The organism is Pseudalkalibacillus sp. Hm43 (assembly GCF_051842935.1).
GTDB lineage: Bacteria > Bacillota > Bacilli > Bacillales > Fictibacillaceae > Pseudalkalibacillus.
In genome coordinates this window covers 744,042-857,272 of record NZ_JBPXRR010000001.1, presented here as the reverse complement: position 1 = coordinate 857,272, position 113,231 = coordinate 744,042, and the positions used below count along the sequence as shown (strand labels likewise).

The 113,231-nt window shown below is 41.8% G+C and carries 130 protein-coding genes, 1 tRNA gene and 1 other annotated feature (2 of these 132 cut by a window edge); of the genes, 38 read left to right on the top strand and 93 right to left on the bottom strand.

From position 1 onward, the window contains the following. Together ACSVDE_RS04610 and ACSVDE_RS04605 are read right to left on the bottom strand one after the other, a co-directional pair. A protein-coding gene (locus ACSVDE_RS04610; RefSeq protein WP_439299789.1) for an ABC transporter ATP-binding protein crosses the window boundary here: on the bottom strand, window positions 1–763 show its 5' portion. 992 nt of this gene lie to the left of the window's left edge; only the first 763 of its 1,755 coding nucleotides appear in the window; it begins with the start codon at window positions 761–763; its stop codon lies beyond the left edge, outside the window. A gap of 229 nt (window positions 764–992) precedes the next feature. Then, on the bottom strand, window positions 993–1,535 hold the full coding sequence (locus ACSVDE_RS04605; protein ID WP_226552054.1) for a peroxiredoxin: 543 nt from the start codon (window positions 1,533–1,535) through the stop codon (window positions 993–995). A gap of 361 nt (window positions 1,536–1,896) precedes the next feature. Here ACSVDE_RS04605 and ACSVDE_RS04600 point away from each other — a divergent pair, with 361 nt between their 5' ends. Both ACSVDE_RS04600 and ACSVDE_RS04595 read left to right on the top strand, forming a co-directional pair. Further along, the gene (locus tag ACSVDE_RS04600; protein ID WP_439299788.1) at window positions 1,897–2,742 is read left to right on the top strand and encodes a mechanosensitive ion channel family protein; all 846 of its coding nucleotides are present in this window, start codon (window positions 1,897–1,899) and stop codon (window positions 2,740–2,742) included. Between the two features lie 56 nt (window positions 2,743–2,798). Further along, window positions 2,799–3,002, top strand: coding sequence for a ChaB family protein (locus ACSVDE_RS04595; protein WP_439299787.1), 204 nt, complete (start codon window positions 2,799–2,801; stop codon window positions 3,000–3,002). A 41-nt stretch (window positions 3,003–3,043) separates the two neighbouring features. On the opposite strand, the gene ACSVDE_RS04590 is transcribed toward ACSVDE_RS04595, so the two are convergent. From ACSVDE_RS04590 to ACSVDE_RS04575, 4 genes are all read right to left on the bottom strand, one after another. After that, window positions 3,044–3,292, bottom strand: coding sequence for a YkuS family protein (locus tag ACSVDE_RS04590; protein WP_226552059.1), 249 nt, complete (start codon window positions 3,290–3,292; stop codon window positions 3,044–3,046). A gap of 240 nt (window positions 3,293–3,532) precedes the next feature. Then, complete coding sequence (locus tag ACSVDE_RS04585) at window positions 3,533–4,654, bottom strand: N-acetyldiaminopimelate deacetylase (RefSeq protein WP_439301929.1); 1,122 nt, start codon at window positions 4,652–4,654, stop codon at window positions 3,533–3,535. 25 nt (window positions 4,655–4,679) lie between these two features. After that, the gene (dapD, locus tag ACSVDE_RS04580) at window positions 4,680–5,399 is read right to left on the bottom strand and encodes a 2,3,4,5-tetrahydropyridine-2,6-dicarboxylate N-acetyltransferase (RefSeq protein ID WP_439299786.1); all 720 of its coding nucleotides are present in this window, start codon (window positions 5,397–5,399) and stop codon (window positions 4,680–4,682) included. Between the two features lie 67 nt (window positions 5,400–5,466). Further along, a complete protein-coding gene (locus ACSVDE_RS04575) occupies window positions 5,467–6,348 on the bottom strand; it encodes a LysR family transcriptional regulator (protein WP_439299785.1) in 882 nt (293 codons plus the stop codon). A 125-nt stretch (window positions 6,349–6,473) separates the two neighbouring features. On the opposite strand from ACSVDE_RS04575, the gene ACSVDE_RS04570 reads away from it, so the two are divergent. Next, complete coding sequence (locus ACSVDE_RS04570; protein ID WP_439299784.1) at window positions 6,474–7,217, top strand: sulfite exporter TauE/SafE family protein; 744 nt, start codon at window positions 6,474–6,476, stop codon at window positions 7,215–7,217. Beyond that, window positions 7,214–7,585: a VOC family protein gene (locus tag ACSVDE_RS04565; protein ID WP_439299783.1), complete on the top strand. Its 372-nt coding sequence runs from the start codon at window positions 7,214–7,216 to the stop codon at window positions 7,583–7,585. Before ACSVDE_RS04570 ends, ACSVDE_RS04565 begins: the two co-directional genes overlap by 4 nt. A 12-nt stretch (window positions 7,586–7,597) precedes the next feature. Here the strand turns inward: ACSVDE_RS04565 and ACSVDE_RS04560 are convergent, their stop codons facing one another. Then, window positions 7,598–9,130 carry an MDR family MFS transporter gene (locus ACSVDE_RS04560; RefSeq protein ID WP_439299782.1) on the bottom strand — a complete coding sequence of 511 codons (1,533 nt, stop codon included), beginning with the start codon at window positions 9,128–9,130 and terminating at the stop codon, window positions 7,598–7,600. Window positions 9,131–9,196: 66 nt separating this feature from the next. Beyond that, window positions 9,197–10,252, bottom strand: coding sequence for a magnesium/cobalt transporter CorA (corA, locus tag ACSVDE_RS04555; protein ID WP_439299781.1), 1,056 nt, complete (start codon window positions 10,250–10,252; stop codon window positions 9,197–9,199). Between the two features lie 159 nt (window positions 10,253–10,411). Between corA and ACSVDE_RS04550 the strand changes: the two genes are divergently transcribed. The 3 genes from ACSVDE_RS04550 to ACSVDE_RS04540 all read left to right on the top strand — a co-directional run bounded on the left by ACSVDE_RS04550 (window position 10,412) and on the right by ACSVDE_RS04540 (window position 11,476). Beyond that, a complete protein-coding gene (locus ACSVDE_RS04550; protein WP_439299780.1) occupies window positions 10,412–10,585 on the top strand; it encodes an aspartyl-phosphate phosphatase Spo0E family protein in 174 nt (57 codons plus the stop codon). Between the two features lie 344 nt (window positions 10,586–10,929). After that, entirely contained in the window at window positions 10,930–11,199 is a 270-nt protein-coding gene (locus ACSVDE_RS04545; protein ID WP_439299779.1) for a hypothetical protein, read from the top strand. Between the two features lie 37 nt (window positions 11,200–11,236). Further along, window positions 11,237–11,476, top strand: coding sequence for a hypothetical protein (locus tag ACSVDE_RS04540; protein ID WP_439299778.1), 240 nt, complete (start codon window positions 11,237–11,239; stop codon window positions 11,474–11,476). A gap of 601 nt (window positions 11,477–12,077) precedes the next feature. Here the strand turns inward: ACSVDE_RS04540 and ACSVDE_RS04535 are convergent. Both ACSVDE_RS04535 and ACSVDE_RS04530 read right to left on the bottom strand, forming a co-directional pair. Further along, window positions 12,078–12,153, bottom strand: a tRNA-Val gene (locus tag ACSVDE_RS04535). Between the two features lie 119 nt (window positions 12,154–12,272). Beyond that, window positions 12,273–12,785, bottom strand: coding sequence for a phosphatidylglycerophosphatase A family protein (locus ACSVDE_RS04530; RefSeq protein WP_439301928.1), 513 nt, complete (start codon window positions 12,783–12,785; stop codon window positions 12,273–12,275). 152 nt (window positions 12,786–12,937) lie between these two features. On the opposite strand from ACSVDE_RS04530, the gene ACSVDE_RS04525 reads away from it, so the two are divergent. The 4 genes from ACSVDE_RS04525 (at window position 12,938) to ACSVDE_RS04510 (ending at window position 15,551) form a co-directional block, all read left to right on the top strand. Further along, window positions 12,938–13,666: an alpha/beta hydrolase gene (locus ACSVDE_RS04525; protein WP_439299777.1), complete on the top strand. Its 729-nt coding sequence runs from the start codon at window positions 12,938–12,940 to the stop codon at window positions 13,664–13,666. Window positions 13,667–13,764: 98 nt separating this feature from the next. Beyond that, window positions 13,765–14,283, top strand: a complete 519-nt coding sequence (locus tag ACSVDE_RS04520) for a YjcG family protein (RefSeq protein ID WP_439299776.1) — start codon at window positions 13,765–13,767, stop codon at window positions 14,281–14,283. 3 nt (window positions 14,284–14,286) lie between these two features. Then, entirely contained in the window at window positions 14,287–14,712 is a 426-nt protein-coding gene (locus tag ACSVDE_RS04515; RefSeq protein ID WP_439299775.1) for a GNAT family N-acetyltransferase, read from the top strand. Window positions 14,713–14,867: 155 nt separating this feature from the next. After that, a complete protein-coding gene (locus tag ACSVDE_RS04510) occupies window positions 14,868–15,551 on the top strand; it encodes a DUF421 domain-containing protein (RefSeq protein ID WP_439301927.1) in 684 nt (227 codons plus the stop codon). Here the strand turns inward: ACSVDE_RS04510 and ACSVDE_RS04505 are convergent. From ACSVDE_RS04505 to ACSVDE_RS04490, 4 genes are all read right to left on the bottom strand, one after another. Then, window positions 15,527–16,429 (bottom strand): MBL fold metallo-hydrolase, encoded by a 903-nt coding sequence (locus ACSVDE_RS04505; RefSeq protein ID WP_439299774.1) that lies wholly within the window; start codon window positions 16,427–16,429, stop codon window positions 15,527–15,529. The two genes, ACSVDE_RS04510 and ACSVDE_RS04505, sit on opposite strands and share 25 nt — an antisense overlap. 55 nt (window positions 16,430–16,484) lie before the next feature. After that, on the bottom strand, window positions 16,485–16,745 hold the full coding sequence (locus ACSVDE_RS04500) for a hypothetical protein (protein ID WP_439299773.1): 261 nt from the start codon (window positions 16,743–16,745) through the stop codon (window positions 16,485–16,487). A gap of 81 nt (window positions 16,746–16,826) precedes the next feature. Beyond that, window positions 16,827–17,708 carry a hypothetical protein gene (locus ACSVDE_RS04495; protein ID WP_439299772.1) on the bottom strand — a complete coding sequence of 294 codons (882 nt, stop codon included), beginning with the start codon at window positions 17,706–17,708 and terminating at the stop codon, window positions 16,827–16,829. Between the two features lie 193 nt (window positions 17,709–17,901). Further along, complete coding sequence (locus ACSVDE_RS04490; RefSeq protein WP_439299771.1) at window positions 17,902–19,083, bottom strand: hypothetical protein; 1,182 nt, start codon at window positions 19,081–19,083, stop codon at window positions 17,902–17,904. A gap of 107 nt (window positions 19,084–19,190) precedes the next feature. Between ACSVDE_RS04490 and ACSVDE_RS04485 the strand changes: the two genes are divergently transcribed. Beyond that, the gene (locus tag ACSVDE_RS04485; RefSeq protein WP_439299770.1) at window positions 19,191–19,946 is read left to right on the top strand and encodes a hypothetical protein; all 756 of its coding nucleotides are present in this window, start codon (window positions 19,191–19,193) and stop codon (window positions 19,944–19,946) included. Window positions 19,947–20,198: 252 nt separating this feature from the next. Here the strand turns inward: ACSVDE_RS04485 and cysC are convergent, their stop codons facing one another. From cysC to ACSVDE_RS04415, 14 genes are all read right to left on the bottom strand, one after another. After that, entirely contained in the window at window positions 20,199–20,795 is a 597-nt protein-coding gene (gene cysC / locus ACSVDE_RS04480) for an adenylyl-sulfate kinase (protein WP_439299769.1), read from the bottom strand. 16 nt (window positions 20,796–20,811) lie between these two features. Further along, window positions 20,812–22,590, bottom strand: coding sequence for an SLC13 family permease (locus ACSVDE_RS04475; RefSeq protein ID WP_439299768.1), 1,779 nt, complete (start codon window positions 22,588–22,590; stop codon window positions 20,812–20,814). Next, window positions 22,587–23,726 carry a sulfate adenylyltransferase gene (sat, locus tag ACSVDE_RS04470; protein WP_439299767.1) on the bottom strand — a complete coding sequence of 380 codons (1,140 nt, stop codon included), beginning with the start codon at window positions 23,724–23,726 and terminating at the stop codon, window positions 22,587–22,589. The genes ACSVDE_RS04475 and sat overlap by 4 nt, the downstream gene beginning before the upstream one ends. Window positions 23,727–23,730: 4 nt before the next feature. Next, entirely contained in the window at window positions 23,731–24,765 is a 1,035-nt protein-coding gene (locus ACSVDE_RS04465; RefSeq protein ID WP_439299766.1) for a glycosyltransferase family 4 protein, read from the bottom strand. 31 nt (window positions 24,766–24,796) lie between these two features. Then, window positions 24,797–26,002, bottom strand: a complete 1,206-nt coding sequence (locus tag ACSVDE_RS04460) for a glycosyltransferase family 2 protein (protein ID WP_439299765.1) — start codon at window positions 26,000–26,002, stop codon at window positions 24,797–24,799. Further along, window positions 25,995–26,741: a glycosyltransferase family 2 protein gene (locus tag ACSVDE_RS04455; protein ID WP_439299764.1), complete on the bottom strand. Its 747-nt coding sequence runs from the start codon at window positions 26,739–26,741 to the stop codon at window positions 25,995–25,997. Before ACSVDE_RS04455 ends, ACSVDE_RS04460 begins: the two co-directional genes overlap by 8 nt. A gap of 43 nt (window positions 26,742–26,784) precedes the next feature. Continuing rightward, window positions 26,785–27,678 carry an NAD-dependent epimerase/dehydratase family protein gene (locus ACSVDE_RS04450; RefSeq protein ID WP_439299763.1) on the bottom strand — a complete coding sequence of 298 codons (894 nt, stop codon included), beginning with the start codon at window positions 27,676–27,678 and terminating at the stop codon, window positions 26,785–26,787. After that, on the bottom strand, window positions 27,668–28,501 hold the full coding sequence (locus ACSVDE_RS04445) for a dTDP-4-dehydrorhamnose reductase family protein (protein WP_439299762.1): 834 nt from the start codon (window positions 28,499–28,501) through the stop codon (window positions 27,668–27,670). Before ACSVDE_RS04445 ends, ACSVDE_RS04450 begins: the two co-directional genes overlap by 11 nt. Continuing rightward, window positions 28,501–29,484 (bottom strand): polysaccharide biosynthesis protein, encoded by a 984-nt coding sequence (locus tag ACSVDE_RS04440; protein WP_439299761.1) that lies wholly within the window; start codon window positions 29,482–29,484, stop codon window positions 28,501–28,503. Before ACSVDE_RS04440 ends, ACSVDE_RS04445 begins: the two co-directional genes overlap by 1 nt. Window positions 29,485–29,487: 3 nt before the next feature. Then, a complete protein-coding gene (wecB, locus tag ACSVDE_RS04435; protein WP_439299760.1) occupies window positions 29,488–30,570 on the bottom strand; it encodes a non-hydrolyzing UDP-N-acetylglucosamine 2-epimerase in 1,083 nt (360 codons plus the stop codon). A gap of 137 nt (window positions 30,571–30,707) precedes the next feature. Then, window positions 30,708–31,487 carry a sulfotransferase domain-containing protein gene (locus tag ACSVDE_RS04430; RefSeq protein ID WP_439299759.1) on the bottom strand — a complete coding sequence of 260 codons (780 nt, stop codon included), beginning with the start codon at window positions 31,485–31,487 and terminating at the stop codon, window positions 30,708–30,710. An 88-nt stretch (window positions 31,488–31,575) separates the two neighbouring features. Further along, window positions 31,576–32,328, bottom strand: a complete 753-nt coding sequence (locus ACSVDE_RS04425; protein ID WP_439299758.1) for a glycosyltransferase — start codon at window positions 32,326–32,328, stop codon at window positions 31,576–31,578. Window positions 32,329–32,344: 16 nt separating this feature from the next. Further along, complete coding sequence (locus ACSVDE_RS04420; RefSeq protein WP_439299757.1) at window positions 32,345–33,268, bottom strand: glycosyltransferase family protein; 924 nt, start codon at window positions 33,266–33,268, stop codon at window positions 32,345–32,347. 56 nt (window positions 33,269–33,324) lie between these two features. Beyond that, window positions 33,325–33,528, bottom strand: a complete 204-nt coding sequence (locus ACSVDE_RS04415) for a hypothetical protein (RefSeq protein WP_439299756.1) — start codon at window positions 33,526–33,528, stop codon at window positions 33,325–33,327. A gap of 256 nt (window positions 33,529–33,784) precedes the next feature. On the opposite strand from ACSVDE_RS04415, the gene ACSVDE_RS04410 reads away from it, so the two are divergent. Beyond that, window positions 33,785–34,057 (top strand): hydrolase, encoded by a 273-nt coding sequence (locus tag ACSVDE_RS04410; RefSeq protein ID WP_439299755.1) that lies wholly within the window; start codon window positions 33,785–33,787, stop codon window positions 34,055–34,057. 109 nt (window positions 34,058–34,166) lie between these two features. Here ACSVDE_RS04410 and ACSVDE_RS04405 read toward each other — a convergent pair whose 3' ends face one another. Genes ACSVDE_RS04405 through galE form a run of 3 tightly spaced genes read right to left on the bottom strand, consistent with a single transcriptional unit; the run spans window position 34,167 to window position 36,603 of the window. After that, window positions 34,167–34,883 (bottom strand): glycosyltransferase, encoded by a 717-nt coding sequence (locus ACSVDE_RS04405; RefSeq protein WP_439299754.1) that lies wholly within the window; start codon window positions 34,881–34,883, stop codon window positions 34,167–34,169. Then, window positions 34,880–35,596 (bottom strand): glycosyltransferase, encoded by a 717-nt coding sequence (locus ACSVDE_RS04400; RefSeq protein ID WP_439299753.1) that lies wholly within the window; start codon window positions 35,594–35,596, stop codon window positions 34,880–34,882. Before ACSVDE_RS04400 ends, ACSVDE_RS04405 begins: the two co-directional genes overlap by 4 nt. 5 nt (window positions 35,597–35,601) lie before the next feature. Continuing rightward, window positions 35,602–36,603 (bottom strand): UDP-glucose 4-epimerase GalE, encoded by a 1,002-nt coding sequence (gene galE, locus ACSVDE_RS04395; protein ID WP_439299752.1) that lies wholly within the window; start codon window positions 36,601–36,603, stop codon window positions 35,602–35,604. 126 nt (window positions 36,604–36,729) lie between these two features. On the opposite strand from galE, the gene ACSVDE_RS04390 reads away from it, so the two are divergent. Then, complete coding sequence (locus tag ACSVDE_RS04390; protein WP_439299751.1) at window positions 36,730–37,680, top strand: NAD-dependent epimerase/dehydratase family protein; 951 nt, start codon at window positions 36,730–36,732, stop codon at window positions 37,678–37,680. Between the two features lie 11 nt (window positions 37,681–37,691). Here ACSVDE_RS04390 and glf read toward each other — a convergent pair whose 3' ends face one another. The 9 genes from glf to mgtE all read right to left on the bottom strand — a co-directional run bounded on the left by glf (window position 37,692) and on the right by mgtE (window position 47,068). Next, window positions 37,692–38,822, bottom strand: coding sequence for a UDP-galactopyranose mutase (glf, locus tag ACSVDE_RS04385; protein ID WP_439299750.1), 1,131 nt, complete (start codon window positions 38,820–38,822; stop codon window positions 37,692–37,694). 37 nt (window positions 38,823–38,859) lie between these two features. Beyond that, window positions 38,860–39,672: a glycosyltransferase family 2 protein gene (locus ACSVDE_RS04380; RefSeq protein ID WP_439299749.1), complete on the bottom strand. Its 813-nt coding sequence runs from the start codon at window positions 39,670–39,672 to the stop codon at window positions 38,860–38,862. Further along, window positions 39,669–40,463 (bottom strand): glycosyltransferase family 2 protein, encoded by a 795-nt coding sequence (locus tag ACSVDE_RS04375; protein ID WP_439299748.1) that lies wholly within the window; start codon window positions 40,461–40,463, stop codon window positions 39,669–39,671. The genes ACSVDE_RS04380 and ACSVDE_RS04375 overlap by 4 nt, the downstream gene beginning before the upstream one ends. Then, entirely contained in the window at window positions 40,460–41,092 is a 633-nt protein-coding gene (locus tag ACSVDE_RS04370; RefSeq protein WP_439299747.1) for a class I SAM-dependent methyltransferase, read from the bottom strand. Before ACSVDE_RS04370 ends, ACSVDE_RS04375 begins: the two co-directional genes overlap by 4 nt. Further along, complete coding sequence (locus tag ACSVDE_RS04365; protein WP_439299746.1) at window positions 41,089–42,021, bottom strand: NAD-dependent epimerase/dehydratase family protein; 933 nt, start codon at window positions 42,019–42,021, stop codon at window positions 41,089–41,091. Before ACSVDE_RS04365 ends, ACSVDE_RS04370 begins: the two co-directional genes overlap by 4 nt. 27 nt (window positions 42,022–42,048) lie before the next feature. Next, window positions 42,049–42,735: a PIG-L deacetylase family protein gene (locus ACSVDE_RS04360; protein WP_439299745.1), complete on the bottom strand. Its 687-nt coding sequence runs from the start codon at window positions 42,733–42,735 to the stop codon at window positions 42,049–42,051. Window positions 42,736–42,895: 160 nt separating this feature from the next. After that, window positions 42,896–43,672 (bottom strand): enoyl-ACP reductase FabI, encoded by a 777-nt coding sequence (fabI, locus tag ACSVDE_RS04355; RefSeq protein ID WP_439299744.1) that lies wholly within the window; start codon window positions 43,670–43,672, stop codon window positions 42,896–42,898. 180 nt (window positions 43,673–43,852) lie between these two features. Beyond that, window positions 43,853–45,700, bottom strand: coding sequence for a monovalent cation:proton antiporter family protein (locus ACSVDE_RS04350; protein ID WP_439299743.1), 1,848 nt, complete (start codon window positions 45,698–45,700; stop codon window positions 43,853–43,855). A 15-nt stretch (window positions 45,701–45,715) separates the two neighbouring features. After that, window positions 45,716–47,068 carry a magnesium transporter gene (gene mgtE / locus ACSVDE_RS04345; protein WP_439299742.1) on the bottom strand — a complete coding sequence of 451 codons (1,353 nt, stop codon included), beginning with the start codon at window positions 47,066–47,068 and terminating at the stop codon, window positions 45,716–45,718. Between the two features lie 192 nt (window positions 47,069–47,260). Between mgtE and ACSVDE_RS04340 the strand changes: the two genes are divergently transcribed. Next, a complete protein-coding gene (locus ACSVDE_RS04340) occupies window positions 47,261–48,445 on the top strand; it encodes an FtsW/RodA/SpoVE family cell cycle protein (RefSeq protein WP_439299741.1) in 1,185 nt (394 codons plus the stop codon). A 139-nt stretch (window positions 48,446–48,584) separates the two neighbouring features. Then, window positions 48,585–49,328, top strand: coding sequence for a bis(5'-nucleosyl)-tetraphosphatase PrpE (gene prpE, locus ACSVDE_RS04335; RefSeq protein ID WP_439301926.1), 744 nt, complete (start codon window positions 48,585–48,587; stop codon window positions 49,326–49,328). Between the two features lie 746 nt (window positions 49,329–50,074). Here the strand turns inward: prpE and ACSVDE_RS04330 are convergent. The 4 genes from ACSVDE_RS04330 to ACSVDE_RS04315 are packed head-to-tail and all read right to left on the bottom strand — an operon-like array spanning window position 50,075 to window position 52,868. Continuing rightward, the gene (locus ACSVDE_RS04330) at window positions 50,075–50,968 is read right to left on the bottom strand and encodes an RluA family pseudouridine synthase (RefSeq protein ID WP_439299740.1); all 894 of its coding nucleotides are present in this window, start codon (window positions 50,966–50,968) and stop codon (window positions 50,075–50,077) included. 12 nt (window positions 50,969–50,980) lie between these two features. After that, window positions 50,981–51,775, bottom strand: coding sequence for an NAD kinase (locus tag ACSVDE_RS04325; RefSeq protein WP_226552106.1), 795 nt, complete (start codon window positions 51,773–51,775; stop codon window positions 50,981–50,983). 37 nt (window positions 51,776–51,812) lie between these two features. Further along, on the bottom strand, window positions 51,813–52,439 hold the full coding sequence (locus ACSVDE_RS04320) for a GTP pyrophosphokinase (protein ID WP_439299739.1): 627 nt from the start codon (window positions 52,437–52,439) through the stop codon (window positions 51,813–51,815). A 39-nt stretch (window positions 52,440–52,478) separates the two neighbouring features. Further along, window positions 52,479–52,868: a hypothetical protein gene (locus ACSVDE_RS04315; RefSeq protein ID WP_439299738.1), complete on the bottom strand. Its 390-nt coding sequence runs from the start codon at window positions 52,866–52,868 to the stop codon at window positions 52,479–52,481. Between the two features lie 125 nt (window positions 52,869–52,993). Here ACSVDE_RS04315 and ACSVDE_RS04310 point away from each other — a divergent pair, with 125 nt between their 5' ends. Beyond that, window positions 52,994–53,575: a CYTH domain-containing protein gene (locus ACSVDE_RS04310; RefSeq protein WP_439299737.1), complete on the top strand. Its 582-nt coding sequence runs from the start codon at window positions 52,994–52,996 to the stop codon at window positions 53,573–53,575. Between the two features lie 52 nt (window positions 53,576–53,627). After that, complete coding sequence (locus ACSVDE_RS04305; RefSeq protein ID WP_439299736.1) at window positions 53,628–54,281, top strand: lytic transglycosylase domain-containing protein; 654 nt, start codon at window positions 53,628–53,630, stop codon at window positions 54,279–54,281. A gap of 39 nt (window positions 54,282–54,320) precedes the next feature. Here ACSVDE_RS04305 and ACSVDE_RS04300 read toward each other — a convergent pair whose 3' ends face one another. Then, on the bottom strand, window positions 54,321–54,623 hold the full coding sequence (locus tag ACSVDE_RS04300; RefSeq protein ID WP_439299735.1) for a hypothetical protein: 303 nt from the start codon (window positions 54,621–54,623) through the stop codon (window positions 54,321–54,323). A gap of 251 nt (window positions 54,624–54,874) precedes the next feature. Between ACSVDE_RS04300 and ACSVDE_RS04295 the strand changes: the two genes are divergently transcribed. Together ACSVDE_RS04295 and ACSVDE_RS04290 are read left to right on the top strand one after the other, a co-directional pair. After that, the gene (locus ACSVDE_RS04295; protein WP_439299734.1) at window positions 54,875–55,255 is read left to right on the top strand and encodes a globin domain-containing protein; all 381 of its coding nucleotides are present in this window, start codon (window positions 54,875–54,877) and stop codon (window positions 55,253–55,255) included. Between the two features lie 24 nt (window positions 55,256–55,279). Then, window positions 55,280–56,194, top strand: a complete 915-nt coding sequence (locus tag ACSVDE_RS04290; RefSeq protein WP_439299733.1) for a ClpXP adapter SpxH family protein — start codon at window positions 55,280–55,282, stop codon at window positions 56,192–56,194. A 21-nt stretch (window positions 56,195–56,215) separates the two neighbouring features. On the opposite strand, the gene ACSVDE_RS04285 is transcribed toward ACSVDE_RS04290, so the two are convergent. Continuing rightward, window positions 56,216–56,599, bottom strand: coding sequence for an NUDIX hydrolase (locus tag ACSVDE_RS04285; RefSeq protein ID WP_439299732.1), 384 nt, complete (start codon window positions 56,597–56,599; stop codon window positions 56,216–56,218). 77 nt (window positions 56,600–56,676) lie between these two features. On the opposite strand from ACSVDE_RS04285, the gene ACSVDE_RS04280 reads away from it, so the two are divergent. After that, window positions 56,677–56,862 (top strand): hypothetical protein, encoded by a 186-nt coding sequence (locus ACSVDE_RS04280; protein ID WP_439299731.1) that lies wholly within the window; start codon window positions 56,677–56,679, stop codon window positions 56,860–56,862. A gap of 72 nt (window positions 56,863–56,934) precedes the next feature. Here ACSVDE_RS04280 and pepF read toward each other — a convergent pair whose 3' ends face one another. The 4 genes from pepF to mecA form a co-directional block, all read right to left on the bottom strand. Then, window positions 56,935–58,755, bottom strand: a complete 1,821-nt coding sequence (gene pepF, locus ACSVDE_RS04275; RefSeq protein ID WP_439299730.1) for an oligoendopeptidase F — start codon at window positions 58,753–58,755, stop codon at window positions 56,935–56,937. Window positions 58,756–58,834: 79 nt separating this feature from the next. Then, window positions 58,835–60,025, bottom strand: coding sequence for a competence protein CoiA (locus tag ACSVDE_RS04270; RefSeq protein ID WP_439299729.1), 1,191 nt, complete (start codon window positions 60,023–60,025; stop codon window positions 58,835–58,837). A 122-nt stretch (window positions 60,026–60,147) separates the two neighbouring features. Further along, window positions 60,148–61,662: a cardiolipin synthase gene (gene cls, locus ACSVDE_RS04265; protein ID WP_439299728.1), complete on the bottom strand. Its 1,515-nt coding sequence runs from the start codon at window positions 61,660–61,662 to the stop codon at window positions 60,148–60,150. A 127-nt stretch (window positions 61,663–61,789) separates the two neighbouring features. Next, window positions 61,790–62,470 carry an adaptor protein MecA gene (gene mecA, locus ACSVDE_RS04260; protein ID WP_439299727.1) on the bottom strand — a complete coding sequence of 227 codons (681 nt, stop codon included), beginning with the start codon at window positions 62,468–62,470 and terminating at the stop codon, window positions 61,790–61,792. A gap of 361 nt (window positions 62,471–62,831) precedes the next feature. Between mecA and ACSVDE_RS04255 the strand changes: the two genes are divergently transcribed. Continuing rightward, window positions 62,832–63,503, top strand: a complete 672-nt coding sequence (locus ACSVDE_RS04255) for a TerC family protein (RefSeq protein WP_439299726.1) — start codon at window positions 62,832–62,834, stop codon at window positions 63,501–63,503. Window positions 63,504–63,562: 59 nt separating this feature from the next. Here ACSVDE_RS04255 and ACSVDE_RS04250 read toward each other — a convergent pair whose 3' ends face one another. Next, the gene (locus ACSVDE_RS04250; protein WP_439299725.1) at window positions 63,563–64,561 is read right to left on the bottom strand and encodes a nuclease-related domain-containing protein; all 999 of its coding nucleotides are present in this window, start codon (window positions 64,559–64,561) and stop codon (window positions 63,563–63,565) included. Between the two features lie 319 nt (window positions 64,562–64,880). After that, complete coding sequence (spxA, locus tag ACSVDE_RS04245) at window positions 64,881–65,276, bottom strand: transcriptional regulator SpxA (RefSeq protein ID WP_226552126.1); 396 nt, start codon at window positions 65,274–65,276, stop codon at window positions 64,881–64,883. 332 nt (window positions 65,277–65,608) lie between these two features. Between spxA and ACSVDE_RS04240 the strand changes: the two genes are divergently transcribed. Then, window positions 65,609–66,787, top strand: a complete 1,179-nt coding sequence (locus tag ACSVDE_RS04240; RefSeq protein WP_439299724.1) for an efflux RND transporter periplasmic adaptor subunit — start codon at window positions 65,609–65,611, stop codon at window positions 66,785–66,787. A gap of 9 nt (window positions 66,788–66,796) precedes the next feature. After that, window positions 66,797–69,871, top strand: coding sequence for an efflux RND transporter permease subunit (locus tag ACSVDE_RS04235; RefSeq protein WP_439299723.1), 3,075 nt, complete (start codon window positions 66,797–66,799; stop codon window positions 69,869–69,871). A gap of 124 nt (window positions 69,872–69,995) precedes the next feature. Here the strand turns inward: ACSVDE_RS04235 and ACSVDE_RS04230 are convergent, their stop codons facing one another. Beyond that, a complete protein-coding gene (locus ACSVDE_RS04230) occupies window positions 69,996–70,121 on the bottom strand; it encodes a hypothetical protein (RefSeq protein WP_318290060.1) in 126 nt (41 codons plus the stop codon). Between the two features lie 22 nt (window positions 70,122–70,143). Beyond that, window positions 70,144–70,686 (bottom strand): GNAT family N-acetyltransferase, encoded by a 543-nt coding sequence (locus tag ACSVDE_RS04225; protein WP_439299722.1) that lies wholly within the window; start codon window positions 70,684–70,686, stop codon window positions 70,144–70,146. A gap of 233 nt (window positions 70,687–70,919) precedes the next feature. On the opposite strand from ACSVDE_RS04225, the gene ACSVDE_RS04220 reads away from it, so the two are divergent. After that, window positions 70,920–71,099 carry a hypothetical protein gene (locus tag ACSVDE_RS04220; protein ID WP_439299721.1) on the top strand — a complete coding sequence of 60 codons (180 nt, stop codon included), beginning with the start codon at window positions 70,920–70,922 and terminating at the stop codon, window positions 71,097–71,099. A gap of 193 nt (window positions 71,100–71,292) precedes the next feature. Here ACSVDE_RS04220 and ACSVDE_RS04215 read toward each other — a convergent pair whose 3' ends face one another. After that, window positions 71,293–72,483: a putative glycoside hydrolase gene (locus tag ACSVDE_RS04215; protein ID WP_439299720.1), complete on the bottom strand. Its 1,191-nt coding sequence runs from the start codon at window positions 72,481–72,483 to the stop codon at window positions 71,293–71,295. Window positions 72,484–72,724: 241 nt separating this feature from the next. Between ACSVDE_RS04215 and ACSVDE_RS04210 the strand changes: the two genes are divergently transcribed. After that, window positions 72,725–73,261, top strand: a complete 537-nt coding sequence (locus ACSVDE_RS04210) for an HD domain-containing protein (protein WP_439299719.1) — start codon at window positions 72,725–72,727, stop codon at window positions 73,259–73,261. A 6-nt stretch (window positions 73,262–73,267) separates the two neighbouring features. On the opposite strand, the gene ACSVDE_RS04205 is transcribed toward ACSVDE_RS04210, so the two are convergent. The 7 genes from ACSVDE_RS04205 to ACSVDE_RS04175 form a co-directional block, all read right to left on the bottom strand. Next, complete coding sequence (locus ACSVDE_RS04205) at window positions 73,268–73,687, bottom strand: hypothetical protein (RefSeq protein WP_439299718.1); 420 nt, start codon at window positions 73,685–73,687, stop codon at window positions 73,268–73,270. 113 nt (window positions 73,688–73,800) lie between these two features. Beyond that, window positions 73,801–74,655 (bottom strand): DegV family protein, encoded by an 855-nt coding sequence (locus ACSVDE_RS04200; RefSeq protein WP_439299717.1) that lies wholly within the window; start codon window positions 74,653–74,655, stop codon window positions 73,801–73,803. A 126-nt stretch (window positions 74,656–74,781) separates the two neighbouring features. Beyond that, complete coding sequence (locus tag ACSVDE_RS04195) at window positions 74,782–75,774, bottom strand: ABC transporter ATP-binding protein (RefSeq protein ID WP_439299716.1); 993 nt, start codon at window positions 75,772–75,774, stop codon at window positions 74,782–74,784. Further along, on the bottom strand, window positions 75,774–76,793 hold the full coding sequence (locus tag ACSVDE_RS04190; RefSeq protein ID WP_439299715.1) for an ABC transporter ATP-binding protein: 1,020 nt from the start codon (window positions 76,791–76,793) through the stop codon (window positions 75,774–75,776). The genes ACSVDE_RS04195 and ACSVDE_RS04190 overlap by 1 nt, the downstream gene beginning before the upstream one ends. 19 nt (window positions 76,794–76,812) lie before the next feature. Then, the gene (opp3C, locus tag ACSVDE_RS04185; RefSeq protein WP_439299714.1) at window positions 76,813–77,829 is read right to left on the bottom strand and encodes an oligopeptide ABC transporter permease; all 1,017 of its coding nucleotides are present in this window, start codon (window positions 77,827–77,829) and stop codon (window positions 76,813–76,815) included. Then, window positions 77,829–78,758 (bottom strand): oligopeptide ABC transporter permease, encoded by a 930-nt coding sequence (opp3b, locus tag ACSVDE_RS04180; protein ID WP_439299713.1) that lies wholly within the window; start codon window positions 78,756–78,758, stop codon window positions 77,829–77,831. The genes opp3C and opp3b overlap by 1 nt, the downstream gene beginning before the upstream one ends. Before the next feature lie 160 nt (window positions 78,759–78,918). Then, complete coding sequence (locus ACSVDE_RS04175; protein WP_439299712.1) at window positions 78,919–80,595, bottom strand: peptide ABC transporter substrate-binding protein; 1,677 nt, start codon at window positions 80,593–80,595, stop codon at window positions 78,919–78,921. Between the two features lie 440 nt (window positions 80,596–81,035). Between ACSVDE_RS04175 and ACSVDE_RS04170 the strand changes: the two genes are divergently transcribed. Continuing rightward, window positions 81,036–81,398 carry a DUF3899 domain-containing protein gene (locus ACSVDE_RS04170; RefSeq protein WP_439299711.1) on the top strand — a complete coding sequence of 121 codons (363 nt, stop codon included), beginning with the start codon at window positions 81,036–81,038 and terminating at the stop codon, window positions 81,396–81,398. 50 nt (window positions 81,399–81,448) lie between these two features. Beyond that, window positions 81,449–81,694: a binding site (T-box leader), on the top strand. A gap of 58 nt (window positions 81,695–81,752) precedes the next feature. Further along, window positions 81,753–82,748: a tryptophan--tRNA ligase gene (gene trpS, locus ACSVDE_RS04165; RefSeq protein ID WP_439299710.1), complete on the top strand. Its 996-nt coding sequence runs from the start codon at window positions 81,753–81,755 to the stop codon at window positions 82,746–82,748. A 58-nt stretch (window positions 82,749–82,806) separates the two neighbouring features. Here trpS and ACSVDE_RS04160 read toward each other — a convergent pair whose 3' ends face one another. From ACSVDE_RS04160 to ACSVDE_RS04115, 10 genes are all read right to left on the bottom strand, one after another. After that, on the bottom strand, window positions 82,807–83,475 hold the full coding sequence (locus tag ACSVDE_RS04160) for a type 1 glutamine amidotransferase domain-containing protein (RefSeq protein ID WP_439299709.1): 669 nt from the start codon (window positions 83,473–83,475) through the stop codon (window positions 82,807–82,809). A gap of 113 nt (window positions 83,476–83,588) precedes the next feature. Continuing rightward, complete coding sequence (locus tag ACSVDE_RS04155; protein WP_226552150.1) at window positions 83,589–84,338, bottom strand: YjbA family protein; 750 nt, start codon at window positions 84,336–84,338, stop codon at window positions 83,589–83,591. Window positions 84,339–84,447: 109 nt separating this feature from the next. Then, complete coding sequence (locus ACSVDE_RS04150) at window positions 84,448–84,669, bottom strand: hypothetical protein (RefSeq protein WP_439299708.1); 222 nt, start codon at window positions 84,667–84,669, stop codon at window positions 84,448–84,450. Between the two features lie 153 nt (window positions 84,670–84,822). Then, complete coding sequence (locus ACSVDE_RS04145; protein ID WP_439299707.1) at window positions 84,823–85,725, bottom strand: glycerophosphodiester phosphodiesterase; 903 nt, start codon at window positions 85,723–85,725, stop codon at window positions 84,823–84,825. A 912-nt stretch (window positions 85,726–86,637) separates the two neighbouring features. Then, a complete protein-coding gene (gene fabF, locus ACSVDE_RS04140) occupies window positions 86,638–87,876 on the bottom strand; it encodes a beta-ketoacyl-ACP synthase II (protein WP_439299706.1) in 1,239 nt (412 codons plus the stop codon). Window positions 87,877–87,897: 21 nt separating this feature from the next. Then, the gene (locus ACSVDE_RS04135) at window positions 87,898–88,833 is read right to left on the bottom strand and encodes a beta-ketoacyl-ACP synthase III (RefSeq protein ID WP_439299705.1); all 936 of its coding nucleotides are present in this window, start codon (window positions 88,831–88,833) and stop codon (window positions 87,898–87,900) included. A gap of 191 nt (window positions 88,834–89,024) precedes the next feature. Then, the gene (locus ACSVDE_RS04130; RefSeq protein WP_439299704.1) at window positions 89,025–89,213 is read right to left on the bottom strand and encodes a ComZ family protein; all 189 of its coding nucleotides are present in this window, start codon (window positions 89,211–89,213) and stop codon (window positions 89,025–89,027) included. 21 nt (window positions 89,214–89,234) lie between these two features. Further along, entirely contained in the window at window positions 89,235–90,188 is a 954-nt protein-coding gene (locus ACSVDE_RS04125; protein WP_439299703.1) for a BMP family ABC transporter substrate-binding protein, read from the bottom strand. Window positions 90,189–90,248: 60 nt separating this feature from the next. Continuing rightward, a complete protein-coding gene (locus ACSVDE_RS04120; RefSeq protein ID WP_439299702.1) occupies window positions 90,249–90,956 on the bottom strand; it encodes an NAD-dependent epimerase/dehydratase family protein in 708 nt (235 codons plus the stop codon). A gap of 151 nt (window positions 90,957–91,107) precedes the next feature. Continuing rightward, complete coding sequence (locus ACSVDE_RS04115) at window positions 91,108–91,851, bottom strand: alpha/beta hydrolase (protein ID WP_439299701.1); 744 nt, start codon at window positions 91,849–91,851, stop codon at window positions 91,108–91,110. A gap of 231 nt (window positions 91,852–92,082) precedes the next feature. Here ACSVDE_RS04115 and ACSVDE_RS04110 point away from each other — a divergent pair, with 231 nt between their 5' ends. Further along, window positions 92,083–92,262, top strand: a complete 180-nt coding sequence (locus tag ACSVDE_RS04110) for a YjzD family protein (protein ID WP_439299700.1) — start codon at window positions 92,083–92,085, stop codon at window positions 92,260–92,262. Between the two features lie 201 nt (window positions 92,263–92,463). Here the strand turns inward: ACSVDE_RS04110 and ACSVDE_RS04105 are convergent, their stop codons facing one another. The 3 genes from ACSVDE_RS04105 to ACSVDE_RS04095 all read right to left on the bottom strand — a co-directional run bounded on the left by ACSVDE_RS04105 (window position 92,464) and on the right by ACSVDE_RS04095 (window position 93,913). Beyond that, on the bottom strand, window positions 92,464–93,186 hold the full coding sequence (locus tag ACSVDE_RS04105) for an amino acid ABC transporter ATP-binding protein (RefSeq protein WP_439299699.1): 723 nt from the start codon (window positions 93,184–93,186) through the stop codon (window positions 92,464–92,466). A gap of 115 nt (window positions 93,187–93,301) precedes the next feature. Next, window positions 93,302–93,481 carry a YjzC family protein gene (locus ACSVDE_RS04100; protein ID WP_439299698.1) on the bottom strand — a complete coding sequence of 60 codons (180 nt, stop codon included), beginning with the start codon at window positions 93,479–93,481 and terminating at the stop codon, window positions 93,302–93,304. A gap of 138 nt (window positions 93,482–93,619) precedes the next feature. Beyond that, window positions 93,620–93,913: a hypothetical protein gene (locus ACSVDE_RS04095; protein ID WP_439299697.1), complete on the bottom strand. Its 294-nt coding sequence runs from the start codon at window positions 93,911–93,913 to the stop codon at window positions 93,620–93,622. 166 nt (window positions 93,914–94,079) lie between these two features. Here ACSVDE_RS04095 and ACSVDE_RS04090 point away from each other — a divergent pair, with 166 nt between their 5' ends. Then, window positions 94,080–94,898: an undecaprenyl-diphosphate phosphatase gene (locus ACSVDE_RS04090; RefSeq protein WP_439299696.1), complete on the top strand. Its 819-nt coding sequence runs from the start codon at window positions 94,080–94,082 to the stop codon at window positions 94,896–94,898. Window positions 94,899–95,005: 107 nt separating this feature from the next. Continuing rightward, window positions 95,006–95,293: a hypothetical protein gene (locus ACSVDE_RS04085; RefSeq protein ID WP_439299695.1), complete on the top strand. Its 288-nt coding sequence runs from the start codon at window positions 95,006–95,008 to the stop codon at window positions 95,291–95,293. A 238-nt stretch (window positions 95,294–95,531) separates the two neighbouring features. Here the strand turns inward: ACSVDE_RS04085 and moaD are convergent, their stop codons facing one another. From moaD to ACSVDE_RS04030, 11 genes are all read right to left on the bottom strand, one after another. Continuing rightward, window positions 95,532–95,768, bottom strand: a complete 237-nt coding sequence (gene moaD / locus ACSVDE_RS04080) for a molybdopterin converting factor subunit 1 (protein ID WP_439299694.1) — start codon at window positions 95,766–95,768, stop codon at window positions 95,532–95,534. Beyond that, window positions 95,761–96,228 carry a molybdenum cofactor biosynthesis protein MoaE gene (locus ACSVDE_RS04075; RefSeq protein WP_439299693.1) on the bottom strand — a complete coding sequence of 156 codons (468 nt, stop codon included), beginning with the start codon at window positions 96,226–96,228 and terminating at the stop codon, window positions 95,761–95,763. Before ACSVDE_RS04075 ends, moaD begins: the two co-directional genes overlap by 8 nt. Before the next feature lie 4 nt (window positions 96,229–96,232). Further along, window positions 96,233–96,763, bottom strand: coding sequence for a molybdopterin-guanine dinucleotide biosynthesis protein B (mobB, locus tag ACSVDE_RS04070; protein WP_439299692.1), 531 nt, complete (start codon window positions 96,761–96,763; stop codon window positions 96,233–96,235). Next, window positions 96,751–98,019, bottom strand: coding sequence for a molybdopterin molybdotransferase MoeA (locus ACSVDE_RS04065; RefSeq protein ID WP_439301925.1), 1,269 nt, complete (start codon window positions 98,017–98,019; stop codon window positions 96,751–96,753). The genes mobB and ACSVDE_RS04065 overlap by 13 nt, the downstream gene beginning before the upstream one ends. Window positions 98,020–98,120: 101 nt before the next feature. Continuing rightward, on the bottom strand, window positions 98,121–98,432 hold the full coding sequence (locus ACSVDE_RS04060) for a metal-sulfur cluster assembly factor (protein WP_226552180.1): 312 nt from the start codon (window positions 98,430–98,432) through the stop codon (window positions 98,121–98,123). Window positions 98,433–98,505: 73 nt separating this feature from the next. Continuing rightward, entirely contained in the window at window positions 98,506–98,643 is a 138-nt protein-coding gene (locus ACSVDE_RS04055) for a YvrJ family protein (RefSeq protein WP_439299691.1), read from the bottom strand. Between the two features lie 108 nt (window positions 98,644–98,751). Then, window positions 98,752–98,970 (bottom strand): DUF2922 domain-containing protein, encoded by a 219-nt coding sequence (locus ACSVDE_RS04050; RefSeq protein ID WP_439299690.1) that lies wholly within the window; start codon window positions 98,968–98,970, stop codon window positions 98,752–98,754. Window positions 98,971–99,005: 35 nt separating this feature from the next. Continuing rightward, window positions 99,006–99,224, bottom strand: a complete 219-nt coding sequence (locus ACSVDE_RS04045) for a DUF1659 domain-containing protein (protein ID WP_439299689.1) — start codon at window positions 99,222–99,224, stop codon at window positions 99,006–99,008. A 108-nt stretch (window positions 99,225–99,332) separates the two neighbouring features. After that, window positions 99,333–100,100 carry a prolyl oligopeptidase family serine peptidase gene (locus tag ACSVDE_RS04040; RefSeq protein WP_439299688.1) on the bottom strand — a complete coding sequence of 256 codons (768 nt, stop codon included), beginning with the start codon at window positions 100,098–100,100 and terminating at the stop codon, window positions 99,333–99,335. A gap of 103 nt (window positions 100,101–100,203) precedes the next feature. After that, window positions 100,204–100,476: a hypothetical protein gene (locus tag ACSVDE_RS04035; protein WP_439299687.1), complete on the bottom strand. Its 273-nt coding sequence runs from the start codon at window positions 100,474–100,476 to the stop codon at window positions 100,204–100,206. Window positions 100,477–100,566: 90 nt separating this feature from the next. Further along, window positions 100,567–102,057, bottom strand: a complete 1,491-nt coding sequence (locus ACSVDE_RS04030; protein WP_439299686.1) for a Na+/H+ antiporter NhaC family protein — start codon at window positions 102,055–102,057, stop codon at window positions 100,567–100,569. A gap of 148 nt (window positions 102,058–102,205) precedes the next feature. Between ACSVDE_RS04030 and ACSVDE_RS04025 the strand changes: the two genes are divergently transcribed. Both ACSVDE_RS04025 and ACSVDE_RS04020 read left to right on the top strand, forming a co-directional pair. After that, window positions 102,206–103,027: a Cof-type HAD-IIB family hydrolase gene (locus ACSVDE_RS04025; RefSeq protein WP_439299685.1), complete on the top strand. Its 822-nt coding sequence runs from the start codon at window positions 102,206–102,208 to the stop codon at window positions 103,025–103,027. 43 nt (window positions 103,028–103,070) lie between these two features. Further along, window positions 103,071–103,223 carry a hypothetical protein gene (locus ACSVDE_RS04020; protein ID WP_439299684.1) on the top strand — a complete coding sequence of 51 codons (153 nt, stop codon included), beginning with the start codon at window positions 103,071–103,073 and terminating at the stop codon, window positions 103,221–103,223. A gap of 45 nt (window positions 103,224–103,268) precedes the next feature. On the opposite strand, the gene ACSVDE_RS04015 is transcribed toward ACSVDE_RS04020, so the two are convergent. Continuing rightward, entirely contained in the window at window positions 103,269–103,838 is a 570-nt protein-coding gene (locus ACSVDE_RS04015) for an SGNH/GDSL hydrolase family protein (RefSeq protein ID WP_439299683.1), read from the bottom strand. Window positions 103,839–103,851: 13 nt separating this feature from the next. Further along, a complete protein-coding gene (locus tag ACSVDE_RS04010) occupies window positions 103,852–104,532 on the bottom strand; it encodes a diphthine--ammonia ligase (protein ID WP_439299682.1) in 681 nt (226 codons plus the stop codon). Window positions 104,533–104,759: 227 nt separating this feature from the next. Here ACSVDE_RS04010 and ACSVDE_RS04005 point away from each other — a divergent pair, with 227 nt between their 5' ends. Both ACSVDE_RS04005 and ACSVDE_RS04000 read left to right on the top strand, forming a co-directional pair. Next, window positions 104,760–105,212, top strand: coding sequence for a GNAT family N-acetyltransferase (locus ACSVDE_RS04005; RefSeq protein WP_439299681.1), 453 nt, complete (start codon window positions 104,760–104,762; stop codon window positions 105,210–105,212). A 61-nt stretch (window positions 105,213–105,273) separates the two neighbouring features. Next, complete coding sequence (locus ACSVDE_RS04000; protein ID WP_439299680.1) at window positions 105,274–105,537, top strand: NifU N-terminal domain-containing protein; 264 nt, start codon at window positions 105,274–105,276, stop codon at window positions 105,535–105,537. 127 nt (window positions 105,538–105,664) lie between these two features. Here the strand turns inward: ACSVDE_RS04000 and ACSVDE_RS03995 are convergent, their stop codons facing one another. Further along, on the bottom strand, window positions 105,665–106,507 hold the full coding sequence (locus ACSVDE_RS03995) for a YitT family protein (protein ID WP_439299679.1): 843 nt from the start codon (window positions 106,505–106,507) through the stop codon (window positions 105,665–105,667). A 162-nt stretch (window positions 106,508–106,669) separates the two neighbouring features. Between ACSVDE_RS03995 and ACSVDE_RS03990 the strand changes: the two genes are divergently transcribed. Both ACSVDE_RS03990 and ACSVDE_RS03985 read left to right on the top strand, forming a co-directional pair. After that, on the top strand, window positions 106,670–107,539 hold the full coding sequence (locus tag ACSVDE_RS03990) for a DegV family protein (RefSeq protein WP_439299678.1): 870 nt from the start codon (window positions 106,670–106,672) through the stop codon (window positions 107,537–107,539). 44 nt (window positions 107,540–107,583) lie between these two features. After that, complete coding sequence (locus ACSVDE_RS03985) at window positions 107,584–107,715, top strand: DUF3941 domain-containing protein (RefSeq protein WP_439299677.1); 132 nt, start codon at window positions 107,584–107,586, stop codon at window positions 107,713–107,715. 53 nt (window positions 107,716–107,768) lie between these two features. Here ACSVDE_RS03985 and ACSVDE_RS03980 read toward each other — a convergent pair whose 3' ends face one another. From ACSVDE_RS03980 to ACSVDE_RS03965, 4 genes are all read right to left on the bottom strand, one after another. Beyond that, window positions 107,769–108,251: a sigma-70 family RNA polymerase sigma factor gene (locus ACSVDE_RS03980; protein ID WP_439299676.1), complete on the bottom strand. Its 483-nt coding sequence runs from the start codon at window positions 108,249–108,251 to the stop codon at window positions 107,769–107,771. Between the two features lie 285 nt (window positions 108,252–108,536). Beyond that, a complete protein-coding gene (locus ACSVDE_RS03975) occupies window positions 108,537–109,796 on the bottom strand; it encodes a carboxylate--amine ligase (protein WP_439299675.1) in 1,260 nt (419 codons plus the stop codon). Further along, window positions 109,768–110,943: a histidine kinase N-terminal domain-containing protein gene (locus tag ACSVDE_RS03970; protein ID WP_439299674.1), complete on the bottom strand. Its 1,176-nt coding sequence runs from the start codon at window positions 110,941–110,943 to the stop codon at window positions 109,768–109,770. Before ACSVDE_RS03970 ends, ACSVDE_RS03975 begins: the two co-directional genes overlap by 29 nt. 69 nt (window positions 110,944–111,012) lie before the next feature. Continuing rightward, a complete protein-coding gene (locus tag ACSVDE_RS03965) occupies window positions 111,013–112,629 on the bottom strand; it encodes an amidohydrolase (RefSeq protein WP_439299673.1) in 1,617 nt (538 codons plus the stop codon). Between the two features lie 162 nt (window positions 112,630–112,791). Here ACSVDE_RS03965 and ACSVDE_RS03960 point away from each other — a divergent pair, with 162 nt between their 5' ends. Then, a protein-coding gene (locus tag ACSVDE_RS03960; RefSeq protein ID WP_439299672.1) for an SDR family oxidoreductase crosses the window boundary here: on the top strand, window positions 112,792–113,231 show its 5' portion. 448 nt of this gene lie beyond the right edge of the window; 440 of the gene's 888 nt are visible here — the first part of the coding sequence; it begins with the start codon at window positions 112,792–112,794; the stop codon falls past the right edge of the window.

The window sequence follows — 113,231 nt, the reverse complement described above, 5'->3', positions numbered from 1 at the left end:
CGACACAAAGGTTCCCGATCAGTTCCATGAGTGGGAAGTACTTTGCCCAAATGTCTGACGTGTTCAAGTAGTTATCTCGATAATCCTTATTGTTATTTACGAACTTACCAATTTCGAAATCTTCACGGGACAATGATTTGATCGTGTTGATTCCACTTACGTTTTCCTGCACTTTCGTATTCAATCGTCCCATCGATTTACGGATACCCCGGAATGCGGGATGCACTCGTTTATCGAACCGGTAGACGGCAATAGCCAGGAAAGGAAGCATTCCTAAGGTCACCAATGCCAACGGAATGGAGTAATAGAACATGACCGCTAAACTGAACGAAACCAACAACAGGAAGTTGATGATTTGTGCGAATCCGAAGGATAAAAAGAACCGAAACCCCTCAACATCCGCCGTCAAGCGTGACATCAGGTCTCCGGTCTTCGCATTGTCATAGTATCGAAACGGTAAGTATTGGAGCTTCTTATATAAAGCTTGCCTTAACTTATATACCGCCGTAACCCCGAACAAATCACCAAGATATTGATGAAAGAAGGTAGCTGTCCCTTTGATCATCATGATGAAAATGAAACCGATGGCCAAATATGGGATCCACCTATATTGTTCTTTCAGGATGACTTCGTCGATCGTGAATTGTAACAACATCGGATATACGACGGTTATTCCGGATACAAACAATAACGAAAATACGGATAAAAGGAAGTACTTTCGATAAGGCCAATAAAACTCTTTCAACCGCTTAAACGTATCCAAATTACACACCTGCCTTTTATGTATTGTTTAAAAAGTCATAATATAAATAATATAACGGAATCCGAAATAAATAACCATAATTTTGCTTAAATTGATGGATCAGGTTTTAGATTGAACTGGGAAATCCCTTGTTTCAAGTGTGCATCTACAATACGTATGAATATTCCGAATATTATATGCCGTAAAAAAAGAGACTGACTTAGAAGTCAGCCTCTCTTTCAGGCTTAAATTACAAAGTTTCTTGACCTGGCTTCCAGTTTGCAGGGCAAAGTCCGCCAGTTTGAAGAGCTTGTAGTACACGTAGCGTTTCATCAACGTCACGTCCGATGTTGTTGTGGTTCACAACAGAGTACATGAGCTCGCCTTCTGGGCTGATGATGAATAGTCCACGAAGTGCTACACCTTCTTCTTCAATTAGAACACCATAGTCATCAGAAACTTTGTGGTTCGTATCTGCTGCTAGTGGATATTTCAATTGTCCAAGACCATTGTCATCACGGTTTGTGTTGATCCAAGCCAGGTGAGTGTGAATTGTATCAGTAGATACACCAATCACTTCAGCATCAAGATCTTCAAACTCGTCGTAACGGTCGCTTAGTGCCGTAATTTCAGTCGGGCAAACGAAAGTGAAGTCCATTGGATAGAAGAAAAGAACTGTCCACTTGTCGTTTTTCATGTTTTCTTCAAGGCTTACTTTACCGAATTCTTTGTTTGGAAGTACTGCATCCATTTCAAAGCGCGGTGCTTGTTTTGCTACCATACGTTCTGCCATTGTGTAAAACCTCCTGAAAGATGAAAGATTTTATTAAAAAAGGTTCGTACAGGTGGGGTTGTCCTACCTGTCACATCCCCTTTCTTAACTCCATTTTTTCTACAGCTATAATTATAGTTAATCCTTTCTTAATAGTCAATATTAAGTGAGAATTAGTTTAATATAGCTTTTAAGACAAGATTACTATTCCCAATTTCTTCTTATTTTAATCAGGAAAGCCCCTGTCCATCGTCCATTCTACCTTGTTTCATCTCTTAACTCAAAGGATATACTTATAGAAGACCATATCAATTGCGATTAACCACTTTAATTGGTTATAGTGGTACTAGCCTATCATCATGAATCAAGGAGTTGAAGCAGATTGACAGATATTATTGCGAACATTGATTGGGCAGGAATACTGAAAAATATCGGGATCACCTCCATTAAACTGATTGTCATCCTGATTATTTTCGCCATTGTAAAAAGCATAGGAAATCGACTGATTCGTACATCATTTGAAAAATTAGAAAACAGAAAAGATATGACAGCAGGTCGGGCACACACACTTAGAAGTCTGACAAAGAGCATTTTTTCTTATGTACTGATCTTTATACTCGTAGTAGTCGTTCTAGGTACGTTCGGAATTGATATTGCTGGTCTGATTGCCGCTGCAGGTATTGTAGGATTAGCGATCGGATTCGGTGCACAAGGACTCGTAAGTGACGTCGTGACTGGATTTTTCATCTTACTGGAGAAACAATTGGATGTAGGTGATTATGTAACAGCAGCAGGTATGGGTGGAATCGTTGAAGAAACAGGTTTGCGTACAACCCATATCCGTGGATTCGATGGTACATTACACTTTGTTCCAAATCGTGAAATCAGCACAATCAGTAACCACACGAGAGGTAATATGAGAGCTTTAGTGGATATCGGTATTTCTTATGATGATGATATCGATAAAGCGATTGAGGTCCTACAAGAGGCTTGTGATCGAGTTGCGGAAACGAATGAAAACATCGTAGATGGACCAAATGTCGTTGGTGTTCAAGAGCTTGGAGCTTCTGATGTCGTAATCCGTGTCATTGCACAAGCGAAGACGAACATGCAGTGGGCGGTTGAACGTGAACTACGTAAAGCGATGAAACAAGCGCTTGATGCAAACGGAATTGAAATCCCATTCCCTCATCAAGTGTATATCAACAAGACGGAAAACAACGGCTAAGTTTATCTGACCGTCATTCCGGGTACCCTTCTTATCAAAAAGGAGGGTACTTTTTTATGCCATACGATAAGAAAAGTGAACTGCCTGACCAGGTAAAGGACAACTTGCCAAAACACGCTCAAGAAATCTATAAAGAAGCCTTCAACTCAGCAAGCGAGCAATATGATCAAGAAAAGACAGCACACAAGGTCGCTTGGAGTGCGGTAAAAGAAAAGTACACCAAAAATGAGAACGACAACTGGGTCAAGAAAGACGATTGATAAAAGAAGGGATAGCCTCGGGCTATCCCTTTCATTATGGATTATGATTGTTGGAAACGTTGATCGATTTGTTGGCACACATCATCTGCAGACATTCCATGTGCATTGATGACAGACCCTTGTGTCATGGTATTCTGGATCCCCATCACGTTTTCATCCTGACCTGTGATCACACAGCAATCACAGTCAGCCGCATCTTGCTCTTGTTGCAATTGTTTTACATCGTATCCTTTGCTTTGAAGCGCCTCTTGTACAGCAGACAAAGATTGTTCAACTCCAATACGTGGCATACCTTCCACCTCCTCCGCACTTTCTCTTAAGTTAACCGGATGTGGCAGGCGATATGCACGGGATGTGTGGTGATGAAGGCATTGGCATGGATCAAGAGCTTCTTGCGGGGTGCGATCTCGAAGATTTCGCGTTTTCGGGGTGCACAATAGCCTCTTGCGAGGTGCGATACTCCGTTTCCTCCCCGTTTCGGGATGTGCAACCACCGCTCATCCCACAAAAAAGAGCCCTCCACCAGGGCTCTAGTTCGCTTTTTTGGTTATATAATCGACGAGCAGATCAACTGCTACCTTGAGTGCATCTTCATTCGGTTCAATCTTTGAGTGATGCAATCCATACGGTGTATCGACGCCGAGCCAGAACATGAATCCAGGGATCTCTTTCAAGAAATAACCGAAATCTTCTCCTGTCATCGCTTTATCACTCACAACGAGCTCATACTTGCTATCCTCTACAAACTTCATGAACTCCTCAGTCAGCTCAGGGTCATTGTCAACCTGATAATAATTCGCGCCATAATCGATTTCTGCCTCGCATTCAAATCCAGTTTCAATGCCGGAAACGAGTGCCTCGATCCGCTTCTTCACGTTCTCCATCGCCTCTGGTGACAATGTACGGATCGTCCCTTCGATTCGCGCTTTTTCCGCAATGATGTTCTGTTTCGTTCCACCCGTGATTTTACCGATTGTAACGACTGCAGAGTCCAACGGATCGATGTTCCGAGAAACGATCGTTTGCATCATGGAAACGAGATTACTGCCCGCAACAACCATGTCATTCGCCTTGTGTGGATAGGCTGCGTGACCACCTTTTCCTTTCAGATCGATGAACAATTCTGAGGTGTTAGCGAACAATAACCCTTCCTTCGTACCAATCGTACCGACCGGCAATTCAGGTGAAATATGGAGAGCCACCATCATATCAGGTCGAAAAGCATTGAACTCCATGCTTTCCAGAATAGGGAGCGCTCCACCTGGACCTTCTTCTGCTGGTTGAAATACAAACAATATATGATCCTTCGGCTGATTGGATGCAAAGTGCGTCAGAACACCAAGCGCAATCGTCATGTGAAAATCATGACCACACGCATGCATCATCCCAGGGTGTTCTGATTTGAAATCGTATGAGGTTTCCTCTTCAATCGGTAACCCGTCGATATCCGCCCGATAACCGATCGTTTTCTCCGGGTCCGCTCCATGCACCTTTACCATTAGGCCTGTCTTCCACTCCATCACTTCAAGATGTTCTTGTGGCAACGACTGGATTTTATCTAACAAAAAGCGCTGGGTCTTCACTTCTTGAAAACCCAGCTCTGGTATACGGTGTAGAGAGCGGCGAATATCAATGAGATCATCGTGGGATATCATTTCTGCCCTCTCCTTTTTCAAATTAGTCTTCCTTCAACTGGCGAAGTTCTTGCTTGATTTCAGTCTTTCCTTTTGTCTTCTCATCAATTTTTTTGATGACGCGAGCTGGTGTCCCAGCGACAACAGACAGTGGAGGTACGTCTTCAGTCACGACAGCTCCTGCTGCGACAACGGAGCCTTCTCCAACTGTAACACCTTCAAGGATTACAGCATTTGCACCAACGACAACGCCATCTTCAACGACGACTGGCTTTGCAGAAGGTGGCTCGATGACACCTGCTAATACAGACCCTGCACCGATGTGGCAGTTCTTACCGACTGTTGCGCGTCCGCCAAGGACAACGTTCATGTCGATCATTGTACCTTCACCGACGACAGATCCGATGTTGATCATAGCACCCATCATGATGACTGCATTTTTACCAATTTCAACTTGGTCACGGATGACTGCGCCTGGCTCGATACGAGCTTGTACGCCTTTCAAGTCCAACAGAGGTATTGCAGAGTTGCGACGATCGTTTTCGATTACATAGTCTTCAATCGCAGCTTCGTTCTGTTCAATCGCAGCTTTAATTTCTTTCCACTCACCAAAAAGGACGCCAGTATTCCCAGTAATGAATGATTTCGTAGTCGATCCGAAATCAATTCCTTCAATATCCCCTTTGATATGTACTTTGACAGGTGTTGACTTTTCACTATTTTGAATAAACGAGATGATCTCGTTTGCATCCATCATTTTCATAAACCAATTCCTCCTTCAATTTTCTCAATCTCAATCGGATTAATTTTATCGTATTTTCACGCTGTTGTTAAGTATGACCGTTTCCCTTCATCTCATTGATGAGGTCGATGAACGCTTTCACTTGCTTCAATTGTTGCGAAGCTTCACTGTATATAATCCACGTATCCCGCACCAGCGGCTCTTTCTTCTCATTCTTGATCGGGATCGTATGGAAGTTCGATTCTTCTTTCGGAAGACTGATCGACGGTAAAATGGCATAACCGATTCCGTTGAGGGCCATCTGTTTGCATGTTTCGATCTGGTCGACGACTATCGTACGCTTTGGTGATGATTTGAACTGACGAACCCACCAGTCCTGAATCTCTTGATAATAAGTAGAATGACTTTTGAACTGGATGAAAGGTCTCGTTGTTCCCTCTAACTCTTCAAGGGACTGGATTTTCGTATCCACGAGATGTAATTCATCAGATATCAAGTGTTCTTTCGGACCTTTCCAATCCGGATGACCTCTGATGATCCCTACATGGAAATGGTCTCCGTAAAGTTGTCTCTGAACCTCACTACTCCAGCCCGTCACGAGCGAAATTTTCACATTTGGAAATCGCTCTACATATTCCTTCAGTACTTTAGGCAGCCAATATTGACCGATGATCGACGCTACCGCTAGTTTCAACGTTCCATGGACAACGTCTCCCATAGACAATACTTCGTCTCTCACTTCCTCTTCTGTCTGTATCGTTCGATTGACGAACTCGATGACCTTTTCCCCTGCAGGTGTCAACGTCAATCCCTTCTGAGAGCGGATGAACAGTTTCGCTCCCCACCGCTGTTCAATTGATTGGAGACGTTGGCTTAACGCAGGCTGGGAAACATATAGTCTTTCTGAAGCCTTTCGCATGTTCAGTTCTTCTGCGAGAATATTCAATACATGGAACTCCGTCATTTGCATGACTTACTCACACACCTTGGTCCATAAGTTTTTCTTATCATAAAGTATAAATTAATTGTCATTTTATTATAACGAATCATGCCATAAGATAACACTATAAGCAAACTTGGAAGAAGGTACCAAAAATGACGCTACTTTTGATATTGATCGGATTCAGCGCAACATTCATCGGCACATTAGCGGGCAGTGGCGGACTCATCAACCTGCCTGCCATGTTGGTAGCAGGGATTCCCATCCATACTGCCATCGCATCCAACAAGTTCTCGAACATGCTCAGTTCATTCTCCAGTTTCTATGTATTGTTACGGAAAAAGGAAGTCCAATTCCGGGCCGCAGCCAAAATTGCACCATTCAGCCTAGCAGGCGGTGTAGTAGGTGGCATGATTGCATCCTCTCTATCGGAAAGGACGATGCTTTTGATCGGAATCAGCCTGTTGATCTTTGCTTTCCTTCTATCGTTTTTGAAAAAACCGCCAAAGGTCGATGATGGGATAGAGCGATTATCCAAATGGTCATATCCAGGTCTTTTCGGCATCGGCACTTATGACGGCATGTTCGGTCCCGGGCAAGCGACCTTCCAGATGTATCTGTTCTTCTACCAGGGCGTTTCATACCTCAGGACCATTGCGTATACGAGGTTCAATACCTTCCTAAGCTGTTTAGGCGCATTCGTCAGCTTCTATATTGCCGGACACTTGGATTGGAAAATTGCACTCCCTCTAGCTGTTGGTTCACTGATTGGTGCACAGACAGCTGTCCGCCTCGCAGGCAAATTCTCGAAATCAGCCGTCAAACTCATTCTGAGAGCCATCACGATTTTATTGTTGCTACAGTTGATCTATCAAATGATTGGAGGAAAACTTTCATGACGAAAATACATTTTGAAAGATTACACCACGTTCAAGTTTGCATCCCCACAGGTGAAGAGGATACCGCCCGAAACTTTTACACAGAAGTTCTAGGGCTCGATGAAATCGAGAAACCCGAAGCGTTGAAAGCAAACGGCGGCCTCTGGTATGAAGTCGCCGGTATTGAACTGCATATCGGGACAGAGCCTCATACCGAACAAAGTAAAAGACACCCCGCATTTGCTATCAGAAATTTGGAACAGGTCAAGGAATATCTCATCCAAAAAGGTGTCAAGATCAAGGAAGAAACCCAAATTCCTGGTATGAAACGATTTTCGTTTTTCGACCCATTCAACAATCGGATCGAACTTTTAGAGACCGATAAGTAAGGAGAATGTCATTTAGACACTCTCCTTCTCTGTTTTATTCTGTTGATCCTTCTTAGGTAAAAACGCAATTAAGATGAAACTCATCACTGCTAGAATGAAAACCCCGAGATAGACACTGTCCATGGAAATAGTAAGCCCTTCTTGCAGGAGTGACAACGTTTCTGGAGAGAGTTTCTCCCTTTGGGATTTTTCGAGCAGGATGTTTGCAGCATCAATCGATATAGATTCATCCAGGTTGGCATTGTTTTCTTGTAAGTATGTTTGTAGTTGATTGTTCAAGATTCCTCCGAGTAGACTCGCTCCGATTGCACTTCCTAAAATCCGCATGAACATATTCGAAGCGGTCGCGACCCCACGCTTCTTCCAATCAACAGAAGACTGGATGGAGACGATGAACGTGGTCGTAGACAGACCCATACCGACTCCTATGATGAATGACCCGATTCCTGCCCATATCGGACCTTTGGAAGGATCCAGATTCATGAAGAAGATGGACCCAATCATGAGCGCTACGCCACCACCTACAGCGACGGTACGGAAACCGAGTTTGATGATCAGCCTTCCTGCAAGTGTGGAAGCGATCGGCCAACCGATAGACATCGTCGTAAGGGTGAATCCAGCTACGAGTGGCGACTCTTCCATCACCCCTTGAACATAAGCAGGCAGGAAAGAAGATACTCCGAACAGTATCGCTCCAGTAGTGAGTGACGCTAGATTAGCCAATGTAATCAATCGATCTTTCCATATACTCAATGGCATGGTCGGTTCTGCAGCCCTTTTCTCCTGATAGATGAAGAGCATGAAGCTCACTGCAAACAGACTGAACAGACCGATGATTTGCCAGGAAGTCCAGGGTAATGTGACACCGCCTTGAATGAGAGCGATCATTAAGCTGCTAACTGCCACAAAAACCAAAAACGCACCTATGTAATCAATTTCATGTTTTTTCTTTTCAACGTCTTCATGTAAAAATAAAACGGTACCGAGAATCGCAAGTATACCAAGCGGGATGTTCAACCAAAAAACGTATGCCCAATCAACATAAAGGACGATGAAACCACCCAATGCTGGCCCTATGACAGCTGAAATTCCCCAAACACTTTCTAAATATCCTTGGATCTTCGCTCTTTCTTCCATTGTATACATATCACCGACGATGGTCGTGGCGATCGGCATGACCGCTCCCGCTCCAAGACCTTGTATCAATCGGAACAAGATGAGCATTTCCATTGATTCTGCAAACCCGCACAAGATAGAGCCAATCATGAACAACCCTACACCGAAGGTAAAAACAGGCTTTCTCCCGAAGAGGTCTGATAGCTTACCGTAGATCAATATGGTGACCGCTTGCATAAGTAAATAGGCCGAAAACACCCAACTGTATAATCTGAAACCACCTAAGTCAGCCACGATGCTCGGCATAGCAGTCGATACGATCGTCCCTTCGATCGCAGCCATGAACATAGCCAAGATGACAGATGTTAACACGAGTGGACGGATCGTTGATTTCTCCCGAATCCCCGTTAGAATATCCTCTTTCGTCATGCTTTCACTTCCAATTTCTCTATTTGTAAACTCCTCCCATTATACCAACCATTACTGAAAATTGGGTCAGAACCAGCGTTTTCTTTTGAAATAGAGAATCATCCCAAGCGTCATCGCAATCATCAATCCCCAAACGACTGGGTATGCCATCGGTTCATCCAACTCAGGCATATACATGAAGTTCATTCCGTAGATACCAGCTATGAAAGTCAAAGGAATGAAGATCGTCGAAACGATGGTCAGTACCTTCATGACCTCGTTCATCTTATTGCTGACACTTGAAAAATAAACGTCCAGCAAGTTCGCTGCCATTGTTCTCGTCATCTCCACAGTATCCATGACATGAATGATATGGTCGCTGACATCCTTCAAATAGAACCCAGTATTCAAGTCAATCACTTTCGTTTTTTCTAGTCCTGTAATGATTTCTTTTACTGGCCAGACGATCTTCCGTAGATGCATGCCGATGTTCTTATAATAATAGATTTGCTGTAGGACGGTCTGATCGGGATTCATCACCATGTCTTCCTCTATTTGCTCGATATCCGATGAAATCCGCTCAGATTCAATCAGATACTGATCGACTATGGCATCTAATATGGAATAGACGAGATATCCCGCGGACATGTTGCGAATTCTCCCTAGGTTTTGGCGGATCGCTTTCCGTACAGGTTCAAGCACATCCCCTTCCCTTTCCTGAATTGTAAAGATCGTCTGGTCCTTGATAATGATACTTATCTGTTCTTCTTCTATTTCTACTTCCTCTTTATTGAACCAGACCATCTTCAAGATCATGACAACGTAATCGTTCAGTATGTTGATCTTGGGCCGGTGCTCTGTATTCAAAATATCCTCAATCAACAATGGATGTACACCGTATTCATCCCGGATGAATTTGAAGACATTGATATCGTCTAAACCTTCTATGTTCACCCAAGTGACGGATTGAGAATCTGTATAGGGAAGGATATCTTCAACTTGATCCACTTTCCTCTCTACCAGATTTTCACCCAAATAATCAATGATTGATATTTTTGTCGTAGAGGCTTCTTCATCTCCAACGTAAACCAATGAGCCTGGGGGAAGACCTTTCTTTTTCACCATTTCTCTTTCCTTACTCATCTTTTCACCACCAATAGGATAAAATGAATGTCGATTCATTATGCCGTCCAATTCTATTTCTGTCGAATCTTAAGAACTTTAGACGAATCTATTTTCAATATCTTGCTTTTGTAAGATAATGTACAAGGCTAATCTTTACAATAGACGGAGGGAAGATAAATGTTATCACTCACCATCGAGCGCAAGCGAGCACAAATGTTAGAAACCGCTAAAATCCATGGCATGTCATCGACAGAAACGTTGAAATGCAGTCAAGAATTAGACCGTCTTCTACAGCTACATCTCTCGAATCAATTGCGAGATCGAAATAGGGCATTTAAAAAGATTTCATGATTGTATCGTAATATATTTCGAGTAGTGAAATAAATAAAATTGAAGACTCTCCAATGGCAATACCTCTATCTCATCCTTTTCAAGATGGTACTCATCATTTGTAAATCTAATATACCCTTACTTCCATGTCTGAACACTTCTTCAACTTGTCATATACGTTTACAAAAGAATACTAGGATGGCTTTATTCATTTAACATCCATTACGATGTTTCACTTCGTATGGGTGTTTTTTGTTTGCATTCAAAGATTCCTCACCTATTTTAGATACTTGTCTATACCAAACCGAGGGCCTTTCCATATAGTGTAGTATAACTGTGAACATTTAAGTAAAGGAGGAATGGTTGTGGGTAGAGGTTTTTTTGGAAATGAGGATTGGAAAAAGAAAAAGGAAGACCGCTGCGAAGGCTGTATTTGTGATGTATTCAGAACGCTAGATAAAGGTGCAAGGGTCAAAATTGCGTTCCTATCAGAAGAATTTTTCACAAACGGTGGTGAGATTAATTTTACATTTTTATGTTTTGATGACAAAACATGTTGCGTTACTTTAAGAGACGATAATGAAGCTGTATTGGTGGATTGTAGAGACATAATCGCAATTGAATTATTGGATTAGTGGCTCTGACACTATATGACCATAGAGAGGAGGAGCGATGATTGTGAAAGAAAATATATGCGATAGCTGCGTATGCCGTTTTTTACAAAATTTAGAACAAGGCACAGAAATCAGAATTGCTATCAAAAACACAGATGATTTTTTTGAAAAGGAAAACTTCTTTTTAGTTTGTTTTGATCCAAAGAATTGTTGTGTGACGGCAAAAAGAGATGATGGTGGTAACATCGTTATCTTCGATTGTAGAGCAATCGCTGGCGTTCAGGTTGTTAATTCCTAACATTAAAAAGGACAAAGGAGGTGTTTATCATGAGTTGTAGTTGCCATTCTATCGATCGGTCGAAGGGAGACAAAAGATGTAAAAGCTGTGCTTGTCGTGTCTTCAAAACGCTAGATGTCGGCACCACAATACGTATTATTATTGGTGATGATGATTACTTTGAAAACCAAGAGTTCACATTTGCGTGTTTTGATGAACAGGATTGTTGTGTCACCTTACAAGATAGGAGCAGAGATGAGACATTCATCGTAGATTGTCGTGCCATTAAAGGCGTGAAATTTGAAAGTTAATGTTTGAAGCTCTTATATCAACAAGGGGATTGACCTAACACAATTTCAGATTAGGATCGGATAGGGGTTATCTCTTTTCAGCTTGTTCATAGTAATAAATCCTCCATTTGTATCATCTGTCTTTATAACATAACTGAAAAGATCTTTAATTGTCCGGTCTTTTTCTTTCCTTTAGTAAAATATTGTTTTAACTACATAAGATATTTGGTTCTTAAATTACGTTTAACAACTTAACTATTACTTTTAAGAATTCCTTTTACATTATAAAAAAACCACTCTCCCATAAGGAAAAGTGGTCGGTTTAATATGTATGGTGACCCGTACTGGGCTCGAACCAGTGACCTCTACCCTGTCAAGGTAGCGCTCTCCCAACTGAGCTAACGGATCATTTTCAGCTTTTAGCGGACAAGTAATACTATACTGGCAATTTATCATTCTGTCAACAGACTAAATAAGATTTTTTGCAGAGCTCCCATTACAGCAAATGGAAGCTCTCATATCGGTAATTATCCAATCCGTTCTTCTTCATCCCGCTTACGGATTTCCTCTTCTTTCAAGTTCTCTTCACGATCTCGAATTCTGTGAGCGAGCCGGCTTGATGCATTCGCAGCTAAACTAGCGATCAAGTCATCCAAGAACGTGTGAACTCCGTTTCCTTTCTTCGTATCTAGCTTTTCGATGATCCCGATTTTCTGTTTATCTAGATGACCGAAAGTCGTAATCGCGATACTTCCGTACCCTAGCACTGCACCCATAGCAATCGTTTCATCAACGCCGAATAATCCTTCGTCCGTTTCGACGATGGACTGAAGGGGTTCAGACAGTTTGTTCTGTTCTGCTAGTTTATCCAATTCGATACCAACCAATAACGCGTGCTGAATCTCTCTTTTTTCGAGCACAGCTTCCACACTCTCAATGCAATCTTCCATCTTCAATGTCGGGGCATATGGAATCTGCATTTCATATACGATCTCGGCTACATCGACAATTTTAATCCCTCGCTCGTTCAATAGGTTCATCGTTGCAGCTTTCACGTCTTTACTGTGTACACGTTTTTTCAAGAAGATCTCCCCTTTCGATGCAAGTTCATGTGTGCTTGCTTATATTCATTATAGCATTTATGTTACAATCAATCTCAGGTTATTCCAATTGTATACGGAGGATGATGACCATGAAACTAAATGGAAAACGTGAAGAGAAAACGATTTATAGTGAAATTCTTGATGAAGAGATCAGCTTATACATCTACTTACCTCCATCTTATACGCCATTGTTACGATATTCCGTACTTATTGCACAAGATGGAAAAGACTATTTCAATCTTGGGAAAATTGCAAGATCATCTGAGACTTTGTTTGAAGATGGTGCAATTGAGGAATTCATCATCGTAGGTGTTCCATATAAAGATGTGAATGATCGTCGTAGAAAGTACCATCCATCTGGTGAGGAACATTCCAAGTATGTCCGATTCCTTGTTTATGAATTGCTACCATTTATTGAAGAAGAATATTCAACCTTGGAACTTGCAAGTGCGCGGGCGATGATCGGCAGTTCACTCGGCGCCACGGTATCTTTACTGACTGCATTAGACTATCCCCGTACGTTCGGGAAGCTTGCACTCCAGTCCCCTTTCGTGAACGATCATGTACTTGAAAGAGTCTCCAATTTGAAGGATCCATCCTTGTTATCCATTTATCATGTCGCTGGTAAGGGCGAAACGGAAGTGGAAACGACAAATGGTGAAATGAAGGACTTCATCAATCCGAACAGGGATCTGAATAAAGCACTCACAGAGCGTTCATTCGGAGAGTATTATTATGAAGAATTCGACGGAGACCATAAATGGACGTATTGGCAGCCTGATATTCCTAAAGCATTGAAGTTCCTTTTTCCTAATTAAGGACAGTCCTTGGAATATGAGTATGAAATAGTAAGAAAATTTGCTATAATAGAGTTGCTCAAAATAAAGATAATGGATGAAGCACGAGGAGGGAAATTATGAAATACGGTATCGCGATTTTTCCATCGAAAAAACTACAAGACCTTGTAAATTCATATCGTAAACGTTACGATCCTCATTATGCGTTAATCGCTCCTCACTTGACATTAAAGGATCCTTTCGATGTCGAAGATGAAGATGAGTTGAAAGAAATGGCCCGACAAATCCATGAAATCTCAGATAATATCCAACCTTTTCAACTGAACGTTTATAAGGTCGGCTCTTTCCATCCGGTCAACAACGTCATTTACTTCAAGGTAAAGGAAGAGGAACGTTTGACGAAGCTTCATGAAGAACTTCATAAAGATGAACTATATAGTGAGCGGCCATATAATTTTGTTCCACATATTACATTGGCACAAAAACTTTCTGATGAAGAACATCACGATGTGCTGGAATCCTTGAAAATGATGGATATCGACCATACTGAACAAGTGGATCGCTTCCAATTACTCTATCAGTTGGAGAATGGATCCTGGACCGTATTTGAAACTTTTCATCTTGGAAAGGTCCGATAGGATATGTTGAAAGTCGAAGTCGTAACGGACGACTCCAAAATGAAAGATGCCTTTTCCATACGTTCAACTGTTTTCATTGAAGAGCAGAATGTTCCAGAAGAAGAGGAAATCGATCAATATGAGAAGGATTGCACTCACTTCGTCGTTTATGACGATTCTACTCCGATTGGAGCTGGGAGAATCCGATATGTCGACGATTATGCGAAAATTGAGCGGGTCTGTGTATTGAAAGAATACAGAGGCACTGGTGCCGGTAAACTGTTGATGGAGAATATGGAACAAGAAGCGATTCAACAAAATGTCCATAAGTTTGTACTACACTCTCAAACACACGCCGAACCGTTCTACACAACAATTGGTTATCAAACTAATTCGGACATTTTCATGGATGCCGGTATTCCACATGTAGCAATGGAAAAAGTGATATAAACTCTATTATTACGTATATTCTTAAAACGACCTTTTCAGTAGGTCGTTTTTTGTTTTTGGTTGATTTGACCTGGTTCCAACATATGTTTATTTCTCACCCTGCATGAACAAACTGAGTATAGATTGTTGGAATCGGAGGAATTCATGTGGACTTCATGCAACTGACCATTGAGCTTATTCTTGGCTTCGCAGGATTATTTATCATGACCAGGCTCTTAGGTAAAACACAAATCTCACAAATTACACCATTTGATTTTATCTCATCATTGATTCTCGGGGAACTACTAGGAAATGCAATCTATGATAAAAACGTCCATATATTTTACATCCTATATGCAGTAGTCGTTTGGGGATTACTCATTTTTCTCATTGAATTCTGGACCCAGAAGAAGAATAAAGTCCGAGGCTTCTTGGAGGGACAACCGGATATCATCATTCATAATGGGAAACTGGTTTATAGTACGATGAAGAAAACAAAGCTCGACATCAACCAATTACAAGGATTAATCCGACAAAAAGGGTATTTCTCCATTTATGATATAAAGTACGCCATACTGGAGACGAATGGAACTGTCAGTGTACTGCCCAAGTCTGATGTGGATATGGTGAAAAGAAAGGATATGGATTTACCTACGGAAGAGGTCTCATTGCCCATTTCTTTGATTCTGGATGGAGAAATCGTCTATGACAACCTAAGTGAACTCGGACGGACGGAAGATTGGCTGAAGAAAAAGTTGTTGGAACAGGATATTCCCCATGTATCCGATGTGCTTCATGCTGAGTGGCAATCTCCAGATGAACTTCTTCTGACTCGTCATACGGATGCAAACATGAAATGAAGGTTGAAATCACGAATTTCATAATGAATCTTGTGGTCTTCAATCCCTTTGATCAAATAAGCAAATAAAGCAGTACGATACAGTGTCCATAACGATAATGTAGGCGTCTTGATTTCCCATCTAGTGCACATGTCTTTCATAAATTGTTCAAAATTGCATCCATTCTTATATTTCCCAAGTACTTCATACATAGTTGCTATGATGCTCACGTGGTGATCGTAGTTAGAGATCAAAGTCTCCATCGGCTCCTCTTCAAACTCCCCATGGCCTGGAACCATTCCGACTCCATTCATGGAAAGGAGCTTCTCTATGGTTGCTAGCGTTGCATCTGCATCAATCAAAAACGGGATCTTATGTTTTTGCAACTGTTCGATACCGAAATAGGCGTCTGCTGCATAGAGTACATCCCCTATTCTGATTCCAAGCTGATAAATGCTATGGCCAGGTAGCAGAACAACCTCCGTTTCAAGTGAACCAACCTTTAACAACCCTTCTTGAACAACCTGATCGACTCGCATCGGCAATGCTTCCAGAAATTTATTACGCATTTCATCCAATGGCCGGTTTCCCTGTAATAAATAAAGAGGTTCTAATATCGGATTTTGTAAGATGGCTTCTTCAATTTGCGGAGCGATGGTATGGACGTCGTGATTTCTCTGCAAATAATTGGCTCCACCATAGTGATCTGCATGAGCATGGGTGATGAATAGGTGTGTAACCGGAAATGATTTTTTCTCCAGTGTTTTGATAATCTTTTTCATCACTTGCTGATCAATTCCTGTGTCAATCAGCATTCCTGTGTCATTTTGGTTCACATAACCGATATTGACAGGTCCTTTGAAATAATAACAAGAATGACTAAGTTGAATCATATCCATGACGAATCGCACCCACCTCATTAAAATAGGGACTAGCGAAATGACTCGCTAGTCCCTATATAACTTCGTTGATCTTCTGTCCTTTTCCTGTCAAATCGGACAATATTTTATGAAACGACTGACCAGCATTGACCTTCCGCCGTTCATACCTTTCCTGATCACTCGTTTTTTTGGTGACATCTTCATACTGTATCCGCTCTACTGGATGTAATTGGAGCTTATAAGAAGAATAGGTCTCTTGCACTCGGTTCCCGTATATCAAATTCTGATTGGGGATGTAAGGGGGTACATAGCCCATGCCATTCACCTGCTTCACAATTTTTTCATCCACTGGATTAGTATTCTTTACCCGTTATATCCTTAAAATATTCGCACAATATTCAGTTTTTTGGGGTGTTTAAAAGTTCAATGCGATCTGATTCATAGCTCTTGCACGGTACTCTTGTTCTTTGAAATAGATAAATGCTTCCACAACGATACTGTCTTCGAATTGTTTCTTGATTGGAATTTGAAAATCCGTCAGTGAAACAGTGTGATTGGGTGGTATGAAGAGATCATGCATCGGTGCAACCCATATCTCCCCTCGTTCTCTTGCTTCCTTCGCCCACTCGTTTTCAATATAGACCCATTGTAAGGAATCCTGTTTATCTTCGGGTAAATTGGATTGTTCAAGCGAGCTGATTTTACCCTTCAAGTTTGTATAATCAATGGGCTGGAATCGGAAACAGATCAATGGGTTATCCAGCTGTTCCAATCCATAGTTCGTCATGTGAAGACTTCCATGGATGACATAGGAGGATTCATTTTTGCAAATCAGACTATGATTGAAATAGGCTGTAAGTTGAAGGTTTTCTTTTTCTACCTGCTCACTCGAAATTTCTTCTGGTGCATTGTTCTGTACCTTCATTCTTCTTTCCAGGCTTCTGATTTTATTCTTATAACTTTCAACCTGTTTTTCTTTCTCGTTCATTTCCTGTTCAATCGTCCCTAACAATTCTTCAAAACTCTGTATCTTTTTCGTCATTGCAGAAAGATTGGATTGAGATAATTTTTCATTCAGCTGTTGGACTTCAATACGATAGTTCTCCAGCTCTCGTACTTTTTCCTCTAATTCTTTTTGAAGATCATCATTTTCAAGAGCGGTCTTCAGCTCTTGTTCCAATTGCTCAATCTTCTCTTCTGCAAATAGTAACGACTTTTCTAATTGAAGTGATTTCTCCTGATAATATTTGGTTCGTGAAACCAGCCGGTCGTAGCTTATTTCTTTTTGTGGATTCATAAAAGTCCTCCTCCTAAACCGGTCATATACCCTTATCATATGTATATCCATACCGAGACTTTACAAGAACCTTACAGCTTGGGCACTTATTCATCATAGAGCTTCCATCTCGCAGACGATGTCCCTAAAAATGATTCATTATCCTTTACGAAATAAAAAATAAAAAAGAGCGAGTAATCTCGCCCTTTCCTATCTAAGGTCTTTTTACCTTTAGATCACTGAATGTGATGCAGTCTTCTACTTTAACTTCGCCTTCATCCGCTTCAACCACATCTGAGTCGAAGATTGTTTGACCTCTGCGGTTGATCAGTTGCAGCTGGAATTGTGTACCGGAATCACCATCAACTACAGCAAAGTTGTAGTCTACTGTTCTTCCATCTACCTGACCTTCTCCACTGATGATCAACTTTAAGCCATCTCTCGTCTTCTCACAGCAAAGTGTTTCTTGATCGAATGTAGTCGCAGTAAAGTTGAAGCTTTCTGTTCCGTCTTCTGTATCCGTATCTCGGAAGCTTGCTCGTAATTCACTGTCGACCAGGCTGCAGTCAGGACAGATATCCACTAATACCGCAAGTCTTCCTTCCTCTGACGCTTCCTCTCCTGTATCACCGCTCGCTTCCCCTTGAGCAGAGCAGTCACAGTTTGGACGTGGGAAGATATCAGGACATTGAGGCGGGAACTCCACTTTCGGACATTGGTCAACGACATCCGGTGCAATGAGGTCGTTATCACGCGGTGAGCAGAACTTCGCAAGAACTTCCAACTTCACTTCCGCTTCTACCTGGATATCCAAACAGAATGTAATCTCGACATCGAAGCTTTCTGGTGACGGAGTGTTGAGTAGAACCGTTCCAGATGGAATTCTGCAGAAGATCTTGGAGACTTTACAGAACAAGTCTGTTCCGTCTGGGTAGCATAGTACGAATGATTCGAAAACAGATGCGTTCACATTCGTTTTCGTTACCACACATCCATGTCGATCCACTACAAGAATTTTCAAGTCCGTGCTGATTAAGAGTTCAACGAGTTGCGCATCAACGAAACCACCATTTGTTGATACCGTTACATCACGCTTTTCTCCCACTTGCTCGCAGATGAATTCAAGATTATCATCATCATGATCATGATCATGACTTCTTCTGTTTTGTAGAGGGAAAAGTGGTGGTGTTTCTGGTGGTTCACAGATGATACGTAGAGGGCGACGACTTGGATCTTCCATCGCTTCTTCGATCTCACAAATCTGTTCGCGGGTAAATCGGACCGTCTTACGAACGGTAAGTGCATCGGTTACCCAGTCGTACACTTTTTGTACGCGAATACACTCATCCTGTAAGCTGTTTGCAGCCTTAGGTATATTGTGTTTTTTATGACTCATAGTTTCCCTTCCTTTCTTCATCATGAACTGAAGATTCAATACATACTATGGGAATACGACGGCTAATGACACAAAGATTAATGCCTATTTTTAAAGGAGGGAAAGCGATGTATCGCGTTTTCTTTAATAGAAAAGAGCTATGTAGACTAACTATAGATGAGTTACAAGCATTGAAACTGATCGCAATATTTTGGGGATTGGATTGGGATGATTCTTCTAATGAACTTACTAGTAGATTAACCAATCTTCATGTGCGCATCATCGGCTTGAGTCCAAAGGAGTTCAAACGACTAAGTCAGCTGCTGGCGCACTCAGAAGCGAATGTGACACCGAAATTCCAGCAGGGTATAAAGACACTCTCCACATTCAGGGACACCAGTGACTCGAATCCATTCATTAAATTGGAAGGAAATCATTCGGTGTATCACTTTCCGAAACCGAAAGACCATTTTTCAACACCGAAAGATTGGGTATACAAACAGTTGGTTCCAGAAACGTTACACACGGATACGAAGGTTTATTGGAATCCAGAAAAATGCGATGATATTTCAGAATGGCTTACGTACCTCATCCTAGGTGACAGTCATGGCGAATCCCTCGAATTGCTTGGGGATATTCCTACAGGCACTTACGAAACATTATTACGAAAGGTTCTTACACCAATCAATCCTGCGCTCTCTTCATACCAGTTGAAGACATCTTGGCCTGAAAAGCCCAATTTCAATGGACCAGATTCCAAGGATGCTGAACCGATTGATCCATTCAAATATAATAAAGATCATAAACCGACAAAGTTCGATCCATTCAAAAATCAATCCAAAAAGAAGGAAACGAAGGTCATCAATCCATTTTTTAGAAAATAAAACACCATCCGATTCTTGTACGAATAAGATAAATCATCCTAATTTTCGAGGTGATCGACTTGAAAAAATCGGATGTTATCGAATTGTACAAACAAGTAAAACGAAGAAGGAATCGAACTCGAAAAACATCCTTGTTTACGAAAACTCCGAATGCTGGTTGTAAATCCTGCGGCCGCGTTACATGGAAACCAAGTGAATGATCAAGAATAAAAGCCAACACATTCTCAGGATATGTTGGTTTTTATCTTTGGTTTATTTCAGATAACCATTGTTGAACAGAAAATTCTCGATTTGTTTCACACATACACTTGCAGACATCATACTTGTATCCACGACAATATCGGGTTTTTCCGGTACTTCATATGGATCGGATATCCCGGTGAAATTCTCTATTTCGCCATTCATCGCTTTTTTATAAAGACCTTTAGGATCCCGAGCCTTGAGCGTATCCATTTTGCACTTTACATAGACTTCAATGAATTCAGTCTTGTTCATCAACTTGCGGACATATTCCCGATCGGCTCGATAAGGTGATACGAATGTAGCTAACACAATAATGCCCGCGTCTACAAAAAGCCGTGCAACTTCACCGACTCTCCGGATATTTTCTGCCCGATCTTCTTGTGAAAAGGTCAAATCATTATTCAAGCCGATACGGATGTTATCTCCATCGAGGATGTAGGTTGAGATTCCTTTCCGATATAAAGAACGATCCAATTTGTTCGCAATGGTAGATTTCCCTGATCCGGACAGGCCTGTAAACCAGATGACGAAGCTTTTGTGCCCATGTAACAGCTGCCTTGCCCGTTTCGTTACATCCTGTTGGTGCCAGAATAAGTTCGATCCCATCAAGATCCCTCCTCATTTAAGTCATTGGCCATATAATCGGTATGATGATAATTGAAATCAGTAATCCTATAAGGTTCAAAGGTGTACCCACTTTCACGAAATCGATGAACCGATATTGTCCTGAACCATAAACGAGCAAATTCGTCTGATATCCGATTGGTGTAGAGAAACTCGCGGATGCTGCGATGGCGATGGCAATGGCAAATGGTTCAGCATTCAATGAAAACTCGTGTACAAGCGACATTGCGATTGGAAACATGATAACAGCGGCAGCATTATTCGTGATTAACTCTGTCAAGATGTTCGTAATCAGATACGTGAGCATCAGTAAAATCAAAGGTGAATAGTACGGCATAAGTCCAATGATACCCATGGTCAAATATTCTGCTGCTCCAGATTTCATCATCGCTTCTGCTATGCCAAAAGCTCCTCCAATTACGAGAAGAACATCCCACTTGATCGCTTCCTTAGCTTCGTTAAAGGTTATTTTTTTGATCAAAAACATCAATAATGCGGTTGTAAGTGCCGCATGGACGATTGAAACGATGCCAAAAGCAACTGTCGTAATCATCATTCCAAATAACATCATCGGAATCCAATCTTTCAAGTTGGCCTTTTGGAAAGGTGAATGGTGGGAAGCTAATAAGAGTAGGTTATTGGAAGTATGATGACGGATGGATTCATCTGATAAGATGTATAACATATCACCTGATCGTAAACGGATGGAACCGATCTTCTGATTGATTCGCTGACCATTCCGATAGACAGCGATAACGACTCCACCGAACTGGGATCGAAATTGAATGTCTTTGATGCTGAGCGATATATAGGATGAATCGTTCGGAATGGTCGCCTCCACCAATTTCAGTTCGGACTCGTGATTCATAAACTTGTAGCTTGATTGTTGTATTTCAAGGCCTTGCATGGCTCGTATTTCCTCTGCGGATGAAGAGTCGCCTACTAATAACAAATGGTCATCCATTTTAAGTTTTTGATGTGGTGTAACTGGAAAGATACATTCTCCCTGTCGCAAGATGGCCATCAGATAGCTGTTGTTCAAGTGTCTCAATCCGGCTGCTTCAACTGATTTCCCTACCCATTCAAAGTGATCCTGAACGACAGCTTCCACTATGAATTGAGAGGATTGAATATCATCGATTTGCACCGACGGATGATTCGGTAACCATTTATAGCCTATGGTCAGGAGATAAATGACAGCGACGAGGAAAAATGGAATCCCGACATAAGCCAACTCGAATAAAGATAATCCTTCATATCCTTCCTTCAACAACAAGGTATGAACAACCAGGTTCGTCGAGGTACCTAAGAGTGTACACATGCCTCCGATAATCGTTGCATAGGACAATGGAATAAGAAGCTTGGAAGGACTGTAGGAATGCTTATCCGCCCATCTTTTGACGACCGGTGTCAAAAGGAGCACAAGAGGTGTATTGTTCATAAAGCTCGATAATCCACCAGTCACCACCATCATACGTCTTAAGCCACTTCTAAGTGTCTGTTTACCGCCAAACACTACACTTGTAATCTTTGTGAACGCTGGATGTTTCTGAAGAGTCGTCATGATGATGAATAAGGAAGCAATCACCAAGATGCCTTCACTGGTGAAGCCGTTGAATGCTTCTTCAATAGTTAGCACTCCCGTCCACACGAGTATAAGAACAGCTCCAATCACGACCACTTCTGCTGTATACCAATGGAAGAATAGTAATAAGAACATTCCAGCGATGACTGCGAATGTAATCCAAATATCAGGCGTCATGACCGAATCTTTCATTCCTTCTTTAATTGATAGTATTGCAATAAGATGTTGACGATTTCACTTCTGCTGAAATGCGGTGGCGGGGTTATTCCATTCTGTAACATCTGACGCACTTTCGTGCCGGATAAATGGATGTGATCTCCTTTACCATGTGGACAAGTTTTTGAAGAGGCCATTTGATCACACTTCTTACAGAAAAAACTATGTTCCATGAGAACCGGTGTAATCCCCAACTCTTCACGACTGAATGCATCAAAGATCCACTGCGCATCATACGTACCATAATAATCTCCGACACCAGCATGATCGCGTCCTACGATGAAATGCGTGCATCCGAAATTCTTACGCACAAGAGCATGGAAGACCGCTTCTCTCGGTCCTGCATATCTCATCGAACTCGTGAATACACCCAGGTGTATGCGGTCTTCTGGATAATAATTGTCTAATAGGACCCTGTAACATTCCATTCGGATGTCAGCAGGAATATCATCAGACTTGGTCTCCCCTACAAGAGGATGGATGAACAAACCGTCCACTTGTTCAAGTGCGACTTTCTGGATATATTCGTGTGCTCTATGAATCGGATTTCTTGTTTGAAATCCAACCACTGTTTTCCAACCCTTTTGCTCAAAAATACGTCTTGTCTCTGCAGGAGTGTAAGTATCACTCATGAACTGGGATGTCCGCTTTTTCAATAGGTGGATTTTCCCTCCGAGATAAATCGGTGACCGCTTCAAGAGTTTTGCGACACCAGGATGTTCAGGGCTGTTCGTTCCATAGACTTTCATTGCTTCTTTTTCCAAATCGACCAAATAGGATCCCTCTGCTTCAATGATTCCATAGATGACGCCATCATAGGTGAGCGCAAGCCGTTCATTCTCTTTAATCGATTCAGCAGTTTCTTCTGCAATGGATAGCGTGATGGGTAAACTCCATACTTCCCCACTCTTGAGTCTCATTTTGTCTAAGACAGCAAGGTAGTCTTCTTCTATCATAAAACCTTCAATCGGGCTGTAGACACCTTCTGCAATACATTCAAGGTCTGATAATTCAGTTGAAGTGATGGGGATCCTTTTCAAGCCATCCAAGTTTTCAGGTACGGTATCTATGAACCGATTGACGAGTTTTCCACCATGCGGGATACTGACCATGGTTTTACCCCCTTTTCAAAAATGTTTTCATTGTATTTTCAAAACGTTGCACACTTCTCTCCCATGTCCACTTCGCAGCTTCTCTCTCCCCTGCAATTGCCAACCTTTTCCTGAGTTGAGGTTGTTCAATCAATGTCGAGATTTGAGATGCAAGTTTGTTTTCATAACGATAGGAAAGCAGACAATTCTCACCATGACGGCAGTAATCCATGTTTCCACCCGAATATACGGTTACAAGAGCTGCACCACACTTCATTGCTTCCAATCCGGGCAATGAAGCTGTGTCATATGTTGAAGAACTGACAAAAATATCACTTCTATTAAAATGTTGAATGAGTTGTGGATCATCTGCTGGGGTAATCGAATTGAATAGACGATTAGAGTGAATGGTTCGCAATGTAGGAGAAGATCTTAGTTCGCTTGGTGGAGTGATGAGGTTGAAAATAACATGCGGGTATTTTTGTTTGAGTGCGGTAAAGGTTTGAATGAGATATTCCTGTTCACGATGCCAAGAATAACCCCCTTCTGGAATTCTTAATATACCTGTGACCTCAAGTTTTTTTTGAGGATTACGTAGCCCGAGATTACGAAATGCGTCACTAACACCAACCGGAACGATTTCTCCCTCTATCCCATGGTTCAGTTTGATGAGCTGTTGCTGCCATTTCGAAAGTACGACAAGGTTACGACTGATATGATAGCTTTTGAACGATGCTTCGTGTTGATCCAAAAACACCGGTTCGTAACATAAACTGATTCTGACATGCTTTCCTTTCCCTAAACGACTCGCTTCTTCACAGATGGAAGTTAATGTATAGAAGTTGGAGACGATGACATCACTCTTTGGTATATCTTTGGCGGCTATAAAATTCGTAGGCGTGCGAACAATTGGTACATGTACAGGATACTCGACCACACCACCTGTTGGCATGAGAAAAGACACATCATGTCCTTTCTTCGCCAGACCATTTGCCAACTCGACCAGCATCCTTTGTGCGCCTCCTTTACACAAGGTAATTGCAACAAACGTCATTTTCATTCTTTCGCTTCCTTTCATAGTTAGCTACCATTCAGATCGACGCCAAATGTTCAAAACAGTTGAGGAAAACTGTATATTTCACGAGTTTTCGTAGTTGTTCTTTTTCAACTTTCAATTGCTCATACTCGGAAGGTTTCATTGTGCATGGCATCAACTTGGAAATGTTCTTATTTTGGCTTCTGAGAAGTCCGATTCGTCTAAGCATAATATGGAACACTCTCTTGATCATCCGGAACTGACCTGGTTGACTTTTACATAAGTCCTGATAATTAATGAGGATTTGATTGACTTGATGAAGGTTGAAGGGGGCGTCGGGCAAAAAGCTTAAGCTGATAATCATCTGATCGACAGCTTTATATGTTTCTTGGAACCGGTAGTAATTTTGTTTGGATTCATCTTGTATGATTACAGCTCTCGGATGCTCCTGGTGATAGCTAATCAACCTTCCATCAGAAATATAGGTCGCCCCGTTTTTATAAAGTCGATAACCCATTTCACAGTCGTCCCATCCATATCCGGGATACTCAGCAAATAGACCTACCTTGTCGATGGCCTTCTTGGAAACGGAGACATGGCCTGTACCGAACAACTGCCAGGGAATGTGATAACCTTCTAAACCATATCCATAGTTCTTAATGATTGTATACTCATAGAGCAATTCAAAATGTGTTGGAAGTACGAGATTGGCAAAGGAACGAGTACGAATTTCATTTTCTGATAATAGAGGCATGATCCTGGGACTTTTCATAAACTCTGATACCTTGGATCTCATCGACTTTCGTCTCCGCACAAGCTTCATACATTCCTCCAATTGCTCTGGAGAAAAGGAAGGATCCAGAACGGAATAGAGCCGCTTCAAGAACATGATTCCAGTGACCACAAGATTCGGATGTTGTTGATGGTATTCATGGTGAATCTTCAAGAAATCGTCTTGTACGAGAATTTCAGCATCCAGGAAGATGATGATTTTACCTGATGCCGCCCTCAACCCTAAGTTCCTTGCAGCTGGCCTGCCAATGTTCTTTTCACAACGGATCAATTTGAACTGGAAAGGGAAAGTCTGCTTGTTCAGTTGTTGATACGTATCATCTGTAGAACCATCGTCAATCATGATGACTTCCACTTTTGATAAATCGAAAGATTGGTATTGTAGAGAATAAAGGGTCAATAGATTTTGGGGATACTTGTTGTAAGTGGGGATGATCACACTGATTTCTTTCTTTGCAAGATCACTCATAACAATCTTCCTGTTTTCCAGATTCCTCGCAGTGGATCAGTCTTGCTACCATACCTTTGTATTTTTCTTGTATCATTCGGATTTCACGCCATTGCTCTTCATGAAACTGTCTTGAACCCATTTTGTCATGATGACGATAATTGATTAACGCTTCATTCAACATCTTGATATGCGTCTTGCAGGCCATGCGAATCCACATGTCATAGTCCTGTGTATACTTTAACGATTCATCAAAAAGACCGACTTCATCTATAAGAGATTTTTTGAAAAGGACCGTGTTCCCGTTAATTGGACAACTTGTGGTCAACATTTTCAAAAAGTCCAAACGTCTTTCTAAATAAAGTCCCGCATTCCTTCGGGTTATGATACTACGTTCATTAATCAGATTGAAGTTGGAATAAACCATATCAGCTCCCGTTTTCTTCATGAAATCCACTTGTTTCCGCAATTTATTGCGGAGGAAAACGTCGTCAGAACTGAGCCATGCAATCAAATCACCACTCGATTCTTGAATTCCCCTATTCAATGCAGTTGCTGTTCCTCCATTTTTTTTATAAATATATTTGATTCTACTTTTAAAGGGAGTAATCAAGTGTTGATTGAGCGTAGACCCGTCATCGACCACAATTATTTCGAGCGGTTGATAGGTTTGTCTTAATGCACTGTTGATTGCATGGTGTACATAGGAACAGTTATAGAATGGAATGATGATGCTTACTTTAGGATTTGCTGTATTCAAGGTCTTCTCCTCATTTCTTATCTTCTTTCTTACAAACCTGCATTCAGCTGGCACGGTGATAGGCTAATAGATCTTGCAAGGAGTTCACAAGATTGTAGGCTGCCTTCCAACCAAGGCTTTGGAGGGGCTGTATTTCCATACTTACAGGTTCAGTCTTTCGACGTTCTTCAACCGTAATTTCAAAGTGTCCAGAGGTTACTGCTTGGAAGCAAGCAACAAGTTCGTCTAATGTTATACTCTTTCCGGATCCTATTTCATACAGGTTCAATTCATTCTGATTGGTCAAAATACAAAAATAAGCATCCACAGCATCACGAACATCTACAAAATCGCATTGAGCAAGTCCATTTTTTATGTCTATTTTAATCGTATGTTGATGTCGTTCAGCTTCTACGATTTTTTGCGCGATTTTAGAGCAAATTCCGTTGGAAGGACCGGGACCGATGAGGTTTGAAGTTTTGGCGATCACTACATCTATAGCGAACAAATCACTCCAATACTCACTTAGTTGAACTTGTAATGTTTTGCTCAGACCATACGGATGAGGGGGTTTTTCTCCTTTCTGTGGAGAAAATTGAAGAGCTGAACCTACAACTACCGTTTTGGATCGTGGAACGAACCGACGGATCGCCTCGAGGAGATGAAGGGTGCCCCCAAAGTTGGCTTGCAGACATTCGTACGGTGCATTCCAGGATTGCAGGGCATCATTAAAACCGGCTAAGTGCAGGATATAATTTGGCTTTACTTCCTCAATCAATTGGAGTGTTTTTTTGAAGTCCGTCAAATCACATACCTTAAATTCGTTATCAGGAATGTTGGAGTTACGTCGTCTTCCTGTACAAATGATCTTCAAACCAAGCAATTTAGCTTTTTCATAGGCATGCATTCCTGTAAATCCATTAGCCCCGGTTATCAAGATACATGCTTTATCCTCCATCTCTCTCATCCATCCAGTCGCGTAATTCTTGAAGCATCACCTCATATGGGACTACTGTATAACGGACATCCTCTCGAGTATTCAATAATGTACGGTCACAATGAGCATTTTCGAAAGGCACTAAGGATAAGTCCCTTCGATCAAATGTGTCTTGAATGTACTTGAGAAGTGTATATTTGGACACTTTTTCTGGAGCGGTCAAATGGTATAGTCCAGATACATTCTCCTCAATGAAATGATGAACTGCTTTCGCAAGCTCCAAAGTCGTCACTCCGTTCCAAAACACATTCACATATCCATTCACTTGACCTGTCTGCTTCATGAACCATTGAAACAAACCAATTCCATCTTTCAACTCCGGTCCGATGATGGAAGTACGAACTGTGAGGTGAGGAGGTTTGATGATTTCCCCGAGAAATTTTGTCTTGGCATACATGCTTTGTCCATCTGGGGTTGCTTGCTCTGGATAATCACCTTGTTCGCCTTCAAACACACAATCGGTACTAATATGAATCAATCTTCCGTTCATTTTATCCATCGCGTTTTGTAAGACATGAGGCAACAAGCTATTCACTAGTATGGCTTCTTGCACGTTTTGCTCTGCAAATTGATTCAGGATTCCTATACAGTTGATCAGCACATTCGGCTTTTCCCTGGCTATCAGAGATTCTACTGCTGTATAATCGGATGCATTCAGGTAGATCCCTTCTGTACAAGATTTATTTCGATGTGTGTACACGACATCATAAAGAGATCTCGTTCGGAAGTACTCAACCATTACATGCCCCGCCATTCCCTTACCGCCGAGTACAAGCAACTTCATTACAAAAATCCACCTTTTTCAAGCATTTCTTTGATTGCCTCTTTTGTCATGAGCGACTCATGAGAGCTATAACTATGCAAATCTATCTTCTTATAACTCTTATAGAATTCATTCAAATTTTGCAGTTCTATGGTTGGGAGAATGACGAAGTACTCTTCATCAAAATAAACAGTGGTATTGCTTTCATACTCAGAAAGTAAGATTTCATGTAACTTTTCACCTGGTCTGATTCCAGCTTCTATAACTTTTACTTCCTTTTTTCCGGAAGCCTCAATCAATACTTCTGCCAAGTCAATGATTCTGCATGTAGGCATTTTCATAACGAATATCTCTCCACCCCTGCTTTCATCGGTGGCTTTGAATAGTAGTTTAATCGCATCCTGTAAAGTGAGAAAAAACCGTGTCATCCTCTTATCGGTGATTCCGATTTCCCCTTTTTGCTCAATTTGCCTTTTGAATACATGGATGACACTACCGTTCGTTCCAAGAACGTTACCGCCACGTACGCAAACGAATTTCGTCGTGGGACTTAACAAGTTGGCATATATAATCAATTTTTCTCCGATAGCTTTCGTCATACCATAAAAATTGGAAGGGTTTGCAGCCTTATCTGTGGAGATGTAAATGACTTTTTCGACATTGCTTTGAATGGCTGCTTCAATCACATGTTGCGTACCTAATACATTCGTCTTCAATGCTTCATAGGGTTGATGTTCACAGATGGGAACGTGTTTCAGAGCAGCCAGATGGTAGATGTAATCCACACCTTCCGAAGCCTTAAGTAACCCCTGGTACTCACGAATATCTCCTATGATAAAAGTTAATTTCGGATTATATTCAAATTCGTGTTGCATTTGGACTTGACTAGCTTCATTTCTAGAAAAGATCCGAATCTCCTTAGGGTCCTTCTCGAGTAATTGTTTGACCAATTCATGACCCCACGACCCGGTTCCTCCTGTTATTAAAATCGTTTTGTTTCGCAATGCTTAACGACCTCCTAATATAAATTGAACGACTTTTTGTGACACGGCTTTTTCGAGATATCCATCCGGACATTCCCAGCCTTTTGTTTGATTCACCATGACTGAAACGGCATCTAAAATTCTTTGCCTGTTAACACCGGAAATGACATTGCTTCCACAATCCACTGTTTCAGGACGTTCTGTGCTTTTTCTTATCGTTACAGTTGGAACCTGGAAGATACAGCATTCCTCCTGGACCGTTCCACTATCGGTCAACACACACGTGGCATGTTTTTCGAGATGGACGAAATCAAAGAAACCGAAAGGCTCAAAGAATCTTACAAGCGGGTGATGTTTGATGCCTGTTTGATTTTCCAAGCGGCTTTTTGTTCTAGGGTGAATACTACAGATGACCGGCTTTTGGTATTTTTCTGCTACTTTATTCAAGCCTTCAAATATCTCGGTGAGATGGAGGGGATTATCTACATTTTCTGCCCGATGTGTCGTGACAAGGAAATATTCACCTGGCTGGATCTGCAGCTTGGACAAAATTGAGCTCTGATTGATTTTTTCATCATAATGAGTCAGTACCTCATAAATCGGGTTACCGAATAATAAAATACGATTTGAAGGGAACCCCTCTCGGATGAGGTTCTCTCTGCTGTTAGGTGTGTAGGGGAGATTGTAGGTTGAAATGGCATCAATGACTTTCCGATTCTTTTCTTCAGGAACAGCCAAATCAAAACAACGATTACCTGCTTCCATGTGGATGACCGGGATTCCCATTCGTTCACTTAACACAGCACTCAAAGCGCTATTCGTATCTCCCAATACTAAGACTTTATCTGGTTGTTCCTTCAAGAGGATTTCTTCGATCTTCTCAAACATTGTGCCGAGCTGTTGTCCCAATGTACGCTGCTCATGCTGCAGGATGTAATCAGGCATACGAAGATCCAATTCTTTAAAGAAGATTTCGCTCAAATGATAGATAAAATTCTGTCCAGTATGAATAACGATATGAGAGTCTGAAAGTTCGTCCAGTTTTTTAATGATCAGACTTAGTCGGATAATTTCGGGTCGAGTTCCTAGGATGGTGACGATCTTCATACCATGCTCCTTCCTTTAGGTTATTCATTACATAAATTCCATTTATTTCTATTCTATGTAGTGGACGGTGGGTAGCATAGACATGCCCCCATTGAACTTACAAATAATGTAAAAGCGGCACTTGTCCAAGTGCCGCTTTACCAATTCATATTCTTTTCATATTGAAGGTCAATCAGTAACTGACCTGCGTATTGTTTAAATAGGGTGATGAGCTCTTTGTCAAATTCTTCTTTCCATCCACCGATCTTTCCTTTACGGTAGGTTGGTGATGTTTCAGGATTGATATTCTGTATCATCTTTCCGACCATAACTGGACGGGTAAAAGGAACTGGTTGTTCATCCCATAAAAATTTTACGATGCGATGGACCGTTTGAATCCGTTTCAAATGTGATGAAGTAAGATCCTCGAATTTTACAGTAAACACATTTTCTCGTTCTGACCATTTCGAAAAACTGGTAAACCATTCCGAAACGTCTGGTTGAACATATTTCGTCTTGGTAATCGGTTGCCCTCCCTCAATCAAGAACTTGATCCGATCCTTATGTGTGAAACCTTCTTGTTGAAAGGTAGAGTATAAAGGATGGATTGGTAATGTGGGGATGAAGTAAGCATAAGAGACGACAATATCTCTAGGATCCCTTAAGACAAAGATCTGTTTCAATTTCAATTCATTGAAAAATGATTCCCATTCGGAAGTATAAAACAAATGACCATTGGCAAATTCGTTATGACTAAGATTCCTTATATTTTCTAGATGTTTTGCTGTTTGATATTGATAATGACCGAACATTCCTTTGTCTGGGTGATGCTGCATCCCAGGTATCCCCAGCAAGATCTGCTTCAACAGATGGGTGCCACTCTTCGGAATAGAATTCAGCATGAATGGATGAAGTCCATTTTTGTTATTAGAGTCCAACAATCTCTTCCTTTCTTCAATTGAATCTTGGTTGTAAATACGTTATTTCTTATCATATGTCTCTACCGGATGCTTGATTGGACAAGCCTCACCTGTTCGGAAAATATCTTGAACGACGTCTCGGAGATAACATGTTGATTAGCCTGCTGATCGTGTCTCGATGCTTCCTTTTAACCGATTGGATTTCCACACGGATGGCATTCTTATATTTCTGGGAACCCATATTTCCATGAATTCGATAGAGCACCAAAGGTTCCTTAAAATAATAGAAGTGATAGTTTGGAATCAGGCGCAGCCACAAATCGTAATCATGGGTATAAGGAAGCGTTTCATCAAACATGCCTGCATTTTTCAGGACCTTCGTCTTAGCCATCACTGTACAACCATTGATAATACATCCAGACCTCATTGCTCTCATGAATCGCCAACGGTCTTCAACCCCTACACCTACAGATGGAGTAATCACCCGATCACTTTCATCTATCAAGCTGTAATTCCCATAACTGATTTCTGCATTTTGCTCAAGCATGAAGTTCAATTGACGTTCAATTTTATTTGGATGATAAAGGTCATCTGAACTGAGCCATGAGAAATACTCACCTTCTGCTAAATGGATCCCCATATTCAATGCCGAAGCCGTCCCGCCATTTTGTTTTCGGATATATTTGATTTTCTTCTGATAAGGTAGTATCCGCTCCAAATACATGGTGGAGCCATCATCCACTACAATGACCTGGCAGTTCGAATGGGTTTGATTTAACGCACTTTCGATTGCTCTTCCAATATAAGGGCAATTATAAAAGGGGATGACAATGGATACTTTAGGTTTTTTCTTCAACATGATTTTGTCCCTTTCCTTATGATGCTAAGATTCTTTCAATATGTGTGAGCAGTTCACTAGCACGGATTTTGGTTGTATGATGCTTTACTATCATTTCATAACCCGACTTTGCAATCCGTTCTCTTTCACTCTCATTATTCAAATAATATTGAGCCTTTTCATAGAAATTCGCTTCATTTACTTCCACGAAAGTTTCTCCGTCCATGAATCCTAATTCTTTCAATTCTTCTGATCCTGAAGCCAACAATAATGTTTTGCACGCGAGAGATTCATAATATTTCAGTACTGGAAAATGATAGTTGGAGTCACATGTAAAGAACATCTTCGCCTGATTTAATAATTTGGCATATTCAAGTCCAGTGACCGCATTGTCTGCTTTTGTGATTTGTTTGTAGCCAGGATGCTCTACATATTTAAAGGAAGGTTCTTGTTGGAGACGGTCGTGCATTTTTACACGAAGAGGATATAAATAAGGTAAGAGACTTCCTACCATCAGATAATCGACGCTCTTTGGTAGTTGATAATCGTAGAAGATTTCGGCTGGAACATGATGCGGAAACCAGATCATTTGATCGATCAGTTCGGGGAACCATTTCTTGAATGCTTCCCGGTAATTGACGAATAGGTGAAAATCGTGTTTTTGATAGAGCCGTTTTCTCCTAGGGATACGGTAGTGCAAGTCATGGACAAGAGCCCCCATCGGGATCGAAACTTGATCAATATTCCGTATATCCGGGCAATAATCAGGTTTCATATCATTGAATAAGATAAAGTCTGGAGCTTCAGGTAACAATTCAATGATTTCTGGTAAACTACCAACATCTTCGGAGTAGTAATAAAGCTTACACTTTTTCTCCAGTTCTTTCCCCAAATAGTAGGTGCTTCTTTCAATATGATGTTCCATGTTCTTTGTTATAAATAATATTGTAATATTTTTCACTCTGAACCCCCTATAAGTAAAGATTGGGGATGACCTAGATGGTCAACCCCTGAATATTAAACGACGATCGCTACGATGTTCTCTAATGGAACGATGATTTGTCCCATTCCACCAGATCCACCTTGATTGAAGACTGCATAATCTCCACCAAGTTCTGTAAGAACGACGTTTGTCAGAACTGTGTCAGTATCGTCTAAAATAACTTCTGAAACAAGCTGTCCATAGTATTTCAGCATATACACAAACATACTACTTGCCATACTTCCACTCCTTTTGTAGTCCATATTAAGCACCAGTTTATTGATGCTATTCATATATATGTAAAAAAATGTAAAGGAGTATGGACAATCATACCTTTTGGGAATAATTGGTTGATTGCGGACAGGCTAACAACCATTTTGCATAACCGTAGGTCTTGACCCATTCAAAAGTGCGTCCAAGTCAATATAGTATAGTAACCCTGATATATATATGCATTGTAGGGTGCATACAACTTCTCATAAGGAGGAAACTAGAGTGAGTTTATTTGATAATGAGTGCGGCTGTGGTAAGAAAAAGAGAGCTTCAACATGTGATGGTTGTGTATGTGATCAACTTCGTGGTCTACAACCAGGAACTGAGGTAGATGTTTTCTTACCTGGTAGTGACGGAGCATCCAGTGGTCCAGTCAACAATTTAACTTTCGCATGTCTTGATGAAAAGAACTGTTGTGCAACATTTTTAGATAGCGATTATCCAGTCATCATTGACTGCCGTAAGATTGTTGCAATTCGAATTAGAAGAGGCTAGTCTAATCATCTAACCAATCACCTCAACCAAAAATAGACTGACACTAATCCGTTAGTGTCAGCTTTTTTTATTGGCATTGATTATACAGTTTAGTTCTTCATTTCTTTCCTTAGCTGATTTTGGATAAATAGGATATAAAATCGTCCGTATTCGTCAATAGGGTACAAAACTTCTTCATCTTCTCATTCTCCATTTTCCATGTATGCAAATCTTTAGCTTTACGGATATAGACATAATGGTCTTTTTTCCCTGAAAAAATGGGGATATTGTGCTTCATACAGTCCTCACATAACTTTGCATCTTCACCTATACTGCAGCGTCTGAAAGGGACTATGTCATTCAATTTCTTTTCAAAAAATAACGTCCCTCCCATCAACACTTTTGGATCATATCTTTCTTCGGAACACTGAAGATCAGATGGGGCAAACTTGTATGGATTGTAAACGTGAAGGGATTGATCCTCTTCAAAATACATATAAACAGAGGATTTTCCTATCAATCTAGCGTCACTGTTTTGGAGCGTTTCATAACTATCCGTCAAATAGTCTCCACTATAATAATCGTCGTCATCCATTTTGGATATATATGGATATCGACTGAGTTGTATGCCGTAATTCAAACATTCACCTAAAGTAAGCTTTTCATCAAGCTGGTCAATTCTTACATTCGTCAAATCTTCAAAGTATTCTTCCCACTCCCTTTTCACTAGTGAGTTTTTATTCAGAATGATGATCAGTTCTTTTTCTTGCCAAGTTTGACGGCTGTAATTTTCTTTAATTTTAAAGCGGAAGGTAGATCGGTTCGTGCATGTGATTACACTGATCAATCTTTCTCCCCCTCTATATAAGGCTTGAAGTCATCCGTGTAGGCGACAACCTTACTCACCTGGAAGATGAGATCATTCGGGACTTTCCATGTATGGGTACTCCCTGTGTCATTCCGTATATAGACGAAATGCTCTTTGTTTGTGGAATAAACTCTGTAACCTTGCTTTACACAATCCTGGCAAAATAATCGATCCAATTCCTTGATTTGATCCCTGAATGGAACTAAATCAATGAGGTCTTTCTTAAAGAACAGCGTCCCTCCTTGGAGATATTGGGCTCCCAAACGGGTCTGATCATTTACAAATTGATGTTCATTTCCTGAATTGAAAACCGTCAGAACTTTCCGTTCAGGCATATATAAATATACCGTGGTCTTTCCAATGACATCTACTCCTGTACGAATGACTTCATCATATGTTTGTTCCAGATAATCCGTTGAGTAATAATCATCATCTTCAAGATTTGCAATCCAAGAGTACTTAGCTTGTTTAACAGCAAAATTCAAGCACTTACCCAGCGACCAAGGCTCTGTTATGTGGAATATTTTCACATGTTCATATTCTCCTGCTTTATGTCTCCATTTCTTTACATCCATATCCTTTTTTGTGAGGACCAGGATCAATTCTTTATGATCATATCTCTGTCGTTCGTAGTTCTGAAAGACATTATCCATGCATTCATCTCGCATCGTACATGTAACAATAGAAATCACACATTTTACCTCCCGTCTTTATCAATGGGATAACCATCCGGATGCTTCAGAAACCAGTGCCAGGCAGAATGGATCATATCATCCATTTCGAATCGAGCTTTCCATTTTAATTCCTTCAACGCTTTCCTCGTATTTGCTACGAGGTGTGGGGGGTCTCCAGGTCTTCTTTCTTTATATTGGATCAATGCTTTTTTCCGAGTAATCAGTTCACACTTTTGAACAACTTCTAAAATGGAATACCCTCGCCCCGTACCCAGATTGTAGGCTTCTCTGTTCAACTTTTTATGAAGAAGATTAGACAAAGCATACAAATGACCTTCCACAAGGTCAGTCACATGGATGTAATCTCTTATGCACGTACCATCCGTTGTTGGATAATCGTTTCCGAATATCGTGATTTCCTTTTGCTTACCCTGGAGGTGTCTTAGGATATTCGGAATTAAATGTGTTTCAGGCTTATGATCTTCTCCTATCTTTCCATCTCCATCTGCTCCTGCAACGTTAAAGTATCTTAATAAGATATAGTTCAGTCCGTAGGCCATAGAATAATCCTCAATGATTTTCTCACTGAAAAATTTCGTCCTGCCATAAGGTGATATGGGTTCTCGAACCGTTTTCTCATCAATCAGACGTTTTGGTGGTCTCCCATAGACTGCACAAGAGGAAGAAAAGATTAAATTCTTTACATTCGCTTCCCTCATCGCATCTAACAAATGGATCAATCCTATAATGTTGTTATGATAATATTTTTGGGGATGATTGACCGATTCTCCTACATAACAATTAGCTGCAAAGTGCATGACAGCTTTGATTGCGTATTTTTTGAATACTTGTGTGATTTGGTCGTGATTATTAAGATCTCCTTTAATGAAAGGCACATGCTCAGGTACTGACGCTCTGTGACCCATTGAAAGATTATCAAAAATAATCACTTCATAGTTATGTTCGAGTAATAACTTGACCATATGACTTCCAATATATCCTGCTCCACCGGTGACCAGAATCATATCCGCACCTACTTTCCCAAACCACATTTTTGCCCAATCATAAAGGACCTATTTTTCATAACTTAACAATAGGTTATTAGTCATTTGGCTTAATTATGAAGATCTCTCATGGGAAGAGGGGAAAACATGAAACACATCTTGATTACTGGGGTCGCCGGATCAATTGGAAACAAGCTTGCTGAAAATCTACTTGGTGAAGGTCATTTTGTCATTGGTATGGATAATGGTTCAACCGGAAGAAGTGAAAATGTGACACGTTTACTCTCATACAAAAATTTCCAATATATGGAACACGATGTTACGGATGCAGGTTTGTTAACTTCCCCAGAACTCCAATCTGTTGAAATGATTTATCATCTTGCTTCGCCCGCCTCACCAATCTGGTATCAAGCCTCACCCTTCGAAACGATTTCAGCAAATACGGTTGGTACGAAAAATGTATTGGAATTAGCAAAACGAAATGATGCAAAGCTCCTCTATTCAAGTACAAGTGAAATTTATGGTGATCCTGAAATTCATCCACAACCTGAATTCTATAGAGGAAACGTAAATACATGGGGACCTCGTGCTTGTTATGATGAATCAAAAAGGTTAGGAGAGGTTTACTGTTACTTATATCACACACTCCACAACACGAAAGTAACGATTGCACGTATCTTTAATACTTACTCTGCAGGATTATGGAAGAGAGACGGACGGGTAATGTCAAATTTCATCATGCAGGCATTGGCCGGTGAAAGTATTACTGTTTATGGCGATGGACAACAAACAAGAACATTCTGTTATGTGGATGATACAATTCGCTGTTTAAAGAGAATGATGGATTCAGATCGAGCAAACGGAGAAATATTCAATGTCGGGCACCCCAAGGAATACACCATTCTAGAAGTAGCTGAAATGGTGATTGCATTCACACAATCTCCTAGTCACATTGTGTTTAATGACCTTCCTGTAGATGACCCGCAAAAACGGTGCCCAGATATTACAAAAGCAGTGGAAGAGTTGAACTGGTATCCTTCCATTGATTTGGAAGAAGGTTTGAATCGCATGATACAAGACTATAAAGAAGACTTCTGACGTAAAGTTTTTTACGATATATCTTTTATAATCTCTTTTTCAAAGAGATGAAGTGCTCTAGCCACCACCTGGTCCATGTTGTAATACTTATAATCTGCCAACCTACCTACGAACCAGTGGTTTTCTAATTGCTCAACATCCCTTTTATATTTTTGGTAGAGTACATTATTTTCTTTTCGTGGTACGGGATAGTATGGTTCATTTTCCCCTGGCACATATGAAGAAGCTTCCTCGAGTATGATCGTTGTTCCTGGTACCTTCTGTTGTGTCAACTTTTTGTATTCTGTAATTCTTGTAAAATCGTATTCATTCGGATAATTGACTTGTGCGGCATCTTGATAGGAGTTCCGATCCGTAAAATGGTAAGGTGTAAATTTCAAACTGCGGTAAGGCAGTTTACCATATTTATAATCGAAGAAAGCATCTATCGGTCCTGTATAAATCAATTTGGAATAGTGGATGCTGTTCTTGACTTCATGAAAGTCGGTTTTCATCAAAATCTTGATGTTTGGATGAGCAAGCATTTTTTTGAACAGTGCATGGTAACCCAAATTCGGTACCCCTTGATATTGATCCTGGAAGTATCGATCATCCTTGCTGATGTAAATGGGTACTCTGGCAGTTACAGATGAATCCAGCTCTTCTGGCTTCATCCCCCACTGCTTCAAGGTATATCCGTAGAACACTTTTTGGTATATATACTCTGCTAAATGTTTAAGATCCTCATCTGTTGATTTCAGCATCTCCAAGATGGGAATCTTCTTCCCTAACCCGTATGTGAGGATCAACTTCTCTTCTATATGAGTTGCATAATGAGCTGGAAACAAGGTATGTAAAGAGTTCAAGTTGAAAGGGACAGGCACACCTTTCCCTTCAATCATAGCCAGAACACGGTGTTGATAACGTGTCCACTCCGTAAATTGTGATAAATATTCCCATACTTTTTTCGAGTTTGTATGGAAGAGATGAGGACCATATTTGTGGATGAGAACCCCATGTTCGTCATGACAGTCGTAAGCATTACCACCAATATGATCCCTTTTCTCAATAACCAATACCTTTTGATCCAATTGAGTAGCCAATCGCTCAGCGAGTACGCAGCCAGAAAATCCAGCACCAACAATCACCCATTGAAACTCCATGAAACCACTCCAATTGTCCTTTTACCCTAATGTATGCTTAATTGATTGAATCTTTACCGTGGGTCGGAAGAAGTTCAGCAAGTTGCTTCCATCCGCAATGGTACTTGAATACTGGACTATACTCATTCCCCCACCTCTTCAACGTATCGTAGATATGCCATTCGAAGACTTCATTATAGAGATCCAGCTGTTTGGTTGCGTTATGTGGATGTTGACGGTAATTGTACAGCATATGATCTATCCAATGGATATGATATTTCTCAATGAGCCGTGCATCAATCCGTCTGTCTTCCATCACTCTACCTTCCCAAGGATCATCTGTAGGCCACCCTCCGACTGCCTTCAAAGCGTCTGTTCGATAAAATCTTGGAAAAGGTACATCATTGGATAAGAGGAACTTGTATTTTTCATGATAAGATGCTCCTCCTTTCCTCGGTACGGAAAGGCAAGTGTTTCCTTGCCGATCTTCATATACATCCGTCTTATTGCCCCAGAGCAAGGCTACCTCTTCAGGTAATTGCTCCATTTCCTTCCACATGGTCTCAATCGTATCCGGGAAGAACCAATCATCACTATCCAATTTAATGATATAAGGCGTTTCGATAATGTCCAGACCAGCATTTTGGGCATTGGATTGCCCGAGATTTTTGCTATTTCTGATCAGGTGGACCCTAGGATCTTTCAAGTGTTCTTCAATTCCTTCCAATGAATCATCCGTTGACGCATCATCAACCAGTACGATCTCCCAATGTTTGAACGTTTGGGAAAAAACGCTATCCATCGCTTCTTTCAGGAACCTTTTCCCCGGATTGTAGAAAGGTGTGAGGACTGTCACTACCGTATCCATCATTCTTCTCCCTTCTTCACGAGTCTTTCCAATATTTTATAACCGTTTTCTATCCGAAAATGAGGCTCGTAGACATCTCCCCACCTTACCAAAGCATCTCTTATATTCCATTCAATCATTTCATTGATGACATCAAATCTGGTAGATAATGTGTCTTTATGTTTACGGTATCGATAAAGAAGGTGGTCAATCCAATGAATGGTGTACTTTTCAATCAACCGCACATCCATACGGCGATCTTCCAAATAACGTCCTTCATACGGATCATCAGTAGGCCATCCCCCTACTTCTTTTATAGCACTTGTTCGATAAAATCGAGGATATGGTACGTAGTTTTCTAATAAAAATTGATAGCGGTTCTCGTAATAAAATTCTCCCCGGTCGACATACTTACCTAGGATCTTTCCTCCAAAATGATAAAAAACTTCTTTATTTCCACAAATAAGAGCAACCTCTCCTGGTACTTTTCGACTCTCTTCAAGCAAGATTTCTATCGTCTCATCGACCAATAGGTCATCACTATCCAACATTAAGGTAAAAGGAGTTTCAATCTTCTGAAGCCCTTTATTTTGAGATTTAGACTGCCCTAAATTCTCTTCATTCCGAATCAAAGTCACCCTGGAATCATTCAGGTGATCCTCAATCATCGCCAGGCTATCATCTGTAGAAGCATCATCCACAATGATATGCTTCCAGTTCTTATTTGTCTGATTTTGCAGGGAGCGTACGGTTTCTTTGAAGTAATGTCCCGGATTATAGGAAGCTGTCAGAACCGTCACTTCACTTGGTTTCATGTGGCTGTACCGCCTTTTCGTACGACAGCCCCAATCAGTACTTCATAATGTGGATCATGAAAAGAAAAGGCACCGGGATTCACTTCATGAACCGCTCTTCCTTCCAGGAAAGCTTGAGCAATGGCCAGATTTCCAAAACTCTGAACCGTTACTTCATCTACAACCTCCATATCTTCAAACAACCTTCTTAACGACATACTCGTAAACCGCCAGAAATCTCCATAATCTTTTGTCTTACAACTTTGACTCAAACCAGGGACCGTTACCAGCAATTTCCCGCCTGGTTTCAACACTTTCATGGCATGATTGGCTGAAGCTTTCAGGTCATAAAGAATATGGATGACCTGGGTTAAAATAAAACAATCGAATTGCTCGGCAGGAAGGTTCTCTCCAGTTTCCAGATCCCCAACTATAGAGACACCTTTCCAAGGTTGAATATCCAGAACATCACTCGATTCCAATTGTTTAGCATATTTCTTTGTGTAAGCATTATCCCCAATCTCAAGCACTTTACCTTGTATAACGGATTGATAATCATTTAGGAATTGATCGATGAAATATCGATCAACCGGTTGCCCTCGATCGAAGCCGAAACTTCTGCTGACTGGCCTGAACGGATATTCTTTCATACAACATATCCTCCTCCATCCATACGAATCTGCTCAATCATTTCTTCGATTCCCTCGTCCAACGTTCTTACAGGTTCCCAATTCAAAAGCTTTCTTGCCTTATCATTGTTCAGTTGACTGAACAGGATATCTCCTGGCCGATATGCCTGATAGTCTGGTTGTATAACCGAGTGTAAATTTCCGGTGATTTTCCGAAGTAACTCGTTAATCGGTATGCATTGATTGCTGCTGATGTTCATCGTTTCATTCGTTTTGGATTGCAAGGCTAACAGATTTGCACGAGCTACATCCTTTACATGTACAAAATCCCTGGTTTGAGAACCGTCACCATAGATGATTGGTTTTTGTCCTTGCAGGAGTTTATTCAAGAAAATCGGTATGACGCCACCTTCATGATCTGATCGTTGTCGTGGACCATATACATTCGAGTATCGGAAGATCGTATACGGTAAATAGAACTGCTGGTTAAATTGCTTGATATAGAGCTCAGCAGCAAGTTTGGATACACCATAGAAAGAAATTGGCTCCAACTTAGTGGACTCATCTACAACTTTTACACCCTGGTCTCCATAAACCGCGGAGGTGGAAGCAAATATGAATCGCTCCACCCCATGTTCTTGACAAAGTTTTAAAAGTTGTACTACACCCAATACATTCAATTGTGTATCATATAGTGGGTCATCCGCGGATTTTTTGACGTCCGATTGTGCCGCAAGATGGATGACGTAATCAGGCGCTTCCTTTGCAAAAATTTGAGCAAATGTGTCTGAACGATAATCAATATCATAATAAATCACAGATGAGGATTGCATTTTGTAATTACCTGAAGATAAGTTATCTACAACAACAACCTTGAACCCATTCTGTACTAAACATTCTGTAATATGTGATCCTATGAATCCACATCCCCCAGTTATGAGTACTTTCAAAACGATCCCTCTTCTACTTGTTCAGACTTAAATAAGCATGGCACGTAACAGATGGTACTTTTCAGCATATGGGACACCGATTTCCATCCCTCTCGTCTCTGCCCATTTCTTGATTTTTTCAGGAGCTAAAGGATGTTCACCTGTACGGATCTGAGAGGTATGCTTACAAAAAGCTTCTATTTTTTTTTCAATCGCTCCGGTGATATCCAAATAAAGCTCACCTACATCATGTATTTTTGGATACTGCCAAACAATCAACGGATATTCGTACATCGCAATGATTTTCAGCTTTCTCCTGGAATCCGGTCTTAAACTTGCGATTGATGCCTGAAATAGCACTTGATGATCCTGATGGTAGCTTGGATATGGAATAAACACCATCGTCGGACTAAATGTGTCCATAATTCGATCCAATTTAGAAACGATTTGATTTTTAGGTATCGTATCCATTGCACTTTCCTTGTGCTCAAACAGTATTTCAAAATCCTTGCAGTCTAAGTGAGTGAGAGCATTATTAAGTTCTTTTCTCCTTGTAGCCGCATCTACGATGCCATGTTCATTATGCCTAAAGAGGATATCTCCCACTGATCCAATAAGGACTTTCACTTCATTCCCATGCTTCCGTGCTTTTTCAATGAGCCCTCCACATCCTAACACTTCATCATCTGCATGCGGAGCGATAATCAATATTCGTTCTTTCCCAAGCTCAAGCACCCTTTACACCCCTAACAAACACGTCATGATATTTTTACTGTATTCCGCACATGACTATCTGTATGGGCATTTCTCATGGGTGTAGTAAATTAAAAGCCCATTTGCAAAAGATGATCCAAATAAAAAAACACCCCGAAGGGTGTTTTCATAAAAACTCACATCATCTTCCTAAGATATGGAATCCACTGTCGATATGGAGAATTTCTCCTGTCAATCCTCTGGATAGATCACTCATCAAGAAGAGTGCAGTATCTCCGACTTCTTCTGTCGTTGTCGTTCGACGAAGTGGAGCTCTTTCTTCAATATCCTTCAGGATGCTGTTGAAATCTCCGACTCCTTTAGCAGCCAAGGTCCTAATCGGCCCGGCTGATATAGCATTAACACGGATTCCATCTTTTCCAAGATCGTTTGCTAAGTACTTCACACTTGCGTCCAATGAAGCTTTCGCCACGCCCATGACGTTATAGTTGTTGACGACACGTTCGCCACCCAGGTACGTCATCGTCACGATACCGCCGCCTTCAGTCATGAGTTCACGCGCTTCTTTCGCAACAGCTGTCAAGGAGTAGGAGCTGATGTTGTGAGCGAGGAGAAATCCATCACGGGATGTGTTCACATATTCCCCTTTCAACTCTTCCACATTCGCGAATGCGATACAGTGTGCAAGCCCATGAATAACACCGACTTCTTCTTTAATACGACTGAACGCTTCTTTAATCTGTTCATCATCTGTCACGTCACATGGAATGACGACGGAATCACTGCGATCCAGGGATTCAGCCAAATCTCTCACATTCTTCTCGAAACGTTCTCCTGCATACGTGAATACGAGTCGGGCTCCAGCATTGCTTAATGAACGAGCGATTCCCCATGCAATACTACGTTTATTCGCAACTCCCATGACGACATATGTACGACCTTCTAATGAAAGACCCATAATTGAATAACCTCCTGAATAAGTATTGTTATATTATGATTTGTTATTATGACCAAGTCCTAAACACAGTATAGCACGGATTCCAATCATGTTAAAATGATTTCCACAAATGCTCGAACCTATGATAGAAGTTTGAAAAACATAACAAAAGACGGGATTGGCCTACAATCCCGTCTTTTATCAAGCTTGTCCATTGATATTCGCTTTTAATCGATGCACACAATCTTCGCTTCCTGTAACCACCAATCGGTCACCTACTTTCAAGACCGTATCGCCATGGGGAATGATCGATTCGTTCTCACGGAATACCCTTGCGATGATCGTGTCACCTAAGAACTCTAATCGCTTAATTGGCTTACCGGCATGGACATCGTTTTTCACAATAACTTCGTCAAGTACATTCTCCTGATTCACAAATAGTTTCATGATGCTTGGAGACTTGATCATCGCCTCTAGCAGCATGATGGTTGAAGTAAATTTGGAAAAGACTTCAATGCCTTCCTCTCTTAAGGCATCTGCACGCGTATTCTCTTCAATTCGAGCAATGATCCGTCCTACTTCATATTCCTTAGCTTTTCGTGCGATTTTCATGTTGATCTCATCTTCATGGGTGGCGACCACTAATAGATCGACATCGAACACATTTTGATCTTCAAGGGATTCGATCTTGAAACTTTCAATGACATGAACATCGAAATTCTCAGAATGATCCTCAGAATAATATGGATCCAATTCATTGGATTTCAAGTGATAGAGTGCTACTTCATATGCTTCTTTCATCTTTTTGGACAACGGGAGCGTAATGCTGTTGGCACCGAGAATGGCCATCGTCTTCTTTTCTTCAGCGATCTTCCTAGGAAAGATCTTCTTAAAGAATATTGGGCCGATGATACTGCTGATCACCCCGACAAGGATGATGGCAGAAGACATTTTGGAATCGACCATCCCCATCTTTTCACCGATTTCAGCTGCTGCAATGACCAGTGTCAATTTCGAAGATAACAGGATACCGATGCTCATAACCGTCTTCATGTTGTACCATTTCTTGAACCACAAGATAGGTACGATTTTCGTTACCATAAACGCGACCAATAAGAATGGTATTAATAAAAGTACTTCTCGATCGAAAAACAACTTGACTAAATCAATTCGTACTCCAATCATGACGAAGAATATCGGAATTAAAAATCCATAACCGAAAGAGTCCAGCTTATGGACCATGGACGGATTCGGTGACATCAAGGATACGAGTGCACCAGCCAGGAAAGCACCAAGTATGCTTTCTGCTCCGACCTTTTGGGATAGTGCGACGAGAACGATGATAAGCGTGAATACGGCTCGTGTATCGATTTGAATCGTACCACTCGTCAAGCTTTTAAAGCTTGAGCGGTTTCTGAAATACTTCCCAACAAAGTACAAGACTACACCCGCTAAGAACAGCAGCAATAGCAACCAAGTGTTTTTCCCTTCAGGAGAAAAAACAGACACGAATACCCCCAGCAGGATCATAGTAGCGAGATCGGCGATAACAGTAATCATCAAAATGGTCTGTCCGAGCCCGGACTTGATGATGCCCGTGTCCTTCAATGTCGGCACGACGATCCCTAACGAAATCGTTGCAATGATCAAGGACATGAGAAAGGCATTATCGATGAATCCGAAAAGAACAAACAGCCAGGAGATTCCATACGATAAACCCATCATCAAACCAAAAATCATGAACGGCAGCCAAATCCCACTCGGTTCTTCCTTGTTCTTTTTCGTTTTGGATTTTGAAGAAAAGATTGAAAAGTCGATTTCAAGTCCACTTAAAAACAATAAATAGATAAATCCTAATGTCGATAAGGTTTCTAGTAAAGAGTCCGCTTCAACAATGTCAAATCCGGTTTTGCCGATGATCAGACCTGCGATAATTTCTGCGACGATGATCGGCAACATTTTGATCCGTAGCTTATTCAAGAGGATAGGTGTGAGAAAAGCTACGAGTATGACCACCAGAAGTGACATGAACGAATGAGTCTCTTCCATAACAACCTCCCTATATCAAACCAAGTATTGCATAAGAGCAGTCGCCATTCCGAAGTAGATCAGGACGCTGATGATATCATTAATCGTCGTGATGAATGGGCCAGATGCGACTGCTGGATCGATTTTCAATTTGTGCATGAACAAAGGGATCAATGCCCCTGCGAGCGTTGCCACGACAAGTGTGAATAATATAGAGACTCCGACCAAGAGTCCAAGATAAATGGAACTTTGCCATAAGTAAACGATGATGGTAATTACAATTCCACATGTTGTTCCGGTTATGAGTCCTGTTCCTGCTTCACGCAAGATTAAACTTCTCAAATTTTCCTTATCCGTATCACCTGTCGCAATACCTCTGACAGCTACTGCTAATGCTTGTGTACCAGTATTACCAGCCATTCCTGCAATCAGTGGAATGAAAACAGCTAATATCGCTACTTGATTCAATGTGTCTTCAAATTGGCCAATCAAGCTTGCGGTGATCGTTCCAAGAAATAGCAGGATTACGAGCCACGGTAACCTTCGTTTCGCAGCTTGTAATGGATTACGGTCGGCCGAATCCATGTCTGAAACCGCGGCGAGTTTGGAATAGTCCTCTGAAGCTTCTTCATCAATGACATCGACGATATCATCGACTGTGATGATTCCGAGCAGATGATTTTGAAAGTCCACAACCGGGAGAGCAAGAAAGTCATAGTCTTTCATCATCCTAGCAGCCTCTTCCTGATCTTCACCTACAGAAATGGAAACCACCCGATCATTCATGACATCTGAAACGAGCGTCGTTTCTTCTGCAATGATGAGGTCACGTAAAGATATGACACCGGCGAGTTTCTTGTGTTCATCCACTACGAACACATAGTAGATCGTTTCGGCATCCGGTGCTTCCTTACGCAAGATCTGCATTGCTTCGATTACGGTTTGATGAGCCCGAATGGAAACGAATTCTGTAGTCATGATACTACCAGCTGTTTTTTCCTCATAATGAAGTAGGTCTTTGATTTCTTGGGCTGCCTCGTCATCCATGATGGTCAAATAACTGGCGAGTTGCTCTGCTTCTAAGTCATTCAATACGTCAACGGCATCATCGGCATACATTTCGCCCAGCATTTCTGCCGCATAGAATGGCTGCATCTCGAATAAATAATCCTTTGTATCTTCTATCTCGATCTTTTCAAAGATTTCCGCCATTTCTTCGGGTGAAAGGTAGCGGTAAATCCGCATCCGTAGCTCTTCTTCCAAATCGGTGAAAAGCCTTGTCTGATCATAAGGGTGCATATCTAGGAATTGTTCCCTGAACTGGTCGATATCTTCTCTTTCCAATGCATCAATTACTGGTTGAAATTCAAATTCTTCTTCTGATTCCATTGCAACTCCCCCTCTCAACAGGGCTTCAAAATTGTTTCTGATGACGAAAATTATAGCAAGCCTAAGCCTAAAGCAGATTTGTCAATTTTCCAACCCTTGAATCTCAGTTATTTTCAAACAATCCATAGTTCGATATGATAAAAAGTGTTATGATTTTATAATGAACTCGTACGTAAGGCAGGTAAAATATAAATGACAAATTCAGATAGAGAAACCCCTTTCCAACAAATCGATTATAACTTACTTTTCATCTTATTTCTTTTAATCTGTTCAAGTTGCATCGCCATCTACAGTGCAGTAGGACAATATGAAGGAAATTTCGTCATCAAGCAGATGTTCTGGTATTCAGTGGGATTCGTTGCCATCGCTTTCGTGATGATTTTGGATTTCGATCAGTTTTTAAAACTATCCTGGTACATATACGGACTCGGGCTCTTCTTGCTCTCAGGAATTACAGTTATACCTATGGTCGATCCAAACGCGGGTACACCGGATGCAATAGTTCCCTTGATCAACGGAGCTCAGAGTTGGTATCGGGTTGGAGGTATTTCGTTCCAGCCTTCAGAATTGATGAAGGTAGCTTTGATCATCACAATTGCGAACGTAATTACCATTCATAATGAACGGTATAAAGATCGCCTGATTCGCGATGATCTGTTGCTGCTCGGAAAAGTCATGCTCGTCTCTATTCCACCTGTATTTCTAGTGGTTACCCAGCCTGACTTGGGAACGACACTCGTATTCATCGCAATCATCGCGAGTCTGATTCTAGTTTCAGGCATCCGGTGGCGGATTATCTTGCTGTTGACGCTCATTTTCGTGATGTTCATTTCTGCATTAGTGATGACTTACTTATATTTCCCAGAGTTTTTCTTACAGTACATTTTAGAAGGCTATCAATTGAACCGGTTCTACGGCTGGCTTCAACCTTATGAGTTCGAACAAGGCTTCGGCTTCCAACTCGTCAAGTCCTTGCTAGCGATTGGATCCGGGCAACTGTATGGGAAAGGATTTACTGAAGGAAATGTCTACTTCCCTGAAGCTCAGACCGACTTCATCTTCTCAGTGATTGGAGAAGAGTTCGGATTTATGGGAACGAGCTTCATCATTTCTTTATTTTTCTTATTGATCTACCGTATCATTCATGCAGCTCTTGAGAGTAACGATCCATTCGGCAGCTATTTGTGTGCCGGAGTCATCGGTATGATCACTTTCCAAGTCTTCCAAAACATCGGTATGACCATCGGATTGCTACCGATTACCGGAATCCCATTACCTTTCATCAGCTACGGAGGAAGTTCGACCTTAGCCAGCATGATCGCCATCGGTCTTGTTCTTAATGTCCGCTCACGTACTAGAAACTATATGTTTGATTAAAAAGCACCTTTTCAGGTGCTTTTTTCTTTATGGAATTGGATTCAGTTGTTATCCATTTCAATTACAGGCTAAAATAGGTTTTATGGTGAGGAATAATGAGAAAATCTATAATGTAGATTCTGATGCTTGAGGTGGAATGATGAAATACGATGTTGTAGGCGATATACACGGTTGCTATGAAGAATTGATCCAACTCTTGGAGATGCTTGGTTATTCCAGGAACTCACAAGGAAAGTTTGAACACGCTGATAAAAGAAAGCTTGTATTTTTAGGAGATTTGACCGATCGTGGACCACAATCCTTGAAAGTGATTGAACTCGTCTACGAGCTTGTCCAGCAAGATCTCGCTCTATATTCGCCCGGAAACCATTGTGATAAACTGTACCGCTATTTCTTAGGAAGAGATGTCCAAGTACGTCACGGTCTTGAGACGACTGTTGAAGAATACGAACGCCTTACACCAGAACAACAAGAGGAAATTTCTCATAAGTTCAAGAAGATGTTTGAAGAAGCCCCCCTTTATCTCCAATTGTCTGAAGGAAGCCTTGTCGTTGCACATGCTGGTATACGTGAAGATTTAATCGGTCATACGCATAAAAGAGTAAGGACCTTTGTCTTGTATGGGGATATCACTGGAGAAAGGCACGAAAACGGTATGCCTGTACGTAGAGATTGGGCAAAGCAATATGAAGGCGAATCCATCATCGTTTATGGCCATACCCCTGTAGAAGAGCCAAGAAAAGTGGGTAACACGATCAACATTGATACGGGGTGTGTCTTTGGAGGCTCATTGACTGCCTATCGTTTTCCTGAAGACACAACCATTTCAGTCCCATCTTCTATGCCATATGTGGCAGAAAAATTCAGACCATTCGATGACTAAACAAGACTGCCGAATAAATACAAATCGTTCAATTTTGTGGTGTAAAAAGTCAAAACAAATGAACGTCATGACACAACTGTACGCGATTTTGTTGATTTCACCCTACGAGAACGCCTCTTTGGTTAGGTGAAATTCACGATTTGGTGATTTCACCCTACGAGAAGTCCTCTTTGGTTAGGTGACTTTCACCATTTTGCTGCTTTCACCCTACGAGAACGCCTCTATGGTTAGGTGACTTTCACCATTTTGCTGCTTTCACCCTACGAGAACGCCTCTATGGTTAGGTGACTTTCACCATTTTGCTGCTTTCACCCTACGAGAACGCCTCTATGGTTAGGTGACTTTCACCATTTTGCTGCTTTCACCCTACGAGAACGCCTCTTTGGTTAGGTGACTAGCATCATTTTGCTGATTTCACCCTACGAGAACGCCTCTATGGTTAGGTGACTAGCATCATTTTGCTGCTTTCACCCTACGAGAACGCCTCTTTGGTTAGGTGACTTGCTCCATTTTGGTGATTTCACCCTACGAGAACGCCTCTTTGATTAGGTGACTTGCTCCATTTTGGTGATTTCACCCTACCAAAACGCCTCTTTGGTCCGGTGACTTGCTCCATTTTGGTGTTGGAAAAATGATTTCCAAACGTACTTAAACCTTGATACGAAAGAAATGTCCTGTGTCAATTCACAGGACATTTCTTATGTTCCTTATATGTTTTACACCAGAGTAAATTAGGTAGTCTTCTTCTATCGATCAATCCATACTTCCATATCTTCAGGAAGTGGTGCTTGGATCTCTATCCTTTTTTCATTGAATGGATGATAAAACGCTAAAGTTTGGCTGTGGAGCGCTTGCCGTTCGATGAATTGAAGAGTGCCTCCATACAAATCATCCCCCAATAAAGGATGACCGATATGAGCCATATGCACCCGGATTTGATGTGTGCGTCCCGTTTCTAATCTTAGTTTGAGAAACGCGTATTCTTTGTAGCTTGCTAGCACCTTATAATGGGTCTTTGCCTGCTGACCATCTGGGCGGATACAACGTTCTATGATACTTCCTTCTTTTCTACCGATTGGAGCATCAATCGTACCTGATCGTGGATCCGGTATGCCATGACATAGGGCAACGTAAGTCCGTTTCAACTTCCCTTCCTTCTGTTGCCGGGACAATAACGAATGACCATATCGATGCTTCGCGAAAAGGACGATCCCACTCGTGTTACGGTCCAAACGATTGACAGCGTGGATGGTAGAAGCGATTTGATTCTCCTCATAATAATGAAGAATCCCTTGTGCAAGGGATTCTTTACTTCTGAAGCGGGACGGGATCGTCGGCAATCCAGCTGGCTTGTCTACAACAAGGAAATGGTCGTCCTCGTACAATACTGACAAAGGTAGCTCAATCGGTTCCATATATTCACTGATTTCTTCCACAGGAAAGATGACCGTCACGATATCTCCAGCCTTAAGAATATACCGTACCGTGACTTGTTCATCATTGACTTTCAAATCTCCACCTTTGAACTTGATGTCTGTAAGCGCCTGTCTTGAAATCAATTGATCTTTCAGCAAGTAGTCTCTTAAGGTCTTACCTTCCGATCTTTTATGGATCGTCCATGTGAATTCTAGTGGCTTCATATGTTCATTTCCTTACTCTTTGACAAATGATTCTCTTACCCGTTTCCAGAATGGGAATGGTCGGAATCGTGCAAAGCGCACTTTCTCCTCCGCCACCCTGCATTGGATGGATTTCACTTTTTCATGTAGCAGGAACAGATGATCGATCGTAATGTGGAAATCCACATCATTCACCGGCTTCAAAAGACATGTATGGTGCTGAGGCAACACGAGCGGTGAACCGACTGTCCGGAACACACGGTTGTTGATGGATGCCATTTCCGAGAGCTGTATAGATGGTAGCGATGGATGGATAATCGCTCCTCCGAGTGCTTTGTTGTATGCAGTACTTCCAGATGGTGTAGAAATGCATAGTCCATCGCCCCGGAACGTTTCAAACTCTTCACCCTTGATCTCAACGTTCATGACAAGGGAACCTTCCACACTCTTCACCGTACATTCATTCATCGCTAGATAACGGCTTTCCTTCTCATCATTCAAATATCGGACGGTCACTTCAAGAAGCGGATACTCGACGATTTGGAAAGGTGTTTTCGCAATATGGATGACAAGCTTCTCCACTTCATCAGGTGTCCAGTCTGCATAAAACCCCAGGTGACCAGTGTGCACCCCTACGAATGCCGTTTGATCGACTCGTTCGATGTAATGGTGGAAAGCATGCAGCAATGTTCCGTCACCGCCGATGGATATGACAATATCCGGTTCCTTCTCATTGAAGGTCAGATCGAAGTCTGTCAAATACGATTTGATTTTCTTCTCAAGCTTTGCGGATGTTTCATCACCCTTTGAAATAATCGAAAAATTCATCTGCCATCGCTTCCTTACTCTAGTTTTCCTTTTACCGTTATGTAAGCTTCCGCTGCTCTTTTTGCTCGAAAATTTTTTGAGCTTCTTGAATTTCACCTTTAATCAATGACATTTCTTCGTCTAAACGGAATGCTGCTTCTGCTGCTCTTTGAAGTCGGTTTTCAATTTTCTTCGGAATTGCACCTGAGTACTTGTAGTTCAATGAATGCTCGATCGTTGCCCAAAAATTCATGGCGAGCGTACGAATCTGAATTTCCACAAGCAGGTTCTTTTCGCCTTCTCCAATTTGAACGGGATAGGATACGACGACATGGAATGAACGATATCCACTTGGTTTTTTATGTGTGATGTAGTCTCGTTCCTCGACGATTTTCAGATCTTTTCTCTTCTCCAACAAGCGGATGACGGCATGGATATCATCAACGAACTGACACATCACACGGATACCTGCAATGTCTTGAATTTCCGTATCAATATCCTCAAGCGAGATGTTCTTCCGTTTCGTTTTATCGATGATACTTGCAATCGGCTTCACCCTGCCGGTTACAAATTCAATCGGGGAATGCTTGTTTTCAATCAAGCATTGCTCCCGGACACCTTTCAATTTAATCTTCAATTCTTCCACTGCTTGTTTATATGGGTTCAAAAAAACGTTCCAATCCATCTGACCACCACCGAATTTCATTTTCGGAAGCGTGCGGGTTTATTCTTTTACAGGTTCAAAGATTTCCTCCACACTACTCATCATTTCGCTTCCGTAGTTTGCATTACCTGAAATATTTTGAATCAAATATTCAAGTTCTTCACTCAACCCGTCCATTGGGAAGGATCCGTGGTGTGATAAGGACAAGACACCTTCTTTATCGTCTGTCAGGACTGTTTTCAGCTCCGTCCAGTGATCCTTCGGTATCGAAACATAGATAAAGCTATCGTCTGTTTCCAATATGTAAATGAATGATAGAGAGTCAGAATCTACAAGGACTTGTCCAGATGGCTCCAGTTTCAAATCCTTCTCCAACGATTCACTTTTGCAATTGAATTGTATCGTGTTGTCTTTCACTTCACTTGTTGTCACTTCTAGTCTTGCAGTCATGATGGTCCTCCTAAACTAAATCTGATTTCCACCTCTTAGTGTATCACATTTTCCAGTCGGATAATAATTGTAGAGACAGGGCGGTTATGAGATAATGACCGAAAAATCCAACCAGGAGATGAGACATGATGGAACAAGAACTCGAAATCGAATTGAAGAACTTAGTGACGAGAGAAGAGTTTGAAAAGTTGATTTCACACTTTTCCATACCGAAAGATCAGTTCAAGTCACAGACGAACCATTATTTTGATACAAGTGATTTCGCATTGAAAAAACACGGATGTGCTCTGCGGATACGGAAAAAAGGCAACACTTATACCTTTACACTGAAAGAACCACAAGGAGATGGCTTGCTGGAATCCAACGAGAGACTGTCTGAGAAAGACGCAGAGCTTCTCATTAATGGAGAAGGAATAGAGACCAGTGAACTATTGGACCATCTTCAAGAAAAATATCAGATTCAGCCTACCGATTTGTACAGTCTAGGCTCATTAGAGACCAATCGTCATGAAGAATCCTATCGATCAGGTTTGCTCGTGTTCGATCATTCCAAGTATCTCGGTATAGAAGATTTCGAATTGGAATTTGAAGTACCTGATCGTAAACAAGGCGAAGATGAATTTAATGTCCTGTTATCGGAGTTCAACATCCCGAAGAGACAAACACCAAACAAAATCCAGCGCTTTTTTGATCGAAAGAATAAATAGGTCCCTTTTAGCTTTGTCCAAATTTTTCTATCTTCACTCTGGTCGTTTTGGTATGATATGGGTAGTACAGAAAGTGGGGATGATTTTGAACAGCCAATGGATTCAATCTTTCTTACAATTGCAGTCACTTCGTCAATTCGATTTTAGATCAAGTCCTATATCTTCAAATTCAAGTCATGCCGCATGGGGGCAGATTTTTAATAACGAGCTTCAATCACTACTCGGAACTAAGTCAAACACCCAGATGGAACCGATGATGGACCGACCTGCAATGCAACCACCGATCAGCAGTCCGACGGTGATCAACCACGCGCCAATTGCCAAAGATCAATCCTATTCCACATACATAAATGAAGCATCAGAACGGTATGGAGTCGACCCGAAGTTGATCTATTCGGTCATCAAGCAAGAGTCCAATTTCAAAGCACTGAGCACAAGTCCAGCAGGTGCGATGGGATTGATGCAGCTCATGCCGAGAACGGCAGAAGGTCTTGGAGTCCGCAACCCTTATAATCCGAAGGAAAACATCATGGGTGGTACCAAATACTTGAAGCAGATGCTCGACCGTTACGATGGGAACATCCAAAAAGCATTAGCCGCTTATAATGCAGGTCCTGGAAACGTCGATAAGTATGACGGAATTCCACCCTTCAAAGAAACGACACAGTATGTAAAGAAAGTAATTGCAAACTACCAAAGTGTGTAATCCATTATGTAAAAAGATGACTCAGCAGAGTCATCTTTTTTAGCTTGGTTTTACCTCTCTCAAAAACGCGATCTTTTCACAAGGAATCCAAATCGCTTCATTGAACGGACTCCCGTCCGGCAAACGGTCGAAAAAGATGCCACAGCAATTTTCCAGATCGACACAGCTGAATACAAGCCGAATGTTATCGTCTGCATCCGTTCCTGTAAATTTGACATCTACAGGTGTTCCAGGTAATAACTTACTAAGCACTTTACAGATACATCCACATTTACATTTATGATCTTCGCGCTCCGTCTCTTCACTCAGCACTTCTTCTCTGTCCTCTTTAAACAGACTCATCCTATCCATCCTCCCTTACTTATTACTCGACACCATTACAATTTTTCTCAGTTGTACAATAGTATATGGACAAGCACTTTGATCTGGATGGGTGTTTGCCTGATTATTAAAGAAATGGTTAACAGCCTGTCTAAAATGTAAGAAACACAAAGGTAAACAACTTCTCCGAATCAGATTGTTTGCCGAAAACAGATGTGCATTGCTAAAATAAGTATGAACTTCTTGGAACAAAATAAGGTAGGTTACTTTATATGAATAATGAAACAACTCCATTCGAAGCAATCGGTGGGTTTGATAAAATTGAACAATTAGTAGAAGCGTTTTATGAAAGGGTACAAGCCCATCCAGATCTAGCGCCTATTTTTCCGGATGACCTGACAGAAACGATGCGTAAACAGAAACAATTCCTAAGTCAATTTCTAGGTGGACCTCCTCTTTATTCAGAGGAACATGGGCATCCTATGCTTCGCGCAAGACATCTACCGTTTCCAATTACGAGAAACCGTGCCGAAGCCTGGTTATCCTGTATGAAAAGCGCCATGGATGAAGTGAATTTGGAAAGTCCTTATAAGGAACAAATCTTCAGTCGTTTAACGATGACGGCTTATCACATGGTTAACAATCCTGAATAAGATCGAGAGAAAGGAGAATAACCATTGACTACTACAGATCATCAAACATCTGATGTAGAGTGCGGAAATGAATGCGAAATAACTGCACCTTCAGGGAATCGTCCAATTGAAATTTACTCCTTCGTCGATCCGCTCTGTCCGGAATGTTGGGGTTTGGAACCTGTTATCAAAAAACTGCAAATCGAATATGGAAACCATTTTCGCCTCCGTCACCTGATGGGAGGACGAATTGAATACTGGAATTCTGTCGTGCAAAAGCGAAACGGAATCTGCTCGAAAGAAGATGTTGCAAAAAAGTGGGAAATCACTGCGAATCGTTCAGGTATGTCCTGCGATGGAGATGTTTGGTTTGAGGATCCGATCCAGACACCTTATATCGCTTCCATCGCTGTAAAAGCTGCTGAGTTGCAAGGAAAAAGCGGCGGAATGCGATTCTTGAGAAAGCTGAGGGAAGTGTTGTTTTTACAAAAACAGAACATCACAAAATTGGAAGTGCTGATCAATTGTGCAGATGAAGCAGGACTTGATGTAGAGGAATTCAAGAAAGATCTTCATTCTGAAACAGCTGTGAAAGCATTCCAATGTGATGTGAGAACGACACAGGAAATGGAGGTCAACCAACTTCCGTCCCTCGTATTCTTCAGTGATACTTCGGATGAGGGAATCAAAATCACAGGTATGTATTCCTATGATGTTTACGTCCACATCCTCGAAGAATTATTGGGTGAGTTACCTGGAAAATGTTCACCTCCATCTATGGAACAATTCTTGAAGAAATATCAATTCGTGGCAACGAAAGAGATTTCAGAGGTGTATAATCTTACATCACGAGAAGTGGAAAACGAAATGAAGAAGCTTGCATTACAACAAGTGGTCGAACGTGTACCGGTCAAGCACGGCACATTTTGGCGGTACAATCAAAACAGCCAATCCGAATAAGGATGGCTGTTTTTTATGTATCTATCGTAATTTATGAACAATGGATGCTGGTCTCAAGTCAATTTGATGTAATTCCTCAAGTCCAACCCAAACAGGTTCATAGATGCCTTTCTCTTCAGCATGATTGTAGAACTCAGCTCCCGTTCCCGATCCGAAAACACCGCCTAATGTATTTACCAGGTAAAAATGGTGTGCACCATGCCAATCTTCCATATGAAACAAGCGAACTATGCTAACCTCTAAACCGAGCTCTTCTTTCGCCTCGCGAATTGCTGTTTGTTCTGCAGACTCTCCTGCTTCTATTCCACCACCGGGAACCACATAGTATTCAGCTCCTTTTTTCATTCTTTTTATAAGGGCTATGTTGCCTCCTTGTATTAAAATGACTCTGCTTGAATCCCTCAAGTTCGTTTTGACCTCCTTTATTAGAGCATGTTCATTAAACCGAATCATAGGATAGTAATGAAGGGAGTTGGGTGTGAATGCCTATACGGATCGGAACGTTTATCGGGTTGATCTTCATTGTGATTAGTTTTATTCTAGTCGTGTTCGGTTTCCTCAAGCTTTTTCCATTGTTCATAGCCACTCCGCTCTTATTTCTGTCTATCTTCTTCTTGATTTCACGCTTCAACAACCGAAATCGATTCAAAGGATTCAGGAACGCATGAATGGCTACGGACTCTTCCAACATGTAAAAACTGGCCCATAACCGTATTGGCTGGGCCAGTCTGATTTTTTCCTTATTCGTCTTCGAAAAGCAACTCTTCCATTTCATCCAATACACTTTCGAATACAGAAAGTGCTTCTTCAATCGGTTTGCTGCTTGTCATATCGACACCAGCTTTCTTCAACACCTCGATTGGATAATCTGAACTTCCCGCCTTCAAGAATTCCAGATAACGCTCAACCGCAGGTTCTCCTTCATTAAGGATTTGTTTGGAAAGCGATGCAGCAGCACTGAAGCCTGTTGCATATTGATACACATAGTAATTGTAATAGAAGTGTGGAATTCGTGCCCATTCAAGACCGATCTCCTCATCGATGATGATGTCCTCACCGAAGTACTTCTCGTTCAGTGCGTAATACAGTTTTGTAAGCAAATCAGGAGTCAATGCTTCACCAGCTGCAGCACGTTCATGAATCATTTGTTCAAATTCAGCGAACATCGTCTGACGGAAGACCGTTCCGCGGAATCCTTCCAAGTGGTGGTTCAACAGATAAAGCTTTTTCTTTTTATCTTCCGTATTTTTCAACAAATAATCGTTCAATAGGGCCTCGTTACAAGTTGAAGCGACTTCTGCTACGAAAATGGAGTAATTCGCATAAGGATAAGGCTGATTCTCCCTTGTGTAATAGCTGTGTACGGAGTGACCGATTTCGTGAGTCAACGTAAATAGATTGTTTACGTTATCCTGCCAGTTCAGAAGGATGTAAGGCATCGTTCCATACGTGCCGGACGAATATGCTCCGCTTCGCTTCCCGACGTTTTCTTGAACGTCGATCCAACGCTTTTCATACCCTTCACCTACGATGTTCACGTACTTCTCACCTAGTGGTGCCAGGCTCTTGAGTACAAGCTCCTTCGCCTCGTCATAAGGGATTTCCATTTTGGCATCCTTTACAATCGGAGTGTACAAATCATACATGTGCAACTCATCTAGGCCAAGCGCTTTTTTACGCAACCGCACATAACGATGAAGCAAGTGCAGATTATCGTTCACAGTTTTGACGAGGTTGTCATACACTTGTTCTGGAATGTTGTTGGAATCCAATGCAGCCTGACGAGCAGAATCATATTTCCGCACGCGTGCATTGAAGTTATCCTTTTTAATGTTACCGCTCAAGGTGCTCGCGAACGTATTCTTGAACTTGTCATACGTTCCATACATCGCTTTGAACGCATTCTTGCGGACTTCAGGATCGTCACTTTCCAAGAACCGGATGTAGCGTCCATGCGTGATTTCTACCTCTTCCCCATTTTCATCTTTGATCGTAGGGAACTTCATATCCGCATTGTTCAGCATTCCAAATGTATTACTAGGGCTGCTGGTCACTTCACTTACACCAGCAAGGATCGCCTCTTCCTTTTGCGTAAGGACATGCGGACGACTGCGATTGATCTCATCCAGGAAATGCTCAAACAGTTTCAATTCTTCCTTTTCCTGAACGAAAGAACGGATCTGGCTTTCTTCCAGAGAGAGGATCTCAGGTACGATGTAGGAAAGGTGACTGCCCGTCTCAGTTGCCAATGAAGCCGCACGATCATTCAATCCTTGATAGAAAGAATTGGTCGTATCTTGATCATAGCGCATATGTGCATATGTATAGAGCTTTCCTAAGCGCATCGTAATCTCATCTTGCAATTGTAGTGCTTCATAGAACGTATCGGCAGATTCACCGAGTTTGCCCTGATATTGATCGATTTGTGGAATCATTTCTTTCACTTGTTTGAATTCTTGCTCCCATGCATCATCTGTTGCGAAGATATCTTCCAGATCCCACGTATCCTGGACAGGAATCTCATCTCTTTTTGGAAGCGATTTCACTGCTTGTTCTGCCATAGTATTGTATTCCTCCTTCTAATCTCAACTAAATTCCATATTACCTTATCTCAAGTATAAATTCGAGCAAGTACGTTTATTATCCTTCCATACACGTAAGAATCATTCCTCGTAATTGATCTTTCGCTTCTACAACCGTTTTAGGGAATTGTGGGTCCCGCTTTTTGACGAACCGCCCTTTTCCACCCCAGCCGAGCACTCCAGATTTCCGAAGCCATTTCAAATAATCCATAAGGGCATAGGATAAGTGTGAATCGCTATGAAGGTCATGCCTCACCTTGATCCGATACTTTTTTATCCGATGTAAAAATGGTTGATATACATCTCTGAATTGAAAGGAAGATCCAGCTGGAAGTGGCTTGATGATGTCTATGAGAAGGATGGTCTGCCAAACATAGGACGGTGTTTCAAACCAGTACATATAATCCGATGGAACACCCGCTTCAATGGGAAAAAGACTCGGTACTGCCCCTGATTCAATCAGCCGATGCTTCAGGCGCACGACGGACTCATCGCGGTTCACATGCAAATACAGCCTAGTTTTGAAAACCTTTTGGACCCATGGGGATATGAAATCTGTTGGTAGTGACTGTGGAGATGGTATGGCTATGGGATAAAGCGACTTATGAAGAGGAATGGTTTTCCGTGCTGCGAAAATCGTTTGTGAAGAGTACGGGATGATGGAATGAAGAATCGTAAATGCGGAAGTGAGCGGGCAATAATACAGAAGGTAAGGTCGACGGGAGTCATCAGAAGGATATTGTAAAGCGTTCAAAGCAAGGTCATCCAACCGGTAGATGGTTTCGTTCACGCGGGATATCCTTTTTTCACCTAGAATCCAAACGGCATCGATTGCGCCTTGTATATAGGAAGATGTTCTTTTTTGTAGGAGTTCTGTTGATAAAGAGGAACACTGGTACTCAATAGCTACTGCCGGGGATTGCGAGGGTAAATATAGATCAGGGCGTTGGTTCAGTAGAGGAAAGTGTTTTTCAAGCTCTGGTTCGTAGTCCTGTTTGTCCAGCCATCGATACAGCTGCTTCTTTCCAAACAGGTGATACATTGATTCAGGTTCATATTCATCGCGACAAGAGGAGTCTTTTTTGTGTGAGAAATGCCAGATCTTTTTCGTTCCTAACTTCATGATTACTTCCGACTGGCACACTGGACATCGGAACGTTTCTTTCGACCTTAATTGTTCTAGGTCTTCTCTTCGCCAACTCTCTGCCAAATTGCAGAATTGGTTCTTATCGATTAATGCCGTTAACAAGCAGTCACCTCTCTCTTATAGTTTTTCACATCGTTCCAATGACTGAAAAGATGTTGATGATAACAATTCTCCATTAATGAAAAAGAAACCTCCTCGAATGAGGAAGTTTCTCGTAAAGAATATCATAATAATGGGGACAGCAATCTCGATGTCGATTCGATCACCTTGTAATAGAACGAACGGTTCGCAAAATCTTCAGGATGAATCTGTTTGGCGTCCTCCAAATCATGGAGGAAATCTTCCACTAGCCTTAGCGTGCTCTTCGTCCGGTACAAGAAAGCATTCACTTCAAAGTTCAGATGGAAACTTCTCATATCCATGTTCGCCGTTCCGATCGACGCCAATTCGTTATCGACGATGATCATTTTACTGTGGAGGAAGCCTTTCTCATATTCATACACTTTCACACCTGCTTCCATCAGGCTTGGAAAATACGACCTTGAGGCATGGAACGGAAGGTGCTTGTCCGGTTTTGCAGGGAAAAGTATGCGGACATCAATTCCACTCAATGCTGCCACACGGAGGGCATTCAAGATATCTTCATCTGGTATGAAATAAGGTGATGTAATCCAGATCGAACGTTTCGCCGAAATGATCATTGAGAAAAACAGTTTTTTGATGACGTCCCATTGATGATCCGGTCCACCTGCAATCATCTGAACCCCGCCATACGCTTCGTCTGTCGGGATAGAAGGGGACAGATAATTCGGTTCCAACAACGTCTCCCCTGTCATGGAGAACCAATCTTGGAGGAAGATCAACTGCAAACTGCGGACCGCTTCCCCTTTTACCATCAAATGCGTGTCTCTCCAAAAGCCATAAGCTTGATTCAAACCCAGGTATTCATCACCGATGTTCAAACCACCTACAAACCCGACGTTCCCATCAATCACAACGATTTTCCGGTGATTACGGTAATTGATCTTGTTGTTGAAAAGCGGTAGCTTAACCGGTAGGAACGGGACAGCTTGAACGCCTGCCTCCCTGAGTTCATCAATATAACCTCTCGACAATTTCCAGCTACCAACCGCATCATACAAAAAGCGTACCTCAATACCTTCTCTTGCTTTTTCCATGAGCACTTCTTGGATCTGTTTCCCGATCCCGTCATCTCTCACGATGTAATATTCCATATGTATATGTTCTTCTGCTTTTTCCAGCGCATCAAGAATCCATTGGTACGTTTCTTGACCATTGGTAAGAACTCTCGTTTCTGTGTTAAACGAAATCGGACTCTTACCCAGTTTTTGCGCGAGCTTAAACAGAAGTTTCTGATGGTCCCCCATCATCTGCATTTGTTCATCATCAATCGGCCTGTTCTGCTCGAATCTCGAAAAGGCCTCCTGGTCCGTGAGCGCTTTTTGGTCGAACATCTTCTTTTTCCGATAATTACGACCGAAGAGCATATAGAAAAAGAATCCTACAAGCGGAAATGCCGCCAGCACGACAAACCAGGTCAAGGTTTGAGATGGATGACGGTTCTCAAGGAAGATGACAATTCCGATGAATAGAGCGGAAAATGTGAAAAAGATACTCAGTGCCCCGAGAATCCAGTTCTCCCAATATGGCTTTGTAATGACGAACAATGTAAGAATCAGTGCGACAAATAAGGTGACCTGCAATGTTTTTTTGAACATGTTGAATTCATCCCTTGAGTTCTTCGAATAGTGGCCTGCTTATCCATTATGTAACGAAATTTTTGGAAAAACAAGCCTCAGAACAAAATGAAAAACGCCGAAATTCAAGGAGAAAATCGGCGTCCCTTTACTTCTCAGGGAAGTATCCGCTCATTTGATCGAGCGCATTTTCTAATATGATCACTTTACCGTATTCTTCAATACGATGTACAGTCAATTCAGTTTCATCACCATACTCAAGCATTTGACTGAGAACGTCATCTTGCTCAGCTTCACTGAACGTATCATCGAAGGTTACATACAGATAGTATTTCCCTTCATAATGATAAAGGCTATCCATAAATGAATCTGTGCTCACATTGTGACTTAAGGAAATCACATCTTCAATATCCGGGAATCGAAGCATGAAGGACAAGTAATCTTCATCATCTGTTTCAACAGATCCTTCTTCCTGATCTTCATCCGTACTGAAGTGATTGTCGAGCATTTTTTCAATATTCTCATCTACTGGTACGTCTACTTGCTTGTCGTCTGAAATCGGCAGCTCCAACTTCGAGCCGTCTTGAGATAGTGAAGCTCTTGTCACAAGAATTTCCAGTCCTTTATCCAAAGCTTGGACTTGGATCCACAACGGACCTTCTAAAGAAAACTGTTCCTGTTGATGGGCTTCATCCATCATCTCCCAGAATAACTCTTCTCCTCGCTCTCGATTCTGCCAAATCTCTTCTTTATCAAAGCCTCTTGTTTCTATATCATGATACGTTATAAAAAATTTGATCGTATACTCATTGACACGTTCTATTTCCATGGTGTTTCTCTCCCTTCGATCCAGATTGCCACCTGGAAGAGATGTTGAACCCCTGTATTTTGAAAAATACTTCTTCACTTAGTATAGGTATTCCCGAATTGGGTGTAGCTAAATCAATTATCAAAAAGTTGGAGTTTCTTGTACTTCTATTCTATGATAAATAAGTAAGGAATGAAATAAAAATGCATGACCATTTTTTGTTTTTCCGCAGAAATAGGCCATTTACCGATACCACTGGTGCTTGACGGTTCGTGAAAACTATTTTATACTTTCAACGTTCTGCAGTTTGTACATACTTTTTGTGATTGTACGTGCATATGATTTCTACGTCAAGTGTTACATATAGAAAGGGGTTTCCCACTTGGAATCAGAATTTCTTATAGCATTGCTTACCATCATTGCGATCGACATCGTGTTGGGAGGAGACAACGCCGTCGTCATCGCACTTGCAAGTCGAAATCTCCCAGAGCATCAACGAAACAAAGCGATATTCTTCGGTACTGGACTCGCCATCGTCGTGCGGGTTATTTTAACGGTCATCGCCGTCTATTTGCTAAAAGTACCTTACCTGTTGTTGATCGGTGGAATTCTGCTCGTTTACATCTCTTACAATCTGCTCGCCGAAGATAATGGAGAGGCCAATATTAAGAGTGGCACGACACTCGCAGCAGCCATCAAGACCATCGTCGTTGCAGACATCGTCATGGGACTGGATAACGTCCTAGCGATCGCGGGTGCTGCTCACGGCAACATCCTACTCGTCATCATCGGGTTGCTCGTATCCGTTCCAATCATCATCTGGGGAAGTAAGCTGATCCTCCACTTCATGGAGCGATTCCCGGCAATCGTCTATATTGGAGCTGGAATCTTAGCTTATACCGCATCTAAAATGATTTTGGAAGAACCGATCGTCCAGACATGGATCGGACACAATCAAATGATTGAACTGCTCATTTATCTGGTCATCATTGGAGGAGTCCTGTTCTTCGGTTGGCTATCCGGCCGAGTCAAAACGAGCGAAAGCACGAACTAAAATGGCAGATTGACAAGAAGCTTATCTGATTTTTTATCGGGTAGGCTTTTTTTGTGGAGTTAAGTGCGTTTCGTTGGTTGACCTAGATCGAGGGATTCGAGTAGGTAAGCGCGGTTGGAGGTGGTGCCTTGGTGTGGGAGGTGCAACTGCTGCAGTACGTAATTCGCACCAGCAACATTATTGATGTGTAGGAAATCTCTGACTTGTTGATTGGTGATTGTGGGATTGATGAGCAGGAAGTAATCTTGAAGAGCATTAAGGTGAGCTGATTTAGAGGAAGAATTACAATCGGTGCATACCCATTTTCCGTGCACTCTTTTCATTGGAAGAGAAGTACATTGAGGACAGTGGACACCAGTTAGCAAATCTTGCTTTCTGATATTATATTTTTTCAATAAGTCGGGATTTGCAGGTTTATGGTGTTTAATGAAGAGTTTCGTGATTTTTTTCAGTTGCTTGGTTGAGAGGATCTCTTTTTTATGAGTAGATTGATGTTTATGGATACAGTCAAGCAATTTTGTCGTTCTTAACACTTTGTGGGAGAGGATTTCCTCATTATTTTTTGGAACAATTTTTGCTCGATCATTGGCCACAATCACGTATGAATGGATAGGAATGTTCGCAGGGAATCTGAAATCTTCCAACCATCTTGAGAATTGATAATGCTGATGATTCACCTGTTGTATCGGGTCTTTATACACCTCTTCCCGATCACCGACTTCTTGGATCAGTTGATTATACCTCGTGTCGAATTTAAGTGTGCCCGCCATGTTTTTCACTTCTAAGATGAGTATGAAGTTTGAGTGGAGCAATAACGTATCAATCTGGAAGTGATAATTGTTACTACTCAATAACCTGAGACCCTGACAGATCACATAGTCCTTCATGTTCAAAAAGCTAGTGTAATAATCGAGCGACCTTTCACCCCAATCCCCTGATTTGATTGACCTTAAGTAGCTTTCAATTTCCATACGAGCTGGATGATTCAGCTCAATTCTTCTTAATAATGCTTCAAGTTTTTCTCTGGTGTAGGATTTAAATTGGATTTTTTGCTTCAAAAAATCACACCTTTTCATAAGATAGATGTTTCTTTCTCTTTAGTGAAGCAAAATACCTCTATTCGGTGCTATTTTTTCTTTATTATTGTTTGGTGAGGATCTGGTTTTAGAAAAAATAGGGGATGTTTTGTAAAAATTGGGGTCAGTTTTAGAAATTTGAGCAGGTATCTTAGAAAAAACGAGGCGGGTTTTAGAAATTTTTGACTGTGTTTTAGAAATTAGTAAAAAGTGCCCAGCCCACGTGCCGCTTCGCTCCCCGTCCCCAAAAACAAAAAAAGACTGTTGCCTCACCTTCGGTTTAGCAGCAGTCTTTTTATCATTAGTTGACCATTTTTTGTGCTTCTTGCAATTGGAACGTACGAACTTTACGTGGTAAGAAGCGGCGGATTTCGTCTTCGTTATATCCGACTTGTAGACGTTTTTCGTCGATCATGATCGGACGGCGAAGAAGTCCTGGGTTCTCGCTCATCAGTTCGAATAGATCTTGCAACGGCATCGTTTCAAGATTCACGTTCAGTTCTTGGAATGTCTTTGAGCGCTTAGAAACGATTTCATCCGTACCTTCTTCTGTCATACGAAGGATTTCTTTCAGCTCATTGATTGACAGTGGCTCTGAGAAGATATTACGCTCTTGGAAAGGTATTTCGTGCTCTTCTAGCCAAGCTCTCGCCTTTCTGCAAGAAGTACAGCTTGGGGAAGTATATAGTGTAACCATAAGGAATCGTCTCCTTCCATGATTTATATCAATTAAAAAGAATCTTACTTTAGAAAAATTATTTAATCACAATTCATATTATACTACATCTTCTATGTGAATGATAGGGTCTATTGATAATTCTTATCAAAACCATAGGAATTACAAAAATTTAAGTACATAGATTGAATTACCCTTGTTATAACATTTTAAACGTCGGATTTGTGAAAAAAACTTTGACAATTTAGTGAGATGAAACCGTTCTATGAGAGTTTCATGTTCCTTTCACGTATAATAAGCCTTAGAACTTTTTTCATCTAATTTCTCTTAAATGATAATGGAGTTGAGCACGCTTGAATATTAAAGTATTTCTACTTCTGACCATGACACTCCTGCTAGCTGCATGTTCGGAAGATAAAATCACAAGTGAAAATACATCCAACAATGCGATCCCAGTCGAGACATCTGAAGTGAAACAAGAAACTTTTACAAAAACAGCTGAATTGGTCGGTAAAACAGTTCCTTCCGAACAGGTGCCGATCATTTCGTCTGTCCCTTCACCAATCACAAAGGTGAACGTTGAAGATGGTGACGCCGTCCAGGCTGGTGACCTCCTTTTCCAATTGGATGATTCTGATATCCGGCAACAATTGGCGCAGGCTCGTTCTGCTGTTACGACTTTAGAGAATACAAGAAACCAGGTCAATGCAGCGATCCAGCAGCAACGTTCGACGCAATCGCAGATCAATTCGGCCATTAACGACGCAATCACCCAGTTAGAAGACATCGAATTACCAGAAGAGTCCCAGGGTGAAGAAGCGGTTGGCACCGTCACTGAAACGTTGAATCAATTGAAACAGTTGACTGGGACAGGCTCAGCGATTACATCGAATGCGCTTCCTCTCATCAATGCTCAATTAGAGCAGGCGCGGCAAGGTGTCCGGCAAGCGGAACAAGCCTTGAATGCAACGAAGATCACTGCACCTATCGATGGAACGATTGAGCAGATCAATGCTAAAGAAGGAGCACCGGCGTTGCCTGGTTCCCCACTTGCAATCGTCTCCAGTAAAAATGAGCTGAAAGCGATTTTCCAAGTGAACGAGTTTCAAAAAGAGAACGTATCAAAAGATATGATCGTGACGATTTCAATAGATGACATCGATGACACTTTCGATTTGCCAATCCAGACGTTAAGTGATGAACCGAACCCAGAAACGAATACGTACTCGATGACTGTCTTACTCGATCAAATTGATAAGCCCATTCCGTCTGATGCGCTCGCCACTGCACAAATCAAAACCCAATCGGTCGAAGGGGCATTGACTGTATCCAATAAGGCTCTTCTTTTTGAAGATGAACAGCCTTACGTCTTTCTTGTCCAAAAAGACCGGGCGATCAAACAAGAGATCACGATTGAAGCTCAAGGAAATCGGACCAGCTACATAACAAGTGGTCTCGAAAAGGGTGATCTCGTCGTGACAGATGGGAAATATCAATTAACAAATCGTTCGAAAATCAGCTTCAAAAAGTGAGTGGATTCCATGAAAATAACGAAACTTTCCGTATTTAGACCTATAGCAATGGGAATGGTCATCCTTTTCATGCTGATCATCGGTGCCGTCAGTGTCCGGAATACACCGGTCGATCTATTCCCTGACCTGACCTTCCCTGTTGCTGCTGTAACCGTAACCTATGAAGGGGCAAGCCCAGAGGAAGTCGAGAAACTGCTTGCCACACCGATTGAAAATATCATGGGAACCATTCCGAATGTGGAGAGTGTTTCTTCTGTCTCTCGTACAGGCGGAGCATTGATCATCGTCTCCTACACCTGGGGGACCGATATGGACTTTGCCGCGCTCAAAATGCGTGAACAATTGGACGCAGTACGTGAGCAACTCCCTGGAGATGCACCTCAACCGAGGGTGCTCCGGTTCAATCCGAATGATCTCCCTATTGTCCGTCTAGGCATCCAGGCACCAGAGGGAGATCTCGTTTCCGCTAAAAAACTCGTCGAGAATGAAATCAAACCGGTGCTCGATTCTGTAGATGGTGTTGCTGCTGTCACCATTGAAGGGGGCACAGAGAAAGTCGTCAATCTTTCAGTCGACCCAGCGGTCCTCAAAGAGTATGGTTTGACAATCGACCAGCTCCGCCAAATTTTAGCAGGAGAAAATGTAACTTTACCAAGCGGAAAAATTAAAGATGAAGGATTGGAATATCCAGTCCGCGTCTACGGGGAATTTGATTCGATCACAGAATTGAAACAGCTCCCGATCCCGACAAAGAGCGGCGTCATCCAGTTGGAACAGCTCGTGGATGTGACCGAAACGACCGCGTCTGCCGATCAGATCAGTTACTTGAACGGCAAGCCGAGTATCGGAATCTCAATCCTGAAACAATCCGGTGAAAACACAGTTACGGTTGCGAATAAGATCGAAGACAAGCTCGACAATCTCAAGTTATCAGAAGATGTTGAAGTCGAGACGATTTTCAACCAAGCGAAATTCATCAAGCAATCGATCAGAGCCGTCATCTATAACATGCTGATCGGAAGTGTGCTCGCTGCAGGAATTCTGTTCTTATTCTTAAGGAACATCCGCAGCACACTGATTATCGGATTCTCCATTCCGATCTCCGTGATGACCGCGTTCATCTTCATGTACTTTTCAGGACAAACCTTGAACATCCTGACACTTGGTGGATTAGCCCTCGGTGTCGGAATGATCGTCGATAACTCGATTGTCATACTGGAGAGCATTTATCGATTACGGGAAAAAGGAGTGCCACTGAAAGAAGCAGCCATCAAAGGAACGACAGAAGTCGGTGGCGCAGTCATTGCATCCACCTTGACCACTGTGGTCGTCTTTTTACCAATTGTATTCGTTGATGGTCTGGCAGCCCAATTGTTCAAACCACTCGCATTAAGCGTGACATATGCGCTGGCAGCCTCTTTAATCACAGCATTGATCATCGTGCCATTGCTCTCATCCAACATGATGACAAGAAAGCAAAGGACCATGATCAGCAAAGAGCGGTTCTTGAATTTCCAAAGACGATATGTGTATATGCTCAGAAAAGCTTTGCGTTATCCAAAAAGAGTCATCATCGGTACAGTCGTCTTACTGTTGATTTCACTATCCGCCATCCCATTCATCGGGACGGAGTTCTTACCGGCACAAGATCAAAGCTTTGTGAATATAAACGTGGAACTCCCTCCTGGTAGTTCCTCTGAAACCACATACAATACGACTGAAAAAATTAACAACAAGCTGAAAGCGATCGAGGAAATCGACTTGTATTACGTTACCATCGGAGGATCGAATGACTTTTCCGTCCAAGCTGGTACGAACAACAACAAAGCGATGTACAGCATTCTTTTAAAACCGATTGCGGACCGGGAAAGATCCGATGTGCAAGTCGCTGAGAAAATCAGGAATGATCTTGATTTCATCAACGAAGCGGAAGTGTCGGTCCAGGCGAGTGACAGCGGCTTTTCAGAGTCTCCAGTCTCACTCGAAATCAGCGGACCTGATTTGCGTACCCTTGAAGTCATTTCCGATCGTGTAAAAGAGGAAATGGCAAAGGTCGATGGCATCCGAGAAATCGAGTCCAATTATGAAACCGGAAATCCGTTGGTAGAGATTGAAGTGAACCGGAACAAAGCTTCGAGCTTCGGATTGACTAGCGCACAGGTATCCCTTGCGATACAGAATGCGACAAACGGTAAAGTGGCGACTGCCTTCAACCGGAATGGAGATCAAGTGGACGTCCGAGTAAGAGTCGACCCGTCTAAGCTGGAAACGGTTGAAGACCTTGAGGAGCTCCAAATCGAATCCCCGACTGGAGAACTCGTGGAATTGGGAGCAATTGCGGACATCAAACCCGGTAAAGGTCCTAGCCAAATCAATCGAACCGATCGGCTTCGGGAAATCCGAGTTTCTGCATCCATTCTGGATCGTGACCTTGGAAATGTCGTGAAAGATGTGAAAGAACAATTACGTGAAAATGTATCCCTTCCTCCTAGTTATGAGATATCTTTCGGAGGACAGAATCAACAGATGAATGATGCATTCTTCAAGCTGAGCGGTGCATTGGCACTCGCTATCGTCCTGATCTATATGGTCATGGCTGGCCAATTTGAATCGTTCTTCTATCCATTCATCATCATGTTTGCCATACCACTCACGGCAATTGGCATTTTGTTCGGACTGGTGGTCACGGGGCAACCGTTCGGCGTAGGCTCACTCGTCGGTATTCTGATACTGACAGGAATCGTCGTCAACAACGCCATCGTGCTAGTCGACTATATCAACCAGTTGAAGCAAAGAGGTCTATCCACATCAATTGCGATCGTACGTGCGGGAAAAGCACGCTTGCGTCCGATCATGATGACGGCACTCACAACCATACTAGGGTTGATCCCTCTCATGCTGGGTATCGGTGAAGGGACGGAGATCCAGCAGCCTATGGCGATCGTCATTGTCTTCGGTCTCCTGTTCGGAACATTAATCAGTTTAGTATTCATCCCAGTCATCTACTTGCTGTTTGACCGTGTAAAAGAAAAGCGTGCAAGAAGAAAGCAACAAAACCAGGATGAACCACTATTAAATGAATAAACGAAAGAAGAGGCGCCTGTCATGCGCCTCTTTTTGTCGTCAAATATGTAAAAAGAGGCTTAGTCATAAGTGGTCATTCACTCATGACTAAGCCCCCTGTTTTTTCAGTAAATCAGAATAGAGTTTAGGCAGTATGCTTCGATTGGGATGCTGGTCCTTTTGTCGGTTTCGGAGTCCAGCCTGGTAGCCTGTTTCTAAGAAGATCTTTCAACCATTCGCGTTTCTTCTTATTTTTAGTACGGCGTTTCATACCATCACCGCCCTTTCCTTGCTTACTCTTCAAAGGTGAGAACGTCGTCTACATCCTGATAAGATTTACCGTAAATCTCCACATCTTTATACGTGTGGATCTTCTCATACGTTTTCTTCATGCTTTCATATACCATTTCTTCAGACTCATCTTTCGGAGCCCAGAATAGGATTTCCATTTCATTAATTTCATTCGTTGCTAATGAACGGCGTCGGTAACCGATTGATTTGGCGTGGACGAAACCTTCACGCTTATAAAAGCGCTGTCTTTTTTCCGTATCAGTATCTTCGTAATCGACGGGTTCCACTTCCAAGATGATCGGCTTACCCTTATTCTTCATTTCTTCTAACAGTTTGTGACCAATGCCTTGTCCACGGGCAGCTCCCGAAACGTAGATGTAATCAATGAATAGAAAATCTTCGAATTCTGCATACATGAGGACATGATGTTCACCTTCGTCTTTGTGATAGACGTCCCCTTGTTCCTTCAACAATAGCTCCATGTGTTTCTTCGACTTCATTTCTTCCACAGGAAAGTACTCGTTTAATTTCTCGTACCAGTTCATTGATCTATCCTTTCTTTTTTGATTCTTCTCTTCCATTATAACACAACCTCCGATTCCATTTTTCAAAGTATTCGTAATTTGGATGAAATGAACTATTTTTATGTCGAGATTAAAGTATTAGGCGTTCAAGGTATAATCAGTTAATTATTTCCCCTCTTTCCTTCCAACGAAACTTCTTTTACAATAGTAGTATTAGAAAAATGTGGATGTTACATACAAGGGAGGACTGCTGGATGGACTTTTTCATTGATATGACACTTCTAGGTCTTTTCATCATCGGGTTGACTGCATTCATGGGAATCATCACTCATGGTGTAGCCGCAAAGCTTTTTGGGCGGGGAAATGCAAAATTCTTCTTGAATAAAAGTAAAGGAACGCAAACAGGATGGCGTAAAGTACAAAGACGCCCATAAAGACTTAAGAAAATTGCTATAGGATAATTATAGAAACATCTTGTGCAAATTAATTGGAGAGTAAGGTGCGAGACTCCAGCGGGCTCACCGCACGCCCCGCGGAAAGCGAGCACCTGAATCGGAAATCAACTTCCTACAAGAACAACAAAATTTGCGAAAACAAAAAAGCTGGCCAGCGGCCAGCTTTTCTTCATTACGGCGTATAATCTACATTCGGTGTATAGGTGTTACCTGCATCCCACAGGAGGAATTCCTTGATGCCATTTTCATTCAAAGCCCTGATCTGCGCTTCCACTTCTGCCTTTCCATAAACCCTGTAATTCCCAGCACCTAGATAGGAGGCTGTGAAATCTTGGATCCATGGACGGGATGTTGGTGGATTTTCAAGCTCAGCCAACTTTTTGTTTTCCATTTTCGCGTACTCCGTAACCAATCGATATGGCTCGAGATCCGGCTTTGCAATTCCGAAATACGACGTCCAGTGACTCGGATAGATCATAGATGAAATCACATCCACATGGCTGGCGATTTTCGTGAAGTTCTGTCCGATACCCGGCGCTTCAGGCAATGTCGCAGTGTAACCGAAGATATCCACGGAAACGTCAACATCATACGGCTCGAGCTTTCCTTTCGCATATTCTACGAAATCAGTGACCGCAGATACTCGTTTCTGTACATTCTCCATATCGAGCTTCGCGTAGTCACCCATGTTGTATTGAAGCGTTGTGTCTCTCTTCTCAAATCCTTCAGGGAATCTTACATAATCGAACTGGATTTCCTGGAATCCAAGCTTCGCAGCTTCTATAGCGATCGCGACATTATAGTCCCAGACTTCTTTCATGAATGGGTTGACGAATGCTTCCCCACGTCCATTCTTCCAGATCGCATTTCCGTTCTTAAACGATAATTCCGGCTTTTGACTTGCTAACACGGAATCCTTGAATACAACAATCCGTGCAATCGGATAGATTTTTTCTTTTTCTAAAGTTTCAAGCATCTTTCTAGGATCCTTGATATAAGGCTGACCAAATGAATGCATCGGGGAAGATTCATCTGGTATGTATGTGATGTTCCCTGTATCATCCTTGATATCAATGACCATTGCGTTCAGATCCGTACCATTGATCAACGATATCAATTTCTCAAACCGGCTGCCCCCAGCAGAGTGACCCGTTACATAAATACCTCGTACAGCATCTGGATATTCAAAATTCAGACCAGAATCATAGACGAATCGAGGCATTTTCTCTGGTAATTCTCTCTTCATTACGTGTGATTCAATTCCTTGATGATATGCTACTTTTTGTTCCGGTTTTTCGTCAGCCATCTCCCACGACGGGAACGACAGCAGGAACAACGACATAATTACTTTGATCATCCCCATATTCCGTTCCTCCCCTGTTGTTAATCCTATAGATACTATTATAAAAAACCAATCTTTTCATGAGAAGTAACTTTCGACATATATTTCATCAATTTTCCTATTTTGTTATGGAAATTACGATTATTGTAAGAAAATTTCTGTTGACAGGTTTTTGTCAACTATGCGTTTATTTTTTTCTTGAAATGGTCTACAAAACATGCTATATTGTTGAACAATACACTCAAGAACAGGAGGTATACCCATGCATAAGCCTACATTGTTGGAAATTTTCAATCATCCTAAAACACAAAAATACATTCAGCGTTCAGGAGTTGTGCATGCGATCGCCTCTAGTTATCATGCTTTCAAAATTGCACAACGCTTTGGTGTCGATCCTGAAATGGCTTGTAAAGCAGCTTTGCTCCACGATATCGGTCACTACACGTGGTACCGTGATGGTGAGTGGGACTTCGAGCTTTATAAAGCGAACGATATCCATGCCATTAAAGGTGCAGAACGGGCACATAAAATCCTGATTGAATTAGGGGAAAAAAGAGAATCTGCGAAGGAAATTTCATTAGCGATTCTCCTGCATACCGATTCCTATCTACCTCAGGGCAGCTTGCATCTCAGCCCATTGCAAAAGGTTGTGAAACTAGCTGATGAAGCGGATGAAGAGCCGAACGGCAACCATCATTACCGTACCATTGCGCATGACAAAGCTGTCGAGCTAATTCTGAAGCTTGACAACAAAATCCAAGAAAGTAAAGGCGAAACAACGTTTCAACAAACCAGTTGATCCTCCTCAGGACAAATAACAGTAATTCGTTGTTTTGTCCCTTTCAATCATGTTACAACCCAGTTCAGTGCTTAACTGGGTTCCGTCCACTTCCCCATCATATTGAAATTGAACTTTGACCATCTTGAGATATTTCGCTTTCTTCACCGCAAATTCCAGTAGTTTTACCTCTAATGGGAAGGAAGTCTTCTCTTCATTGATGTATAGACTTTTGATACCAAGGGTGTCTGTCGTGTGATCGATCATGTACCACAATAAACCTACCCAATCATCATCGTTTGAAAATATATAGATCTCCTCATTTTCTCTTAAATGAATCGAATGCTCATCCAATTCGGCAGCAAAAGCTGGAGTGATTCCGTTCTCACGTATTAGTTGTAGCAAAAAATCACGATCCATTTCCGGATCATACTGATAAAAAATCATCACCCAACCCCCTTCTCTACCATTTATACGATTATTTAACATGTATTATACACAAGCTCATTGATATCCTGCCTTTAAGAACATAAAAAAACAGCTCTCTAGAGAGAACTGTTCTAAAATTTGATGAAACCAATCAACTTTTCTCCACCGTAAGTTCCAATGACACTTCCGAGCTTGATACAACGGATCTTCTTGAAGGAGTCTAGAGAAAATTGTTCTTTGAACGTATCAAAGACGACCTGTCTTGATGGATAACTGTGCACGATGAATAGCTCTTCGTGGTTATCTTTCCATTCCTGGACCATCTCAGACAACTTTCGGATCCCCTTCTTCTTTCCTCGGAAATTTTCAAGTGTTTCGACTGCGCCATCTTTTACCTTCAACAGAGGTTTGATGCTCAGGAAATTCCCTACTTTTCCTTGTAATGTAGAAATCCTTCCACCTTTAGTAATGTTTTCGAGCGTTTCAAGAAGGATGATTCCGGCTACACTTTTCTTCCGTTCTTCAACTTGAGAATGAACCTCTTCGGCCGAAAGACCTTGTTTCACCAAATCATCTGCATACTCCAGTAAGTAAATGACACCAGCGGACACTGTGCCTGTATCAACGACATACAGCTTGGATTGTTCTTCATCTGTCAGCATCTCTTTTGCGACATTCGCACTTTGATAGGTGCCACTCAGTCCACTCGCCATCCCTAAATAAATGATCGTATAACCTTCATTGATCAGTTTGTGGAATGTGTCATAGAACTTTTGTGGAGCTGGTTGACTCGTTTTTGGAAGTTCTTTAGCACTACGCATCTTATCATAAAACTCTTCATGGGTGATGGTGATCCCATCTAAATAAGTGCCTTCATTTTTGAAATCTACATTTAATGGGACAACATGAACCGGACAAGATGTTTCGATGACATCTTCCTGACCAAGATAATCGCTCCCACTATCTAATACAAATGCAATAGACATATACTTTCCTCATTCCTGTTCAGACTATCTCTTATTATCCTAGAGGGTTTTTTGATAAATTACAACTACTTTCAATCAAAAAGAAAACGATCTCTTTTCAGAGATCGTCTCTTGTACGTTCAATTATTAGTTTTCTTTCACTTCGTCATCGTACAAGTGACACGCAACATAGTGTCCTTCACGTGCTTCTTGCCATTTAGGAACGACTTTCGCACATACGTCCATTGCGTGAGGACATCTTGTACGGAAACGGCACCCGCTTGGAGGAGAAACTGGACTTGGTACGTCTCCCTCAAGGATGATTCGTTCACGACTGCGTTCCAATTCAGGATCTGGAACTGGAATTGCAGATAACAATGCTTGTGTGTAAGGATGAAGTGGCTCGTTGTATAGCGTATCACTATCAGCCAACTCAACAAGGTTGCCCAGGTACATAACACCTACACGGTCACTGATATGCTTAACCATAGAAAGGTCATGGGCGATAAACAGATATGTGAGACCGCGTTCACGTTGAAGCTTCTGCATCAAGTTGACAACCTGAGCCTGGATAGATACATCCAATGCGGAGATCGGCTCATCAGCAATGATGAAGTCCGGATCTACCGCAAGAGCACGTGCGATACCGATACGTTGACGTTGTCCACCACTGAATTCGTGAGGATAACGGTTCGCGTGTTCTTTGTTCAAGCCGACTGTCTCAAGCAATTCATATACTTTGTTCAATCGCTCTTCCTTCGACTTGGCAAGACCGTGGATATCAATACCTTCTGCAATGATATCTTTTACGGTCATTCTTGGGTTCAAGGATGCATATGGATCTTGGAAGATCATTTGCATCTTACGATTGAACTCTTTTAATTTCACTTTATCTTTCTTTCCGTGAACATCTTCGCCATCAAATGTGACTGAGCCGTCAGTTGCTCCGTAAAGTCGGATGATTGTACGCCCAGTTGTCGACTTACCACATCCGGACTCACCAACGAGCCCTAACGTTTCACCTTTATAAATGTTGAAAGAAACATCATCAACTGCCTTTAGATGTTGTCCTTTCCCCATGTTGAAATACTTCTTCAGATTCTTTACTTCAACTAATACTTCTTTTTCTTGTGTAGACATTAGCGTGCACCCCCAACAGTTGCCTCAGCAGGTTTTTCTACTTTAGGTGCTCTTTCATCAAGTAGCCAGCATGCTGCTTGGTGTGTACCTGAAACTTCTGTTGCTTCTGGCATATGATCCACACAAACTTGCATTGCATGAGGGCAACGAGCTGCAAATGGGCATCCTTTCGGAGGATCGCTCAAGTCTGGTGGTGAACCAGGAATTGCAATCAGCTCAGTGCTAGAATCTCCTACTTTCGGCATTGAAGCCAATAGTCCCCAAGTATATGGATGTTGTGGCTTATAGAAGATTTCATCAACAGTTCCTGTTTCTACGATTTGTCCACCGTACATGACTGCCACACGTTGAGCAGCATTTGCTACGACACCTAAGTCATGCGTAATCAAGATAATAGCTGTACCCGTTTTATCTTGCAAGTCACGCATTAGGTCTAAGATCTGTGCTTGAATCGTTACGTCTAGTGCAGTTGTCGGCTCATCGGCAATCAAAATCTTCGGATTACAAGCAAGTGCAATCGCGATGACGACACGCTGTCTCATACCACCAGAGAACTGGTGAGGGTATTGCTTCAAGCGTGATTCTGCATTCGGAATACCAACTAGTTTCAACAACTCGATCGCACGAGCTGTCGCTTCGGACTTCGACATCTTCTGATGAATTCGAAGACCTTCCATGATCTGATTCCCGATCGTCATCGTCGGGTTCAGTGAAGTCATTGGATCCTGGAAAATCATAGAGATCTCAGAACCTCTGACTTTTTGCATTTGACGCTCTGAATATTTGGCTAAATCTTTTCCTTCGAAAAGAATTTGACCTTCTTTAATACGACCAGGCGGGTTTGGAATCAATCGCATGATACTTTTGGAAGTAACGGATTTACCAGAACCAGATTCACCTACGATCGCTAAGGTTTCCCCTTTTGTTAAATCGATATCGACACCTCTGACCGCCTGGACTTCTCCAGCGAAAGTGTCAAATGATACGTGTAAGTTTTTTACTTCTAATATCTTTTCCATACTCTTCACCCACCTTCTACTATTCTCTCATTTTAGGATCTAGTGCGTCACGTAATCCATCGGCTACAACGTTGAATGCAATCATGATCAAACTGATTACGATAGATGGATAGATCATTTGATAAGGGAAAATCTGCATATTTCTGTACCCCTCATCAATCAACGTTCCTAATGATGCCAATGGCGCCTGCAATCCTAATCCGATAAAGCTCAAGAATGCTTCGAAGAAGATTGCAGCAGGTATCGTAAACATCGTGTTGATGATGATGACACCTAGTACGTTAGGAATTAAGTGTTTGGATATGATTTTGTTATCCGAAGCACCCAAAGTACGTGCAGCTAATACGAATTCTTGTCCTTTAAGCTTCAACATCTGTCCACGCACAATCCTCGACATTCCTATCCAACCGGTTATCGTCAAGGCGACGGTGATGGATATTATACCTGGATCCAGTACGAGGATCATCAATATTACAACGACCAAGTTCGGGATACCGATCAAGATCTCAACAATACGTTGCATGACGTTGTCGACACGTCCACCGTAATAAGCGGAAATACCACCGTAAGCTACACCGATGACCATATCAATTGCAGCAGCAAGCAATGCAATGTAAAGAGATACTCGAGTTCCTTGCCAGATACGAGTCCACTGGTCACGGCCCAGTCCATCAGTACCGAACCAGAAGTAAGTTCCTTCTTCCTGGCCTTTCAATTCATACATGTCGTTACCCATCTCATCTTTACCATCCATGATTCCTAGATTTTCAATTCCAGGAACTTTCGCTGGTAGATTCGCACGGGATAGATCTTGCTCAGAGAAAGAATATTGGTTCATCATAGGTCCAAAGACTGCGAGAATCGTAAGGGCTAGTAGAATGATACAACCAACGATAGCAGCCTTGTTCTTACGAAGACGGATCCAAGCATCTTGCCAATAGCTCAAACTTGGTCCGGCAATCTTTTCACTTTTTTCACTATCTAAATTAGCAGGCTGAAACAGTTCATCAGTTAAATAGTCTTCACGTTTACTCATTACTCTTTCCCTCCTGCTAAACGAATTCGTGGGTCAATGACTCCATAAAGGATGTCGACGATCAAAATGATCAAAATCAAGAAGAATGAGAAGAATAAAGTCGTTCCCATGATTACTGGGTAATCATTAGTTGTGATGGAACGGACGAATTGTTCTCCTAGTCCTGGAACTGCAAAGATTTTTTCAATGACAAGCGTACCAGTCATGAGTCCTACTGCTAGTGGTCCCATGATCGTGATAAGTGGAATCAACGCATTTCGGATACCATGTTTGAATACGACTGCAAAACCACTTACACCTTTTGCGCGTGCGGTTGTGATGAAGTCTTGATTCATGACTTCTAGCATTTCTGTACGTGTGAAACGAGCTGATATTGCAATGACGAATACAGCTAAGGCAATAGTCGGAAGAACAGAGTATTCCCAACCTTCCCAGAATGCGACTGGGAACCATTGTAATTTAACACCTACATAATACTGCAAGAGTGCTGCAAATACGAAACTCGGAATCGACTTACCGATTACTGCTATCAAGGTAGCACCGTAATCCCATACTGTGTTATATCGGACTGCCGAAACGATTCCTAATAGAATTCCAAAAATCGCACCGAAAATGATTGCTTGAATACCTAACTGTGCAGATGGACCGATACGATCCAAAATCAGTGTCGTCACTTCACGACCATCGAATTGAAATGAATTACCTAAATCTCCAGTTAATACGTTACCCATATACTTAATATATTGAATAGGGACGGGGTCATTAAGCCCATATTTCTCAAGTATGATCGCTTCTTGTTCAGCAGATAGTTTTTCCGCATTGCTCAGGGGCGTCCCTGGCATGATCTTCATGAGGAAAAACGTCGCTGAAGCAATGAGGAGCAGTGTGATTACCATATAAACCACACGTTGAAAGATATACCCTTTCATCCTCTTCCACCTCCATGTTGTTCTCCTGAATACATTAATAAATAAAAGGATTTATTATTTTCTAAAAATTATCCGTTAACAGGAAAAGAGAGTATACGTCATTCAGGACGACATATACTCTCCTGATACTCTCCTGATTCTGACTAATCAGTGCTTATTCTTACTTCTCGATATAAGCCCACTTATAGCTATAGTCAGGTCCAAATGAGTGAATCGGTACATTCTTCACATATGGCTTCCAAAGTTGGGAAGTTCCACGTTGGTAAAGTGGTCCGATTGCAGCATCTTCTTCAAGTAATAGTTTCTCAGCTTCTTGCATTGCTTGGAAACGCTCTACAGGCTTGTCAGCAAGTTCGTTCTTCGCTTGTTTCACAAGCTTGTCATACTCTGGGTTAGAGTAGCCCATCTTGTTGTGACCACCGTCAGTTACCCAAAGGTCAACGAAAGTCATAGCGTCAAGATAGTCAGGACCCCAACCAGCGAATTGGATGTCGTAATCTTGTGCTTCATCAAGCTCTAGACGTTGCTTAAATGGAACGTTCTTGAGATCGATTGTCAAACCAGGAAGAGCTTCTTCCAATTGGTTTTTGAAGTAGTCTTGCATCTTCATAGCTGTTTCAGTGTCTCCACCAAGGATTTCAAGTGTTACGCTATCCTTGCCAAGAGCTTCTAGACCTTTTTCCCAATGTTCTTTAGCTTTATCTTTGTCAGTCTTCAAAAGATCGCCATTTCCTGCGCGGAAGTCTTCACCTGTTTCAGGATGTGTAACGAAGTCCTGTGGTACAGAGAAGTATGCAGGAATAGATCCATTGTTAAGGATTACGTTTACTAGGTCTTCCTTGTTTACTGCCATGCTCAATGCTTTACGTACGTCAACGTTCGCTAATGCTTCGTTACGAGTTTGGTTATACTTGAAGTAGAAGAGTACCGGCTCTCCGTAAGATTTGAAATCTTCGTGATCCTTGTACTTGTTAACGAATTCAGAAGATAGACCTGCACGATCGATCTTTCCAGTTTCATAAAGGTTAACTGCAGTTGCAGGGTCTTTAACAACCTTTACGTTGATTGTTTCAAGCTTAACGTTTTCAGCATCCCAGTAGTCAGGGTTCTTCTTAAGTACCCATCCTTCTTCGTGCTTCCAATCAGTAAGCAAGAATGGTCCGTTATAGATTAGGTTTTCGTCTTCAAGAGCGTATTGATCTCCTTGCCCTTCAACGAATTCTTGATTTTGTGGTAAGTATGTTGCGAATGTAGTCAAGCTTAGGAAGTAAGGAGTTGGACGCTCAAGTGTTACTTTCAACGTCTTCTCATCTACAGCTTCTACACCTAGTTCTTCTGGCTTCATGTCACCAGCAGTGATTGCTTCAGCGTTCTTTACAGGACCCATGATGAATGAATATTGTGAAGCAACTTCAGGGTCAACTGCTTTTTGCCAAGAGAATACGAAGTCCTGTGCTGTTACAGGAGTTCCGTTTGACCATTGAGCATCACGTAGTTTGAAAGTGAATACTGTTTGGTCTTCGCTTACTTCGTGACTTTCAGCGATACCAGGTACCGGCTGGTTGTCTGGACCTAAGCGATAAAGTCCTTCCATTGTTTCGTTCATAACTTGGAAAGCTACAGCATCTGTACCTTGTACAGAATCCATAGTTGGGATCTCTGCACTCTCAAGAATGTTCAATACTTGAGGTACATCTGTGTTACCTTCTTTACCTTTGTCTCCATCGCCGCCATTTTTGTCTCCGTCAGCGCTATCTCCGCCTCCAGAACATGCAGCTAGGAACATGCTCAACACTAGAGTTAGTGTTAGCAGCAATGACCATTTTGACTTCTTCATGCCTTAATGACCTCCCCTAAATATTGGTGAAATGTAGCGAACGCCGCCCCGAAAAATTGTCAGATTTTTGAGGAATTTCGTTCACAATTTGTATTATACAAGTTTTCGGACTATTTTGCATGTGTTTTTTTAATATATTTTACAAAAAGCCCATGTTCATTACGGTTTCATAACAAAAATTAGGACTATATACCCACTTTAAATATGCGCGTATTTGGGTATACAGTGCGTAAAAATTGAAGATTATGTATACGGATGATGTGTAAAGATTGATATATAAGCATTTTGAATATAAAAGAATGCATATCATATGCATTTGTCGTTCATTCGCAAATCTTCTGACAAATTACAGGTGTTGCTCCTATGTAAAGATGTGTATGAATCGTTAAGATATTGCTTGATTCTATCATTATCGTGTATCATCGACTTGAGGTGACACGATGAACTTAATAAAACGATCCATATATGCTTTGATCATTCTGTTAATAGTAGGTGTAGGTGCAGGATTCTTCTATTACGATAATCTAACCTTTGTTGCTGTATTGAATTCTGTATTCATGGTATCACTCGCCTACATTATGCTTGGTTGTCTGATGTTCGTTGCTAGGGGGGGATTTTTTGATGCTATCACTCTTAGTTTCAGACGTTTTATGAAGAAAGGCACCAAATACGGAGATATAATGGATGATGTAGAACGAATGGAGTTACCATCGGAGGTCTTCGAATATAAAGCCACAGAACCTCTACTGATTTCCGGTATCATTGCCTTTTTGGCAACCGTTCTGATCTCCTTCAACATTTAGTGTTGCATTTGATAATCCATTTGTATATACTATCGATAATCTAAAATTTCACACATGCGATGAGGAAGAAAAGTACACTTCACACCCTTTTCAAGAGAGTCTGTGGTTGGTGGGAACAGATAAAGGCTGGAGTAGAATGGGCTTCTGAGCATTCAAACCGAAATAAGAGTAGGCTTTGACGTCCAGTCCAGACGATATCCAGGACACTCTGTCTGCAGATCAAGCACGCAGAGAACTGAGTGATTCTTTATCCGAAGAATAATTCTGGGTGGCAACGCGGTGCAATCGTCCCAATAATGACGATTTGCGCGGCGTTTTTTATTTTGTTCAAAAATTTACAAGGAGTGAAAAGACATGTCCGTCATTTTCTCAGGTGTCAAACCAACCGGATTTCCTACACTAGGGAACTATTTAGGAGCTTTGAAACATTTCGTTACGTATCAGGAGGAACACGATTGTTACTTTTGTGTAGTCAATCAACACGCGATTACGGTTCCTCAAGATAAGTTGGAACTGCGTGACAACACGAGGAAGCTCGCAGCGCTTTATCTTGCGATCGGAATCGATCCACAGAAATCAACGATTTTCATTCAATCTGAAGTACCTGCCCACACGAAGATGGGATGGATCATGCAATGTGTATCCTATATGGGTGAACTTGAGCGCATGACTCAATTCAAAGATAAAGCGGATCAGCGTGTCGGCGTATCAGCTGGATTGCTGACTTATCCCCCATTGATGGCATCAGATATCTTACTTTACGGAACAGATATCGTACCTGTCGGTGATGATCAGAAGCAGCATCTTGAGCTGACAAGAGACTTAGCAGAGCGCTTCAACAAACAATACAACGACATTTTCACTGTACCGGAAGTGCACATCCCTAAGGTTGGCGCACGAATCATGGATCTTGGAAATCCGTTGAAAAAAATGAGTAAATCCGATGAGAACGCAGCAGGTTATATATCCATGCTGGATGATGAAAAAACAATCATGAAGAAAATCAAACGAGCCACAACAGATTCTGAAGCAAGAGTGAAGTTTGACAAAGAAAACAAACCTGGCGTTTCAAACTTGTTGACGATCTATTCCCTCTGTTCAGGGAAATCGATTGAAGACATTGAGGCGGAATATGAAGGAAAAGGCTACGGTGACTTTAAGGAAGGTGTGGCTAATGCCGTCATCAGCCAATTGAAACCGATCCAAGAACGGTATCATGAGCTCCTGAATTCTGAAGAGTTGGATGACATTCTTGATCAGGGTGCTGAGAAAGCGGATCGCGTGGCCAATAAGATGCTTGCGAAAGCGGAACGAGCAATGGGCTTAGAGCGCAAAAGGAAGAAGAAATAAAAGAGTGACCGTTAAAAGGCAATTTTTAAGCCTTGACGGTCACTTTTTTTAGTCCATTTTATTGTTCATTGAGCGCTTCAATGAATTTTAACGCGGTACTTTCGCTCGACATTGGATTTTGACCCGTAATGAGGTTCCCATCTCGTATAGAGAAGTCGGTCCACTTGTCTCCCCTTACGAACTCTCCACCTTTTTCACGAATTGCAGTTTCTAGCAGAAACGGCATCTCTTCGGTCAATTGCATTTCATGCTCCTCTTCATCTGTAAAGGAATTGACCGTCTTACCTCGTACGATAGGAGTGCCATCTTGATAAGTGACATTAACGAGACCCGATGGACCATGGCAAACGGCTCCAATAACTTTATTCTCATCTGCCAGTTTACCGATCAGCTTTTGCATAACTACATTTTCTGGGAAGTCGAACATTGTACCATGTCCACCTGGTAAAAACACAGCGTCATATCCTGCGGCTAATTCTTCTTCTGATAAACTTTCCGTATTTTCCAATTGTTTGCGCGCCTCATCATAGTCTGCATTAGGTTCCTCCGGAATACTGTTCGGATCCAGAGGAATGTTGCCACCCTTCGGGCTTCTCACATGAATTTCATAGCCCTGTTTTTCAAATAGGTTGTAAGGAACAGCAAATTCTTCAAGCCATAGTCCGGTCTCTTGTTCATCATTTATCTTGTCTGCATTCGTTACGATCATCAACACTTTCTTAGACAAAGTAATACCTCCTTCAAATAGTAGAAGCTTTACGTTGCCAACATTCCCTCATGACCGTAATCATAAACTTCATTTTCATTTCACACAAAGATAGCTGACTCGTTTCGAGTCAGCTAATTTACGTGTGTTCCTTTTTCAAGTTCCCATATTTTCTCAAAATAGGGTTGCCCTTTAATCAACCTTTCACAGATTGTCTGATGCTTCGATGTCCACCCCTGAGATACTTCCATATACAATGCTCTCCAAGCTTCTTCAAAGCTCATATCTTGAATGGAGGAATACTTTTCAGGAAACCATTCTGTATACCAGTATCGGGCTTCAGCGGTGTTCGCACTGGAATACATTTGATCCAATGCCATGAACAGTAGTTGTTTGAGCTGCCTCTCTCTTCTGGTCAGCCCTTTCATGTTTTGCGGGTCTGGTGAAAGAATGTGGTACTCTTTTTTGTGGAACTCATCTGTATCGAATGTATACGGCTTCGGATCCAACTCCTCTGCCATTTCATATACGAGTTGTTCCTGTCTTGGAATCATCCGGCTTTTCCGTATCGGAATTCGGTAGCCCATCGTATCGATGATCATACATTTCCGACCATCCGTTGCGATGAAACAATACTCGATTTGCTCTCTCTGGTTGTTCTTCCGAATATAGCTCTTATTCTTTACTTCTTCCAACAGCTCATTCGGTAGTTCGCTCAAGTCATTCTCTATGTAGTTTAGGAGAGGCGATTCCATTTTAATGATTGGAACTTGATCAAGAAGCTCAATGAAATCTTCTTTTCGCCATTCGTGAAATTCACAGACATTATAGCCGTTCTCTTCGCCTTCGAACCAGTTTACCCAAACATCTCTCAAGTACAACATGTATACCCCTCACTTTACAGGATTTACTGTTTGTTAAAATCAGTATAGTCAGAGGTAAAAGAATTTATTCTATTAACAGACATTTTCCGTCGACAAATGTATATCGCCGTCATTCATCTGAATTGTTTTTCATAGAAGGAAGATAAATACTCCCCCAGATCAATGCCAGTCCAATAAGAAAAATCATAAGCTCTACTCTTTTGAAAATAAACATGAAATAGTTCGCAAATCCATGACCTGTCGTAACTAAATTCAAAAAGGCGATCAGACTGACGCCACCAGAAACGGCAAAACTGAATCCGATCATTAGAATGAAGAATCGAAAAATCAAAGCCCTCATCTCCTATACGAGTGCTTGTACATGGTTAGTTCACTATATGGAATTAGTCACGATGTTATGCCATTTTTTATTAAAGAAAAACGACTTTCTTCTATTATATGTATACAAAAAAAGAGCTGATTAAAATCAGCTCTCTTCCGTATCTTATTCTTCTTCTTTATCGTCGTCTTCACCCGATGTTGCTATTACTTCTTCTAGTCGATCAGGGAAGTTCGTAAACATTCCCGTCACGCCCCAATCAATAAGTTTTTTCATATCTTCTTTTTCATTGACTGTGTAAGGATGAATTTCAAACCCATGAGATCGAACTTTCTCCACATACGTTTGATCAATCTGCGAATGGTTCATTCCTAAGCCCATTGCATATTGCTTATAGGTTTCCAATTCTGCATTGGTAATCGTTGCAGGATTCGTATACCAGAGAAGTTGAACGAGTGAAAGATCTGGATTAAGGTTATGAAGTTTTTGTAGACTAGCTGGACTGAACGATTGGATCAACACTTGGTCAGAAGGTACTTCCTCTCCAATCAGACCATGCTTTTCTAACGTTTCAAGCAATTTCTCTTCCATCCCTGGATAAACCTCTGGAGATTTCGTTTCGATATAATATTGTGCTTCAGGTCCGAATTCTTTTAGTACTTCATCCAATGTCGGTACTTGAAGTCCTTCATATTCCGGTTTAGCATATTCAGGATACTTCTCATTGAACCATGATCCAGCATCCAACTCTTTAATTTGAGCGAGCGTATGGTCCTTGACCAATCCTTGCCCATTGGTTGTACGATCAAGCGTTTCATCATGCATTGCAATCAAATGACCGTCTTTTGTCATTTGCAAGTCGATTTCAATGTAATCTCCACCCATTTTTTCACCTAAAGCATAGGATGGCAGGGTATGTTCAGGCGCATGACCTGAAGCGCCACGGTGAGCAACGTTCAAGATGTTCTTCTTATCATCCGAGTCATTGTCGTCGGCGAAGACCGCGTTCGTCATTCCCGAACTGATGAATAATATCAAACCTAAAGTCAAGATGATGGCTTTTTTCATATTTTCTATCCCTCCAAATCTGTATTACACAAACTACAATAATGGAGGGATGTTAAGGCGGTGTGGGGAAATGCTAACAGTTCGTTTTCACCATTGTGAATTTTCTAAAGAAATGAAGGTTTACGGACATAAAAAAAGAGGCTGAGTTATTTTAACGGGGTCTGATACCTGTCACAAAACCGTGATTTACTTAAGAAATTGCATATGGAAATGCATAGATAATTTCACTGTATTTCATATCGTATGAGATAAAAAATAAGCCGAACTTTCAATCCATTACGGATTGATGTGCGGCTATTATTTTATTCCAGTTTTTTAAACTAAAGCGCCCGATAATTGATGAAGAATGACTAATTTATAATTCTAACGGACATTGAGGACCTTATTTCTATAATTTATACATTTTCACTAAACTTAACGGACATATGATACCTTATTTGGTCCAAAATCATCAAAAACAATATACTTTTTAAAAAATAGCGGATCTGATGTCCGTTTGCACACCGAAATTAGCGTATTTGTCACAAATAACGGATCTGATGTCCGTTAAACCCTATCTCCCCCACCTTCAACAATCCTGTCCTTTTGTTGAATAACAATAAGTTTGTATCTAAGTACACTTTTAGCATATTATCCATATAATTTTTAAAAATTTTGATTACCTTCCGCATTCTAACAAAAACAATTAATAGTAAAATCTGCAAACATACAGGGGATTTTGTAAGGTTACAAATTCGTATGCAAATGATCAAACAATTTAACGTTCTATTTGAGCAATAATCCTTATTTATCAACAAAAATAGTGCCTCAAATTGCTATGCAATTCGGGGCACTATTTAGTCAACATATTTTTTGTTTGTGATAGATAACCGAACCCGTTAGAGTTATTTCAGCCTCTTTTCTGGCATCGTTTTATTCTGCAAATTTCTTGAACAAGAGTGCTACATTGTGGCCTCCGAATCCAAGTGAGTTACTCATGACAGCATTCACTTCTGCACGACGTGCTTCATTCGGAATGTAGTCCAGGTCACATTCTGGGTCCGGTGTTTCGTAGTTGATGGTTGGCGGCATGATATTATTCTCAATTGCCTTGATGGATAATACAGCTTCCAAGCCACCAGCAGCCCCTAACAGGTGACCAGTCATCGACTTCGTCGAGCTGATTCCTAATTTTTGAGCATGCTCACCAAAGACCGTCTTGATTGCTGCGGTTTCGTATTTATCGTTGAAATCCGTACTTGTACCATGCGCGTTCAAGTAACTGATTTCTTCTGGCTTGAGCCCAGCATCTTTTAACGCGATGTTCATGGCACGGACTCCGCCTTCTCCGCCAGGTGCTGGTTGTGTGATATGATGTGCATCACCTGTAGCACCGTAACCGACGATTTCTGCGTAGATCCTTGCGCCTCGTTTTTGTGCGGATTCCAGTGATTCCAATATAAGAATCCCCGCACCTTCACCCATGACAAAGCCATCACGGTTTTTATCGAATGGACGGCTTGCAGACCCTGGGTCTGGATTCGTCGACAACGCTTTGGAAGAAGAGAATCCAGCTAATGCCATGTTCGTAATCGGTGCTTCTGAACCACCAGTAACCATGACATCTGCATCGCCACGTTGGATCGCTTTGAACGCATCACCAATCGAATTGGCGCCGGAAGCACATGCTGTTACAGTACAAGAGTTGATTCCTTTTGCTCCTAACATGATGGACACTTGTCCAGAAGCCATATCCGGAATCATCATTGGAACGAAGAAAGGACTCACACGGCGTTGGCCTTTTTCCATGAACACTTTGAACTGCTCTTCGTAGGTTTCCATTCCGCCGATTCCGGATCCAATCCATACACCGACACGTGGTGCGATTTCTTCCGTAATTGTCAAATCTGCATCTTTTACAGCTTGTAAGGAAGCAGCGATCGCAAACTGGGTGAATCGGTCCATCTTACGTGCATCTTTACGATCCAAATATTGTTCGGGATCGAAATCAGTGGCTTCACCCGCAACCTTTGCAGGAAATTGCTCTTTGTCGCGGCGTGTCAGTTCACATATACCAGATTTTCCATTTACTATATTATTCCATGTAGTTTCTGTATCGTTTCCTACTGGAGATACTGTACCGAGTCCAGTAATGACAACTCGTTTACTCATTGTAACTTCAGCTCCTTACAACTATTTTCCCCATCTCAATGCTACGGCACCCCAGGTCAAGCCTCCGCCGAACCCTACAAGTACCAATACGTCTCCATCTTTAATCTTCCCTTCTTTCAATGCTTCAACTAAAGCAATCGGAATGGATGATGAAGAAGTGTTCCCATATTTACTTACTGTAACTGCCATCTTTTCTTTCGGTAAATCAAGTCTTTCTCGCGCTGCTTCCATGATCCGGATGTTGGCCTGATGTGGGATGAGGAAGTCTACATCTTCCTTGCTCAGTCCAGCCTTCTCCACAACTTTCATAGAAGATTCAGGCATTTGTCTTACCGCAAACTTGAAAACTTCACGACCGTTCATGTAGAGGAGATCACCATTTTGATACAAGTGTTTCGCTCCAGAACCATCCGAGCCCATGTCAAAGGATAGAATCCCTTTATCACTCTCAACAGGAGCAATGACAGCTGCACCTGCACCATCACCAAAAAGGACTGCCGTATTGCGGTCTTCCCAATCTGTGATTTTAGACAGTTTTTCTACCCCTATGACGAGTATGTTTTTATATGTTTCCGTTTGGATGAATTGCTTTGCTGTAATCATACCATAAATGAAACCAGCACAAGCTGCACTTAAGTCCATCGCAACTGCATTTTTTGCACCGAGTCGTTCCTGGATCAGGCATGCAACAGACGGAAATCCATAATCCCCAGTGACCGTTGCAACTAGAATCAAGTCGATTTCGCTTGCTTCTAGACCAGCATCGTTCAAGGCTTCTTTAGCTGCAAGCTCTGCCATATGGGAGGTATCCATTTCCTTATCGGCAATTCTTCTTTCCTCTATACCAGTCCTAGTGCGAATCCACTCATCAGACGTATCAACCATACGTTCAAGTTCTTCATTGGTCATCACACGTTCCGGGACATATCTGCCAATTCCGATAACACCTGCGTTCATTTCATTACCCCTTTTTGTATGACTTCAGTAATTCACATTCCATTAGTATCTTATATTATGACTTGGTACTAATTTTAATCCATATTCGTGTCATTGTCCAGATAAATTGTTCATATACAGAGAGAAGCTAATAGAAAAACCTTCCGCATTTTAGCGAAAGGTTTCCCTGTTGTTTTATGTACTTTTTACCCTTATCCTTGATCTTCAGCTTCCGATTTTCCCAATTCATATGCATCATTCATGACGTTCATGAGCATATTCAATAAAGGCTGAACATCTTCCATTGTTAATTCAATCCCTTTTTGCTCCATCAGTTGCTTTGCTTCAGGTAAGTGAGACATGGCAATCTGCATGAATTTCATGTTCCGTTCTTGATCCATTCTTCATTCCTCCTAGTACGATTAAGGTGCTGGTAATTTACCTGTTTCCTTATAGTCTTCAACCAATTTCGTAATCTTTTTCTGAAGTTGCTCCGGAACAGCGTCACTGAAAGGTGCCAGTGAGATGACATCTTCCTGGAAATCATAATGGATATTACCTGATGTCAAATTGCCATCATTGTAATCCTTGGCAATGTTCACATATAAGCGGTCGACGTGTTGAACGGTGCTTGTCAACACAGTCTGTTCACCTAAATCGGCCATATTTGAGATGAAACCGATGGCATAATCTCCTTCTTCCTTCACTTTTTCGATGACGGGAACGGTATATCCATCTCCAGCTGGATAGTAGATGTCTACGTCTTTTTCTTTCATCTCATCAAAAATCCTGATGGCTTTATCCGTGTCACTCCAATCCTTCACGAACGATATGTGGGTTTCCACTTCCGGATTGTAGACATTAGCGCCCTCCCTGAAGCCAGTTGCTTCTGGTTGCCAAGGAAAGGCCGCGATCATACCGACTTGATTGGATTTCGTCATCGCACCAGATATGACGCCTGCAAAATAACCCATTGCATATGAATCAAAATGGACACTCGTAATGCCCTTTCCACTTACTTTTCCATTGAAACTGACAAAGTGCATGTCCGGGAAATCGGATTTGATATCCATGAAGATCGGTGCATACATTTTACCATGTCCGAAAACGAGATTGACGTTGTTCTTTTGAAATTCTCTGACTGCATCTAGAACCTGATCTTTTGATTTCACTTCTTCCCGATAGAACACTTTATTATCGAATTCATCTTTCACTTGAAGTAAACCCTTATAACCCTTCGTACCCCAACCCTGGTCGTTAATGGTATCTTCAATCAAAAGTCCAACGTTCTTTAATTCGCCACTCCCCAGTGCTTGCTGACACCCGGTAAGAGAGAGAAGTAAAACGGCAATCAGGAAAGGTATCAATTTCTTCATATATTCTCCTCTCCTTCGACACTTGCACAAGATTCAAACTAGTATTAGTATATACGAAATTCAAGACTTATTAAATAATGGAATGATTTGTTCCTCCCTCGTACCATTCAGTATTTCCATACACACTTCAACAAAAGTCTCTTTTAGTAAGGTTTGACCATTATTCAATTCTCTACTGTGAGTCGATATTCCTGCTTTTTCGGATTCGTCGATTGCATGACATCTTTTTTCAATCGGATGGGAAGAGCCCGAAAGCTTTGGTGTACGCAGAATATGATAAGATATCGCAGATTCTTCAGCTGCCTCTTGAAGAAAAGACTCCTCCGCCAGCATGAGAGATCCATATAAACTTTGAGGTGAGGGTGATCGCTCGGTCAACTGCTCTTCACTTTGATCTCCTCCACACACTTCTATCGTTGAAACAAGGACCACCTTCGCCCCACTTTTAGCAGCATAATCCACGATTTTCTTCATATTTTGTCGGTTTTCATTTAGTGTCCCCTTTAACCTCGAAAATCCCTCACCCGTAGGTGCCTGGTGAGCCAAATGAAAGATGACGTCGACAGGCTCATAATCATCCCAATCCACTTGTGCCAGGGAATGATTGTCAAAATGGAACAAGGCATTCCTTCCAAGAAAAGCTAATTCTTCACATGTATCACGATCGACATGGTCAATGCCATAGACATCAATACCTTCATTTATGAATGACTTTGTCAGCAACAGTCCGATTTCACCTGCAGCTCCCGTAATCAGTACACTTTTCATTTCAGTAGAACCTCCATTTTTATCGTTCTCCTATTATCCTATTTTTCGATGAACGAATAATGAACCCCAACTTCTATATGTGAAAAATATGTATGTGAATCATTTTATAGGGACCCTCTTACGTGTCTTGTTCTTTACACGTAATGGATCCCTATAAATCTTTCTCATGGTGTTGATAAAACGCTCTGACCTTCTGAGCGAAATCATGCCTGGTACCTGTCAGCTGTAATGTAAGCGAGATCGGTGAACCAATTTCCTCCCTATATTTTTCATAAGCCCGGCTATGGTTCATGAATGAATAAGGCGTCCCTTGCATATGGTGCCATATTTTTACCGGTAAAATGGAAGAGTATTGGAGGATCCCTTCGTCTTTCAATAAGAACAATTCGACCTCATCTTCTGTCAGATGATAGGCTCGCATGATTTCCCTGTGGAATTGCTTGTAGAACAACTTCTGTTCCCTTACAGCATCACTATGGACTTTCAAACTAAAGCAAGGATTCATGAAAGCTGCGGATCGGGTAATCTCCTCATGATTTTCCATCCACTTTAATGCAGTCAATGCACCCATACCTTCTGCTAAAATGTGGATTTTCTCATTGATGATTTCCTGTTTCATAACGGTAAGATAAATTCGGTATAAGTGCTCCAAACTCCTGTCATTTCCCCAATGTCTCCCATATAGATTCGAGTAGATGAGTGTATAACCCTGTGAACAAAGTTTTTCGAGGAATTGAGCCCTTTCAGGATGTTGCAGCCAAGAACTCGTTTGATCTGTTACATAATGATTCACATCCCCGATCAGAAGGATGGCAAATCCATTCGGCTGTTCAGGTAGGTGAATGATTACATGCTCGTCGTTTATTTTTTGGAAACGATAACGTATACCGCTCATTCTTTCATCACACCTTCAAACATCATTCTTAGTTAATGTATGCGAGAATTTGGAAATAGAGCGGGTAATACACCCAATTTCAACCGGATTACATCTTTATTAGTAGAATGGTGTATGTTGAATCGTGAACTTTTTGAGGAAGTTGGATGAAAACGTTTTGATGTCAGGAAAGTTGTGCTACAATATGAGATGGATATAAGATAAGCTACATATAATTCTTGAGGTGATCGTATGCGTTATATTTGGACAATCATCTGGTCCTTCTTGTTAAGCAATATGGCCTTTTATGTATTGAGCTCCATGCAAGGTGGAGATTACAGTTTTGGTCTAGCAACAGGCATTGGACTTGCAATGGCAGTGTTCGTATTTGTTCTTGGCGAAGCTGGAATTAAAGACGAAACCACTGAATAGTATGGATGGGAAAAACGTCAGGCAATCAAGCCTGGCGTTTTTTTAGTCCAAAATTAGCCCATTAAGATTGTTCATTACGGTTATCCTGCCCTCATTTACTTGAAAGCTCTGTTTTTGGTAAGATAAAGCTCCTATCCTTCCCCAAACTCCCTTGAGACATAATTTAGGGCAAGGTAGCGTCTCTACCTTGCCCAATTTCAATTATAAAATTTTACTTAGGAAAGCTTTTGTCCGCTCATGTGATGGCGTTTCAAAAAGCTTTTTCGGTTCATCTTCCTCCACGACGAATCCTTCATCCATGAAGATGACTCGATCGCCAACTTCTCTTGCAAAGCCCATTTCATGGGTCACGACGACCATCGTCATGCCTTCCTTGGCAAGCTGCTTCATGACTTCCAACACTTCTCCTACCATCTCGGGATCGAGAGCGGAGGTCGGTTCATCGAACAGCATGATTTCAGGTTCCATCGCAAGCGCTCGAGCAATGGCAACACGTTGCTTCTGCCCACCGGATAATGCCCCAGGATAGACATCCGCTTTTTCAGATAAGCCGACTTTCGCAAGTAATTCATGCGCTTTTTCCGCGGCTTTCTTTTTATTCCACTTTCTCACCTTCATCGGTGATAACATAATATTTTCGAGAACCGTCTTATGTGGGAAGAGGTTGAACTGCTGGAAAACCATCCCTACATCCGTTCGCAATTGATTGATATCCGTCTTCTTGTCGGTGATATCAATTCCTTTAATATACACATTACCATCCGTAATGGATTCAAGTAGATTCAGACATCGGAGGAAGGTGGATTTACCGGATCCTGATGGACCGATGACACAGACGACTTCTTGCTGTTTGATTTCCACATTGATGTCTTTCAATACTTCTAATGATCCAAAGGATTTTTTCAAATTTTGTACTTTAATCATTCTGTAGCCCATCTCCTCTCAATGTAGTTTAACACAGTGCTGACTGCAAGTGTTAGAACGAGGCATATGAGGGCTACGGTAAGGTGAGCTCTCCAAGTTTGAAAAAAGAAAGCACTTATGGCTTTCTTTTGTAACTCCATTTCCGGTTGTGGTTACTTGTCTCTGGGAAGGGATCCCCTGCGCTCAATTTCACTTCTTTCGGATTGTTCACCATGCTTCCAGTTTCCCCGATTTCCACATAAACACCATTATTCGGTGCCTTCTGTCCTGGGTTGAATTGATGATTTTGTCCCATAAGAATCACTCCTTTACTATGTAGGTTTTACTTTATGATGGAATTTAGTCGCTCTCCATGTCGTCAATTTATCGAATTGAAGATTTTGAGACTCTTTTCTAAATCAAAAAAAGCCACCTGCTTTGGTGACTTTCTCCCTTAGTAGTTGATCATTGAAATGGCTGTCAGAAAGTGCAGTGGCAGGATGATTCTTTGGAATCCTAGACCATGTTCTGGAAATCCCATATATGGTCTTTCCTGACCGCTTTTTTTCTTATAATGCATTTCTACGATTAAGTATAGATTTTGCTTGTCGACCTTTTCTACATACCCTTCATACACTTTTCCATCCATCATATTGCACTGAACATATTGGTTCATGTGCTTTTTGCACTGTTTCATCATTTGTTGGTTATGCGCGTTCAATGCTTTCATATATTTACGGTAAGACACGACCTTCCCCCCTCACACTCTCATGATATTCATCCATTTCGAAAAATGTGTAAGGACGAGCTTCACCACATATCACAATTTTGACTCTTTACGAGTATGTCAATTTGTTGTTTAATGACTACATGCGCAAAAAATTTATACAGAGATTTAACTGGAGGAACTTTGAATGGATCAACTGTTCACTTTACTGAAATATGCGTTTTTTGGATTTGTACAAGGAATTACGGAACCGATTCCGATTTCATCAAGTGGTCACTTAGTTTTAGCTGAAAAAATGTTAGACATCCATATTCAAGGATTAAGCTTTGAAGTATTCATGAACTTCGCGTCACTACTAGCTGTTTTGGTCATCTATCGCGAGGATCTAGTACGGCTGACAACGAATGGACTAAAGTTCACCCAAACCCGTAACAGGGAATACCGTTCTGATTTCATGTTCATCGTCTATCTGATTATCGGTACGATTCCTGCTGCGGTGATTGGTATTCTAGCAGGAGATTTCATTTCGAAAAATCTAAAAGAGGTCAAGGTCATCGGTGCGACACTCATCGTAACAGGTATTGCCCTCTGGTTGATCCGTAACCTGCGAGGTCGTAAGAATGATCAAGATTTATCCATAAAGGATGCACTTATTGTCGGTTTTGCACAAGCGATTGCATTGATACCTGGCATCAGCCGATCAGGTGCGACGATTGTTGCAGCCATGGGGTTAGGGATGAAGCAGCAAACAGCTCTCCGCTATTCTTTCTTACTTTATATTCCGGTAAGTGTCGGAACGATGGTTTTAAGCTTTGATGATTTGAGAGAGGATAAGATGCTTACCCTCGATCAATTATTGATCCCATATCTTGTTGCATTCCTCATCTCATTCATCGCTTCCTACATTTCCTTGAAGTGGTTGATGAATATCATGGAGCGTGGAAACTTGAAGTATTTCGCAATCTACTGCTTCATCGTCGGTCCACTCATTTTATTGTTCATGTAATACAGAAAACGGCACGTTCAGATGAACGTGCCGTTTTTTTATGTGCAGGTATATGTCCCTTTTTCCAGAATAGGATGAGAGAAAGCTCTGTATGGGAGGGGTTCATTTTGGAACCATTGTTGATCTGGTTATTCTTGATCGTGTTGCCAATCATCCTTTTCTTCCATTATCTCGAGCGTGCACCATATAAAGGCTGGAAGAGATTCCACACATCATTCAACAACGAAGAATACTTCAAGGTCATTCATACATTGAATACAGCAGGCATTGCGTATCGATCCAAGGCCGTTCCGAATCAACGGACTTCCCCAGAATATTATGATCATGCGATCCAAATCGATATCTATGTAAAAGACGAAGATTATCATGACGCCGAAAAAGCCTTCACAAAGTAGAACCACCATCCTAGGAGGTGCAATACGATCATGAAAGAATATATAGGCAAATGTACAAGCTGTCAGAAACCGATATACTGTTTAGATGGGTTTCTGAATGGCGTCAATACGGAAAAAGGACTGAAGTGCTTCTCCTGTGCGGATAAAAACAAATGATTTCAGTACTTGATGTGCCTTTATGTGGTCTTGATATCAGACTTCTCAGGTTTTCAGTACCACCTAACTGGTCTAACAAAGATCAACCACCACTCACTGGTGGTAGTAGCGCGACCGTATCTCCAGACTTGATGACTTGATCAGGGTCGCTTACAAACTCCTCATTAACAGCTACCATCACATTCGTGAGATCCAAGTTCACATCACTATCCCGGATAGATGCGACTAGCTCATTAACCGTCATTTCATCTTTATCGATTTTCAACTCTCCCGTTCCCGCTTTCTCTTGAAGTCCTGCAAATAACATAATGCTAATCATTCAAATGCTCCTTTCCAGGTTTTCCAGATGGGTATTGTGTAGTTTCCAGCTGGTCTCCGATCCATTCTTCTCCATCTTCCCAATGCTCTTTTTTCCATATCGGGACTATTTCTTTAATTCGCTCAATCGCATACCGGCTCGCCTCATATGAATCTGCGCGATGCGGAGTCGATACAGCAATGACGACAGCAATATCCGAAATATCCAATCGCCCGATGCGGTGGATGATGGATACTCGTGCTTCCTTCCACTTCGAAGTGATTTCCTCACCAATCTGTTTCAGCTTTTTTTCGGCCATTGGAATGTAAGCATCATATTCAAGATAGAGGGTCCGTTTCTCATTCGTCAATTCACGCACGGTACCGATGAACGTATTGATCGCCCCAGCATGTGGATGAATGACTGTCTTTACCACTTCATTTACCTCAATTTCATCCTTTGTAATCTTGAATTGAGACATTTCTTCAACTCCCTTTTAAAAACCGTTCTTTGATGTAATCTACAAACATTTCACTCTGTTCAAAAAGAAAATGAGGCAGCTCCGACGTCACTTCCACCTTCAAGTCCCCAGTCTGTATATAACCGATGAAATTAACACAATTAGACGACAGTTCAACCCAATCCTCTTCTGAACGCAACACGCCCAATTTTGGAAAATCAGCCTGTTTATATCCCTCAACGACAATCAAATCGATTGGAAGCTGCTGATAAATCGAAACGATACCATCCAGTTCGAGTGAAAGGTCATCTCCCAGATTCATCACGATGGACCCATCACCCTCCACAGCCGTCACCACTGCTCCCTCATTCCTGAATTGTGCCGTATCGACATGATCGGGTTCCATTATATCCGGCGAACCTCCGTGTCCATGGTGCTTGATGACTCCAATCCGGTAGCCTTGTTCAGAAAGTTGCCGTACAATATTGTTGATTACCGTCGTCTTCCCACTTTTCTTAAAACCTACAACTTGAAGGACGGGAATTAATCGCTCCACGGATTCACATCACTTTCGGAATGGAATAGTAGAATGTCCACTTCGTCTCCAGCCATGTACCCTCTCGTACCGCCTGGCAACATAGTAAAAGCATCTGCTTCTGCAATTGATGTAACAGAGCTGGATTTATCCAAACCAGTGGGTGTAACGAGGATGCCTTCTTGTGTATAGCTCACTTTACTTCTTACAAGGCGGGTGAACGGATTCGGTTTCGGGAAATCCGTCGCTAGCCGAGCTTTTGTTTTTGCCAGGAAAGGCTTCGAACCTGCTGAAGATCGTATGAATAGTCGGACGAATAGTTCCCCACCTACGAAACATGCAGAAGGATTACCGGACAACCCGAACAACAACTTCCCATTTAACTCCGCTACCGTGGTAACACTTCCTGGCCGCATCGCAACCTTGTTGAATAATGTCGTTGCGCCCAGTTTTTCATAAATCGCTGGTAGATAATCATAATCCCCTACTGAGACCCCGCCCGTCGTGACGAGTGCGTCGATATCGCTCAGCGCAGAAGACACAGCCTCGAAGCATGAATTGAAATCATCAGCCAACGTGCCTAAATAGACCGGTTCACCACCGATGTTCCGGATCTGAGCAGCAATCATATAGGCATTCGAGTTTCGGATTTTTCCAGGTTCCAGCGGATCTTCAATGTCCAAAAGCTCAGTCCCCGTCGCAAAAATTCCGATTCTCGGTTTTTGAACCACATTCACATATCGATAGCCGAAGGTCGCTAATAAAGCAGTGACTCCCGGCGTAATCTTTGTACCTTTTTCAATCAGGACGGTTCCCTTTTCCGTATCTTCGCCTTGTCTGGCAATGTTCTGACCCGCTTTAAAGGTTCGTCCGACTTCAATCATATTTCTGTCACCTTGATGAAACTCTTTTACCACTTCAAACATCGAGACTGCCGTCGCACCGCTTGGAATGGCGGCTCCAGTCATGATTCGAATCGCTTGTCCTTCTGCTAATTCCGATTGAGCGACTTGGCCAGCACCGATTTCTTCAATGACTTCAAGCAGAACCGGGCTTGATGAAGAAGCTGCTTGTGTATCTTCCGCTCTAAGCGCGAATCCATCATACGGGGATCGATCGAATGGAGGCACATCATGGTCGGCAACAATGTCCTCTGCCAGTATTCGATTCAAGGATCGTTCGATATGTATTTCTTCAGATGGGGATTCCATCGGATGATCCAGTACCCTATTGACTGCTTCCGCAATCTGAATCGGTTTTCTACGTTCAACAACCATTGCTATCACCGCTTTCAATTGAGTCCATCTACATTTTATCAAAGTATAAGAGAAAAGAAAGAGACTGACACAAAGGTGCCAGTCTCAAATCTATCGGAACTTTATTGAATCCCAAGTGCGATTTTCGCGTAACGGGACATTTTGTCTTTTGTCCATGGTGGATTCCATACAATGTTCACATCTACATCTTTCACTTCAGGGAAGTCGATCAATGCATTACGAACATCGTTTGCGATCGTACCAGCTAATGGGCAACCCATCGCTGTCAATGTCATCGTCACTTTCGCCATACCTTCTTCGTCTAGTTCAACGTCATAAATAAGACCGAGGTTGACGATATCAATCCCTAGTTCAGGGTCTTCAACTTCTTCAAGTGCTTCCATCATCTTTTCTTTCATTTCTTCGTTTGCCATAATGAACCCCTTCCTAAATCCAGTTTCTATCTATAGTATAACCCATTAGAGGGATGACTTAAAATGTTGCGCATCAAATCTTCAAATGGCTCGGAAGGTTGAGAATCGATTGGTTCAAGGCTTCGAGCTTAGATTCGATTCTGTGTAGTAGATATAATGTGACGACTACAGGAAAACCGAAATCACTCATGACCGATAACCACTGCTCCATATCCTTCCCTCCTTTCTATCTTTGGATCATTAGGCAAGCATTTTGCCCAAACCAGCTAATTGAAAAAGGAAGGGTGATGCCCGAGAGCTCCCCTTCCTTCTGTAATCGTTAAGCCAAAGGTATATCCGTCACATTTCGTTCCACGACCCTTGCACCTTTTTTCGCAACGAGATCTCCACCAGATGAAATGAGCGCATTATCCGCCAGAATCTTGTCCATTGCAGCATTGATCGCCAACGTATCAACAGGTTCTACCGGTTCATCAAGTGAAATACGAACTGTTTTCCCTTCAAAGTTCTCAAACAGAAGTTCGATTTGTTTTGCCATACATATTCCCTCCTTTCCAACTTATTTCAGTTTCATTATGCGCTTAAGTCAAATGAGTTGGATCGCTCGATTTGACTGACAGGATATTGTTGTAGGGGTGCTAACGCTTGTACCATGTCAAACAATTGGTCATGCGTAGCACTTGTCTTGATGTTAGTGAAGGACTTCCGTTTATAGACCGGCTTACCTTCATGATCTACTCCTGCGTCGAAAGTGATCGTCAATCTGGAATCATCGTGGACTGCAGTTGCCATTTTCTCACCCCCTTTCACCCTATAAATACAAATTCATCGCAATAAGTGGGGAGGCGACTTTTAATCTTTTTCATAAAAATAAAAAACTCCCTTTAAAAGGGAGTTTCCTTATAGGTTGTTTGAAATCCAATCAACCGCCATATGACAAGCGTCTCTGGTTACTTTATGTCCTGCTGCTGGGTCTGTAATGAAATTCACCTGGTTATGATCCGCATAACCGTCAAGAAGGAGACGGTCGTGGAATGATTTCGTCAGTTGATAAGGAACGACTGAGTCCGCTTCCCCGTGCCAAATGAGTAGAGGTCGGTCCCCAAGCACTTCTGGTTTTTGGGAAAGATCAAACATCTTCAGATCATGGATCTTTTGTTCAAGCTCCGTCATTGAAACAGGCATTTCTACGCCTTCCTTTTGGAAAGATTGGAGCATGAGATTGGCAAACTGCTCGTAACACGGCGTCCCCATCATCGATACAGATAGCTTGATCCAATCATACTGGGTCAAGGCACCGAACATCGTAATACCACCCATGGAAGTCCCTGCAACGCCGATACGTTCTGGATCAACGAGTTGTTTACGTATGTAATGGTCCATGACTTTTTCGAGTTCCCCGATACCTTGGATGACGATTTCCCAAAATCGCCAGCTTCTTTCTTTATGGGAGAAATCCCCCTCCCTCTCACCATGCAACGGAAAATCAGGGAGCAGGACTCTGATGCCTTTTTGTGCTAGTAAATAGGCGTATGACAGGTTCTGTTCTTTGGAGCTTGTATAGCCGTGCAGAAAGGTCAATGTCGGTGCAGGCTTATCAGTTAGTTCTTCAGCTGCCACATTCAATACAGGTATGTCTTCTATATAATCGGTATGTATATGGATCATGATTCACCTTCGCAATATTAGTATTTTCCTTATTTTATCAAAGGTACCGTTGAATCAAAAATAAAAAAGACTGACTTAGATAAGTCAGTCTGCGACCCGAAAATTATTGTTGGGTCTTATTGTAGTAATCCACACTGGTCTGAGCACCTTCGTCTACCATCTTACTGTCCTCAAGATCCTGCGGTTCACCCGCTTTATCAAGTGGTACATTCGAATCACTGTAACCATTTGTTCTCTCTTTGATTTTTGATGTCAGATCGTTGAATGTTTCTTTCATCTTGATTCGGTTTGAGCGATCTTTAAGATAGTAAGTTGCAACACCTGCAAGGCTTGCAGCGACTCCTGATACTACTGCCTTTTTGGACGTAAGTTTCATTTCTAAGTCAACCTCCTCAAGTAGTATGTTTTCATGTTTACCCTTTCTGAGGAACATAAAACATACCAATTTTATGAAGAAGTTACTCGATCAGTCCGTTTCCGGGCGATAATCCTTCGGGTGAATTTCTTCACCATTCTTACCTGTAAAACGAAGACCCCATCCTGTCAGTGCAGCAATGAACATAACAATCAACAGTCCCCACCCTTGGAAAACGTAAGGGAACACATCGGTCGGGTCGACGACAGTCAGGAACTCATAATCCTTAGCTGCTCCTTTAATGGTTGCCCATGCAAGCAAGACTCCTCCGCTCCAAGGGAAAATATATCCCAATGAAGACGAAACCGTATCAAGGAAATTCGCTCGACGGTATGGATGGATGTTGAATTCCTTACCTAACTTACGTACGAAAGGTGCTGCAGCAATTTCGGCTGCTGTATTGATCGTGATGAATATATTCAAGGAAGCAACAATCGCAAAGATTGATAATTCTGCTCTTCGGACAACCTTCTTAATCAACTTCAAGAAGAAGTTCCGGATAGCCTCCATTGTACCGGCAACCTCTAATAAATGTGCGGCCGATAAAATGAACAGTATGAGAATGGCCATATTGAAATAACCACCGATTCCGTTCATCAGTGCCCCTTCGACTACAGGAGTGCCATTCTCTTTATGGATCGAGATGACTTTCGCCAACGGTGTGCCTGTAAAGAAGATGACTGCGACTGAAGCGACAATTCCCCAAGTAAGTGAGGTTAACAAATGATGGCCACTTAATGCTAAGTATAAGACCAATACGAATGGCAGTAACAACCAAAGCCCTTGCGCGGATACCTGCTGTTCTAATTCAGTGAGAACGGCTTGATTTTCCGCTTGGCCTCCGCCTCCGAAGATGACAAAAAGGATCAGCGATGGAATAGCGGCTGAAATTGAATATTTGAAACGAGACCGTACGACTCCTGGTACGTCTGCTTCCTGTGTTGTTGCTGAAACGATCGTCGTATCCGAAACTGGTGCAAGGTTGTCCCCGAATACAGCTCCACTTAGGATCGCTGCAAGTAATACGACCGGGTCTGCCCCTAATACGAGACCAGCTGGGTACATGAGGATTCCGAATGTTGCTACGGTACCGTATCCTGTTCCGACTGCTGTCGAGAAGAGTGCAGCCAGCAAGAACGTCAATCCGACAAAGTAACCGCCTTCAAGTCCCGTCTGGAAACCGAACCAAATCAGTCCATCAACAAGACCACCTGCCGAGAGCAGTTTCGCAAACATACCTGCCCAGAACCATGCGATGACCGCTATGACGCCAATCGGCTGAGCCATCCCTGAAAAGAGAGACTGTGCATAGTCGGACCATTTCGACTTACAGAAAAATAAACCAATTAAAATACCAAGGACCATACCAAGTACAAGGCCTTCTTCAGTAACCAATTCTTGTGTACTTAGTGTAATTGCCCAAACAATAAAAAAGACGAGAGGAATAGTAGCTGCAAAAACTCCTCCGCGAAATTCAAGACGTTTGATGTCTTTTTTCCCTATGGCTTCTTGTACTTCGCTTGTGTGATGTTCATTTCCCATAAACTTTCCTCCATTCCATGTGTACATTTTCATATAGTATCATACATCTGCATATTTCGACAAAGCTCTTCTTTCCTGTTCGATGGACATTTTCTGTCCTTATCTTTAATATTGTAAATACGTGTATATAGAGAAAGGGGAGCCACATATGTCAAAACCCTATTTAATTGCAATCGACTTAGATGGGACGTTATTGAAGGATGACAAAACTGTATCCACCCATACGAAGAATGTCCTCAGAAGAGCGGTGGACAATGGTCATCATGTCGTCATTTCTACCGGAAGGCCTTATCGTGGAAGTGAACGATACTATCGAGAACTAGAACTGACTACTCCTATTATTAATTTTAACGGGGCTTTTATCCATCATCCCGACAATCCTGGATGGGGTGTACACCACTCCCCGTTAGAACTGGATACCGCACATGATATTGTAAAAACGTGCTTGGACTTTGAAGTGAAGAATGTCATTGCAGAGGTACTCGATGATGTGTATTTCCACTATGAAGATGAATTCATCACGAATACATTCATGATCGAACCACATAAGATGAGCATCGGTCATTTACACAACTCGCTTGAGCATGACCCGACTTCGATCCTCATCCGCCCGCATGATCATCATGTCAGAGAATTACGGGAATTATTGAAAGCTCAACACGCTGAAGTGATTGACCACAGAGTTTGGGCAGCACCGTGGAACATCATCGAGGTTGTAAAAGCAGGATTGAACAAGGCTGTCGGATTGAAGCATGTCGCGGACTCATTGAATGTCCCTCAAGACCGCATCATCGCATTCGGTGATGAGGACAATGATCTTGAAATGATTGAATATGCTGGATATGGAATTGCAATGGGGAACGCCATTCCAGAATTGAAAAATATTGCGAATGGCGTTACGAAGACAAATGAAGAGGATGGTATCGCCTATTTCCTTGAAGATCTTCTATCATTGAAGAAAGGTGTATAGCGCTCTCTTTTGCGGGATACTAACCTCAAGGAGGGTGAATCCAATGAGCAAAAGAAATCAATCCAAACGTGCCATCCAACAAGGTGCAGAACGTGTACGTGGAAACGACGAGAGAGAAATCCAAACCACCATGTCAGACAAAGACCGCGCAGCTCAAAAAGAACGATCAGCCAACCTTACACTTGGTGGAGAATAACGATAAATGATAAAGAGGATTGACCATTGTCGGTCAATCCTCTTTTTATACAGCCTTCGCTTTAATGGATTTGATCTGATCGATGATGAGCTCCGATAGGAACAGGTAAGCTCGCTCATTGAAATGGAGTCCGTCATTCACAAGCATCTTTTTATAAAGATCATTTTGTATGAAATAATTCCACAGATCAATGAAATAGCAACCTCGCTTATTTGCGATCTTGCGCGTAACTTGGGCATATCGTTCCAACTCTTTGTTGTTGCGCTTTTCTTGAGATGCTTCAATCACTGGTGGCGGACTGATCAGAATCGTCTTCTTGGGTGTGATCCTGTCGATCATGATCTCGAGATTGCGTTCATATTCCTGCAAGTTGATGCGTCGATGTTCACTCGCATCATTCGAACCGAACAGAATTGTGACCAAATCAGGTGAATGTCTCAGAACATCCTCTTGAAGTCTTGCAAGAGCTGCCCGGGTCGTTTCACCTGAAATACCGGAATTGACAATCGTCCATTCTGACAGTTGCTTTCTCAAACGGGGTGTCAATCGTTCATATCCATCTCTACTTTCTTCCATAGCAGTCAAGCTATCTCCAAAACAAACCAACGTAGGCATGCTTACGACCTCCTCAGTATGTTTTTTCATCCAGGTCTAATTCAAGATATTTATAACGGTCGTACATGGTGTGCGTCTTTTTCCAAATAACCGGTTGTACAGGCTTTGTAAACAACGGACCGTCTTGAACGAAGGTGTGAAACTCTCCATTTTCGCCACAAGGATCAATCCGACTTTTGTACCTGTCTAGAAAATCAACAGTATAAAGTTCCCCCAGCTCTTCATCCTCTATTCGTTCACAATTAATTCCACAGATGAGGGCTTCGTAACCTTTTTGTAGGAATTGTTTGGCTACATCTTCTGTAGATTGGTCCCACAATGGAAAAGAAGCAGATAAACCAAGGGGCTCCAGCAACGCTTCCTTATATTGACGTAAGTCCTCTAAATGAATGTCACCATACACAACTTGTTCAACACCTTGCTTTTTCAAGGTTGTCAGAGCTCTTTGAAGAATTGATTCGTATTCCTCGTTTGACGCTTGTGGAGGGATAGGGATTTTCATCAAAGGGATCTGCAATGATTCAGCCTGAGACTCGATCAATCGGATATGTATGCCGTGGAAAGGGACACGTCGTGAAGTTTCATCAAAGGTGGTCACGAGGTAGGCGATCTCACCGTTCTTTTCTTGCATTTTTTCAAGGGCAGACATACAATCCTTTCCACCACTCCAAAAAACAACGGATTGCTTCGTCATATCGCACTCCTTCAGGACGAATGTTTCTATATACATTCGTTTTAAAATAGTTCTTTACGTACATATACTGTCGCTCATTAAGTTCGTCCTCTTTTTTAGACGGATAAACTAGGTAAAAAGTTTCTGTTTTTTCAAAAGAAAATGAAATTATGTATATTTTCCACTACATAGCAGGAATATTGTCTGTTACATTGAATTAGGAAAGTGGGCTATAGGAGGGTTACACCATGAAAGTGTATGAAGTTCAAAAAGATGCATCGAACGAAATAAGAGAACAAATTGCGTCACTACTTACAAAGCAACGTATCTCCAATGAAAATTCCGGGACTTACGATCAGATCATGACCGGTATACATCTTGCCCTGGAAAGTACAGATACCGCATATATCGTTGTGGCTGAAATGGATGAAGAAATTGTCGGGATCGCCTTTTTCAATATCGGAATCAGTCTTGCGCGTGGTGGACATTACATGTGGCTCAATGAGCTTTATGTACAAGAGGACTTGAGGAATAAAGGTATCGCACGGAAATTACTCCTACATGTCGTCCATTGGGCTGAGAAATCCGGTATCAAATCGATTGAACTGGAAACGGGGATCAATAACGTTGTGACAAAACACCTTTATAATTCATTAGGTTTTTATGAAGTCATTTCAAAACGGTATGGATTTTCGTTTTGACTGACGCTGGTTATGCAAGTTTGATACAATGAAAGAAAGTATGAAAGGAGAATGGTTATACATGGCAGTAGAATTTACTATCGATCGAACACCTAACCCAAATGCACTGAAGTTCTCAGCGAATAAAGCTTTATTCGAGGGACGCCTCTCCTATAAACAAGGAGATAATCCAGACGATGAGGTGGCTTCAGCTCTACTTGGTATTGATGGAGTTGAATCTATTTTCGGATTCCAGGATTTCATAACGATTAACAAAACGATGGATGGCGATTGGGACAGCATTGTTCCGAAAGTACAGGAAGTATTTGAGAATTCATACGCGTAAGTAAAAAGGGGTTACCCAACTGAATTGGGCAACCCCTTTTATCTTTAGGTTTTATATTATTGATTTCGCAACGAAATTTGCAACACTCCTGCGGGAACAGCGAGCCATTTCGAAAGAAATCAATATTCTAATCCTGTCTGAAGAACCCGAAGATTCCTGTCGTGTTGACGATGTTCGTAAAGGCATGTGGATCGACTTCCTTGATCGTATGTTCGAGATCATACAATTCATAGCGTGTAACGACGATGATCAACAATTCCTTTTCTTCATCCGTAAATCCGCCTTTGGCTGGGATCTTCGTAATCCCTCTGATCATTTTCTCATGAATCGCTTGTTGAAGTTCCTTACCTTTTTTCGTAATGATCATTGCTGTCAGCTTTTCGTGACGGGTATGGATGACATCAATGATACGGGAAGTGACGTACAACGTTACGAGTGTGTATAATGACTTTTCCCAACCGTATAAAAGACCTGCAGTCAAAATGATGAATGCATTCAAAGTGAAGAAATAGATGCCGATTGGACGGTCCTTCAATCTTGATAACACCATCGCTACGATATCCATACCACCTGTCGATGCACCCCATTTAAGCGTGAACCCAATACCGATTGCAGCAATGACACCTCCGAACACTGCATTCAGAAGGATATCTTCAGAAATGACTTTAATCGGAATGACTTCCAAAAAGAATGTTGTCGCTGCAACACTGAAAAAGCTGTATATTGTGAATGATTTCCCGACCTTGAGCCATCCAAGTATAGCAACAGGAATATTAAGTATGAACAATAGAATACCGGTCGATGCAGGAATCGGTGTTTCTTTCAGAACACTCGCCAGCAACTGGGCAATACCTGTGAACCCACTTGCGTATACATTCGCGGGTATCAAAAAGTAGTTCAAAGAAACAGCGCCGAGCACTGCTCCGAGCAGGATAATTGTAATTTTTTTCAATTCGGATATAACTGCCATATATGAATCCCTTCTTTCATCTCCAAGTAGAACGTTCTATTTTTAACAAATATCCTTTCCCTTTGTCAATGCATTTTATAAACAATCCATTGCTTTTTACATTTTACAAAGCTACACTTAAAGAAAAGTGATGAAATTGTAATTATTTTGTGAGGTGTAACTATGTCTATTCAACTAATTGTGGATACAGGCTGTGACCTGCCTCAGCATATTATCGACGAACATAAGATTGAAGTCCTCCCACTGGTCGTGCATGTGAATGAGGAAGAATATTATGACAAAGAAACAATTCAGCCTTCTTCTCTTTATACGATGATGAGAGATGGAGCTGTTCCGAAAACGTCGCAGGTACCACCTGACCGTATGAAGGAAATGTTTCAAAAATTGGCGGAGAACAATCAACCAGCCCTTTATCTAACCCTGTCTTCTGGATTATCAGGTACATATCAGACCGCATGTCTTGTCCGAGATCAACTTGTAGAAGAAGGAATCGAACCGAACCTGGAGATCATCGATTCAAAAAGTGCATCACTCGGATATGGACTGATCGGTTATTACATCGCTCGTAAAATTGAAGAAGGAACGACAGACTTGAATGGTCTCGTCTCTTTCACACATACCCTCATCGACAAAATACAACACATTTTTACAGTAGATGATTTGGAATACCTTGTTCGTGGTGGACGAGTCTCCAAAGCTTCAGGGTTTGTTGGCGGTTTGTTAAAAATCAAGCCTGTCCTCCATATGGAGGAAGGAAAGCTCTTCCCTCTTGAAAAAGTAAGAGGCAGCAAAAAGGTACTTGGAAGATTGATGGAACTGATTCAAGAACGCGGCAGTGAATTTGAAAATCAAATCGTCGCGATTTCTCATGCGGATGATCTGAACCGTGCAAATGAGTTGAAAGATATGATCGAAGACCAATTGAAAGTCAAAAATGTCATGGTCAATACGATCGGTTGTGCAATCGGAGCCCATGCCGGACCAGGAACACTGGCCGTCTACTTCCTGGATTCAGCTGTCGACTCAGAATAATTCCTGCTCTTAACGTTTAGATTAAACGTTAAGGAGGGATTCGGATGTCGAACACGAAAGATAACGACAAGAAGAAAGTGGATAACCAAGCACGGCAAGAAATGAAAAATGAAATGCAGGATGCCAATATCAAAAAAGGCTCAAGACAATATTCGAAGAAAACGGATCATTTGTAAGAAACACGGAAGGCAGTTGACCCCTCTATCACATGAAGGGTCGCTGCCCTTTTTCATATGTTGTTCATTGCATGCCCTTTTATCCTTAATTTAGCAAGTGCGGTCTTTCTCCAAGAACGGACGGTTTCATATGAGACCCCTTCCCTTTTTGCCAACTCTTTCTGACTCCCCTGATGAATCAGTACGAACTTCACATACAGCCGCTCCCTTGCGGACAAGTTTTTCATGTACTCCTCAACAATCATAGATTCCAGAAAAGGCACTTCATATCCTAAGATCGTATCGAGAAGTTGATCTGAAGCTTCTGTAGTAACGAAGTATGATTGGTTCAACCTTTGCAGGATTCTACCAGTGATATAAGAACGGGCGTACGAAGGAAAATGCCCTTTGTCTGAGTCGTATCTTTCATAAGCTTCCCATAGTGCAATACTTCCGATTTGAAAAAGTTCATCATAAACGTCGACATAATGGAATCGTTTAATCGTCTTTTTGATAAGCGGTTCATACTGGTTCAATATCTTTTCGAAACTTTCCACCGGTTTCCACCTGTTCAGAAAGCATGCTTTCCTGTTATTCCGCGGTACAATCGATTGTATTTGAAAGAGCGGAAGACTGCTGAAAGCAACTCGATGATTCCAGTGGATTCTGCTGAGAGAAGCTGCCTTTATCTTGTTTATAAATGGAATGGTTTTTAACAGGAGCTTCAGACAAATCGCTTTTTAGGGTGATCTATAACTTTTATATTTTTTCACGACATAAAAAAACTGAGGATCCGCTCAAGTGTATGACACTCAAGTGAATCCTCAGCTCAATTCTAGCTATTAACAAGGACAATAATAGGTCCGTTTCGAAAACGAGTTTTGCAATTGTCGATAAGCTGGTTCCGGGTCATCTAGCGATTCGACCGCCGTAGTGATGAGCTTACTACCGTCCGTTTTGTTCTGAAGGATCTCAAGCCATTCCTCTTTACTTAAAATGTCTCCTTCAAATAGCCCTTCATTGTTTGCTTTCAGTTTCTTGTAGTCGTTCGTATAAATCCATTTGACACCGACTGTCGGTTCAAGTTGGGAGTATGGTTCACCGTTCACAGCAGAATAAAGGAGATGCGGCAAGTTCACTCCACAATGGATCGGAAGTCCGATCCACTTCCAAGGTCTCGTGTTGATATCAAGGAGCTTGTATTCTCCATCCTTCTGGTCATATAGGAATTCGCATTCTGCAATTCCTTCATAAGAAAATTCCTTTAATACAGAGACCGCTCTTTCCGTCAGTTCAGGAGCCTCGATTGATTGAACGAGACAAGTCGTTCCGGAACGTGGTGGATAAATTTCCAATCTTTGTCCCGCGAGTGCACCTCTCAGTGTCTGTTCACCGTCCATATAGATGACAATCGTCACATAACCGTCTCGGTCGACATCCACATATTCCTGGGCAATCAACTCAAGTCCAGCTTGTTTTGCTTTTCCGGTCATTTCTTCATACTCATCACGATTCGATGCAATGAACAATCCTTCCTGAAAAGCATCATAAAAAGCCCGTTTATTTATTGGCTTCAATACCATTGGGAAACCGATATCCCCCGGTAGGGACGCTTCATTTTCCTCTGTCAGTTTTTTGTAGCTTGGTACAGGGATATTCAGTTCTTTCGCTCTTTGGTAAAGCTGTGATTTATCGAGGATTTGTTCAATCGTTTCGTATTTTGAGAATGGCCAAATATAATACTCAGACAATTGGTCTGCATATTTTGCAAGAGAGAGTGCCCATTCATCCATTGAAGGAATCAACACACACTTTTTCTCAAAAGCAGGTCCGATGTCCATCAAATATTGTATGAACGCTTTTTCCGCTACAACTGGATTCGGACAGATTCCTCTTTGGGTGACGTACTTTGAGGAAAAGGCAAGCCCTCGATCTTCCCGGTCAAGCGCAATGACAGGAATCCCTTTACGACCTAATCCCCTTGAGACGGCTAACCCGGTGATATGTGAATTGCAAATCAAAACAGGTCTCTTTTCGCTGAAAACCGGATCTTCCTCAATCGCTTTTTTCAAATCACTGGCGTTGTAATGTATCGTTGTCATGTTGGTCTCCTTTCATAGATGCAATCGGAAATGACATCAGGAAGGTTGTCTCGTCTTCAGTCGAGTGAACTTGGATGCTACCTTTATGCTTTTCAACAATCTGTTTACAAACAGATAGACCTAATCCTGTTCCGAGCTGTTTAGTAGAGATGAAAGGTTCGAAAATATCCTCTAATAAATGTTCTGGAATGATCGGACCATTATTAGAGATGTTCAGATGGATAAAACCATCATGTTCGAATAGTTTGACGTTCACCATACGGTCTTTGTCCATGTTCGATAGCTCTTCCACTGCATTATTAAGAATGTTGAGAAGCACTTGTTTCATCTGCTCTTCTACCCCGAACATGTACAAATCCTTTTCCAATTCATGATAGACATTGATGTTTTCATCCAAGAACCTCGGGTAGAGGAATTCCAGCATCCTTCTGACGACATGATCAATAGGAAAGATTTCAGACTCATCGTCCAAACCTTTCATTTTGGATAAATACAGGAATTGGGTAATCTTAGCTTCCAAACTTTCTAATTCTTGTTTGATGATGTTGAAGTAAGTTCCGGTTTCCGGCTTTGCCTCTTTTTCAATCATTTGGATGAAGCCTTTGATTGAAGTGAGCGGGTTCCTGAATTCATGCGCGAAGCTGGCTGCAACCTGGCCAAGAATCGATAGACGATCACTGTGCATTTCTTGAATGAACAGATTCTTGTTTTGGATGATGGAGTCTTTCACATTCGTATACTCTGTAATTGCATGAAACATATATAGATCAAAGAAATCATTCACTACCAGTAGATACTTCATCTGATAGCTTTCCGAAATATTTATTTTGCTAAATACACGGTAGATGATGGAGCGGCCCAGGTTGATGTTCGAGATGAATTCACCTATCCCGACATTGGCTTCTACTCTCTCACGGGCAATCTTCTTTGTCAGCTGGACGATCAAATCCGTTTCTGGATTACTTATGTATGCTACGATCAAACGGATGGTATGCCCACCGTTGACCGTAACTTCATCGCGGTAAGGATCATCCTCTGAAATCGAGGCGACCTTAAGCCATTCTGACAGAATAGTGTCATGATAATGGTCGAATAGGTCGATCAATTGTTTGGTTTCGTCATTGGTCAATTCGATTTTCATTTTCATCCCTTAATCTCCCTCAATGCCACTAATACTGCCATTATAACAGAAACGAAAACATTCCGTGTTACAGAGCTAGCTGACAACCCCTTCAGGAGAATACACTCTATTTCCCTTTACCCAAACTTCTTCTACTCGTATGTTATGCAACTCTTTCGGGTCCACTTGTAATGGATGTGAATCTATGAGTATGAAATCCGCTTGATATCCTTCCTCTAAGCGTCCTTTCGACTTCTCTTGGAACTCCAGGAGCCTTGGTGTATACGTGAACCCTTCAAAGGATTGATCAACGGTTAATTTCTCCGACGGGACCCATCCTCCTTCTGGTTGATGGTTGAGGTCGGTACGATTGACCGCTGCAAACACTGATACAAATGGATTAAGATCACCAATCGGCGCATCCGAACTGAGCGTATAAGGGATTTTGTTTGTTTCCAACGAACCGAATGCGTCGCAATAAGGAGCGAGTTCCTCCCCGACCCAATCTGCTTTCTCATCATATTCATCCATCAAAAAGGAAGGCTGAACCTCGATGTATGGTTTCAGCTCTCTCATTCGATCCAGCAAATCTGGTCCCAATGTCTGCGCGTGGATGATGCGGTGTTTCAGCTTCTCCACATCGACTTCCGATTGTTCAAGTGCTGCGATTGCCTGCTCCGTTGCACGATCACCGAGTGCGTGCATCGCGACTTGCATGCCATTTTCAGATGCGAGGCGAACGATCTCGTTCAGTTCTTGTTGGGAATAGATGAGATCACCTGCTGTATCCGGTTTATCATGGTACGGCATTCTCATTGCTGCTGTATGCAAGCGTTGTGTTCCGTCAAGGAAAATTTTTATCGCACCAACCTTCACCTTTTCACTTCCGTCACCTGAGCGTACTTCAAATTCATCAAGGAAATGCTCCAGATCTTCTTTTTGGAAGATGTAATAGTGTAGAAACACATCCACAGGCAGCTTCCCTTCTTTTTCAAGCTCCTGATAGCTCTCCATCAACAATGAATATTCCTTGATGAAGTTCAAGTCATCGGTATGGACAGAAGTTATACCGTTTCTTAACAGATAGGGGATGGCAGCCTCGATCGCTTCTTTCGCTTCGTCTTTCGGTCTCGCTCGGAAATGACGTTTGATGTAATGGACAGCCGTATCCTTGAACCGGCCGTTCCATTCTCCATATTCATCTTTTTCAATGAATTGATCAGGTACCATTTCCAAGAAATCTTCTTCCTCTTTCAATTTGTTCAGTACCGTTTCATTGACGACACATTCATGTCCATCTCGATGCATGAAGAACATTGGCTTATGAAGATGGATTTCCTCTAAGTCTTTTGCGGTCAGCGGGTGATCCATGTCTGTAAAATCATCATCTTCCAATCCCCGACCGATGATCCAATCATGTTCTTCCATGTACGGATAATAATCTCGTACTTCCCTTTTCAGCTCTTCCCATGAGTGAACGCCTCTCAAGTCCAATTCAACCTTCATCAGACCGTAACGCAAAAGATGCAGATGGGAATCTGTCACGCTCGTCATGATCGTCCGTTGATCAGCATCATAGACATGGTCTCCTTGCTCAGGGGAACGTCCTTTTCTGATTTCAGATATGGTTCCGTTTTCCACTAAAATGTGATGAACCTGTTCAGGATCATCATCCTTATTTGGTCTATAGAGTCGAACGTTATCAATGATCACTTTTCATTCCTCCTTAACAATTGTCACTATCCCCTTCCCTGACGTATGGGACTTTCAAACCATAATAAAGTCGTCGGTGATTAGATTTGAATAAAACGGCAATAGTATAAGGAACGAATTTGTACTTCTTATTTTGATAAAAGGAAAGGGGAAATTCATACGATGTTTCAACCTGTTTTTTTCTCACCTCATGAAGAAAAACCGACTGGACAACCACCTCAGCACCAGGACCATCAGCCAGGAACTGAATCTGAAATGGTCCCCACCCCACAAACGGAGGACAGCTATTATAAAGGCAGTGGCAAGTTAAAAGGTAAAAAGGCTATCATTACTGGTGGTGACAGTGGGATCGGAAAAGCGGTCGCAATCCTCTATGCGAAAGAAGGTGCGGACGTTGCCATCATGTATTTGAATGAACATGAAGATGCAAATGAAACGAAGCGACAAGTGGAAGAGGAAGGACAACGATGTCTGCCCATCGCCGGCGATGTCGGAGATCAGTCGTTTTGTGAAAACGCTGTGGAACAGGTCATGGCAGAGTTCGGTACAATCGATATCCTCGTGAACAATGCGGCAGAACAGCATCCTAAGAACGGAATCGA

Coding starts and splice junctions, on each gene's coding strand:
- ACSVDE_RS04605 (WP_226552054.1), bottom strand. CDS start 1,535: ATGGCAGAACGTATGGTAGCAAAACAAGCACCGCGCTTTGAAATGGAT.
- ACSVDE_RS04595 (WP_439299787.1), top strand. CDS start 2,799: ATGCCATACGATAAGAAAAGTGAACTGCCTGACCAGGTAAAGGACAAC.
- ACSVDE_RS04590 (WP_226552059.1), bottom strand. CDS start 3,292: ATGCCACGTATTGGAGTTGAACAATCTTTGTCTGCTGTACAAGAGGCG.
- dapD (WP_439299786.1), bottom strand. CDS start 5,399: ATGAAAATGATGGATGCAAACGAGATCATCTCGTTTATTCAAAATAGT.
- ACSVDE_RS04575 (WP_439299785.1), bottom strand. CDS start 6,348: ATGCAAATGACGGAGTTCCATGTATTGAATATTCTCGCAGAAGAACTG.
- ACSVDE_RS04570 (WP_439299784.1), top strand. CDS start 6,474: ATGACGCTACTTTTGATATTGATCGGATTCAGCGCAACATTCATCGGC.
- ACSVDE_RS04565 (WP_439299783.1), top strand. CDS start 7,214: ATGACGAAAATACATTTTGAAAGATTACACCACGTTCAAGTTTGCATC.
- ACSVDE_RS04560 (WP_439299782.1), bottom strand. CDS start 9,130: ATGACGAAAGAGGATATTCTAACGGGGATTCGGGAGAAATCAACGATC.
- corA (WP_439299781.1), bottom strand. CDS start 10,252: ATGAGTAAGGAAAGAGAAATGGTGAAAAAGAAAGGTCTTCCCCCAGGC.
- ACSVDE_RS04550 (WP_439299780.1), top strand. CDS start 10,412: ATGTTATCACTCACCATCGAGCGCAAGCGAGCACAAATGTTAGAAACC.
- ACSVDE_RS04540 (WP_439299778.1), top strand. CDS start 11,237: ATGATTGTGAAAGAAAATATATGCGATAGCTGCGTATGCCGTTTTTTA.
- ACSVDE_RS04530 (WP_439301928.1), bottom strand. CDS start 12,785: ATGAACCTATTGAACGAGCGAGGGATTAAAATTGTCGATGTAGCCGAG.
- ACSVDE_RS04525 (WP_439299777.1), top strand. CDS start 12,938: ATGAAACTAAATGGAAAACGTGAAGAGAAAACGATTTATAGTGAAATT.
- ACSVDE_RS04520 (WP_439299776.1), top strand. CDS start 13,765: ATGAAATACGGTATCGCGATTTTTCCATCGAAAAAACTACAAGACCTT.
- ACSVDE_RS04515 (WP_439299775.1), top strand. CDS start 14,287: ATGTTGAAAGTCGAAGTCGTAACGGACGACTCCAAAATGAAAGATGCC.
- ACSVDE_RS04510 (WP_439301927.1), top strand. CDS start 14,868: ATGCAACTGACCATTGAGCTTATTCTTGGCTTCGCAGGATTATTTATC.
- ACSVDE_RS04505 (WP_439299774.1), bottom strand. CDS start 16,429: ATGGATATGATTCAACTTAGTCATTCTTGTTATTATTTCAAAGGACCT.
- ACSVDE_RS04495 (WP_439299772.1), bottom strand. CDS start 17,708: ATGAATCCACAAAAAGAAATAAGCTACGACCGGCTGGTTTCACGAACC.
- ACSVDE_RS04490 (WP_439299771.1), bottom strand. CDS start 19,083: ATGAGTCATAAAAAACACAATATACCTAAGGCTGCAAACAGCTTACAG.
- ACSVDE_RS04485 (WP_439299770.1), top strand. CDS start 19,191: ATGTATCGCGTTTTCTTTAATAGAAAAGAGCTATGTAGACTAACTATA.
- cysC (WP_439299769.1), bottom strand. CDS start 20,795: ATGGGATCGAACTTATTCTGGCACCAACAGGATGTAACGAAACGGGCA.
- ACSVDE_RS04475 (WP_439299768.1), bottom strand. CDS start 22,590: ATGAAAGATTCGGTCATGACGCCTGATATTTGGATTACATTCGCAGTC.
- sat (WP_439299767.1), bottom strand. CDS start 23,726: ATGGTCAGTATCCCGCATGGTGGAAAACTCGTCAATCGGTTCATAGAT.
- ACSVDE_RS04465 (WP_439299766.1), bottom strand. CDS start 24,765: ATGAAAATGACGTTTGTTGCAATTACCTTGTGTAAAGGAGGCGCACAA.
- ACSVDE_RS04460 (WP_439299765.1), bottom strand. CDS start 26,002: ATGAGTGATCTTGCAAAGAAAGAAATCAGTGTGATCATCCCCACTTAC.
- ACSVDE_RS04450 (WP_439299763.1), bottom strand. CDS start 27,678: ATGGAGGATAAAGCATGTATCTTGATAACCGGGGCTAATGGATTTACA.
- ACSVDE_RS04445 (WP_439299762.1), bottom strand. CDS start 28,501: ATGAAGTTGCTTGTACTCGGCGGTAAGGGAATGGCGGGGCATGTAATG.
- wecB (WP_439299760.1), bottom strand. CDS start 30,570: ATGAAGATCGTCACCATCCTAGGAACTCGACCCGAAATTATCCGACTA.
- ACSVDE_RS04425 (WP_439299758.1), bottom strand. CDS start 32,328: ATGTTGAAGAAAAAACCTAAAGTATCCATTGTCATCCCCTTTTATAAT.
- ACSVDE_RS04415 (WP_439299756.1), bottom strand. CDS start 33,528: ATGGCAAGTAGTATGTTTGTGTATATGCTGAAATACTATGGACAGCTT.
- galE (WP_439299752.1), bottom strand. CDS start 36,603: ATGATTCTGGTCACCGGTGGAGCAGGATATATTGGAAGTCATATGGTC.
- ACSVDE_RS04390 (WP_439299751.1), top strand. CDS start 36,730: ATGAAACACATCTTGATTACTGGGGTCGCCGGATCAATTGGAAACAAG.
- glf (WP_439299750.1), bottom strand. CDS start 38,822: ATGGAGTTTCAATGGGTGATTGTTGGTGCTGGATTTTCTGGCTGCGTA.
- ACSVDE_RS04380 (WP_439299749.1), bottom strand. CDS start 39,672: ATGATGGATACGGTAGTGACAGTCCTCACACCTTTCTACAATCCGGGG.
- ACSVDE_RS04375 (WP_439299748.1), bottom strand. CDS start 40,463: ATGAAACCAAGTGAAGTGACGGTTCTGACAGCTTCCTATAATCCGGGA.
- ACSVDE_RS04370 (WP_439299747.1), bottom strand. CDS start 41,092: ATGAAAGAATATCCGTTCAGGCCAGTCAGCAGAAGTTTCGGCTTCGAT.
- fabI (WP_439299744.1), bottom strand. CDS start 43,672: ATGGGTCTTTCATTAGAAGGTCGTACATATGTCGTCATGGGAGTTGCG.
- ACSVDE_RS04350 (WP_439299743.1), bottom strand. CDS start 45,700: ATGGAAGAGACTCATTCGTTCATGTCACTTCTGGTGGTCATACTCGTA.
- mgtE (WP_439299742.1), bottom strand. CDS start 47,068: ATGGAATCAGAAGAAGAATTTGAATTTCAACCAGTAATTGATGCATTG.
- ACSVDE_RS04340 (WP_439299741.1), top strand. CDS start 47,261: ATGACAAATTCAGATAGAGAAACCCCTTTCCAACAAATCGATTATAAC.
- prpE (WP_439301926.1), top strand. CDS start 48,585: ATGAAATACGATGTTGTAGGCGATATACACGGTTGCTATGAAGAATTG.
- ACSVDE_RS04330 (WP_439299740.1), bottom strand. CDS start 50,968: ATGAAGCCACTAGAATTCACATGGACGATCCATAAAAGATCGGAAGGT.
- ACSVDE_RS04325 (WP_226552106.1), bottom strand. CDS start 51,775: ATGAATTTTTCGATTATTTCAAAGGGTGATGAAACATCCGCAAAGCTT.
- ACSVDE_RS04320 (WP_439299739.1), bottom strand. CDS start 52,439: ATGGATTGGAACGTTTTTTTGAACCCATATAAACAAGCAGTGGAAGAA.
- ACSVDE_RS04315 (WP_439299738.1), bottom strand. CDS start 52,868: ATGACTGCAAGACTAGAAGTGACAACAAGTGAAGTGAAAGACAACACG.
- ACSVDE_RS04310 (WP_439299737.1), top strand. CDS start 52,994: ATGATGGAACAAGAACTCGAAATCGAATTGAAGAACTTAGTGACGAGA.
- ACSVDE_RS04305 (WP_439299736.1), top strand. CDS start 53,628: ATGATATGGGTAGTACAGAAAGTGGGGATGATTTTGAACAGCCAATGG.
- ACSVDE_RS04300 (WP_439299735.1), bottom strand. CDS start 54,623: ATGAGTCTGTTTAAAGAGGACAGAGAAGAAGTGCTGAGTGAAGAGACG.
- ACSVDE_RS04295 (WP_439299734.1), top strand. CDS start 54,875: ATGAATAATGAAACAACTCCATTCGAAGCAATCGGTGGGTTTGATAAA.
- ACSVDE_RS04280 (WP_439299731.1), top strand. CDS start 56,677: ATGCCTATACGGATCGGAACGTTTATCGGGTTGATCTTCATTGTGATT.
- pepF (WP_439299730.1), bottom strand. CDS start 58,755: ATGGCAGAACAAGCAGTGAAATCGCTTCCAAAAAGAGATGAGATTCCT.
- cls (WP_439299728.1), bottom strand. CDS start 61,662: ATGTTCAAAAAAACATTGCAGGTCACCTTATTTGTCGCACTGATTCTT.
- mecA (WP_439299727.1), bottom strand. CDS start 62,470: ATGGAAATAGAACGTGTCAATGAGTATACGATCAAATTTTTTATAACG.
- spxA (WP_226552126.1), bottom strand. CDS start 65,276: ATGGTTACACTATATACTTCCCCAAGCTGTACTTCTTGCAGAAAGGCG.
- ACSVDE_RS04235 (WP_439299723.1), top strand. CDS start 66,797: ATGAAAATAACGAAACTTTCCGTATTTAGACCTATAGCAATGGGAATG.
- ACSVDE_RS04230 (WP_318290060.1), bottom strand. CDS start 70,121: ATGAAACGCCGTACTAAAAATAAGAAGAAACGCGAATGGTTGAAAGAT.
- ACSVDE_RS04225 (WP_439299722.1), bottom strand. CDS start 70,686: ATGAACTGGTACGAGAAATTAAACGAGTACTTTCCTGTGGAAGAAATG.
- ACSVDE_RS04220 (WP_439299721.1), top strand. CDS start 70,920: ATGGACTTTTTCATTGATATGACACTTCTAGGTCTTTTCATCATCGGG.
- ACSVDE_RS04215 (WP_439299720.1), bottom strand. CDS start 72,483: ATGGGGATGATCAAAGTAATTATGTCGTTGTTCCTGCTGTCGTTCCCG.
- ACSVDE_RS04210 (WP_439299719.1), top strand. CDS start 72,725: ATGCATAAGCCTACATTGTTGGAAATTTTCAATCATCCTAAAACACAA.
- ACSVDE_RS04205 (WP_439299718.1), bottom strand. CDS start 73,687: ATGATTTTTTATCAGTATGATCCGGAAATGGATCGTGATTTTTTGCTA.
- ACSVDE_RS04200 (WP_439299717.1), bottom strand. CDS start 74,655: ATGTCTATTGCATTTGTATTAGATAGTGGGAGCGATTATCTTGGTCAG.
- ACSVDE_RS04195 (WP_439299716.1), bottom strand. CDS start 75,774: ATGTCTACACAAGAAAAAGAAGTATTAGTTGAAGTAAAGAATCTGAAG.
- ACSVDE_RS04190 (WP_439299715.1), bottom strand. CDS start 76,793: ATGGAAAAGATATTAGAAGTAAAAAACTTACACGTATCATTTGACACT.
- opp3C (WP_439299714.1), bottom strand. CDS start 77,829: ATGAGTAAACGTGAAGACTATTTAACTGATGAACTGTTTCAGCCTGCT.
- opp3b (WP_439299713.1), bottom strand. CDS start 78,758: ATGAAAGGGTATATCTTTCAACGTGTGGTTTATATGGTAATCACACTG.
- ACSVDE_RS04175 (WP_439299712.1), bottom strand. CDS start 80,595: ATGAAGAAGTCAAAATGGTCATTGCTGCTAACACTAACTCTAGTGTTG.
- ACSVDE_RS04170 (WP_439299711.1), top strand. CDS start 81,036: ATGAACTTAATAAAACGATCCATATATGCTTTGATCATTCTGTTAATA.
- trpS (WP_439299710.1), top strand. CDS start 81,753: ATGTCCGTCATTTTCTCAGGTGTCAAACCAACCGGATTTCCTACACTA.
- ACSVDE_RS04155 (WP_226552150.1), bottom strand. CDS start 84,338: ATGTTGTACTTGAGAGATGTTTGGGTAAACTGGTTCGAAGGCGAAGAG.
- ACSVDE_RS04145 (WP_439299707.1), bottom strand. CDS start 85,725: ATGAAAAAAGCCATCATCTTGACTTTAGGTTTGATATTATTCATCAGT.
- fabF (WP_439299706.1), bottom strand. CDS start 87,876: ATGAGTAAACGAGTTGTCATTACTGGACTCGGTACAGTATCTCCAGTA.
- ACSVDE_RS04135 (WP_439299705.1), bottom strand. CDS start 88,833: ATGAACGCAGGTGTTATCGGAATTGGCAGATATGTCCCGGAACGTGTG.
- ACSVDE_RS04130 (WP_439299704.1), bottom strand. CDS start 89,213: ATGGATCAAGAACGGAACATGAAATTCATGCAGATTGCCATGTCTCAC.
- ACSVDE_RS04125 (WP_439299703.1), bottom strand. CDS start 90,188: ATGAAGAAATTGATACCTTTCCTGATTGCCGTTTTACTTCTCTCTCTT.
- ACSVDE_RS04120 (WP_439299702.1), bottom strand. CDS start 90,956: ATGAAAAGTGTACTGATTACGGGAGCTGCAGGTGAAATCGGACTGTTG.
- ACSVDE_RS04115 (WP_439299701.1), bottom strand. CDS start 91,851: ATGAGCGGTATACGTTATCGTTTCCAAAAAATAAACGACGAGCATGTA.
- ACSVDE_RS04110 (WP_439299700.1), top strand. CDS start 92,083: ATGCGTTATATTTGGACAATCATCTGGTCCTTCTTGTTAAGCAATATG.
- ACSVDE_RS04105 (WP_439299699.1), bottom strand. CDS start 93,186: ATGATTAAAGTACAAAATTTGAAAAAATCCTTTGGATCATTAGAAGTA.
- ACSVDE_RS04100 (WP_439299698.1), bottom strand. CDS start 93,481: ATGGGACAAAATCATCAATTCAACCCAGGACAGAAGGCACCGAATAAT.
- ACSVDE_RS04090 (WP_439299696.1), top strand. CDS start 94,080: ATGGATCAACTGTTCACTTTACTGAAATATGCGTTTTTTGGATTTGTA.
- moaD (WP_439299694.1), bottom strand. CDS start 95,768: ATGATTAGCATTATGTTATTTGCAGGACTTCAAGAGAAAGCGGGAACG.
- ACSVDE_RS04075 (WP_439299693.1), bottom strand. CDS start 96,228: ATGTCTCAATTCAAGATTACAAAGGATGAAATTGAGGTAAATGAAGTG.
- ACSVDE_RS04065 (WP_439301925.1), bottom strand. CDS start 98,019: ATGGTTGTTGAACGTAGAAAACCGATTCAGATTGCGGAAGCAGTCAAT.
- ACSVDE_RS04060 (WP_226552180.1), bottom strand. CDS start 98,432: ATGGCAAACGAAGAAATGAAAGAAAAGATGATGGAAGCACTTGAAGAA.
- ACSVDE_RS04055 (WP_439299691.1), bottom strand. CDS start 98,643: ATGGAGCAGTGGTTATCGGTCATGAGTGATTTCGGTTTTCCTGTAGTC.
- ACSVDE_RS04050 (WP_439299690.1), bottom strand. CDS start 98,970: ATGGCAAAACAAATCGAACTTCTGTTTGAGAACTTTGAAGGGAAAACA.
- ACSVDE_RS04045 (WP_439299689.1), bottom strand. CDS start 99,224: ATGGCAACTGCAGTCCACGATGATTCCAGATTGACGATCACTTTCGAC.
- ACSVDE_RS04040 (WP_439299688.1), bottom strand. CDS start 100,100: ATGATCCATATACATACCGATTATATAGAAGACATACCTGTATTGAAT.
- ACSVDE_RS04035 (WP_439299687.1), bottom strand. CDS start 100,476: ATGAAACTTACGTCCAAAAAGGCAGTAGTATCAGGAGTCGCTGCAAGC.
- ACSVDE_RS04030 (WP_439299686.1), bottom strand. CDS start 102,057: ATGGGAAATGAACATCACACAAGCGAAGTACAAGAAGCCATAGGGAAA.
- ACSVDE_RS04025 (WP_439299685.1), top strand. CDS start 102,206: ATGTCAAAACCCTATTTAATTGCAATCGACTTAGATGGGACGTTATTG.
- ACSVDE_RS04020 (WP_439299684.1), top strand. CDS start 103,071: ATGAGCAAAAGAAATCAATCCAAACGTGCCATCCAACAAGGTGCAGAA.
- ACSVDE_RS04015 (WP_439299683.1), bottom strand. CDS start 103,838: ATGCCTACGTTGGTTTGTTTTGGAGATAGCTTGACTGCTATGGAAGAA.
- ACSVDE_RS04010 (WP_439299682.1), bottom strand. CDS start 104,532: ATGACGAAGCAATCCGTTGTTTTTTGGAGTGGTGGAAAGGATTGTATG.
- ACSVDE_RS04005 (WP_439299681.1), top strand. CDS start 104,760: ATGAAAGTGTATGAAGTTCAAAAAGATGCATCGAACGAAATAAGAGAA.
- ACSVDE_RS04000 (WP_439299680.1), top strand. CDS start 105,274: ATGGCAGTAGAATTTACTATCGATCGAACACCTAACCCAAATGCACTG.
- ACSVDE_RS03995 (WP_439299679.1), bottom strand. CDS start 106,507: ATGGCAGTTATATCCGAATTGAAAAAAATTACAATTATCCTGCTCGGA.
- ACSVDE_RS03990 (WP_439299678.1), top strand. CDS start 106,670: ATGTCTATTCAACTAATTGTGGATACAGGCTGTGACCTGCCTCAGCAT.
- ACSVDE_RS03985 (WP_439299677.1), top strand. CDS start 107,584: ATGTCGAACACGAAAGATAACGACAAGAAGAAAGTGGATAACCAAGCA.
- ACSVDE_RS03975 (WP_439299675.1), bottom strand. CDS start 109,796: ATGACAACGATACATTACAACGCCAGTGATTTGAAAAAAGCGATTGAG.
- ACSVDE_RS03970 (WP_439299674.1), bottom strand. CDS start 110,943: ATGAAAATGAAAATCGAATTGACCAATGACGAAACCAAACAATTGATC.